This is a genomic window from Geomesophilobacter sediminis (assembly GCF_016458275.1).
GTDB classification, from domain to species: Bacteria; Desulfobacterota; Desulfuromonadia; order Geobacterales; family Geobacteraceae; genus Geomesophilobacter; species Geomesophilobacter sediminis.
The window spans coordinates 172505-277040 of record NZ_JAEMHM010000010.1; the positions used below are offsets into that span (position 1 = coordinate 172505).

Annotated in this window: 73 protein-coding genes, 1 tRNA gene and 2 pseudogenes (1 of these 76 only partly in view); 42 read left to right on the forward strand and 34 right to left on the reverse strand. The window is 62.5% G+C overall.

Annotated elements, in window-relative coordinates; translation table 11 throughout:
• Window positions 1-1669, reverse strand: the 5' portion of a protein-coding gene (locus JFN93_RS13595) for a DUF4082 domain-containing protein (protein ID WP_199384637.1). 2681 nt of this gene lie to the left of the window's left edge; 1669 of the gene's 4350 nt are visible here — the first part of the coding sequence; its start codon is at window positions 1667-1669; its stop codon lies off the left edge, out of view.
• 674 nt (window positions 1670-2343) lie between these two features.
• Between JFN93_RS13595 and JFN93_RS25955 the strand changes: the two genes are divergently transcribed.
• Window positions 2344-4806, forward strand: a complete 2463-nt coding sequence (locus JFN93_RS25955) for an FAD-dependent oxidoreductase (RefSeq protein ID WP_199384638.1) — start codon at window positions 2344-2346, stop codon at window positions 4804-4806.
• 66 nt (window positions 4807-4872) lie between these two features.
• Here JFN93_RS25955 and JFN93_RS13605 read toward each other — a convergent pair whose 3' ends face one another.
• Complete coding sequence (locus tag JFN93_RS13605) at window positions 4873-5187, reverse strand: CcdB family protein (protein ID WP_199384639.1); 315 nt, start codon at window positions 5185-5187, stop codon at window positions 4873-4875.
• Window positions 5187-5435: a type II toxin-antitoxin system CcdA family antitoxin gene (locus JFN93_RS13610; protein WP_199384640.1), complete on the reverse strand. Its 249-nt coding sequence runs from the start codon at window positions 5433-5435 to the stop codon at window positions 5187-5189. Before JFN93_RS13610 ends, JFN93_RS13605 begins: the two co-directional genes overlap by 1 nt.
• A gap of 249 nt (window positions 5436-5684) precedes the next feature.
• Here JFN93_RS13610 and JFN93_RS13615 point away from each other — a divergent pair, with 249 nt between their 5' ends.
• Window positions 5685-6308 carry a YajG family lipoprotein gene (locus tag JFN93_RS13615; RefSeq protein ID WP_199384641.1) on the forward strand — a complete coding sequence of 208 codons (624 nt, stop codon included), beginning with the start codon at window positions 5685-5687 and terminating at the stop codon, window positions 6306-6308.
• A gap of 396 nt (window positions 6309-6704) precedes the next feature.
• Here the strand turns inward: JFN93_RS13615 and JFN93_RS13620 are convergent, their stop codons facing one another.
• On the reverse strand, window positions 6705-9302 hold the full coding sequence (locus JFN93_RS13620) for a putative bifunctional diguanylate cyclase/phosphodiesterase (RefSeq protein WP_199384642.1): 2598 nt from the start codon (window positions 9300-9302) through the stop codon (window positions 6705-6707).
• 632 nt (window positions 9303-9934) lie between these two features.
• Here JFN93_RS13620 and JFN93_RS13625 point away from each other — a divergent pair.
• The 4 genes from JFN93_RS13625 to JFN93_RS13635 all read left to right on the forward strand — a co-directional run bounded on the left by JFN93_RS13625 (window position 9935) and on the right by JFN93_RS13635 (window position 13492).
• On the forward strand, window positions 9935-10348 hold the full coding sequence (locus JFN93_RS13625) for a bacteriohemerythrin (protein ID WP_199384643.1): 414 nt from the start codon (window positions 9935-9937) through the stop codon (window positions 10346-10348).
• Between the two features lie 228 nt (window positions 10349-10576).
• Complete coding sequence (locus JFN93_RS25810; protein WP_268898818.1) at window positions 10577-10846, forward strand: GSU3128 family (seleno)protein; 270 nt, start codon at window positions 10577-10579, stop codon at window positions 10844-10846.
• 239 nt (window positions 10847-11085) lie between these two features.
• Window positions 11086-12438 carry an MATE family efflux transporter gene (locus JFN93_RS13630; RefSeq protein WP_236021712.1) on the forward strand — a complete coding sequence of 451 codons (1353 nt, stop codon included), beginning with the start codon at window positions 11086-11088 and terminating at the stop codon, window positions 12436-12438.
• A 1-nt stretch (window position 12439) separates the two neighbouring features.
• The gene (locus tag JFN93_RS13635; RefSeq protein WP_199384644.1) at window positions 12440-13492 is read left to right on the forward strand and encodes a methyltransferase domain-containing protein; all 1053 of its coding nucleotides are present in this window, start codon (window positions 12440-12442) and stop codon (window positions 13490-13492) included.
• Window positions 13493-14010: 518 nt separating this feature from the next.
• Here JFN93_RS13635 and JFN93_RS13640 read toward each other — a convergent pair.
• Window positions 14011-14994 (reverse strand): beta-ketoacyl-ACP synthase III, encoded by a 984-nt coding sequence (locus JFN93_RS13640; RefSeq protein WP_199384645.1) that lies wholly within the window; start codon window positions 14992-14994, stop codon window positions 14011-14013.
• Between the two features lie 243 nt (window positions 14995-15237).
• Entirely contained in the window at window positions 15238-15561 is a 324-nt protein-coding gene (locus JFN93_RS13645) for a hypothetical protein (protein WP_199384646.1), read from the reverse strand.
• 924 nt (window positions 15562-16485) lie between these two features.
• Between JFN93_RS13645 and radA the strand changes: the two genes are divergently transcribed.
• The 4 genes from radA (at window position 16486) to JFN93_RS13665 (ending at window position 20911) form a co-directional block, all read left to right on the forward strand.
• On the forward strand, window positions 16486-17853 hold the full coding sequence (gene radA, locus JFN93_RS13650; RefSeq protein WP_199384647.1) for a DNA repair protein RadA: 1368 nt from the start codon (window positions 16486-16488) through the stop codon (window positions 17851-17853).
• Window positions 17854-17945: 92 nt separating this feature from the next.
• Window positions 17946-18302: an RNA polymerase-binding protein DksA gene (gene dksA, locus JFN93_RS13655; protein WP_199384648.1), complete on the forward strand. Its 357-nt coding sequence runs from the start codon at window positions 17946-17948 to the stop codon at window positions 18300-18302.
• A 41-nt stretch (window positions 18303-18343) separates the two neighbouring features.
• Window positions 18344-20650, forward strand: a complete 2307-nt coding sequence (locus JFN93_RS13660) for an ATP-binding protein (RefSeq protein ID WP_199384649.1) — start codon at window positions 18344-18346, stop codon at window positions 20648-20650.
• A 185-nt stretch (window positions 20651-20835) separates the two neighbouring features.
• Window positions 20836-20911: transfer RNA gene (locus JFN93_RS13665), tRNA-Ala, on the forward strand.
• A gap of 306 nt (window positions 20912-21217) precedes the next feature.
• Here JFN93_RS13665 and JFN93_RS13670 read toward each other — a convergent pair.
• Complete coding sequence (locus tag JFN93_RS13670; protein ID WP_199384650.1) at window positions 21218-23938, reverse strand: PAS domain-containing sensor histidine kinase; 2721 nt, start codon at window positions 23936-23938, stop codon at window positions 21218-21220.
• Between the two features lie 647 nt (window positions 23939-24585).
• On the opposite strand from JFN93_RS13670, the gene JFN93_RS13675 reads away from it, so the two are divergent.
• The 4 genes from JFN93_RS13675 to JFN93_RS13690 all read left to right on the forward strand — a co-directional run bounded on the left by JFN93_RS13675 (window position 24586) and on the right by JFN93_RS13690 (window position 28827).
• Window positions 24586-26058, forward strand: coding sequence for a B12-binding domain-containing radical SAM protein (locus JFN93_RS13675; RefSeq protein ID WP_199384651.1), 1473 nt, complete (start codon window positions 24586-24588; stop codon window positions 26056-26058).
• A 64-nt stretch (window positions 26059-26122) separates the two neighbouring features.
• Entirely contained in the window at window positions 26123-26836 is a 714-nt protein-coding gene (locus JFN93_RS13680) for a response regulator (protein ID WP_199384652.1), read from the forward strand.
• Entirely contained in the window at window positions 26833-27897 is a 1065-nt protein-coding gene (locus tag JFN93_RS13685) for a sensor histidine kinase (RefSeq protein WP_199384653.1), read from the forward strand. Before JFN93_RS13680 ends, JFN93_RS13685 begins: the two co-directional genes overlap by 4 nt.
• A 291-nt stretch (window positions 27898-28188) precedes the next feature.
• Window positions 28189-28827: a hypothetical protein gene (locus JFN93_RS13690; RefSeq protein WP_199384654.1), complete on the forward strand. Its 639-nt coding sequence runs from the start codon at window positions 28189-28191 to the stop codon at window positions 28825-28827.
• Window positions 28828-29353: 526 nt separating this feature from the next.
• On the opposite strand, the gene JFN93_RS25815 is transcribed toward JFN93_RS13690, so the two are convergent.
• The gene (locus JFN93_RS25815; RefSeq protein ID WP_268898819.1) at window positions 29354-29476 is read right to left on the reverse strand and encodes a hypothetical protein; all 123 of its coding nucleotides are present in this window, start codon (window positions 29474-29476) and stop codon (window positions 29354-29356) included.
• A 652-nt stretch (window positions 29477-30128) separates the two neighbouring features.
• On the opposite strand from JFN93_RS25815, the gene JFN93_RS13695 reads away from it, so the two are divergent.
• Window positions 30129-32630, forward strand: a complete 2502-nt coding sequence (locus JFN93_RS13695; protein ID WP_199384655.1) for a PAS domain-containing sensor histidine kinase — start codon at window positions 30129-30131, stop codon at window positions 32628-32630.
• Between the two features lie 276 nt (window positions 32631-32906).
• Here the strand turns inward: JFN93_RS13695 and JFN93_RS26100 are convergent.
• Both JFN93_RS26100 and JFN93_RS26105 read right to left on the reverse strand, forming a co-directional pair.
• Window positions 32907-33737, reverse strand: a pseudogene (locus JFN93_RS26100) (methyl-accepting chemotaxis protein); the annotation flags it as partial.
• A gap of 174 nt (window positions 33738-33911) precedes the next feature.
• A pseudogene (locus JFN93_RS26105) lies at window positions 33912-34433 on the reverse strand (MCP four helix bundle domain-containing protein); the annotation flags it as partial.
• A gap of 529 nt (window positions 34434-34962) precedes the next feature.
• Between JFN93_RS26105 and JFN93_RS13705 the strand changes: the two are divergent.
• The 3 genes from JFN93_RS13705 to JFN93_RS13715 all read left to right on the forward strand — a co-directional run bounded on the left by JFN93_RS13705 (window position 34963) and on the right by JFN93_RS13715 (window position 39049).
• Window positions 34963-36495 carry a sensor histidine kinase gene (locus tag JFN93_RS13705; protein ID WP_199384657.1) on the forward strand — a complete coding sequence of 511 codons (1533 nt, stop codon included), beginning with the start codon at window positions 34963-34965 and terminating at the stop codon, window positions 36493-36495.
• Between the two features lie 242 nt (window positions 36496-36737).
• Window positions 36738-38012: an MFS transporter gene (locus JFN93_RS13710; RefSeq protein WP_199384658.1), complete on the forward strand. Its 1275-nt coding sequence runs from the start codon at window positions 36738-36740 to the stop codon at window positions 38010-38012.
• Between the two features lie 218 nt (window positions 38013-38230).
• Window positions 38231-39049, forward strand: a complete 819-nt coding sequence (locus tag JFN93_RS13715; protein ID WP_199384659.1) for an FkbM family methyltransferase — start codon at window positions 38231-38233, stop codon at window positions 39047-39049.
• A 143-nt stretch (window positions 39050-39192) separates the two neighbouring features.
• Here JFN93_RS13715 and JFN93_RS13720 read toward each other — a convergent pair whose 3' ends face one another.
• Together JFN93_RS13720 and JFN93_RS26110 are read right to left on the reverse strand one after the other, a co-directional pair.
• The gene (locus JFN93_RS13720) at window positions 39193-39450 is read right to left on the reverse strand and encodes a PilZ domain-containing protein (protein WP_199384660.1); all 258 of its coding nucleotides are present in this window, start codon (window positions 39448-39450) and stop codon (window positions 39193-39195) included.
• 333 nt (window positions 39451-39783) lie between these two features.
• Window positions 39784-40062 (reverse strand): GSU3473 family protein, encoded by a 279-nt coding sequence (locus tag JFN93_RS26110; protein WP_407931883.1) that lies wholly within the window; start codon window positions 40060-40062, stop codon window positions 39784-39786.
• Between the two features lie 169 nt (window positions 40063-40231).
• On the opposite strand from JFN93_RS26110, the gene JFN93_RS13725 reads away from it, so the two are divergent.
• Entirely contained in the window at window positions 40232-40492 is a 261-nt protein-coding gene (locus tag JFN93_RS13725; RefSeq protein ID WP_199384661.1) for a PilZ domain-containing protein, read from the forward strand.
• A gap of 86 nt (window positions 40493-40578) precedes the next feature.
• Window positions 40579-44094: a GAF domain-containing protein gene (locus JFN93_RS13730; RefSeq protein WP_199384662.1), complete on the forward strand. Its 3516-nt coding sequence runs from the start codon at window positions 40579-40581 to the stop codon at window positions 44092-44094.
• Between the two features lie 361 nt (window positions 44095-44455).
• Here JFN93_RS13730 and JFN93_RS13735 read toward each other — a convergent pair whose 3' ends face one another.
• The 8 genes from JFN93_RS13735 to JFN93_RS13770 form a co-directional block, all read right to left on the reverse strand.
• Window positions 44456-45586 carry a sodium ion-translocating decarboxylase subunit beta gene (locus tag JFN93_RS13735; RefSeq protein ID WP_199384663.1) on the reverse strand — a complete coding sequence of 377 codons (1131 nt, stop codon included), beginning with the start codon at window positions 45584-45586 and terminating at the stop codon, window positions 44456-44458.
• A gap of 27 nt (window positions 45587-45613) precedes the next feature.
• On the reverse strand, window positions 45614-45775 hold the full coding sequence (locus tag JFN93_RS13740) for a hypothetical protein (RefSeq protein ID WP_199384664.1): 162 nt from the start codon (window positions 45773-45775) through the stop codon (window positions 45614-45616).
• Window positions 45776-45924: 149 nt separating this feature from the next.
• Entirely contained in the window at window positions 45925-46317 is a 393-nt protein-coding gene (locus tag JFN93_RS13745) for a biotin/lipoyl-containing protein (protein ID WP_199384665.1), read from the reverse strand.
• A 15-nt stretch (window positions 46318-46332) separates the two neighbouring features.
• Entirely contained in the window at window positions 46333-46611 is a 279-nt protein-coding gene (locus JFN93_RS13750; protein WP_199384666.1) for a hypothetical protein, read from the reverse strand.
• A gap of 11 nt (window positions 46612-46622) precedes the next feature.
• The gene (locus JFN93_RS13755; RefSeq protein WP_199384667.1) at window positions 46623-48176 is read right to left on the reverse strand and encodes an acyl-CoA carboxylase subunit beta; all 1554 of its coding nucleotides are present in this window, start codon (window positions 48174-48176) and stop codon (window positions 46623-46625) included.
• Between the two features lie 412 nt (window positions 48177-48588).
• Window positions 48589-48843 carry a GSU3473 family protein gene (locus JFN93_RS13760; protein ID WP_199384668.1) on the reverse strand — a complete coding sequence of 85 codons (255 nt, stop codon included), beginning with the start codon at window positions 48841-48843 and terminating at the stop codon, window positions 48589-48591.
• Window positions 48844-49010: 167 nt separating this feature from the next.
• A complete protein-coding gene (locus tag JFN93_RS13765; RefSeq protein ID WP_199384669.1) occupies window positions 49011-49526 on the reverse strand; it encodes a YfiR family protein in 516 nt (171 codons plus the stop codon).
• 136 nt (window positions 49527-49662) lie between these two features.
• Window positions 49663-51765 carry a TonB-dependent receptor plug domain-containing protein gene (locus JFN93_RS13770; protein ID WP_199384670.1) on the reverse strand — a complete coding sequence of 701 codons (2103 nt, stop codon included), beginning with the start codon at window positions 51763-51765 and terminating at the stop codon, window positions 49663-49665.
• Window positions 51766-52153: 388 nt separating this feature from the next.
• Here JFN93_RS13770 and JFN93_RS13775 point away from each other — a divergent pair, with 388 nt between their 5' ends.
• Together JFN93_RS13775 and JFN93_RS13780 are read left to right on the forward strand one after the other, a co-directional pair.
• Window positions 52154-52729, forward strand: coding sequence for a PAS domain-containing protein (locus JFN93_RS13775; protein ID WP_199384671.1), 576 nt, complete (start codon window positions 52154-52156; stop codon window positions 52727-52729).
• A complete protein-coding gene (locus tag JFN93_RS13780) occupies window positions 52704-53267 on the forward strand; it encodes a chemotaxis protein CheD (RefSeq protein ID WP_199384672.1) in 564 nt (187 codons plus the stop codon). The genes JFN93_RS13775 and JFN93_RS13780 overlap by 26 nt, the downstream gene beginning before the upstream one ends.
• A gap of 174 nt (window positions 53268-53441) precedes the next feature.
• On the opposite strand, the gene JFN93_RS13785 is transcribed toward JFN93_RS13780, so the two are convergent.
• Entirely contained in the window at window positions 53442-55061 is a 1620-nt protein-coding gene (locus JFN93_RS13785; RefSeq protein WP_199384673.1) for a methyl-accepting chemotaxis protein, read from the reverse strand.
• 621 nt (window positions 55062-55682) lie between these two features.
• On the opposite strand from JFN93_RS13785, the gene JFN93_RS13790 reads away from it, so the two are divergent.
• The 9 genes from JFN93_RS13790 (at window position 55683) to JFN93_RS13830 (ending at window position 68763) form a co-directional block, all read left to right on the forward strand.
• Entirely contained in the window at window positions 55683-57734 is a 2052-nt protein-coding gene (locus tag JFN93_RS13790; protein ID WP_199384674.1) for a HAMP domain-containing methyl-accepting chemotaxis protein, read from the forward strand.
• A 581-nt stretch (window positions 57735-58315) separates the two neighbouring features.
• The gene (locus JFN93_RS13795; protein ID WP_199384675.1) at window positions 58316-59674 is read left to right on the forward strand and encodes a hypothetical protein; all 1359 of its coding nucleotides are present in this window, start codon (window positions 58316-58318) and stop codon (window positions 59672-59674) included.
• 279 nt (window positions 59675-59953) lie between these two features.
• A complete protein-coding gene (locus JFN93_RS13800) occupies window positions 59954-60220 on the forward strand; it encodes a hypothetical protein (RefSeq protein WP_199384676.1) in 267 nt (88 codons plus the stop codon).
• Between the two features lie 53 nt (window positions 60221-60273).
• A complete protein-coding gene (locus tag JFN93_RS13805) occupies window positions 60274-60543 on the forward strand; it encodes a hypothetical protein (protein ID WP_199384677.1) in 270 nt (89 codons plus the stop codon).
• Between the two features lie 337 nt (window positions 60544-60880).
• The gene (locus JFN93_RS25960) at window positions 60881-61543 is read left to right on the forward strand and encodes a response regulator (RefSeq protein WP_199384678.1); all 663 of its coding nucleotides are present in this window, start codon (window positions 60881-60883) and stop codon (window positions 61541-61543) included.
• On the forward strand, window positions 61540-62892 hold the full coding sequence (locus JFN93_RS13815; RefSeq protein WP_199384679.1) for a sensor histidine kinase: 1353 nt from the start codon (window positions 61540-61542) through the stop codon (window positions 62890-62892). The genes JFN93_RS25960 and JFN93_RS13815 overlap by 4 nt, the downstream gene beginning before the upstream one ends.
• Window positions 62893-62977: 85 nt before the next feature.
• Window positions 62978-64273, forward strand: coding sequence for an efflux RND transporter periplasmic adaptor subunit (locus tag JFN93_RS13820; RefSeq protein WP_199384680.1), 1296 nt, complete (start codon window positions 62978-62980; stop codon window positions 64271-64273).
• 16 nt (window positions 64274-64289) lie between these two features.
• Complete coding sequence (locus JFN93_RS13825; RefSeq protein ID WP_199384681.1) at window positions 64290-67478, forward strand: efflux RND transporter permease subunit; 3189 nt, start codon at window positions 64290-64292, stop codon at window positions 67476-67478.
• Window positions 67471-68763: a TolC family protein gene (locus JFN93_RS13830; protein ID WP_199384682.1), complete on the forward strand. Its 1293-nt coding sequence runs from the start codon at window positions 67471-67473 to the stop codon at window positions 68761-68763. Before JFN93_RS13825 ends, JFN93_RS13830 begins: the two co-directional genes overlap by 8 nt.
• A 138-nt stretch (window positions 68764-68901) precedes the next feature.
• Here the strand turns inward: JFN93_RS13830 and JFN93_RS13835 are convergent, their stop codons facing one another.
• The 4 genes from JFN93_RS13835 to JFN93_RS25585 all read right to left on the reverse strand — a co-directional run bounded on the left by JFN93_RS13835 (window position 68902) and on the right by JFN93_RS25585 (window position 73252).
• Complete coding sequence (locus tag JFN93_RS13835; RefSeq protein WP_199384683.1) at window positions 68902-70212, reverse strand: PDC sensor domain-containing protein; 1311 nt, start codon at window positions 70210-70212, stop codon at window positions 68902-68904.
• Between the two features lie 512 nt (window positions 70213-70724).
• On the reverse strand, window positions 70725-72416 hold the full coding sequence (locus JFN93_RS13840) for an FAD-dependent oxidoreductase (protein WP_199384684.1): 1692 nt from the start codon (window positions 72414-72416) through the stop codon (window positions 70725-70727).
• 57 nt (window positions 72417-72473) lie between these two features.
• A complete protein-coding gene (locus tag JFN93_RS13845) occupies window positions 72474-72767 on the reverse strand; it encodes a hypothetical protein (protein ID WP_199384685.1) in 294 nt (97 codons plus the stop codon).
• Between the two features lie 14 nt (window positions 72768-72781).
• Window positions 72782-73252 (reverse strand): Rdx family protein, encoded by a 471-nt coding sequence (locus JFN93_RS25585; RefSeq protein WP_236021713.1) that lies wholly within the window; start codon window positions 73250-73252, stop codon window positions 72782-72784.
• 431 nt (window positions 73253-73683) lie between these two features.
• Between JFN93_RS25585 and JFN93_RS13855 the strand changes: the two genes are divergently transcribed.
• The gene (locus JFN93_RS13855; protein ID WP_199384686.1) at window positions 73684-75663 is read left to right on the forward strand and encodes a response regulator; all 1980 of its coding nucleotides are present in this window, start codon (window positions 73684-73686) and stop codon (window positions 75661-75663) included.
• Window positions 75660-77447, forward strand: coding sequence for a GAF domain-containing protein (locus JFN93_RS13860; RefSeq protein WP_199384687.1), 1788 nt, complete (start codon window positions 75660-75662; stop codon window positions 77445-77447). Before JFN93_RS13855 ends, JFN93_RS13860 begins: the two co-directional genes overlap by 4 nt.
• A 153-nt stretch (window positions 77448-77600) precedes the next feature.
• Here the strand turns inward: JFN93_RS13860 and JFN93_RS13865 are convergent, their stop codons facing one another.
• Window positions 77601-79244, reverse strand: coding sequence for a methyl-accepting chemotaxis protein (locus JFN93_RS13865; protein WP_199384688.1), 1644 nt, complete (start codon window positions 79242-79244; stop codon window positions 77601-77603).
• 314 nt (window positions 79245-79558) lie between these two features.
• Entirely contained in the window at window positions 79559-81211 is a 1653-nt protein-coding gene (locus tag JFN93_RS13870; RefSeq protein WP_199384689.1) for a methyl-accepting chemotaxis protein, read from the reverse strand.
• Window positions 81212-81703: 492 nt separating this feature from the next.
• On the opposite strand from JFN93_RS13870, the gene JFN93_RS13875 reads away from it, so the two are divergent.
• From JFN93_RS13875 to gltA, 7 genes are all read left to right on the forward strand, one after another.
• Window positions 81704-84949 (forward strand): cache domain-containing protein, encoded by a 3246-nt coding sequence (locus tag JFN93_RS13875; protein ID WP_199384690.1) that lies wholly within the window; start codon window positions 81704-81706, stop codon window positions 84947-84949.
• A 308-nt stretch (window positions 84950-85257) separates the two neighbouring features.
• Window positions 85258-86955, forward strand: a complete 1698-nt coding sequence (locus tag JFN93_RS13880) for an adenosylcobalamin-dependent ribonucleoside-diphosphate reductase (protein ID WP_199384691.1) — start codon at window positions 85258-85260, stop codon at window positions 86953-86955.
• 512 nt (window positions 86956-87467) lie between these two features.
• Window positions 87468-87665 carry a CsbD family protein gene (locus JFN93_RS13885; RefSeq protein ID WP_199384692.1) on the forward strand — a complete coding sequence of 66 codons (198 nt, stop codon included), beginning with the start codon at window positions 87468-87470 and terminating at the stop codon, window positions 87663-87665.
• A gap of 264 nt (window positions 87666-87929) precedes the next feature.
• Window positions 87930-88154 carry a sulfurtransferase TusA family protein gene (locus JFN93_RS13890; protein WP_199384693.1) on the forward strand — a complete coding sequence of 75 codons (225 nt, stop codon included), beginning with the start codon at window positions 87930-87932 and terminating at the stop codon, window positions 88152-88154.
• 24 nt (window positions 88155-88178) lie between these two features.
• Complete coding sequence (locus JFN93_RS13895; protein WP_199384694.1) at window positions 88179-90389, forward strand: hybrid sensor histidine kinase/response regulator; 2211 nt, start codon at window positions 88179-88181, stop codon at window positions 90387-90389.
• 158 nt (window positions 90390-90547) lie between these two features.
• Window positions 90548-91393 (forward strand): sulfide/dihydroorotate dehydrogenase-like FAD/NAD-binding protein, encoded by an 846-nt coding sequence (locus tag JFN93_RS13900; RefSeq protein WP_199384695.1) that lies wholly within the window; start codon window positions 90548-90550, stop codon window positions 91391-91393.
• Window positions 91390-92799 carry an NADPH-dependent glutamate synthase gene (gene gltA / locus JFN93_RS13905; RefSeq protein ID WP_456237433.1) on the forward strand — a complete coding sequence of 470 codons (1410 nt, stop codon included), beginning with the start codon at window positions 91390-91392 and terminating at the stop codon, window positions 92797-92799. The genes JFN93_RS13900 and gltA overlap by 4 nt, the downstream gene beginning before the upstream one ends.
• Before the next feature lie 105 nt (window positions 92800-92904).
• Here the strand turns inward: gltA and JFN93_RS13910 are convergent, their stop codons facing one another.
• Window positions 92905-94326, reverse strand: a complete 1422-nt coding sequence (locus JFN93_RS13910; protein ID WP_199384696.1) for a sigma-54-dependent transcriptional regulator — start codon at window positions 94324-94326, stop codon at window positions 92905-92907.
• Between the two features lie 318 nt (window positions 94327-94644).
• Here JFN93_RS13910 and JFN93_RS13915 point away from each other — a divergent pair, with 318 nt between their 5' ends.
• Window positions 94645-94965 (forward strand): hypothetical protein, encoded by a 321-nt coding sequence (locus JFN93_RS13915; protein ID WP_199384697.1) that lies wholly within the window; start codon window positions 94645-94647, stop codon window positions 94963-94965.
• Window positions 94966-94988: 23 nt separating this feature from the next.
• Here JFN93_RS13915 and JFN93_RS13920 read toward each other — a convergent pair whose 3' ends face one another.
• Window positions 94989-97235, reverse strand: a complete 2247-nt coding sequence (locus tag JFN93_RS13920; protein WP_199384698.1) for a PAS domain S-box protein — start codon at window positions 97233-97235, stop codon at window positions 94989-94991.
• Between the two features lie 386 nt (window positions 97236-97621).
• On the opposite strand from JFN93_RS13920, the gene JFN93_RS13925 reads away from it, so the two are divergent.
• Complete coding sequence (locus tag JFN93_RS13925) at window positions 97622-97945, forward strand: hypothetical protein (RefSeq protein ID WP_199384699.1); 324 nt, start codon at window positions 97622-97624, stop codon at window positions 97943-97945.
• A gap of 466 nt (window positions 97946-98411) precedes the next feature.
• Here JFN93_RS13925 and hemE read toward each other — a convergent pair whose 3' ends face one another.
• The 5 genes from hemE to JFN93_RS13950 all read right to left on the reverse strand — a co-directional run.
• Window positions 98412-99431, reverse strand: coding sequence for a uroporphyrinogen decarboxylase (gene hemE, locus JFN93_RS13930; protein ID WP_199384700.1), 1020 nt, complete (start codon window positions 99429-99431; stop codon window positions 98412-98414).
• Window positions 99432-99543: 112 nt separating this feature from the next.
• Entirely contained in the window at window positions 99544-100611 is a 1068-nt protein-coding gene (locus JFN93_RS13935) for a radical SAM/SPASM domain-containing protein (RefSeq protein ID WP_199384701.1), read from the reverse strand.
• A gap of 197 nt (window positions 100612-100808) precedes the next feature.
• Window positions 100809-101564 (reverse strand): ABC transporter permease, encoded by a 756-nt coding sequence (locus JFN93_RS13940; RefSeq protein ID WP_199384702.1) that lies wholly within the window; start codon window positions 101562-101564, stop codon window positions 100809-100811.
• Between the two features lie 342 nt (window positions 101565-101906).
• Window positions 101907-102836 (reverse strand): ABC transporter ATP-binding protein, encoded by a 930-nt coding sequence (locus JFN93_RS13945; protein ID WP_199384703.1) that lies wholly within the window; start codon window positions 102834-102836, stop codon window positions 101907-101909.
• A 101-nt stretch (window positions 102837-102937) separates the two neighbouring features.
• Window positions 102938-104536, reverse strand: a 1599-nt coding sequence (locus tag JFN93_RS13950) for a GAF domain-containing sensor histidine kinase (protein WP_199384704.1), incomplete at its 5' end; no start/stop codon positions are given.

The following is a 104536-nucleotide window of genomic DNA, read 5'->3' on the forward strand; positions in this document are numbered from 1 at the left end:
CATCGGGGAAGGTTCCCGTGGCTTGCAGTTGCAGCTTGGCGCCGGTGCTGAGGGCCTGGCCGGTCGGGGTAACGGCGATCGAGGCGACGGCCTGGGTAATCGCCACCGTTGTCCCGGCATCGTGGCGGATCCGCAGCACCTTCAGCGCCGGGTCGAAGGTCCAGCCCGCCGCGGTCAGGTCGGAGCGCTGCGGCAAAGAAACGCCGTCGGCGCTCACCGAAACGGGCATGGATATGGTGCGCAGCACCTCGGTCGAGGCGGGATCCGCGGTGGTGTAGGTGATCGACAGCGGCGCGTAAGTCACACTTTTCACGACGGAAGTTGAGCGCAACAGGTGGTTGACGCCGGCCGGCGCCCATTCGGGAACCGCCCCCATCGCGGTCAGGAAATGGCGGACGTAATCGCCGTACCCGTCGGTGAACCACTGGGTGTTCACCTCCGGCCCGTCGATGACGACGCCGCTGGGGCGCGCCATGTAGGTGGCCCAGTTCAGGGCGCGGTATCCCTTTTCCCGGGCCGCCGGATCGGCGGTCTTTTCATAGAGAAGCGCATTGACCGAGGCATAGCGGGAGGTGTGGCTTCCCATCGGGTGCCAGAACAGGGCCTGCTCGGAAATGGTCGTCGCCCCGTAGGCGGGGACGCCGAAGGTGGTCTCGACCCAGGAGATAATGCCCCTTACCTTGGTTTCCCAGGACGAATCGAACTCGGGATGCTCCAGGAGATAGCGGGCGGTCATCAGCGCGTTGTAGTTGTTCACATTGGTGGTGTCGGAGCGGAGCGCCATGTCCTCGAAATAGTTCGCCCAGACGTTGTTCTGCATCGGGTAGGTCATCAGCCAGGTCCAGGCGGTCTGCCGGGCCGTTGCGTAAGCCGCGGTGTTTCCCAACCCCAGGCCGATCAGTCCGTCGAAGAGGGCGATCGGGCCGATGACGTCGGCGCAGTACTCCTCGCGTACCGTCCCGCTTTGGGCATAGACGCGGAAAGGCCACGGGGACTGGGTGGCGTTTCCGGCCCGTACGTGCGCCGCCAGGGCATCGGCCGCCGCGACGGCAGCGTCGCGAAACCTCGTGTTGCCGTCGAAACGATACAGCTGCAGCCAGGCCGCCCCCATCTCCCCGAGCTTGTCCGGTTCGATGGCGCCGGTGCCGTCCCCGATCCCGCTCGTGTCACCGTAGGAGGCCCCACGATAGGTGAGCGAGCCCGAGTCGCCGCTGGCATAGGGGACGTTGGCCCAGGCCCAGCCGGCGGTGGTCATGCCATGGTCCAGAAGTGCCGTCGCCACGTTTTCGGCAAGCTGCACCGGCCCCAGATCCCCCGAGTACGCGTAGTACTTCAGGGCCGACTCGACCAGCATGGCGTACATCCCCGCCGGGTTGCTGGGCCAGTTGATCGCCTGCTGGGTATCCGGGTAGAGATCGCTGCGGCTGTAGTACATCGGCATGCCGGTGGCCGGATCGTTGGGAACGCTGTGCACCAGGTAGTTCCAGGCAAGCCGGGTGACCTCGTCGTAGCCCAGGGCCGGATCGGTGCTCCAGGGGACGATCGCCCCGCTGCCGTCCAGTACCACGTTGTGCCCGTTCAGGACATCGCCCCGGGCGGGGAGCGCGCTGAGCGCTCCTGTCAGCAGCGCGAAGATGATCCCCAGCAAAAATAACGTTCTGACCGTCATGTCACACCCCCTCATCGGGCACCGAAAGTGCCCGATGATTGTCCTGTTGCAGGTACACTGCTGCCGGAGCGGCCCATGCCACCCGGGCGGGGCAGTCGGCACCGTGAAAACGTGCAAAGGCAGCGCTTCGCAATCTGGGGCTTTGGGTCCCCGGTGCGGAGCGGGCCTTCCCGCCGGGCTAGGCGCCTGCGCAATGGGAAGGAAAGTCGGAATACAGAGAGCTTGCTTTCGGGATAGGCCAATCGTGATACGGCAGAACTGCAGCGGGTTCGCGGAGCCAGGTACGGAGGTGGGAATCAGAGGTGTTGCTGGCGGGAAACGTGATTAGTGCGAGGTCAGGTATTGAAAGAATTTGTCCTGACCAAATGGCCGATCTCTTACGGGAAATTGTACCTCGCTTCGCGGGTGCCACAGGTTTCCCGGCCGATCGAACCGGCGATGCCGCACGTGGCGCGATCACCGCGGTCCGGCGGCCGAGAATTGTGCAAGAAACGTGAAAAAACGGTTCTCCCCCGGGCGCCGTAACGCGAACGCCCCAGTCTGTCGTGATATTTCGTTCCGCTACCGGCCTGAGCGGACAGGGATTTCTTGACACCGGCACCCGCAACGGGGTAAAAGCTTGATGCTACGTCGTATAGCGGGATAGCAATATATCTATACTTGGAGTTAAGCACGTGAAGAAGTATGTAATCATCGGCGGGGTCGCCGCGGGCATGTCGGCGGCGGCACGGCTGAGACGGCTGGACGAACAGGCCGAGATCGTCGTCCTGGAACGGGGCGACTACGTTTCCTACGCCAACTGCGGCCTTCCTTATTATATTGGCGACGTCATCACCGAGCGGAGCGCCCTGCTCCTGCAGACCCCGGCGTCCTTTCACCAGCGCTTCAACGTGGACGTGCGGACCGGTTCCGAGGCGATCGCCGTCGATCCCACGAAACGCACGGTCAAGGTGCGGGAGCTCAAAAGCGGCCGGGAGTACGACCTTTCCTACGACAACCTGCTGCTCGCCCCGGGCGGCTCCCCGGTCAAGCCCGCCATTGCCGGAGCGGACCACCCTGCCATCCACACCCTCTGGACCATCCCCGACACCGACCGGCTGCGTCAGATGGTGGACGACGGCGCCGTCAAGCGCGCCCTGGTGGTCGGCGCCGGCTTCATCGGCCTGGAGATGGCTGAAAACCTCCACGCCCGTGGGATCGAGGTCACCGTCGTGGAGATGGCCGAGCAGGCGCTTTCCGTGATCGACTACGAGATGGCGGCCGTGGTGCACCGCGAACTGCTCATGAAGAAGGTCCCCTTCCACCTCAAGGATGCGGTCGCCTCCTTCGCGGCCAACCCCGAGGGGGGAGTCACCGCCACCCTGGCCAGCGGCAAGGCGGTTGCCGCGGACCTGGTGCTCCTTTCCATCGGGGTGCGCCCCAACACCGACTTTTTGAAGGGATCGGGGATCAAGCTCGGGGAGCGGGGGCACATCATCGTCGACGATACGCTCCGCACCGGCAGCGCAGGGATCTACGCCGCCGGCGACGCCATCGAGGTGGTCAATCCCCTGACCGGGAAACAGACCGCGATCCCGCTGGCCGGACCGGCCAACAAGCAGGGGCGCATCGCCGCGGACAACATGCACGGCAACCGCCCGAGAAGCTACGGCGGCACCATGGGGACCGCCATCGCCAAGGTCTTCGACCTCGACGTCGGGGTCACCGGCCTCACCGAAAAACTCTGCCGCGCCGAAGGGATCGCCTGCCAGTCGGTCATCGTCCATCCCAACGATCACGCCGGCTACTATCCCGGCGCCGCCCCGCTCACCTTCAAGCTGATCTTCTCCCCCAAGGACCGCCGGGTGCTCGGCGCCCAGTGCGTCGGCTACGGCGGGGTGGACAAGCGGATCGACGTCATCGCCGCTGCCATCAAGGGGAAGATGACCGTCGACGACCTGACCGAGATCGAGCACGCCTACGCCCCGCCGTACTCCTCCGCCAAGGATCCGGTCAACATGGCCGGCTTCGCGGCGCAGAACATCCTGGACGGCCTGCTGCAGGTGATCGGCTGGCGCGCGCTGCAGCAGATCGACCGCACCAAGGTCACCCTCCTCGACGTCCGGACCGTCGAGGAGTTCAAAGGGGGAAGCATCGCCGGGGCGATCAACATCCCGCTCGACGAGCTGCGCGCCCGGATCGGGGAGCTGCCGCCTCAAAAACCGGTGATCGTCTTCTGCAAGGTCGGGCTGCGCGGCTATCTTGCCTGCCGGATCCTCTCCGCGGCCGGCATCACCGACTGCTGCAATCTCTCCGGGGGATACGACACCTGGTGCCTGGCGACCACCTCGAGCGACGAGCTCGATACGGTTTGCCCGGTTGCCTCGATAAAGGATAGAAAAGCCATGGAAGCATCGTCAGTACCGGCCCGCCGGGTCGTCGAAGTCAACGCCTGCGGGCTGCAGTGCCCCGGGCCGATCATGCGCCTGAAAAAGGAGATCGACGCCATCTCCCCCGGCGAGGCGGTCGCGATCAGCGCCAGCGACGCCGGCTTTTACAAGGACGCCGAGTCCTGGGCCAACTCGACCGGGAACATCCTCGCCGAGATCACCGCGGAAAAGGGGATCATCCGGGCGGTCATCGTGAAGGGTAACGGCCTCCCCGCACCGCTCCCCGGACGCGGCAACGACAAGACCATCGTCGTCTTCTCGGGGGACCTGGACAAGGCGCTGGCGAGCTTCGTCATCGCCAACGGCGCCCTCGCCATGGGGCGCAAGGTAACCATGTTCTTCACCTTCTGGGGCCTGAACGTGTTGCGCCGGCACGAGCCGGTCGCGCTCGCCACGGGCAAGAACCTGATCGAGAAGGCGTTCGAGCTGATGATGCCGCGCGGCAGCCGGAAGCTGTCGCTCTCCCGGATGAGCATGGGAGGGATGGGGGACGCCCTGATCAAGGGGATCATGAAGAACAAGAACGTTCCGGCGCTGGAGGAGATGATAGAGCTGGCGCTGGCCGGTGGGGCACGGCTGGTGGCGTGCCAGATGTCGATGGACCTGATGGGGATCCGCCACGAGGAACTGATCGACGGGGTGGAACTGGGGGGGGTGGCCGCCTACCTGGAGGCCTCGGAAAAGGCGGACGCAAACCTGTTCATCTGAGGGGACGTGCTTTAAGGGATGGGACCTGGAAAAAGCGTGCTACCTGGTGGCACGCTTTTCTCTGGTCTAGAAGCCATTCAACAGGAAGTCGATAGCAGCAAAGAGCTCAGACCTCCGATCCTCCAAGTTGATTATCGGCATGCCCAGCTCTTGAACCGGAAACGACGTCAGCTCCGGAACCGATGCAAAGACGCTCTGGCCATCGATGAGGAAGGTTGGACAAAGGGTGGCCAGGATGGCGCTTTGGGCGCTCGTACGAACCAGGGGGATCACGATGCGCGTGCGTAATTGCAGGTGAAGGGAATGCTGTACGTCCAGGATGAAAGGGACATCACGCTTTGTGGCTTCATCGGGATTAAGGTAGACGTCGAGTTGGGCCATCAGAACCTCCGGTACTTGGCTCCAAAGACACCGTTCCCATCGATGCGCTCGTTGTATGCCGTAATTCCCGGCTGGTTTTCCTCCAGCCATTGTGCTTCCTTTTTTCTCCTGCAGTAATCGATTAACGCGCTCTCCAGCAAATTTGACAGGTTCAGGCCGTCCTGTCGGGCGATCCCGAGCAGGTCTTCACGAATGGACAGGTTGGTAGCCTTTTTCTTTACTTTTCCTTCTTCAGGAGCACGTTCCATATGACCTCCTCCGTTCCGACCGGCAACAATGCGCATCACCAATGCGCATCAACAATCTACACCGCCCCCTCTTCCCTGTCAATCGAGCCGCGGTGGACGTTCACAGTTCACGAAGGGCTGTTTCCCATGGCTGCACCACACACAAAATACCTTTGAGAAAACAGACAGATGTAGAATCAAGCGAGGGTAGGGGCTCGAGCTGCCACGGCAATTCTCACCAGCTTGGCCCGTGCCGCTAAGGAGAGTTCAATGCGTTCCAAGACGATAGCGATGGTTTTCCTGGGGCTCGCCGTTCTTACCGGCTGCTCGGCGGTGCCGCACCGGGTCGATCTCATGTACCAGCCCCAGACGCGGGCCGCCAAGGGGAGCAGCGGCAGGATCTATCTGGCCACCCCGAAGGTCTTTTGCAACGCGGACAATCCCCCCCCGGTGCGGTGGGTCATCGGACGGGTTCGGGAAAAGGAGGGGGGGCAGCTCGACGAAATCACCTCGGCGATCTCGCCGCGGGATCAGGTAAACGATGCCTTGATGCAGGAGCTGCAGCAGGCCGGGTACCAGCTCTCCACCGGGGAACTCCCCCCCGAATCGGTGACCGAACTCTACCTGCGGCTGCATGACGTTACCATCGACGTCGACGAGGAAACGACCTGGTATGCCGTCACCACCAAGGCGAAGGTGTCGATGCAGGTCGAGCTGTGGCAGGGGGGACAACTGGCGAAGCGGACCGAATATCATGCCGGGTACCAGGAGAGCTACCCGAGAGACCGCAGCGAGGAGTTGCCGGTCGTCTTGCAGAAGGCGTTGGAAGGGGCTGTCGGCCAGGCGGTCCCGGATATCGTGAGCTTGGCCAAGGTCGCGGCCGGGAAACCGTGAAGGAAGGGAATGGTCGAGGGGGCGGGGCTACGCGGCCTCCCCCTACCGGCTCGGCCGGCAGGACAGCGCTGATCCTGGAGAAAGATTGCGGCGGCATCCGCCTTGTCGTTGTGCGGCAAGAGGTGCCGCGGCGAACCGGCAATGGGCCAGGGAGGTGGCGGACCGCTCCCCGCACCAGGTACGATCGATCAGTTTTGCGTTGGAAAAGTCCTGCGGCACGCTGCTGAATTCGGATCCGAATTCCCCGTTTTTCATGTGCATTCCCCCCTGGCCACTCAGTACAACCGGCACCTCAATGTGGTAGCGCCATTCGCGCTGCAGCCATCACCATCGCGCCTGGAAAGGCGCTTCCACACATTTCACCTTCCCACATCCCCCGCAACCCAACCCATCCCGTCAGGGAAACGTTATGCGTGCCGTTGCTGATTGGCAGACCGCCTGCAGGTCCGGCGACGGAGTCCCGATGTAGTACCCCTGCGCGTAGTCGATCTCCATCTCCTCCAGCGCCGCCAGGATCTCGCGGCTTTCCACGTACTCCGCGATGGTCGAGATCCCGAACTCCCGCGCCAGGATGGCGAGCGTCTTGACGAAGGCGAGGTCCTTGGCATTGCTCAGCATGTTCTGGACGAAGACCCCTTCGATCTTCACGAAGTCGATCGGGAAGCGGCGGATGTACTGGAACGAGGAGTATCCCGAGCCGAAGTCGTCGATGGCGAACTTGAACCCCTGGAACTTCAGCTCCCGGACGAACTGTTCCAAAAGGGAGATGTTCTTCACCGTCTCGCGCTCGGTGAGCTCGAAGACGATCTTCTCGTGCGGTATGCCGTACCGGCGGGCCATGGTGATGATGGCCGGGATGAACTCCTGCAGGATGATGCATTTGGGCGAGAGGTTCACGAACAGATAGCCGCGGTAATCCACCCGGACCACCTCGGCAAACGCCTTTTCCAGCACGATCAGGTCGAGCTTCGATACCACGCCGAGGTTCTCCGCGATCTCGATGAACTCTCCTGCCGGAATCACCTCGCCATTCCGCTCGATCCGGCACAAGACCTCGCACGCCTCTTCCTTCTCGGGGCCGATCGGCGCAATGGGCTGGAAGTACGGGGTAAACAGCCCCTCCTCGATCGCGTCCATGACCAGCCGCGCGTTCTCCCCCGCCTTCTGGAAGACCTCCAGCACGTCCTCCTCCCGCGGCACCAAAACCCGGTTTTTCCCCTGGTCCTTCGCCTTGTAGGCCATGTTGTCGGCAAACAGGAACAGGTCCTTCTCGTTTTGGGCGTGGGTCGGATAGACCGCCATCCCGATGGAGACGGTCGCCTTCGGCTTCGCCCCGTCCGGCGCCTCGATGTAGAGCTCTTCCACCGCCTCCCGGACCCGGTTCGCCACCATGTAGGCCTGCTCCTGGTCCGCCTCGGGGAGGATGACCACGAATTCGTCCCCGCCGTAACGCGAGAAGCTGTCCCCTTTGCGCAAAACGTCGTGCACCTTGTTGGCGAACGCGGTCAGGTACTGGTCGCCGACCGTGTGCCCCCAGGTGTCGTTGATGTTCTTGAAGTTGTCCAGGTCGATCACCAGCAGGGCCAGACGGTAGTCGTGCCGGTCGGCGCGGTTGAGTTCGTAATGGAGGAATTCCCAGAAGGCGCGCTGGTTGTAGAGGTTGGTCAGCGGGTCGCGGGTCGCGTAGTACTCCAGGTCGTGGGTGTACTTGTAGATCGCCTTGATCGACCCCACGACGTTGAGCAGGGTGGTCAGGATCGAATCGATCACCAGCGACCGGATGTCGTCGCGCACCAGCTCCGACTGGACCCCGATCCCCACCACGCCGCCGATCTGCGGGGTCTCCAGGATGAGGGACTTGGTCTGCAGCTCGAACGCGGCACAGTCGAGGTCGGGGCAGGTCCCCTCCCGCTTGGCGACGGTATGCTCCACGTGCACCAGCTTGTCGCCGGCGTCCCCCGCCGCTTTCACCTTCTGCATGAGGAGCCCTTCGACCGCAAGCCGGGTCGACTCGGTCGGCTTGCAGCGCCAGAAGACCTCCACATCCAGGCGCTCCTCGGTGTGGAAGATGCAGAAGATGGTGCAGACGTCCAGGACCTTGTTGATCTCCAGCAGGAGCTTGCAGATGTGCTCCTTCCAGTCCCGGACCATTTCCGAGGTGATGATGAACTTCTCCAGGATCTGGATCTCGAACTCGAGGATGTCCTTGTCGACGGAGATGCTCTGGATCTTGTCGGCGAGTTTGCCGACCTCCTGGAAGATCTGCTCCAGCTCCACGAAACCCGGGGTGAAGTCGAGGTGCTGCAGCCGGCTCAGGTCGTCGACGCTGTTGACCTTGATCACCTGGCTGTGCAAGTGGTTGATGGCGTTGGTAACCCTGCGGTTCATGAAACGGGAGAGCATGAAGGTCATCCCGAAGGGGAGCGGGGAGAGAACGAGGAAGATGCCGAGCAGGTTGCGCTTCGCTTCCTGCATCATCGGCTCGATGTTGTGCCGGATCGAGACGGCGCCCAGCACGTCTCCGGTGTGGGCGCGGGGATGACAGCCGACGCAGACCTCCCCGGCACGCAGCGGGTAGTAGGTCTCCAGGCTGCAGTCGTCCTGGCGCTGCTGCATCCGGCCGCTTTGAAACACCGCACGAGCCAACTGGTCGTTGCAGCGTTCAAAGGCGCGCCCGTCCTGGCGACCGACGTCGTTGAGGTAAAGCTTCACCGAATAGACGGGAGCGTTACTGCCCTGGTACGGGGGATTGAAGAGCTTGTTGAACTCCCCGCGCCGCCAGCCGCGCTGCATCAGGGGAGGGATCGACTGGTAGATCTGGGCCGACAGGGTCTGCGCGGTCCGGGTGGCGTTGTTTTCCACCACCTGGAGAAAGACGAAGGAAGTCACGGCGAGCACCGTGGCGAAACTTACGAAGGAGATCAGGAGGGCGGAAAAGAAGATGAAGAACTGAAGGCGAACCGGCTTAGCCTTCAGGAAAATGGAGAGTCCCATACGTGTACCCCAGCTTGCTGAAACGACTCAAACGACAAATAGGACTTGTTTGATCCTGTTTGGTTGCCTCTTATGTCACGAAAACTAAAAAAGATCAAGTTAAAAAGTACGGATTTGACGCTACAACAGGCACTTATCTGCAGAGCTGGACTGGACCCGGAAACGGGGCGCTGCCGCAGCGACAACCGAGAGAACGGTTGACAAATCCCAGGAGCGTATGCGAGAGTCCCCCTCCGAAGGTGGATCGGGTTCCTCTCAAAACGGTGCTGGGTACCCTGTGGGAGCGCCGTTCCAGGCGCGATCCGCCGCAGGCGGTAACCCTGAGGGTGGTCCTGTCCCCCGCGTCACCACGCATGTTAACCGGCTGGCGACACACGGCGGCGTACTGTGGGAGCGCCTTTCCAGGCGCGATCCGCCGCAGGCGGTAACGAATAAGATGGGTGCCACCGGCTCCCCCGACCTCCACCTGACCACGGCGTGCCGGCCAAAACGGCGGATGGAGCGGACTTCCGCTGGGATTGTCGCGTTTCGTGCCTCAACGCGACCTACTATGATCGGCAGGAGCGACATTCTTGATTCTGGTCGCGATTTACACTTAGCCTCAACTGCTTGAACGGAAGGGAACACTGCAAATGGCAATGATCGAATGGTCCGATGCCTTGGCTCTTGGATTGCCGGAGATTGACCGTCATCACGAGCAACTGGTCCGGCTGACCAACACTACCTGTGAGGAAATCAAGAAGGGAACCAGCCGCGAGCGGATCGGCGAGGTCCTCGATGAACTGCTCCGTTACGCAAAGTACCACTTTGACTGCGAAGAGCGCTGGTTCGAGGAAATATCCTATAGCGATTCCGCGCTGCACGAGGCGGAGCACCTGAACTTCATCCGGCGGGTCGCCGAAATCCAGGCAACCTTCCGCAGTGGCGGCACGGGCGTTTCCTTTGACATTCTTGCCTTCTTGATGAACTGGATCTCCAACCACATCTTCATCACCGACACCGAGTACGCCATCGCCCTCTCCGACACCCGCGCCGCCACCTGCTGACCGGCACCTCCTTACGCCCCGATTTTGATTGATGGTTCTTCCCCGAATTCCGGGGAACTATCGTTAATTTCCACGTGGCGCTGCACGACCCACGCGTCCACCCCTTTGCGAACCTTCCGTTTACGTCAACTCGCTATTCCCAGCCGGCGGCTAATGTGGTAGTAATAACTCCCTGCCGTATACACGAAACTGGAAGAAGCACGACACCCGCTTTCAAGGAGGTTTCGCATGAAAATCAAGAAGAAGATCCTCGACTACGAGTACGAAGAGGCGATCCCGCTCAAGTATCGCGAGTTGATCCGTGTCGGCTGCGCGGTTGCGGTCGGCTGTCCCGACTGACTCAAGAAACACTTCGCGGTCGCGAAGGAAGCGGGAGCAACCGAAGCGGAACTCAGAGAAGCGGTGGCCTATGGCATCATCGCACCTTCCGGCAGGGCCAAGAATTTCGTTCTGGGGCAGCTCGACGCCCTGGGGCTGGATCAGGAACCTAAAGACTGACCACAACTCCACCGCCAACTCCCCCCTTTGACGAAAGAATGGCCCTCGTTCCCAAGGTTCACCTTGGGAACGCAAACAGGTTCAAAGCTCCAGCTTTGTAAAGATGGCCTTTGCGAAGCTGGAGCTTCCCCAAAGATTGACCTTTCCAAGCTGGAGCTTGCGCACAAGATGTGGCAAGGCCCCTTTGCCAAAGGGGGACTTTAACCCCTGCCTTAATACACCGGAACCAGGAAATACCTTTGAAAAGACGCATCTTCACCATCAGCGGGAACCGGCAGAAGCGGGTCTCCATCCGCCGCAACGTAGCGAACCTCTCCATGCCGGTTCTCCTCTCCTCTCTCTTCCAAAGGCTGGTATCCATCGTCGACATCTTCATGGTCGGCGGACTCGGCGCCGCCGCGATCGCGGCAACCGGTCTGGGTCAGCTCCTGATCTTCGTCGTCATGACGGTCTTCTGGGGGCTCGCGACCGGAACCACCGTGGTCATCGCACATCTCTGGGGAGCGGGAGCGCACCTTGCCGCCCGGCGGGCCGCGTTTGCCGCCTGCCTGGCCTGCGCTGCGATGGCGATCGTCGCCACCGTGGCCGGCATGCAGTTCGGCACCGAGATCGCCCGTCTCATCGGCGCCCAGACCGACGTTCTTACCTATGCCTCGCAATACATCAAGCTCGTCTTTCTCTATTTCATCTTCACCGCCGGGCTCAACATCCTCTCCGCGATCATGCAGGGGACCGGTAACACCCGGACCCCGATGGAAGGGGTGATCCTGGTCAACATCCTCCATGTCGTCATCGCCTATCCGCTCATCTACGGGCACTTCGGCTTCCCCCGGATGGGCGTTGCCGGCGCGGCCTACGCCATCAACATCTCCGAGATGGTGGGTTTCCTCTACCTGCTGGTGCAGGCGATCCGGATGAAGTACCTGAAGTTCGGCAAGCCCGACCTGCAGCTATTCCGCAAGATCTGGCGGGTAGGGTATCCGGTCGCCCTGGAGCGGGTGGCCCAGCAGTCGGGCCAGCTCTTCTATTCCAAGTTCATCATCGGCTACGGCACCTCCGCCTATGCCGCACACCAGATCGGGCTTTCCATCGAGTCCCTTTCCTTCATGCCCGGCGCGGGGATGGGGATTGCCGCGGCGACCCTGATGGGACAGGCCCTGGGGGCCCGTAAGATCAACCGGGCCCGGATCAGCCACACCGAGGCGCTGCGCCTGGCCATCCTGGTCATGGGGCTCATGGCACTTTTGTTCCTGTTCCTGCCGCACCAGTTGATCTCGCTTTTCACCCAGGACCCGGACGTCATCGAGAAGGGGAGCATGTTCCTGCGGCTGGTCGCCTTCGCCCAGGTGCCGCTGGCCCTTTCCTTCGTCTACGCCGGCAGCCTGCGCGGCACCGGCGATACCCACTTTGTCTTCCTGGTCACGCTGGCGGCGATGTGGGGAATCCGGGTCCTTCTCTCCTACATCGCCGCGGTCCCGCTGCATCTCTCCCTCTACATGGTATGGGGCGCCTTCGTCGTGGACTGGTTCTTCCGCGCCTTCGTTTTCGGCTGGCGCTACCGCCGCCTCGATCTCAACAACGTGAGCATCTAACGTGCGGCTCTCTTTCGCTCCCACCTTTGATGCCGCAGTCGTGCAGGAGCGACTGGACCAGTTGCTCGTCCCGGAATCGATTCTCGGCCCGTGGATCGGGCGCAGACTTGATCGCCTGGACCAGGATTTCCGCAGCTACGCGGCGAGTTATCCCCTGCCGCTGTGGGCCCCGGGGCTGGTTCTGACCCACGAGATGCGTTCCCTTACCGAAGCCACCTTCCCCTATGAATCGGTGCGCAGGGTCGTGATGCAGTTGCTACGCCTCAGCTGCCGGTTTCCCCTTGCGGTTCCCCCCTGCGTTCTGGATGGGGCCGCCACTTGGCTCGACCTGCTGGTCCGGGCCGAACCGCTCTTTCCCGCCGCGAACCCGGTGGAGGTGCTGCGGGAGGCAGCCCTGGATTTTGGGTCTCGGGCCCGGTTGATCTTCTCCCTTTACCTCCCCCGGCATTACGGCGGCGGTTTCGACCGATACCCGCGGCAGTATGGGTGGATCCGCGAGTGGCTCTCCTCCCGCAAACGGCGGGCGGGGCGGGTCCAGGTGCTCGACGCCGCCTGCGGCAGCGGGGAGGGAACCTACGGCCTGGGCGAGCTGTTGGTACGGCAAGGATACGATGGTGCCAGCGCCGTGCACGGCTCAACGCTGGAGCCGTTCGAACTCTTCGCCGCCGCCCACGCCTATTTCCCCCACGACCCATGCCGCCAGAACGGCTACCGGGAGCGGGTCGCCCCCCTTCTGGAGGCCGGGAAGCCGGAGCTTCAGTTCTACCTGGACGATCTGTCGATGGGAAAGGGAGGGGGCGGGTACGACCTTATCGTTTGCAACGGACTTTTGGGCGGCCCCATGCTGCACCGTCCCGAGCAGTTGCGGGAAGCGGTCTCCGTTTTGGCCGGGCGTCTCACCCCCTGCGGCATCCTCCTGGCCGCCGACCGCTTTCACGAAGGGTGGAAACAGGCGGTACCGCCCGAAGCATTGCAGGCCATCTTCAAAGACAACGCCCTGACGCCGTTTGCGGTTCCGGAGGGAGTGGCGGGGGCAATGAGGAATGAGCACTGAGCAGCAAACCCTTGCCCTCCCCCCTTTTCGAAGGGGGGACTTCACACCCCGCATTAGCCGCCGATGAACGCTGATGAACGCAGATACCGTCCGACACTCCTCCCTTTACGAAGGGTGGCCGGGGGGGATTTGCCTCTGGTAATGGGTGGAATGGACTCCTCTGCTGCCGGTAGTGGCTATTCCTCGACCAGCCTAACCCAATCATCGATCCCCGAGCACCCGATGAAGGCGGCGTCGCGTCCCTTGTAGGAGCGACATTCCTGTCGCGATCAAACCCATGAACAAGCACGGCAGCTGCCGACCCTGTGGGAGCGCCTTTCCAGGCGCGAATAATATCAACCGTTGCACCGCCACCGGCGGATCTCGCCAGGGATGGCGCTCCCACAGAAACCGAGAGGGTGGGCCGCCGAGCTCCGTTGGCGACCCAAACACAAAAAGGGGCGAAGAACCCATGGTTCTTCGCCCCTTTTGCATTACTGACAGTGATTCACTGGCAACTGATCGCCAGCCCCTTTTTTTTAAAACTGGATCAGCGCGCCGCCCCAGGAGAGGCCGCCGCCGAAGCCCATGAGGAGCACCAGCTGGCCGTCTTTGATCTTGCCGTTGCGACGGTTCTCGTCGAGAGCCAGGCCGACCGAAGCCGCGGCGGTGTTGCCGTAGCGGTCCAGGTTGAGCAGGAACTTCTCCTTGGGGATCCCGGTCTTCTTGGAGATGAAGTCGATGATCCGGACGTTCGCCTGGTGCGGGATGATGTGGTCGATCTGGTCCAGGGTCACCTTCCCCTTGGTGGAGAGGTCCTCGATGATGCTCGGGATCACGTTGGTCGCGAAGGAGAAAACGCTCTTGCCGGCCATCTTGAAGGTGTTCTCCTTCTTGGCGATGGTTTCGGCGGTCACCGGGCAGCGCGAACCGGAAGAGGGGACCTGGATCAGCTCCCACCCCTTGCCGTCGCTCTTCATCACGGTCTGCAGGATGCCGCGGCCGCTTTCGGTCGCCCCGAAGATCACCGCGCCCGCGCCATCGCCGAACAGGGGAGCCGTCCCCTTGTCGTCAAAGTCGAGCACCTTGGAATAGGTGTCGGCGCCGATCAGCAGAACCCGGCGGTATTTGCCGGAACGGATCAGGTTGTCGCAGAGTTCCAGACCGTAGATGAAGCTGGAGCAGACGGCGTTCATGTCGAAAGCAAAGGCGTTCTCCGCCCCGATGTTCTTCTGGACCATGCACGCGGTAGCCGGAAGGATCATGTCCGGGGTCGACGTGGCTACGATGAGGCAGTCGATCTCCGCCGGGCTCATCTTCGCACTTTCCAGCGCCAGCAGCGCCGCCTGGGTGGCGAGATCCGAGGTGGACTGTTCCGGCTCGGCGAAGCGACGCTCCTTGATGCCAGTACGGGAGTGGATCCAGGAGTCGGCGTCCTCCTCGACCAAGTAATTAAAGAAGGCATTCGGGACCACTTTCGCCGGTACGAAACCGCCGGTTCCCAAGATTTCAGCATGCAGCATGTTCAACTCCTTTCCACTGACCTGATGTCACCAAAAGCATTCCGGTGCCGCAGTTCGCGGCCCGACTGATCTTCCAAGAACAGGACTGGCTCTGCAGGAGCTCGGTCCCCCTCCGGCGTCTCCTGGGACCGCTTCCGAACGGTGGTTCGCGGACCTAGTATATCCGGCGGTTTAGGGGCAAAATCCTGTCACTTATCGCACGAGATAACGGCGTTTGTCAAAGCAATACTGCAAATCAATACTTCAATGCGTATTTACCGTTTCCTTGTCCAGGACGGCGTCGACGATCCCGTAAAGCCAGACCACGATGAACCCCGCCAAAAGCCAGCGCGCGGCAGGCGAATCCTGCTGGATCGCCTGCAGGATCTTCTCCGGATCCGGGGCGCTGCTGCGGCCGGCAAGCATCAGTTTCCCCATGGCCCGGAGCGCCACGAAAAGGGCGCCCAGGATGAAGATGTTGTCCAGCAGGATCATGATCCCGCCCTTCACCTTACGCCCGAGGACCAGTTGTCCCAGTCCCGGCAGGACGAAGGCCGACAACACGATTGCTTTAACTTTCCGGTTCATTGCTACTCCTCGAAGCGGCGGGTCAAACTCGCGCATCTTCCGGCAAAACGGCGCGAAAAGCAAGCGAAAAGACCCTCCAGGATGTAAGAAGGCCGGCTGTTGCAGGGAAAGTTCGACCACACCAAAAAGTAACCCGCTCCAGTTCCGCAAGACGTAACAGCAGGGGTCGGGGGTCGGGGGCAACACCTTAAACTCCCCCCTTTGCGAAGGGGGGCTGGGGGCGATTTGCCTCTAGTGATGCATTGAGTAATGCGCAAGGTGCGTACCCCTCTGCCCACCGACCGACCACCATCGGTTCCGCGTGGGCACGGGGTGGCCATCCAACTTACTGCTACAGCGGGGTCGACGAACCAGGTTCCGGGGGTCCGGACCATGCCTGAAACTCTCATAGCGGAATCAGGTGTCAGGAATCAGGTGTCAGGTGTCCGGGCAACACCTTAAACTCCCCCCTTTGCGAAGGGGGGCAGGGGGGGATTTGCCTCTAGTGATGCATTGAGTAATGCAGTAATGCGCAAGGTGGGCAGCCCTCTGCCCACCGACCGACCACCATCGGTTCCGCGTGGGCACGCGGTGGCCATCCAACTTACTGCTACAGCGGGGTCGGCGAACCAGGTTCCGGGGGTCCGGACCATGCCTAAAACTCTCATAGCGGAATCAGGTGTCAGGTGTCCGGGCAACACCTTAAACTCCCCCCTTTGCGAAGGGGGGCAGGGGGGGATTTGCCTCTGAGTGATGCATTGAGTAATGAAGTAATGCGGCAAGGTGCGCACCCCTTTACCACGCAGTTTCAAGGATCTTCGTTCATTGCCCATCCCTCTTTGCCTGCTCTCTCCCACTTCCCCGTAGTTATTGACAATATCGGTGTAATGGTACTACTATCCGGGATACGCTCCGTTTACTGTATACGGCTGCCGCAAGGGGAATATGGCGAAGGTAAAGACGAAAACGGGGCACGTCTGTACGGACTGCGGGGCGGTTTACCCGAAATGGCAGGGACACTGCACCGCCTGCGGCGCCTGGAGCACCATCAAGGAGGTCCGGCTCGGCCCGGCCGGCCGCAGCGACGCGGCTGCCGGCTTCTCCGGCGCCACCTCGGCGGTGATGCTCCTCTCCGAGGTCTCCTGCGCCGATGAACCGCGCTTCACCAGCGGCTCGATCGAGCTGGACCGGGTTCTGGGGGGCGGCTTCGTCCCCGGGTCGGTGATCCTCATCGGCGGCGATCCTGGCGCCGGCAAGAGCACCATCTTGCTCCAGACCATGTGCCACGCCGCCCGCGAACGGGAAGTTCTCTACGTCTCCGGCGAGGAGTCGCTGCAGCAGATCGCGGCGCGGGCCAAAAGGCTCGGGCTTGCCACCGACCGGGTCAAGATGCTCGCCGAGTGCTCGGTGGAGCGGGTCCTCGACGTGGCGGGGAGCGAGCGTCCCCAGGTGCTGGTGATCGATTCGATCCAGGTCATGCAGACCGAATCGGTCGACTCCGCCCCGGGCGGGGTCTCCCAGGTGCGCGAAAGCGCCGCGACTCTCACCCGGTACGCCAAAACCAACGGCGTGGTCCTGATCATGGTCGGCCACGTCACCAAGGATTCGTCCCTCGCCGGTCCGATGACCCTGTCCCACATGGTGGACACGCAGATCATGCTCTCCTCCACCGAGGACGCCCGGTACCGCCTGATGCGGACCACCAAAAACCGCTTCGGGGCGGTGAACGAACTCGGGGTCTTCGCCATGACCGAGCAGGGGCTGCGCGAGGTGCGCAACCCATCGGCGATCTTTCTCTCCCGCTCCGAAAGCATCGCCCCGGGAAGCCTGATCAGTGTCCTTTGGGAGGGGACCCGGCCGCTGCTGGTCGAGATACAGTCGCTGGTGGTGGAGGCGCAGTACGGCACGCCGCGCCGGCTCGGCATCGGGCTCGACAACAACCGGATCGCGATGATCCTCGCCGTCCTCACCAAGCACGGCGGTCTGGTGGTCTCGGACCAGGACGTCTTCGTGAACGTGGTCGGCGGGATCCGGGTGCTGGAGACGAGCGCCGACCTGGCGGTGACCCTGGCCATCGCCTCGAGTCTGCGCAACCGCGCCCTGTCGCACGAGCTGCTGGTGTTCGGGGAGGTGGGACTGTCCGGCGAAATCCGGCCGGTATCAAACGGTGAGGCCCGACTGAAGGAAGGGGCGAAGCATGGATTCACCCGCGCCATCGTCCCCAAAGGAAACGTACCGAAGCGGGGTGTGGAAGGGGTGGAGATCGTCGGAGTCAGCGATCTCAATGAGGCTTTGCAGGCGATTCTCGGCTGACTTCAGAAGACCGTAACGAAAATTTTTCTTTACTAATCCTGCAAAATCCTCTCTAATAAGGAATTGTTTTTTTAAGCAAGAGGAAGGGTCTCATGAACGCAGAAAAGCTCGAGTATTTCAGAGGTATCCTGCTGGAGGAAAAACGGTCGCTGCTTGAAGAGGCCGGAAAGACCGTCACCGAGATGAACTCCGACGTGACGAACTTCCCCGACCCGACCGACCGGGCCACCCAGGAGTCGGACCGCACCTTCGAACTGCGCATCCGCGATCGGGAGCGCAAGCTGATCAACAAGATCCAGGAGGCGCTGGCACGCATCGACGCCGGGACCTTCGGCATCTGCGAAGTCTGCGAGGAGGACATCAGCGAAGCGCGGCTCAAGGCTCGGCCGGTCACCACCCTCTGCATCGACTGCAAGATGGAACAGGAGAAGAAGGAAAGGATGCCCTGACCCTTTTCCTCTCTTGCAACTAACACTCCGCGGGAGTCTTCATGGCTGGCCGGAAAGGACAAAACCTTCTGGAGGGCGCGTTGCGCCTCGCAAACGCCCCCGGCCGCTCCCATCCCGCACGTCTTGGCGCTGTGCTCAAGCACATGGCGCACGCCCTCGGCTTTTCCTCAGCTACCCTTTTTCTCACCGATTCGGACCGCACCCACCTCAACCGTTTCTTCACCGCTGACAATCCCGGGGCCACCACCCCCTGCCTGATTCCCTTCGGCTCAGGCTGCGCCGGTCGCTGTGCCTCCACCCGGAGCGCCCTGCGCGGCACGTCCGCCGAGCTCCACCCGGAAGAACCGCGCCGGGAAGGGGAAAACGAATTCCTCGTACTGCCGCTTCTGGAAGGGGCGCGCCTGATCGGCACCCTCAGTGTCGCTTCGGTCTCCGGCACCATCGCTCCCGCCGTCAATCGGAAGGTGAAGGGGTATCTCCCGATCCTGGGACTGATCCTTGAGGGGATGCGCCTGCAGGACCAGGCAACCCGGAGCCGGCGCAGTGTTCCGGTCATCGCCGAACTCGGCAAGCTCCTCAACCCGCCGCTGCCGCCGACCCAGCTCTTGCCGCGCCTGATCCGCGCCTGCACCAGTTCCGGTCTCGCCGCGTGCGCCGTGGTCCGGCTGAACGAAGGGGGCGCGGGAGGGACCCGCATCTTCAAGGGATGCCGCAGCGAGCTGCGCCCCCACCTGCCCCGGCTGCTGCAAGCCGAAGAGCTCGTGGCCCAGGCCGCGCTGCAGAGCGGGCTTCCCCAGGACGACCAGACCGCGCCGGACGATGCGGTTTTCCACGTGCTGGCGCTTCCTCTGAGCTTCGACGGCAACATCATGGGGACCTTCACCTTCTTCGGCGGCCCCGAGCTTGCCGGGTCGGAAGAGCGGACCATTGCCGAATCCCTGGTGAAGGTGCTCTCCAGCGCCTTTGCCGAGGCGATCAGTTCGGGCCGCATCTCCAGCTTCTTCACCGAAAAGGACAAGAAGCTGAAGGAGCTCTCCCTCCTCTACCGGATGAGCAACACCATGCTCTCCACCATCAAGCTCAACAAGCTGATCCACCTCACCCTGACCGCGCTCACTTCCGGGCCGACCCATTTCTTCGACCGTGCCATGCTCTTTCTCACCAACGAGCGCTCCGGGGTCCTGCTCGGAATGCTCGGGGTGTGCAACGATTCCACCCTGTCATTGGGCTCCGCTGCCGGCCGGCGCGGCGACCTTCTGGCCAGCCACTGGGACATCACCGAGGAAGAGATGGCGGCGCAGCGCGACTGCGAGTTCAGCCGCCAGGTGCGCAGCATCCGGCTCGACCTGGGGGACACCGCCAACGTCGGCGCCCGCGCCGTACTGGAAAAGCGACTGATCTTCGTCCCCGAACCCCAAAGCGACCTGTTGGCCCAAATAGATCCACCGCTTTCCGCCTTCGCGGTTTCTCCGCTCATCGCCCACGGGCAAGTGGTCGGGGTGGTCGTGGTGGACAACGCCCTGTCCGGCACCCACATCGGCGCCGAAGACCTCCGCTTCCTGCAGCTTTTCACCAACCAGGCGGGGATGGCGATCGAGAACTCGATGCTCTACAACAAGATCGAGGACACCAACCGCCAGCTTTTCGAGACCCAGCAGCACCTTTTGCAGAAAGAGCGTCTGGCGGCGATCGGCGAGGTCGCGACCGGCATCGCCCACGAGCTCAAGGGGCCGCTGGTCTCCATCGGCGGTTTCGCCAGTCGGCTGAAGAAGAAGCTCCCCAAGGGTTCCGGCGAGTGGGAGAACGCCGACCTCATCGTGCGCGAGGTGATCCGGCTGGAAAACGTCCTTTCCGAGATCCTCCTCTTCGCCAAGAAGGCGACCATCTGCTACGCCCCCTGCAACGTCACCGAGATCGTGAAGGAGTCGCTGGCCGTGGTCACCCCATCGCTTGAGGAACACCGGATCCAGGTATCGAGCCATTTCAACAACAGCGAGCGCCCGGTCCTGATGGGAGACGGCCAGCAGTTGATGCAGGTGTTCATCAACCTCTTCTTGAACGCGGTCGACGTGATGCAGGAGGGAGGGAAGCTGACGGTAATCAGCGAGGCCGCCAAGCTTGAGGGAGCCAGTGCGGTCTGCGTAAAGGTAAAGGACACCGGCGGCGGGATTCCGCTCGAATCGTTGAACAACATCTTCACGCCGTTTTACACGACCAAGGAGCGCGGGACCGGGTTAGGGCTTCCCATTGCGAACCGGATCATCACCAACCACGGCGGCAAGATCCTGGTAAACAACCAGCCCGGCGACGGCGTAGAGTTCAAGATCATCCTCCCGCTGGGCAGCTAGGCTAGGCGAGGCTACTTGCGTTCCCCCCTTTGCGAAGGGTGTATAGACTGGGGAGGGGGATTTGCTCTTTGTGAGCCACAATCCTTCCCCCCGCTCCCTCAACCATTGCCGTTGACACGTTAAATTTTCCTTTCCAACCCGAAGCCATTGAGGTATAAGGGAATCCTTCAGAAAAGCGAATAAATGGGGATGTAGCTCAGCTGGGAGAGCGATGCGTTCGCAACGCATAGGTCGACGGTTCGATCCCGTTCATCTCCACCAGCCTTCGCCAAGGCTTCGGCTGGCACGCCAAGTGCCGGTCGAAGCCTTTGTTTTATCTGCCGCAGTTGCTTACGTTAGCAGCGGTCAACCAAGGCGGATTTCGCGCACAGGCTGTCCCTTCGCACGTTCTTCGTCTTCACGAAAAGAAAGAGGGGGACAGACGCAAGCGCCACCCCCCCTTTCTTTCCTCGCTCAGTTTGTCAAATGTGTAGGCCGGGCCCTCCGCCCGTACTCTAAAGTCCTCCCTAAAAAGTTAAGATCTTAACAACGTCCCTTGGAGCCTCCTGTGTGGATAGTATCCAGCTATCAGACCTCAATCCTGAATTCTGCACCATCCCCTGTGTTGCGCACGGTAAGCCTTCCGCCCATGTTTTTCTCTATGATGGTTTTCGCCATGTATAATCCGATGCCGGTTCCTTTATCGGGGTCCTTGGTGGTGAAATACGGATCGAAAATCTTGTGAATAATATTGTCGGGAATGCCTCCTGCATTGTCGGCAATGGTTACCACTGACCTGCCGTGATCGGTGAATATCGTGATTGCGATGACCCGCGCCCTGTCTCTTGGACCCACCTCAAAGGCATCCCGACAATTGAGCAGGATATTGAGCAGCACCTGTGAGTATTCATTTGCGTATCCGCTAATTTCGGCATCAGCTTTTTCAATCACATCCATCGTTATTTCAAGGCGTTTCAAACTCGGCTCGACAAGAGACAAGGTCTTGGCGACAGCTTGGTTGACATTGAACAGAATCTTTTCCTTGTCCGGCTTGAAGTAGTTTCGGAAGTCTTCGATGGTTTTAGACATATGCGATATCAGCCCCATGGCTTTCTCTACATTGGCCTTAAGGATTTCCTTGCTGAATTCTTCACGGCCATAGGTTATCAGCAATTCCTGCACGATCAGCCCCAGCGTGTTGAGCGGCTGGCGCCATTGGTGGGCGATATTGCCGATCATCTCCCCCATGGCGGCTTGACGACCTTGCAGCATCAAGATCCGGTCCTTTTCACGCAAATCCGACACCGCATCTGCAATACGCCGCTCCAGGTTCAGGTTGAGTTCTTCCAGCAGACGCTGTTTTTCAGTCAGAGCCTCTTCGGCGCGCTTGCGCATGGAGATGTCTTCCACGACGCAGGTAAAATAGTCCGGTGCTCCGGCACAGTCCCGAACCAACCCCACGGTGAGGTTAATCCAGACGACGCTATCATCTTTACGGATATAGCGCTTCTCCATCGAGAAGGTATCGAGGTTCCCAGCCAGCATTTCCCGCATATTGCCGAGAACGGAATCAAGTTCATCGGGATACGTTATATCCTGAAGGCGTAGGCCTAGTAGCTCATCCCGTGAGTAGCCGACGACATCACAAAGCCGTTGATTAACCAGCAACCAGCGCCCGTCAGGTGCCATTCGGGCCATGCCGACCGCAGCCTGTTCGAAGGTCGCGCGAAAAGCGCTTTCACTTTCGGCGAGAGCCTTCTCGGCCTGCTTGCGCTCAGTGATGTCCTGCCCGGTGCCGGCCATATGGAGTCCAGTCTGAAGGTCATGGACCAGTTCGCCCCGACCACTGATAAAACGGATCGTACCGTCTGGCCAGATTATGCGGAACACCAATTCACCCGGATTTTCATCTGCCGAGCAGGCTTGCATCCAGGTTTCCATTGCAGCTCGGTCGTCAGGATGAATCAGGTTGAGGAATGACCCGATCGTCGGGATAAAGGTTTCCGGCGAAACCCCGTAAATCCGGTACAGCTCGTCGGACCACCAAATTTCGTCTGCCATGGCATACGTCCAACTGCCAATTTTTGCGATCTCCTGCGCCCTTCTCAAATCCGCCTCTCTGCGCATCAGCGCCTGTTCGGCCTGCTTGCGGTAGGAGATGTCCTGGTTGATGATGACAGCGCCCGTGATCCGCTGGCCGGCATCGCGCAGGGGGACGGCGGAATGGAGAATCGTCTTACGCGCGCCGTCGAAGCATTCAATGTCGATCTCTTCATTGAGCGAAGTGTCGCCCCGAGTTACGGCACGGGCGGCACCCCACTTCTCCGGCTCGATGCGCACTCCGGTATTACTCCACCATCCCTTGTATTTGTCGTACTGCTCAACACCGACATATTGGGCACCGGACCAAATTCTTTGGCCGGCCTGATTGCCAAAAACGATGACTCCCTCGGCATCGACGATCCAGACTCCAACGGGGAGCGTCTCCAGGACCATGCGCAACCTCCCCTCCTGCTCCCGAAGTTCCCGTTCGGCCTGCTCGCGCTCGGCGATGCGCTGTTCAAGTGCCTCGTTGAGTTCCCGGAAGCGCTGTTCGCTTTTCCGGAGCTCCGCCTCAACCCTCTTTCGCTCCGTGATATCGCGGTTGCTGGCACGCTGCCCGAGAGGCACCCCATCTGTGCCAACCACCGGCCGGCAGACATGTGCAATCCAACGTTCCTGACCGTCACGGGTGATGATACGAAAATCAATCGGCTCAGGCAGGCCGTTTTCCCGAATATTGTGGGTGTGGCTTCGGTAGCGAGGTAAATCTTCAGGATGGATTATCTCTGACATTAGTTGAGGGGAGCGATAAAAGTCCTCCGGTGTGTAACCAGATAATTCCTCGCAGGAAGGGGAAATGTACTTGAAGGTATGATCGGGGGCCAGCCAGAATTCCCAGTCAGAGGTAAAGTCCGCAACTGTCCGATAACGTATTTCATTCTCAACCAGTTCCTGGTGAATTTTAGCCAATTCGTTCTGCTCATGGTTTATTCTGGAAAAAAGAGGGCCGATCATCGAGATGCCACAGAGTAAGAGCAGAGATATCAGCAAAGCTAAAATTTCAGCAGGCATGTCGCCCCGTGATAGACCCTCCCCAATATGGGTAATTGTAACAGCACGGCGCATTCCCATAACGAGAAAGCCGACTGCCAGAAATACCCAGGCGACAAGCCGACCACTGACGCGGATCAGACGTATAGCCATGAACGCGGCAATAAACTGAAAGATTGCAGATAGCGCAACGACTATTAGGACCAGAGATTTCATGATTCACACCTAGCCGCGGCGGGATTTTAATATACCCCTTCATTGCTATCCAGGCCGTGGTGCAGGATTGACTTGGAATGCGCTGTTGGGCGTTGCAGCGCATTCGTGAGCCTGCATAAAGTACCGACTGCACCTCCGCACGAGGATACACCCACGCCGCGACAGCCCCCCTCAACAGCGGCCGCCTTATACTTTACCGCGGGAGCCTCGACGTGTATATCGGTCCGGAAGATGGCCGGGAATACGCCGGGGAGGGCACGGGGCCATGAGAGGAGGCGGAGAAAGCAGCCCCGAGGGGACGTTGTTAAGAAATTAAGATGCGCATCTCGTACCGACGATCAACCTACGCAGTTCCTCGATAAGTGAACGGCCGACAGGATACAAATCTTGTCGGCGGTCTTTCTTTGAACGATGCTCGATCTGCATCCGAATCACCATTCCGACCGACCTCTGCATGAAGTTAACATCTTAACAACGTCCCCCTCCGCAGATGCGAACCTTGCCTCGGTAACCGGGTTTCACCCCTGTTTCCCTCCCCGCTGTCCTCTCTTTACCAAATCATTACGGTTCAATTATTTCTTCTTGATCTCGGCATGGTACCTCCTGGTTCGGGTTACCAACGATACCGAGCACCAAGGAGAATCACCATGAGCAAAGTCCTGTTTGTCACGGCACCATATTTTTGTTGGGGGGTACAGGTCATCGGCACCTGGCCGCCACTGCTGATGGCGTATCTCGCCGGCGTCACATTGGAAACGGGAAACCAGGCTGTCATCTACGACGCCATGAACAAAAAACACTCCTTTGACGACGTAAAGAAGGAAATTGCCCGGCACCAGCCCGACATCGTGGTAACCCTCGATTATCTTCCGGTCACCGGTGCCATAAGCACCGCTACCGTTCCCGCCGCCCTCCAGGTCCTGGCTTTGGCCAAGGAGGTGAACCCGTCCATCGTCACGCTGCTTGGCGGGCCCCACCCCACCTTCATGTATGAGGAGATCCTGCAGGACGAGAATAACCCGGTCGATTTCATCTTCTGTGGAGAGCCGGAGCTCATCCTCAAGGAGCTGCTCCAGGCACTGCCGCAAGGGAAGGGGAAGGCGGTGAAAGGGGTGGCCTACCGCGAGGGCGCTTCTGTTATCGCCAACCAAAGGCAACCGCATATTCTTGAGCTGGACAGGCTCCAGCCGGCGTGGCACCTCCTGGACTGGAACGACTACGTCTACCAGGTCGAACCGCAGGGGACCATGGCCTCCATCCTCACCTCCCGCGGCTGCGACATGGGTTGCGCCTTCTGCAGTCAGCGGCTTTTTTGGCGCGACGACTGGCGTTGCCGCAAACCGGAAAAGGTGGTCGAAGAGATGGAGCACCTCATCGAAAACTACGGCGTCAGCTACTTCACCCTGATCGATCCCTATCCCACCAAGCATCGGGACCGGTGGGAGGCATACCTCGATCTTCTCATCGAGAGGAATCTGGGGGTAAGGCTTCTCATCGAAACCCGCGTCGAAGACATCATCAGGGACGCCGACATCCTGGACAAGTACCGCGCCGCGGGGATCTTCCACATCTACCTCGGAGCCGAAAGCGGCGACGACCAGGTGCTCGATGCCTTGAACAAGGGGACCGATTTCGCCATGAACAAGCGGGCGGTGGACCTGCTTCGGGAGGCGGGGATCATGACCGAAGCCTCTTTCATGATCGGACTGCCGCAGGAGAGTTGGGATTCCATCGAAAAGACCATCGAGGCTGCTGTTGAGCTGAATCCCGACATCGCCGTTTTTCCCGTATTCACGCCGTTCCCCTTTACCCCGATCTACCAGGAAGTGCAGGAACGGATTCGGGTGTACGACTACGCCAAGTACAACCTCGTCACCCCGATCATCGAACCCGACCGGATGAGCATGCCCGAGATAACCGACGCGCTGGGACTCTGCTACATGCGGTTTTACGGCAAGAAGGTGCAAGAGGTCTTGCAGTGGGAAGAGGGGCCGATGAAATCCTACATGCTGAGTGCCTTTCGCCTGATGATGCGGGACTACGGGGAACAGTTCGACTTCGCCGGTTCGGAAGCTCCCCCGGGACATCCGAGCATCGCGGCAACCGGCTCTAGCTATTGACGGCTCTTCTCCTCCTGGGTTAGGGTGGGACAAGTCAGACTAGAAATACCAAGGGCGGGCTTTTATGGGCATTGGAGACAAGGGCACCGTGCTGATCGTCGAGGACGATTGCAATACCACGGCACTGGTTGCGGCATACCTGGAAAAGGAAGGATTCTCCACCGTAGTCGTCCACGACGGCGCTTTGGCCCTGGACGCAGCTGCCGATGCCGACCCGCTTCTGATCATCCTCGACATCATGCTTCCCGGCTTGGACGGCTGGGAAATCTGTCGCACCCTGCGCAAGAGCTCCGATGTCCCGATCCTGATGCTTACCGCACGGGAAGAGGAAGCGGACCGGGTCGCCGGCCTCGCCATCGGTGCCGACGATTACGTTGTCAAACCCTTCAGCCCGCGTGAACTCGTGGAACGGGTGAAGGCGATCCTGCGCCGCAGCAATCCGCGTCCCACCCGCACCCTGCTTTCTTGCCAAGGGCTCGAGCTCGACCCGGACAAGCGCAAAGTAACCCTGAACCGGGAATCGGTCTCCCTCACCGGTTCGGAATACAAGCTTCTCCTGGCCCTGATGAGCGCACCGGGCCGGGCCTTTTCCCGCGAACAATTGCTGAACCACTTTTACAGCAATGGAGAAGCGGTCATCGACCGGGTGATCGACGTGCACATCGGAAAGCTTCGGCAAAAGATCGAGCAGGACCCGGGACATCCCAGGTTCATCATCACCGTGCGCGGATACGGTTACCGTTTCTGCGACGAGGCGGAAGCAGGGGCCGGAACATGAGACAGCGGCTGCTCTGGCAACTTTTGATCAGCCATCTCCTCCTGGTTCTCTTGCTCATGTTCTTGGGGCTCTGGAGTACCATTCGAGACGCGAGCGAACAGTACACCAAGGCAGTCGCCATCGCGCCGGACCTCGCCGCCGACGCCCATGCCCTCTTCCTCGAACAGATCAGGACCTATGTGATTCGGACCGCCCTGCTCGGCGCTGTCGTCTCCGCGATCCTCAGCTATCTCCTGATCCGGTGGGCGCTGCGCCCTCTCTCGCAGATGGCGACGGTAACCAGGCAACTTGCCGAGGGGAACTTCTCCGAAAGGGTCGACGTCGTCTCGCGCTACGAGGCAGGAAGGCTGGCGACCGAATTCAACAGGATGGCGGACAACCTGGAAAAGGTGGAGCGGTTGCGCAAGAACATGGTGGCCGACATCGCCCACGAGTTGCGCACCCCGCTCACCAACTTGCGCGGCTACCTGGAGGGGCTCAGCGATTCCGTGATCCAGCCGACGGAGAAAACCTTCCGAATGCTCGAACAGGAGGTGCTGAGGCTGGTACACCTCGTCGAGGACCTTCAACAACTGGCCCGTGCCGATGCGGCGCGGGCTTTCCTCGCGCTGCGGGAAGTATCACTGCATCAGTTGCTCAGGCAGATCATGGATCTCTACCGGCCCAACTTCGAGCAGAAGGGGATGCGCGTCGACTGGCGGCTGGAACCCGGTACCGAACTGGTATCGGCAGACCAGGACAAACTGATGCAGGCGATCCGCAACCTCGTTGACAACGCGTGGAAATATTCTCCCGAAGAAGGAACCGTCACCATCATCACCGCGCCCTGCGACGACGGGGTAAAAACCACCTTCATAAACCGTGGGGGAGCCATTTCCCAGGAGGATATCCCTTTCGTATTCGAACGTTTCTTCCGCGGTGACCGATCCCGTTCCCGGGATGCCGGCGGTGCCGGGATCGGGCTGGCAATTGTGAAGGAATTGATCGAGGCTCATGGCGGTTCCGTCGGCGCCTCAAGCAACGGGGACGGCACGAGGGTCTGGTTCGTCCTCCCACGGTAACCCCGAGTACCCTATCCTGCGTTGCCAGGATCCCGCCAGGTCCTTCCGATGTTGGAAAGAGCCTTGCTTCTCCGCCTTCGTCCCCACGCTCGGCGTGAAGCAGGGGGGCAGGGATGAAAAAGGGGAGAGACTACTTTTCTACCTAAAGTAGCCTCTCCCCTTTTCCTTTACCGGTCCTCGGGTTTTTCCCTAAGGGCCCTACGAGTTTTTTTGACCGCGACGGTTGCAAAGGCGGAAAACGACGGCTACACTCCTTCTCGTTAAAAAACTCCAATTGATGGGGGTTCTCGTATGGACATCCGACTTCGTGTCTCTTTCCCGAAAACAAGCACCACCAAGAAAATTGCCCGCTTGAAGTACCTGCTGGCACAAATTCAGGGGAGCCCCTTCATCCAGGAGCCTTTTCCTCCTGGGTACGCCTCCACTGCGGAGCTCGCGGACGGGATCGCTGCTTTGGAAAAGGCCGACATCGAAGCAAAAACCATGGACCGCGTGAAGATCGCCTACCGGAACAAGCTCGACGATCAGATCACCAACAAATTCAAGAAGCTTGCCCGCCATTTCGAAGTCGTTGCCGATGGCAACCTCGAGGCGCTCCAAAGCACCGGCTTTCCGCTTGCCAAGGCGCCCGGCCGGAGAAACACGAAGATCGGTCTCATGGATCCCCCTCCCCTTTCGCTGAAGAAAGGGAGCTCCGCCGCCTCTCTTCTGCTGGCCTGGAAGAAGATCGCCGGAGCATGTCTTGAGGCACACTCCACCAGCGGGGATCCGACGGTGGAAGAGAACTGGGGGAGCCACGGACTTTTCTCGGGGCCGCGAGCGGAATTGACCGGCTTCACCCTCGGTCAATTCTACTTCCTGCGGGTCCGTATCGTGAATGAGGCCGGGGCCGGGGTGTGGTCCGCTCCCTACCAGTTCCTCGCGACGTGACCTGAAGCGGCCAGGCCTTTCCAGCAGCAAAAAGCCCCCTGCACCATCGTGCAGGGGGCTTTTGTATTTGGTGGGCACCCAGGCTCAACCCGGAAAGCGCTGTCATCCGCGGCAAAACGCCCCGGATGTTCGTCCTTTTCCCGATTCGCCAATCAGTGGTTACCGTCCGTGGTAATCACCCTTACCGACCGTGGTAATTATCGTTACCGAGGCCGGTAACGACATTGACCGCGTCGAGGCGGAGAAATGCGCCACGAAAACGAAGACGTGCGTCCGCCCGGAAAATCGTTGCGACGGCAGTGGTAATTACCATTACCGACCCCGCTCCGCTAAAAAGACGATAACCGCAAGGGGGACAGCCTTGCCCTGTCCCCTGCTCAGTGCCTTGGATATTCACCGATACCGGAGAAAAACCGGCTTGAACTGCCGGTCTCCATGGAGCTGCCCTGGAGGTCTCCTCTCTCAGATCGGGTCCGTTCGCGCAAACTACCGCCCCCACCTTTGCCTTGGGAGGGGGAGGTCCGGATCATTTGCCTTTGCAGTCCGGTTTGCGCAGGCCGAACTCCTTATCGCTGGGGCCTCGGTTAAGCAGAAACAACGCAGCAACAAATAACCCGCCCATAATGCCGATTTCCAATACAATGCTCATGGTATTCCCTCCGTTTGGGTGGCCATCCTCGCCAACCTGATGATGGTAAACGTCCATCCCTCTGCCCGTCTCGTTTCTAATGCACCCATCGTCTTACGACATCGCCCTTCTCAGCAAGAGCTCGCGTGCCGTCCGCGTCTCTGGATGTTTCCCTCAACACCCAGTCCCTCGTCCAGGAATCCCGGTCATCGTGTAGTTGCGGCGGAGTCGCACCGCGGTCGGTCAGCCAGCCAATCTGCTGTTCCAGGGTCATTCGGTACCACTTTTGCGCCGTCATTTGGTCGGTCATCTATGCCACCTCGAGTCGGTACTCCTCAAATTTCACGCAGCGGTGAGGCTCCATCGTCACGTTACGCTCAATCCGGGGGATTAGATACGTAAAACGAAGATCGGCTGGATATCCCTTGGCGAAGCGATGAAGGGGCTGAGGACCAAAAGGAACTGAGGGTGTCCTGGTGGCAAACAAGGGGGACGGGCAACTTCCTCGAAGCGACCGGTCCCCTTTTGGTTTGGTGGCCACCGCCCCCCCTCCGGCTCCGCGGGGTAACTTTTGAAATTACATGAAAATACTGCCACAATGACACAGGTAAGGCATTTCTCATTTACCGTTGGCGTCCCCACGGCGAATGTTGCCCAGAGGCAGGTAGGTCTGATGCCAGATTCAAAAAGAGGAAAAAGAGACCGGGTAAAGGCCCGCGTCCATGGCGGTGCCCCGCCCAAACCGGAAGGAATCAACGCGGAACTGGTTGAGAGCGAGGGGCGCTACCGGGCCCTTTACCGTGACAACCCGACCATGATCCTTACCGTGGACCGTGCGCTGAGGATCCGTTCGGCCAACCCCGCCTGCCTGCTTCACCTGGGGTACTCGGGTGAAGAATTGGCAGGTTATCCGGTGCTGATGCTCTTCTTCGAGGAAGACCGCGCCGCAGTGCGGGAACAGTTGGAGAGCAGCCTGCAGCATCCGGATGTGGTCTACCGTTGGGAGTTCCGCAAAATCCGCAAAGACGGGACCGTGCTGTGGGTCGAGGAGACCGTGCAGGGCATCAAGTCGCCGGAAGGCGAGCTGAGCCTGTTGGTCGTGTGCCAGAACATCACCGCCCGCAAGCGGGCCGAGGAGAAGCTGAGGGCCAGTGAGGAGCGGTTCCACGCCATCTTCAACCTGGCTGCGGTCGGCATCGCCCAGGTCGACCTGGAGGGGCGCTGGCTTCTCATAAATCAGAAACTCTGCGATATCCTGGGCTACCCAATGGACGAGCTGGGCCACATGAACATCATCCAGGTGACGCACCCGGATGACCTGGAACCCCACCTGGAGCTGATCCAGCGCGTCCTGGCCGGGGAACTCTCCGACTACACCTTCATAAAACGGGTGCTGCGCAAGGACGGGGCCGTCGTATGGGTGAGCCTGAGCGTAACCTTGGTGCGGGACCAGTACCAGCGTCCGGATTACTTCATTGCCGTCATGGTGGACATCAACGAGCGCAAAAACGCCGAGGAGCAACTGCTCGCCTCGGAGGACAAATTCGCCAGGGTGTTCAACCTGGCCCCGGTCGGGATGACCATCAGCACCCTGGCAGACGGGGTTTTTGTGGAAATAAACGAGGCCGCCGAACGGATGAGCGGCTACTCCCGGCGGGAAGTCATTGGAGTGAGACACGACCAGTTCGGCATCTGGAAGGATGCCGCTCAGCGCGCCGCGGTCATCGACGAGCTGATGAAAACGGGAGAGGTGCGCGATATCGAAATGACCATGAAAGACAAGGATGGGAAAGATTTCCTGGCCCTCTATTCCGCGGTGGTGATCGATATCCAGGGGAAGAAGCATCTGCTCAGCCTGGTAACCGACCTTTCCGAGCGCAAGCGGGCCGAAGATGCGTTACGGGAAAGCGAGCAGCGTTTCCGGCTCATGGCCGACCACGCCCCGGTGATGATCTGGGAATCGGATCCGGACATCAGGGTGATCTTCGTGAACAAGGCGTGGTTGGACTACGGCGGGCGAACCCTGGAGGATGAGTTGGGGGACGGTTGGCAACGGTCGGTGCACCCGGAAGATCTGGAGCGGTGTCTGGAGACCTTCCGGTTTGCCCGAAAGGCGTGCCAGCGTTTTTCGCTCGAATTCCGACTGCGGCGCCGGGACGGGGGCTATGGCTGGGTCGCGGTCTCCGGTGCACCACGGCTCGCCTCGGACGGGGAGCTCCTGGGCTACATCGGCTCCGGGTTCGACGTTACCGAACGCAACGCGGCCCGACAGGCACTCCAGTCCACCAATGAGTCGCTGACCGAAAAGGTTGCCGAAAGAACCGCCGGGTTGAGAAAGATCATCGAGAAGCTGCGGAGTGAGATCGACGAACGGCGGCGCATGGAGCAAAAACTCAACGAGGAAACCACCGAACGACTCACGGCCCAGGCGGAGCTGCGCCAAAAAGAGCTGATGATGTTGCACCAGGGGCGTCTGGCGGCAATGGGCGAGATGATCGGCAACATAGCCCACCAGTGGCGGCAACCGCTCAACATGCTGGGACTTTTGGCCCAGGAACTTAGGTTCTCCCACCAGAAAGGGGTCTTTACCGGTGGACAGCTGGAGACCAACGTCGGCAAGATGCTGGAAACGATCCAGTACATGTCCAAGACCATCGACGACTTCCGAAACTATTTCAAGCTGGACAAGGAAAAAACGGAGTTCTGCATCCTGGAAACGATCGAGAAGGCGACCTCCCTGCTCGGCGAGAGCCTGAAGACGCAACAGATACGGTTCGAGGTCACCTCGGACACAGCCGGTGACCCGACCTTGTATGGATACCCCAACGAATTTCTGCAGGTCATTTTGAATTTACTGGTCAACGCCAGGGACGCCCTGGTGGAACGGGCCGTTCCGGACCCGTGCATCAGGGTCAACGTCACGGCGGAAGGGGCGCAAACGGTCATCACCGTTACCGATAACGCCGGCGGCATTCCGGAGGAGATCGTGGACCGGATTTTCGAGCCGTACTTCACCACCAAGGGGCCCGACAAGGGGACGGGAGTCGGCCTCTTCATGTCGAAAACCATCATCGAGAAGAACATGGGGGGCTCCCTGACGGCATGCAACATAACCGGCGGCGCCGAGTTCCGCATCGTCATATTCAAAGATCAAGGTGAAACCGCCCCGCAGTAGCCTTCCCGTCCCCCCCGACCTCCAGCAGCATCCCCGCAGCCATCCCCTGAGAAGTTAACAACTTAGCAACGCCACCCTGGCGCCGTCCCTTCCAGAAAATGAATCCCACCTTTGCGGCAAAAGCTGACGCCCCTCCACCAAATAATTCGCGGCACCTTACCGCAAAGGGGTCAAACGCACCGGCGTTTGACCCCTTTCTGTTTCAGCTTTCGTCCTTGAACCAGGCGTCACCCTCAGCCTTTGTCTGGGGATCGCCGAGCCGCCACCATCTCTGAGCTAGTACCGCTCAAACTTTTCGTCCATTTGCAGTGCGACCCCTTCGGGGCTGACCGTCGGTGCACTCCGCTTCGCAACTATTGCCGTTCTCGTCTGGGTGGGCCGGATCCGTGCCGGCGGCAGTTTGCCGGAGAGGTTGACCTCACTCCCGGCATCCGCCTTGAAGATGGTCATCGCGTCTTGCATCTGGACTGCCTGAGCAGCCAGTTCCTCGGCCGTGGAGGACATCTCCTCGGCCGCGCTGGCATTTTGCTGAATGATCTGGTCCAACTGCTGGATCGCCTTGTTGATCTGCTCGGCGCCGGTGTCCTGCTCCCGGCTGGAGATGCTTATCTCCTGGACCAGTTCGGCCGTCTTCTGGATGTCGGGCACCATCCGGCTGAGGAGTTCACCCGCCTTTATGGCAACGTCGACGCTGTTGGAGGAAAGTTCCGAGATCTCGCCCGCCGCACGCTGGCTTCTCTCCGCGAGCTTTCTCACCTCGCTGGCCACCACCGCAAACCCCTTGCCGTGCTCGCCGGCGCGGGCCGCCTCGATCGCGGCATTGAGGGCCAAAAGGTTGGTCTGCCGGGCGATTTCCTCGATGATGTTGATCTTGGAGGCGATCTCCTTCATGGCGCCGACCGTCGCCTCCACCGCTTTCCCCCCTTCCTTGGCAGCCTCGGCCGATTTGATCGCGATTTTTTCGGTCTGGGCGGCGTTGTCGGCGTTCTGGCGGATGTTGGAAGACATCTGTTCCATGCTGGAAGAGGCCTCCTCCGCGGCTGCCGCCTGCTCAGTGGCGCCCTGGGACATGATCTGGGCGCTGGAGGAAAGCTCCTGGCTCCCGGCGGTGAGCTGGGAAGAGATTTCGGCCAAGGTGGTGACCGGTTTCATGATGCTCCGGATGAGCAGGAAGGCGGCCAGGGTCGAAATGGCGATCACCAGGAAGCCGATCACCGTGAGCGCGGTGCGCGCCTCCCCGAGGGCACCGATAATGTCGTTTTTGATCCGACCGGCTACCGCGTCCTGCTGGGACTTCAAAAGCCCCAAGGAGGTCTCGTTGACTCGAACCAGAGCCGGCATCGCCGCCTTGAGGGCCCGCACCGTGTTCTCCTGGTGTCCGGAGGACGCCGCTTCTATCACGTTGTTGTTGAGCGCAGAGCACTCCTTGATGGCATCCTTGAAGGCGGACAGCTGCTCCTTGTACTTCTTGCCGGCCGGCGTGTCGGCTACCGGCGTATCCTCCAGTTTTTTCATCGCGTCGCGATAAATCGTCCGCTCGACTTCGATGGCTTCCCGGGTGGCCTTGCGGACATCCGGATCCTGAATGGCGGCAAACAGGGCCACATTGCGCGTGATGTTTTGAATCGCGTTGGCGGCATTGGTTATCAGGGTGATCTTCGGCAGGTTGGCATCCGAAATGTGCATACCGCTTTTTTGGATCTTGCTGAACTCCGACGAGGTGTACACAATACTTGCCACAAACAGTGCGATTATGACCGCGAATGCGCCAGTCAACCGCTTGCCAATAGTCCAATTATTCACCTTGTTCCTCCTGTCTGTTTATGCGCGGCCCATGTTTCTGTTATTGTCATTTCGGAGGAAAGTGTTATGACTTTAGCCGCCGGCCATGATGTATACGGTATTTTACCGTCCGGCCGTAAAACCTATTTGCTAACGAAGTTTTGTCAGTTGTTAAGAATGGACGCAGAATGAAGTAAAGAACTCTGGATGGTGAACTAGTACCGGAGAGAACTGGGAATGACATTACGTTTTAGGGATTGGGTCTCAGGGAAAAACTAGGTGCGACAGGCGCCGACACTTTAAGCAAAAAATAATTATTTCGAGATACCGAAAGAGTCCCAATCCAGTCGCAGATCGCAAACCTGCCTGTCGCCGAGCTTCCCTTGCCCACGGTTCACCTATTTTTAGACTCGGCAGCGTCCGCGTAGGTCCGTTTGGTTGATCCCCCCCCTCGCGCCATGGTAATATTTAGCTTCCATTATTTCCCGGCCTTTCCAACTGCATCGGTCCAGGATTGCCCGACCCGGCAACCTGGTCTTAGGAGAAAACCATGGCAATACCCGGCCTACGCCCGGAACAAGCAGACCCAAGGGAAGACAACAAATTCCGGCCACACGTTGAACGACTGAGACATTTCGCGATTTACACGCTTGATATATCCGGACACGTCCAGAGTTGGAATACGGGAGCTGAGATCCTGGAAGGATATCGGGTCGAGGAGATCATCGGCAAACATTTCTCCTGTTTTTATACCGACGAAGACATACGCGCCGGCAAGCCCGAGGAACAGCTCAAGATTGCCACCACCCAGGGGCAGACGACGGACCAGGGGTGGCGGGTCCGCAAGGATGGGGGGAGGTTCTGGGCCGAAGTGATAATTGCCGCACTACACGATGCAGAAGGGAACCTGCAGGGATTCTCCAACGTGACACGCGACATCGCCGGACCCAAGGAAACAGAAGATGTTTCACGCGCCAGCGACGATTACTATCGCACCTTGTTTGCTAACAACCCAAGCATGCTGTTTACCCTCAATGCCGAGTTGGCTATGCTTCAAGTCAGCCCGATGGGTGCCCAATTTCTGGGCTATATCCCAGCCGAACTGGAGGGCAAGTCGGTGCTGGTTCTGGTCCACAAAGATGACTCCCCCTCAGTGGCCGAGCAGTTGCGGTGGTGTCTCAAGAACCCCAATCAGGTGCACCGGTTACAGTTCCAGATAGTCCGGAAAAATGGCTCCCGGGTGTGGGTGCTAGAAATAGCACAGGCGGTTTACGACGCACACGGTTCGCTCAATATTTTGGTAGTGTGCCAGGATATCTCTGATCTCAAGCAGGCAGAGGAGGAGATTCAGAGACTGAACGCCGTCCTTGCGGTGCGAGCTGCCGAGTTGGAGGTCAGCAACAAGGAACTGGAGTCGTTTAATTTCACCGTTGCCCACGATCTGCGCCAACCGTTGAACATTCTCAGCTTGATCTGCCAGAAAATTATATTGAAGTATGACCAGGATCGCGTAGGGGAATCCAAGGCTGACATCGAGAGTATCCAAAAGGTCACTTTGCGGATGGACAAACTCATTGGTGCGCTGCTCGATTTCTCACGTATTGGGTACGTCGAACCGCTCCGAGTCGAGGTTGACCTTAGCAAGATGGCCCATGAGGCGGTTGCGGAGCTTGTACAGACTGAGCCCGAGCGACCGATGGACTTCCGGATCGCCGATGGCCTCAAGGTCTATGCGGATGCGAGCCTGCTGCGCTTGGTCCTGGATAACCTCCTCGGCAATGCCTGGAAGTACACCAGAGAGCAAGAGAAGGCAGTCATTGAGTTCGGGGTAGCCGATATCGACGGGGTGCCTGCTTATTTCGTCCGGGACAATGGCAGTGGTTTTGTAAAGGAGGGCGCGGATCGACTCTTTGTCCCGTTCCAACGTCTCCCTGGCGCCGAGAAAGTCATCGGTTTCGGGATAGGTCTTGCCACGGTGGAACGGATCATCCGTCGCCACGGAGGGCGGGTGTGGGCCGAAAGCGAGCTGGGCAATGGGGCGACCGTTTACTTCACCATTTCAGCAACGGACGCTACCTTGTAACCTTTTTCTACCTAAAGTAGCTGGTCCCCTTTTCCTTCGCCAGGATCGTGTTCGCCTCGGGGGGAGACCGGCAAAGAGTCGGCTCCCGTGGACCTCCTTCCGTTCCCTTCTTATCCCGCCGTTCTCGCCCCCCTTCGTCATTTCGGCAACGTTTCCGGGATACGGCCTGGGGGGACGTATTTCGGTATCAACCGGTGAGCCCGATGACGGCTTGCTTGACACGCGGCGGCGGTCCGTGCCTAATGGCACATGTGAACCTTTCCGCACTGCAAACGCTCCTTCGGGCCCTGCGCGGCCGAAACTACCGGCTCTACTGCGCCGGCCAGGGCATCTCTTTGGTCGGCACCTGGATGCAACAGGTCGCCATGAGCTGGCTGGTCTACCGCATGACGGGTTCGGCCTACCTCCTCGGCGTGGTCGGTTTTGCCAGCCGGGCTCCCACCTTTCTGCTCGCCCCCTTTGCCGGGGTGCTCGCCGACCGTTGGAACCGACACCATCTGCTGATGCTCACCCAGGCGCTCGCCATGCTCCAGGCGGCGCTCCTTGCCGCCGCCGTCCTTTACGGGGTGATCCAGGTCTGGCACATCGTCGTGCTGTGCCTGCTGCTGGGCGCCATCACCGCCTTGGAAATTCCGGCCCGGCAGACCCTGGTCGTGGAACTGGTCGACCGGGAACACCTGGGCAACGCCATCGCCCTGAACTCGTCCATGGTTCACATTTCCCAACTCATCGGCCCGGCGGTGGCCGGAATGCTGGTCGCCTCGGTCGGCGAAGGGGTCTGCTTCATCTTAAACGGCGCGAGCTACCTGGCGGTTTTGTTGGCGCTCGCCGCCATGCGCCTCCCCCCGAGCCCCCATCTGAAGTCGCCGCGCCGGCGGGTACTGCAAGAGCTTCGTGACGGCGTCACCTATTCATTCGGTTTCCGTCCCATCCGCAACCTCCTGTTGCTGATCGCCTTGCTGAGCCTGGTGGGAACCCCCTACTCGGTGCTGTTGCCGGTCTTCGCCAAGGAGCTTTTGCACGGCGACGCTCATACCTTCGGATTCATGATGACCGCGGGTGCCGGCGGGGCGCTGGCCGGCACCGCCTACCTCGCCTCCCGAAAGAGCGTGCTCGGCCATCCCGGCCTGATCGTGGTTTCCGGGGTCTCTTTTGCCTTGGGGATCGGTGCCTTCGCCCTTTCCACCAACATCGTCCTCTCCCTGGCCTCCCTCACCCTGGCCGGATTCGGCATCATGACCCTGGCGGCCACCAGCAACACGGTGCTCCAGACGATCCTCGAGGAAGACAAACGGGGACGGGTGATGAGCCTCTATGCCACGGCGTGGATGGTGTTTCCGTTCGGAAGCTACCTGGTGGGGGTGCTGGCGGACCTCATCGGTCCCCGTTGGACCATCTTGCTCGGCGCCGCCTGCTGCCTGGTCGGCACGTTCCTGTTCGGCAGATACCTGCCCCGGATGAGAGCGCAGGTACACACCATCTACCTCAAGATGGGGATCATCAAGGACCCGGCCTGATCCGTTTCCCCACCTCCCCGGCCACGACGAGGGCGCCCGCCCTCCCCTTTTTCTTGCTTTCGCCGGTTCTCCCGTGCTTTACTTCACCCGCCCGGGGAGACGATCTCCCCCGAGCCGGCGCCCCAAGACGCCGGCCCCCGCGGTTGGCGCCGTCAGACGGAAGCGGGATTCGGGCCCGGATCTAGGGTCAGTTCAGAAATTGGCGGAAGGGGGAGGGGATGTCACGGTTAAGGAAGCTTATTAACATCCTGCTTTTGGATATCCACAGAAGCTTGAAACAGAAGATACTGCTCACCTGGTTGAGGGTTTTTCTCTTCAAGATGTATGACCGATCGAACCTTTCCGCGGAAATTGCCGGATTCCGGATGAAGTTCCTCGACTTTGCGACCTTTTCCTTCCTTTACAACGAAATATTCATCAACGACGAATACCGCTTCAAGGCCGAAACGGACCATCCTTTCATCATCGACTGCGGCAGCAATATCGGGATGTCGGTGCTCTATTTCAAAACGCTCTATCCCGGTTCCCGAATAGTTGCTTTCGAGCCGGGTAAGGAGACCTTCGCCTGCCTGGAACAAAACATCATCAAGAACAACCTGTCCGATTCCGTCCAGATTCACGAGCTCGCGGTGATGGATCAAGAGGGGAGTGTGGAATTTTTTCACGATCCGGAAAACCCGGGTTCCCTGCTTATGAGCACGAAAAAGGACCGGCTGCCGATGCAGAAAAGGACGGTGAATGGCACCGTCCTCTCGAAACATATCGATCAGGAAATCGATTTTCTGAAGATGGACATCGAGGGGGCCGAGACCGAGGTCATTGCCGAGCTCGCGAGATCGGGAAAACTGGCCCTGATAAAACAGATGGCGATCGAATACCACCATCACTTGGTCAAAGACGCCGATGCTCTTTCGAAGATGCTGCAATTGCTTGAAGACGCCGGATTCGGCTACCAGATCCGGGGCGACGTCGATCGCCCCTTCGAGCCGGAGCAGTTTCAAGACATCGTCATCTATGCATATCGAAAAAGGAGGTAACCCGGCACGCCACGTCTTGAAGACCAGAGCGTCGGCCGCATCCGGCTTGGTCCGGATCGAGGTCGGGGGTTCGGGGCTATCGGGTGAGCCTGGTATGTCTTCAGGGAACCTTTACTTGACGGGAAAACCGCTCCGGCAACCTCTTACTCGAACAGATTGTTGTCAAACCGCAGACCGACTCCGGTGGGGGTCGTTCGGACCACCTTGGCGGTTTCACGGATGGAGGTACTTTCAACGGTGAGGATGACCTCCTCGTTCAACTCCAAATTCCGCACCGACCTGACGAACGCACCCAGCGCGCTCAGGTTTTCCATTACCCCCTCATGGCTGTGCCCCCCCGCCTGCACCTTGGCGTTCAACCGGGTGGCTACCCGGTAATGCTCGCGCCTTTCCTGTCGCATATCGCCTCTCCTTGGGAGCATGCTGCACTTTGGATAACTTCATGGCAGACAGTTTTTACCGTGGGAGCGCCATGGGCGGGATGCGCCGGAGGCGGCGACCAGGTCCTGCCGGTTAAACAGCGCCGGCAAAGGCGCTCCCACCGGGCAGGGAGCCACCTGGCCCGTTCCGATAGACTCCATCGCGACCCGAGACGTCGCTCCTGCCGGGTTGGCACCGACGCTTTTCGGCGGGCGGCACCTCGTGGGTCGTTATCCCCGTTCCCGAAATTAAGGACAGACTCCGGCGCAGGCTTGGGGAAAGTCGCCGGCCGTCGCATTTTTCGGCTGGCCCTTCTACCACTCCACAGAGTCGTACCATCTGCGCCCTGGGCCGGAATAAGGCTGGTGTCCCCTACGGACCGAATCCCTGCCTAAAATGACCCATCCATTTCCCCGGCAAAAAGCAAATATTTCCCTGCGCTGGATCAGCAGGTCAACCTCAGGGGGAGCAGCCAGTTCTATTTTCCCATTGTATCGGGCAACCATGACTTGCATAGCGGCCTCCGGTGAGAAAAAAGTTCCATGCCCCACTACTGATACAATACTATTAAACCTTGCTATAACAACTGGCATTGACGTAAAACTTGGTAAAATATCATCTTCTGACTGCGCTTATGAGAGAGCAGCGCTATCTGTGTCACACCCGGATGGAATCGGTGCCGGCTTCGCGATGAAGCCGGCCTGCCGACCTGCCGGTCCTACGGTGGCACCGCGAGGTGCCGGGAAGATGAGGGAGAGCCTTATGTACGACGAGAAACGAGCGTGCCCCCGGGTGGTGTTTCATGCGGAGGCGAGACTGGCCGGCGCCGATCAATTTTTTGACGGGTCAATGGAAGATCTCAGCAGGAGGGGGATCTTCGTCGCAACCGCACAGGAGCTCGCGGTGAACGACGTGGTGCGGATCACGGTATTGAACACCCCGATCCTCGATCTGGAGGCGAAGGTAGTCCGGTGCACCGATCGGGGCATCGGACTGCAGTTCGATGGGGCACTCTACAACTGACCGCGTTCGGCTGAGCGGGCCGCCCTGGGGGGACGCGGTCTCGGGAAGCGGTGGATTGGCATGTTATGTTCCGGTAGGGAGAGGCAATGACTTGGCCTAAATCATTTCGTGCGGGACGCACCCTGGCCGTGCTCCCCATCCTTGTGTTGCCGCTGCTGATGGCGGTCCTGCAGTTCGGCTTCCCCGCGACCACCTTTTTCGATCCCCCCTGGCTGATCATGATCGCCAACACCCTGTTCGTCGGGTGCGTCAGCTTCATCCTGGCCGGCATCGTGTGGCGGAACTACCTTTTGACCGGCCGGATCCAGGTACTTCTCCTGGGGTGCGCCATGCTCCTTTTCGGCATGGGCGGGGTGATTGCCGCCTTCGTGCGCGGCCTTCCCGGGGGCGTCAACCTCAACGTCACCATATACAACTGCGGTGCGCTGATGGGGGGCGTGCTGCACTTTCTGGCCGGGCTCATTCTGTCCGCCGGCCACGACCCGGAAGCCGCGCCCAAGCGGAGGACCTGGTGGCTCTGCCTCGGCTACCTGGGCACCTTGCTCTTCATGGGAGCGGTCACGCTGGCCACCTTCCGGGGGGCAATCCCGCTTTTCTTCCGGCAGGGGGCGGGGCCGACCCTTTTGCGCCAGGAGGTACTGGGCAGCTCCATCCTGCTGTTCCTCTTTTCCTGCCTGGTCTTTCTGACGACCTACCTGCGCCGCCGGGAGCCCTTTCTCCTCTGGTATGCGGGCGCCCTGGCGCTGACCGCGATCAGCCTGACCGGCTTTTTCATCCAGCACTCGGTGGGGAGTCCGGTCGGCTGGGTGGGGCGCATCTCGCAATACCTCGGCGGGGTCTACTTCCTGGCCGCCCTGGTCGTGCTCGTACGGAGCGCGCAGAGCCGCGGGATGTCGCTGGACGATGCCCTCGTGGCATCGCTCACCGGCGCCGAGGAGAAGTTCCGCAGCGCCTTTGCCCACGCGGCGATCGGCTTCGCCATGACCACCCCGGACGGGCGTTTCGTCGATGCCAACCCCGCTTATTGCGCGGCGACCGGTTACCACCTGTCGGAGTTGAGGAAGCTGGATTTCGCCCAGCTGATCCATCCCGAGGACCGCGAAGCCAATCTGGTGCAGATCCGGAGCATGCTGGCCGGGGAGATTCCGGCCTTTACCGTGGAAAACCGGTACCTACGCAAAGAGGGCGAGCCGATCTGGGTGCGCAAGAGCGTGTCACTGGTGCGCGACGCCGGGGGGGCACCCCGGTGGATCGTGGCGCTGATCGAGAACGTGACCGAGCGCAAGCAGATCGAACAGCAGCAGGCGCAGGACCTGGGCGCGATGACCCTTTTGCACCACCTCGGTACGCTCCTCGTGTCCGGCGGAAACGGAGACCTGCAACCGGTTCTCGAAGAGATTCTCGTTGCGGCAATCCAGATTACCGGGGCGGATTTCGGCAACATCCAGCTTCTGGACCACGCCACGGGGGACTTGCACATTGCGGTGCAGCGCGGCTTCCCCCGATGGTGGCTGGAGTACTGGGATGCGGTCACCCAGGGCCAAGGGGCCTGCGGGACGGCGCTGGAGCGCCGGGAGCGGGTCATCATCGAGGATGTGGAAGCAAGTCCGGTCTTTGCCGGCACACCGGCGCTGGAAATCCAGCTCCGGGCCGGCGTGCGAGCGGTACAGTCCACCCCGATGCTCAAGCGTTCGGGAGATCCGGTCGGGATGATTTCCACCCACTACAAAACCCCGCGCCGCCCCGACGACCACGCCTTGCGCCTGCTCGACCTCCTCTGCCGGCAGGCCGCCGACCTCATCGCACGGCTGCAGACCGACGAGGCGCTGCGCGCCCAGGCGGAACAACTGAGGCAGTCCCGGGAGGAGGCACTGGTCCTCGCGCAGGAAGCGACCGCCGCCCGCACCGTGGCCGAGCGGACCGCCACCGTACTGCGCAGTATCAACCTCGTCCTGGAGCAGGGGCTGGCCAACCAAACCGAGGCGGAGATGTGCGGGGCGATCCTGGGGATACTGGAGGGGGCGACCGAAAGCCGGATCAGTTTCATCGCTGAGATGCAGCAAGATCGGCGGCTGTGTGCCCTGGCGATCAGCAATCCCGGCTGGGAGGCCTGTCAGATGTACGATGCGGCCGGTCCAAAGGAAGCGCCAACCTTCCCCCTGCACGGGATCTACGGAAAGGTGCTGCAGGACGGGAAAAGCCTGATCGTCAACGCCCCCGCGGCCCACCCGGACCGGGTCGGGCTGCCGGAAAACCATCCCCCCCTGGAATCCTTTCTGGGGGTACCGCTTTTTCGGGATGGGAATCTCATCGGGATGATAGCGGTCGGCAATCGCGAGGGGGGATACCGCCTCGATGATCAACAGGCGCTGGAGGCGATGGCACCGGTCGTCGTGGAGACCCTTTTCCGCAAGCGGACCGAGGCGAAGCTCTTTGCCGCCCACCACCGGCTGACCACCTTGATGAACGCGCTGCCGGTCGGCGTCAGTTTCTCCGACGACGAGACCTGCCGGAACATCACCGGGAACCCTACCGTGTTGCGGCAGTTCGAGGTGTCGCCCACCGACAATCTCTCAGCGTCGGCGCCGGAAGGGACGGCTCCGGGGCGCCAGGTGAAGTTTTTCCTGGACGGGCGGGAAATAAGCGATGCCGAACTTCCCCTGCAGCGGGCGGTGGCCGAGGGCCGGGATATTCCGCCCCTGGAGCTCAGGGTAGAACTCCCCAGCGGCAGGAGGTGGTTTGCCTCAGCCTCGGGTGCCCCGCTGCACGATCAAAACGGCCGGGTCATCGGCGGCGTCGCGGTGACCATGGACATCACCGAGCGCAAGATCGCGGAGACCACCCTCCAGGAACTGAACCGGGAACTGGAACTGCGGGTTCACGAACGGACCGCGGAACTGAGGGAAAAGGACCGGTTGATGCTGCTACAAGGGCGCCAGGCCGCCATGGGGGAGATGATCGGCAACATCGCCCACCAGTGGCGTCAGCCGCTCAACAACCTCGGGCTCACCATCCAGCGGCTCCCCCTGATGTACAACCTGGGCAAGCTGACCCAGGAAACCCTGGAAGAGACCATCGACAATTCGATGAAGCTGCTCCAGCACATGTCGCAGACCATCGACGATTTCCGCAACTTCTTCAAGCCGGACAAGGAGAAGGCGGAGTTCCAAGTAGGCGATGCCATCGCAGCGGCGGTGACTCTGACCGAGGACCGGTGCCGTTATCACAATATTGCCGTCAAGGTCAGCGCCGAGGCCGCACCGTCGATCCTGGGGTACAAAAACGAGTATTCCCAGGTCCTCCTCAACATCATGAACAACGCGATGGACGTCCTTACCGAGCGCGAGGTCCCCGATCCGGCCATCACCATCACGCTGCGCGCCGAAGGGGGCCGGTCGGTGGTGACCGTCAGGGACAACGCCGGTGGGGTCCCCAACGACATCATCGGCAAGATCTTCGATCCCTACTTTTCCACCAAGGGACCGCAGCACGGGACCGGGCTCGGACTTTTCATGGCCAAGACGATCATCGAGAAGAACATGGAAGGAAAACTGAGCGTGAGCAACGTGGCCGAGGGGGCCGAATTCCGGATCGAACTGTGAACCTTGAAGGCGCGTTCGTTTTCTGCCTTCTGAAGCCCCTCACCCCGACCCTCTCCCGGAGGGCGAGGGAGACACGGTCCTGACGCATTAACCTGGCCGGACCATGCGGCCCGGTTCCCCCTGCGCAAAGGGGCACGCCGGTTCTCGTGCGGTGCTTTCGTCGCAATACCGGGTAGATTTCTCGGAACTCCCGACCGGGTTGGATTCTCGAACGTCCGGAAAAACTAAAAAAGGGGCCCCTGCTGCCGACCGGCGCAGCTGGGTCCCCTTTTTCCTGCCCTCCCAGTCTTTTTTACCAAGTACTGCACCCCTCCCCTCGAAGGGGACGGGGATGACCTGCCCCCCACCACTTCCGTTTCCGTTACTTAACCCCCAAAAGCGCGAGCAGGATGCCTCCCGAGATGGCCGTGCCGAAGACACCGGCCAGGTTGGGCCCCATGGCGTGCATGATGAGGTAGACCTGGGGATTTTCGCGGATCGCCACCATGTGGGAAACCCGGGCGGCGATCGGGACCGAGGCGATCCCGGCCGATCCGACCAACGGGTTGACCTTGCCGCCGGTGATCACGTTCATCACCTTGGCGGCCACCACGCCGGAGGCGGTGCCGAAGATGAAGGCGACCAGCCCCAGGGCGACGATCTCCAGCGTCTTCACGGTGAGAAACTGCTCGGCGTTCATGGTGGAGCCGATGGCCACGGTCAGGATGATGGTGATGATGTTCATCACCTCGTTGGCCGCCGTCTGCGCCAGCCGGTCGACCAGCAGGCACTCCCGGAACAGGTTTCCCAGCATCAACATGGTGATGAGCGGCGCGATGGGGGGAAAGAACAGGTTCACGATGACCGCGATGAGCACCGGGAAGGCGATCTTCTCCAGCCGGCTGACCTGGCGCGGCTTCTCCATGATGATCTGGCGTTCCTGCTTGGTGGTGAGGAGCTTCATGACCGGGGGCTGGATCAAGGGCATCAACGCCATGTAGGAATAGGCCGCCACGGAAATCTGGGGGAGCAGGTGCGGCGCCAGCTTCATGGTGACGAAGATGGCCATCGGGCCGTCGGCGCCGCCGATGATGCCGATCGCACCGGCCTCGGCCAGGCTGAAGCCAAGGAGCTTGGCGCCGATCAGCGCCACGAAGATCCCCAGGTGTGCCGCGGCCCCCAGGATGACCAGCCATGGGCTCGCGATCATCGGGCCAAAATCGGTCATCGCCCCGACCCCGAGGAAGATCAGCGGCGGCACGATGAGAAGCGCCACCCCCTGGTAGGCGTAATGAAACAGCCCGCCGGGCTGGGTGAGTCCGGAACCGGGGACGTTGGCGACGACACAGGCGAACCCGATCCCGACCAGGAGAAAGGGCTCGTACTTCTTGGCCAGGGCAAGGTAGATCATGATCACCCCGACCCCGATCATGACCACGTTCCCCCAGGTCATCTGCGCCAGGCCGGTCTGGTCCTTCAATACGTTCAGCAAACCCAGGAATTGGGCAAACATACGGGCTCCTCGGTACCGACGGGCGGGTCAGTGGGATTTCTTGAGGGTTTCGTCGTCGACCTTGCCCAGCCGGTTCAGCAGGGGGAACAGGGCCAGCACCACCCCGATCCCTCCAATGATGACGAAGCTCAGGACGAAGTCGATCGCGCTGATGAGCAGGGCGCCGTTCAGGTTGTCTTGGATAGGCATGAGATGTCCTCTTTGCAACGGCGGTCGCCGCCTCCGGCGGTTCGCGCCAGGAATGGCGCTCCCACCGGGTGATGGTGCGTTCTGCTTTAGGGGCAACCGTTGCCGGGCCTCGTCCATACACCCTTCGCAAGGGGAGGTTTCCGAGGCCGCTAGGTTTCCTCGATCTGGACCAGGGGGTGGCCTTCCTCGACCGCGTCCCCTTCGCGGGCCAGTACGTCCCGGACGGTGCCGGCGTACGGCGATACCACCGGGGTCTCCATCTTCATCGCGTCGAGGACCACGACTACCTGGTTGACCGCCACCGCGTCGCCGCGCTTGACCAGGCACTTGAACACGTGCCCCGGCATCGGACTGGTCACCACCTTTCCCCCCGGCTCGACCGGTACGGCCCGGGCCGTAGCGGGGCGCGGGACCGCCGCGAGCACCGGCGCGGCCGCGGCCTGCGGCACCGCCCCCGGCTGGGCTTCCGGCGCCGACTGACTCAGTACCTCCACCCCCACGTCATAGCTTCGTCCTTCCAAGGTGATCCTCAGCATTTTCATAAAGTACGGTTCCTTTCATCTCAGGCGATGGGTTTGCAGATCGGCCCGCCCCTGGGCGACCCAGCTCAGGTTCTTTGGGGGGTGCGCCCGGAAGGTCTCGATCCGTACCTGCGCGTCCAGGGCCTCACTGGCGGCAACGGTCAAAAGCACCACCAGTTCCTCGTCGCTCAGGCCTGGGTGGATGGTCGTTTGCGCCGGGGCCTCGGTCTCTTCCGGCAGCTCCGGCTTGGGCTCGGCGCCGGGATGGCGCAGGGCCTCGACCGCGCGGGTAAGCGCGGAAATGAGCTTGGACATGCGTCGTCTCCTTACAGGGGGATCAGGCCGTGCTTCTTGGGCGGACGCGATACCCGCTTGGTCAGCGCGATCCGCAGGGAGAGAGCGACCCGGGCCCGGGTCTCGGAAGGCTCGATCACGTCGGTCACCATGCCGCGGGAGGCCGCCTGGTAGGGGGTGGCAAATTTTTCCCGGTACAGCTGCACCAGCTCGGCTTCCCGGCTTGCATGGTCCTCCGCCGCCTCGATCTCTTTTTTGTAGATGATGCGGGCCGCGCTTTCCGCCCCCATCACCGCGATCTCGGCGCAGGGCCAGGCGAAGATGAAATCGGCGCCCATGTCCTTGGAACACATGGCGAGGTACGCCCCGCCGTAGGCCTTGCGCAGGATGACGGTGATCTTGGGGACGGTGGAGGCGGCGTAGGCAAAGAGCATCTTGGCCCCGTGGCGGATGATGCCGCCCCGCTCCTGGGCCAGCCCCGGCATGAAGCCCGGCACGTCCACCAGGCTCACGAGCGGCACGTTGAAGGCGTTGCAGAAGCGGATGAAACGGGCCGCCTTGTCGGAGCTGTCGATATCCAGGCAGCCGGCCTTGTAGGCGGGCTGGTTGGCGACGATCCCCACCACCATGCCGTGGATGCGGCCGAAACCGACCACGATGTTGCGGGCGAAGCTCGCCTGCACTTCGAGCCATTGGCCCGGGTCCAAAAGGCGCGCGAGCACTCCGTAGATGTCGAAGCCCACCCTCGGGTCGTCGGGAACGAGCTCGTTCATCCCCTGGTCCGGGACGATGGGAATCTCCTCGGGGATCAGGTGGGGGGGGTCCTGCATGTTGTTGGGGGGAAGGAAGCTGAGCAGCTGTTGGGCGATGCTCAAGGCATGCCGGTCGTCGTCGGCGACGAAATGGATGTTGCCGCTGACCGAGGCGTGCGCCTCGGCGGAGCCGAACTCCTCGATGGGGGCGACCTGACCGGTGGCGGCCTTGATCACTTCCGGTCCGCAGATGAACATGCTGGAGTGGGTACGGGTCTGGATGAGGAAGTCCATCAGGGCGGGGCTGTAGGCAGCGCCCCCGGCACAGGGTCCGGCGATGATGGCGATCTGGGGGACGACGCCGGAGGCGGCGACGTTGCGGAAAAAGACCTGGCCGTACCCGGAGAGGCTGTGGATCCCCTCCTGGATCCGGGCGCCGCCGGAGTCGTTGATGCCGACGATGGGGATCCCGGTTTCGCAGGCGATGTTCATGATGTCGCAGATCTTGCCGGCATGCATGTGTCCCAGGGCTCCGCCGCCCACCGTGAAATCCTGACTGAAGACGGCGACCGGCCGGCCATCGACGTTGCCGGTGCCGGTTACCACCGCATCGCCGGGCAGGTACTTGGAGGCGAATCCCGGCATGTGGCAGGCGTGGTTCACGTGCATCCCGAGTTCGCTGAAGGAGCCGGGATCAAAGAGAAGCTCCACCCGTTCCCGGGCACCCAGCCTTCCCTGGGCATGTCTTTTTTCTATCTTTTCCTTGCCGCCGCCAGCCAAAGCCGCCGCACGACGCCGGTGCAGTTCCTCAATCAGCTCTTCCCTGATTGCCATGCGGGCTCCTTGCTATGACAAAAGATTTTTTTCCCTGGCACAACGGGACATGCTTTTCTGATTCGAGTAACTATATAACAATAATTCTGACTAACAAGTCATGAACTGAAAGCAATGAACATTTGCTTTGATTGCCTCTGAGAGCTGAGTGGGGATTTCCTTTGTCTGTGCGGGGAAAGTCTGATGCAATGAAAGGGGGGGCAATGCCAGTGTTGGCGGGAGGCCGGTGGGCACGGGTGCCCACCCTGCGATCTGCATCTGCCCCTTGCCAAAGGGGGATCCCAGGACGGACCTTCTTTTGGGCGATATTGCGCAGCAAAAAAGGGGCGCAGCATGCTGCGCCCCCGGCTCCGTTTTTTACCCGTGCCGCCTTGGTGGGCGGCTTTTCCAGCGGTGGGACGGCTCTCACCCTTCAGCTGCCGCCACCTTGCGTGTCGTCCGGGACACTGGCGCGGGCGAAGGATCGGCACCTTTTGACGATGTCCGACCACCGGCGCCCCACCCCGGAATAGGGGACCTGCGTGGTGCGGATGGCATCCTTGCCGATGACGACCCACCCCTCGGCACGACAAAAGGCGGTGATCTCCCCTTCCTGGATCAAGAGGTCGATTTCCCGGGCAGGTGCCAGCTCGATTTTCCCATCGGTTCGGACAATTCGGACGAACATGCTATCCCCTCATCTCATTGCCGGAAAGCCTCTGTCAGAAAGTTACCATTAATTCTGTCAATGACAACCGCTGTTACGGCAATACGCTTTTTCAGAGGGAGCAGTGCCAGTCCCTTCCGCTCCTTGTTTCAGTAACCGGGAACGCCGAGACAGTCTTCGGCGCCCGCTCATTCACGGATGGCGACGGCGAGCCGCAGCAGGTGGGAGCTCAGCTTGATGTCGGCCCGGCGCGCCGCCTTCATGTTGATCTCGAAGGCGAGCCGGCCGTCCTTGGGCACCAGGCCGATCATCCCTCCCGCATCGGTAAAGTCCTTGATGTCGCTCACCGTCAGCACGGCTTCCGATTTGAGGCTGTTCAGGATCCGGGAGAGTTGCCCCTTCTCCGAAGCACAGATGAAGAGGATGTGGGAATCGCCGAGCTCCTCGATCCGGGAGATGAACCGGACCTGGGCCCGCCTCTTGTGGACGGTCCGGTCGGTCAAGGCGTCAAAGGCGCTCAGGTAACTGCTTTTACCCAGCACCGAGATGACCAGGGGGGTGCCGGCATCGGGGAAGGAGGCATGGGGCCACTCGGCGTACTGGGCGAAGTTCAAGAGGTAGGCGGACTTGACCTGCCCCTCAGTCAGCTTGGCCGGTGCCGCCGGGACGGAAACGGCGAGGCTGAAAAGGCACGCGAGCACCATGAAGGCGATCCGGGCCAATCGCCGCGGAATTACCGCTTTTCTCCCCGGTACCGCCGGCCGGCGACACGTTGAGGCGGGCGCCTCCGTGCGCCGGTTTTTTCCCCGGATGGGGCTGATCCACTTCATGCTCGCCCCATCAGAACTTCCAGGTCACTTTTCCGTAGACGCTGCGCTGGACGTCGGTCGGGAGGGTATTGATGAACTCGGGATTGAACTCCTGGTGGCGCCGCTGCAGCAGGTTCTGCCCCACCACGGAGAGTTCCAGCTTCGGGGTCGGCTTCCAGGCCAGGCGGGCGTCCATGGTCAGGTACCCGGAGATGACCGAGCCGTCGATGTAGGGGAGCTCGTCGACCCCGCGCAGCCAAAGATCCAGCTCCACGTTCTTGCCGAGGTCAAGCCCGGAGCGGAGCGAGAACTGGTGCCGCGGGCTGTCCCCTTCCGCGTCCCTTTTGTTGACGAGGTCGGTGCTCGGGGCATCCAGGAACATCTTGATCTTGAGGTAGCTGTACGAGGCATGCAGCCGCCACCAGGCAAACGGGGCCCATTCCGCAGCCACTTCCGCCCCGTAGGCGAAGCCATGCATGAGGTTGTCGAGGAGGTAGCGCTGGACCAGGTCGTTGTTGGCCGGCTCGAAAACGGGGAGCGCGGTCTCCGCCCTTAGCACGCGGAGCCGGTCGTAGACGTTGTAAAAAACGGTGCTGTCCAAGGTGAGATGCTGGCGCGGCTGGGTCCGGTACCCGAGCTCATAGGCGACCAGCGTCTCGGCGCGAAAATCCTTGTTCCCGTCGATCTCGGCCCGTAACGGGAACGGCGTCGTTCCAAAGACGGCGGGATCGTAGGTGTGGTAGCGGTAGACGATGTCGCTGTCACCGCGGGCTGGAGTTCGCACCGCCCGGGAAACGGCGGCCCAGACCGAGTCGGTCGGGGTCGGGGTCCACAGGAGGCGCCCGTTGGGCTGGAGCTCGAATCCGCTGTAGCTGTTGTGCTCGAAGCGGGTGCCGAGGATGACCGAGAACTTCTCGGGGACGATCTTGATCTCGTCGTGGATAAAGCCGCTGAAGAGGTTGGTGTCGCGGCTGGGGGGATCGAAGGAGATGGTGGCGGTTGCGCCGAGACGATCGCCGGCATAGCGGTACTCACCGCCCCAGATCAAATCCTGGCGCCCCGGCAGGGCGACCCGGTCCTGGAATTCCACATCGACGATCTCCTGGCGGTGCCCCAGGATGATCATGTTCCGTTCCGAATGGTCGTAGTAGAGCTGCAGGGAGAAGCCGTCGGTTTCGCCCAGGCTCCGGTTCCAGCGGAGCAGGAGGTCTCCCCCGCTCATTTGCGACTCGACGTTCGCGATCGTAGAGAGCGACGGGTCGGCGAGGGTCGGCAGCCGGTACAGCGTGTAGCGCTCGTTGGTGGTCCCGTTGTAATAGTCGCCGGAAACGGTGAAGGAATCGCGGGCGTTGGGCTGGGAATCGAGCCGGAAGCCGCCGCGGCTCGTCTGCCAGGAGTCGTGCGCCCGCGTTCCGTCCGAATAGACGGAGTCCGCGGTGTCCTGGTGCTTGGCGAACAGTCTGAGATGGGTGGTATCGCTGAGCGCGAAACCGTAGCGCGCGGTCACGAAATCGCGGGCCTCGGTGCCGCCGCCGGTGCTGACCATCCCGCCGTTGGTGTGTTCGGCGGACCTGGTGATGATGTTGATGACGCCGTTCACCGCATTGGCGCCCCAAAGGGCCGCTCCGGGGCCGCGGATCACCTCGATCCGGTCGATGTCCTCCAGCACCGTGTCCTGCATCTCCCAGTAGACCCCGGCAAAAAGCGGCGAATAAAGGCTGCGACCATCCATGAGTACCAGAAGCTTGTTGGCGAAACGGCCGTTCAATCCGCGGATGGAGATCGCCCACTTGTTGGCATCGATCCGCGCCACCTGGACCCCCGGGGCCATGCGCAGGACCTCGGCGATGCTGGTCGCGCCGGAGCGCCGGATGTCCTCGTGGGTGATGACGAAGACTGCGGCAGCGGCATCGGCGAGCGGCTGGGATTTCTTGGATACCGAGGTGATCTCGATCTTCATCAGATCCTCGAGCCCCAGGGAGAGGTAATCGGTCTGGTCTTCGGCCGGCACGGTCTCGGCGCGCGCCGCTTCCGGCAGGGCGGAAAGCCCCAGGAGGAACAGGGTGCAGGCCGCGACGCCCCGGACCGCGGCGAGAAGACGGCACGACGTGGCTGACGCCAAACTATTTGCCATGGGAGACTCCGCACTCATAACGTCATATGTTGCTGCCTTTTTTGCTTATCGACGCAATACTGCACAACATGAGGGCGCTTTTAAAAAATTTTCTTCCTCTCATCCTCCGGTACGGTGATTTCCCGTCCTGCCTACTCTCACAGCGCGTAGATCGAAACAGCTCTATCTCCAGCCGGTCCGTTTTTCCAAGGCAAAGACGTCCTTTGACGGAAACTCTGGTACATTAAGGTAATCTGGTGTATTACTGAGCGTTCCCCCCGGTACTCCGGAGATGAGGGAGAACACCACCGAAGTGAGGCAAATTGAGGTTCGGGTCGCTGTATCTCATGGTTTCTGTCGAGGCGGCATTGCTTGTCACATCCGTGGTCCAGTCAGAAAAGGAACAGTTATGAGCAAGCAAAGCCCGGCGTCCATTTCTTTTGATGCCATCCCGGTCCCGACCTTCATCGTTGACGATGACGTCCGCATCGCTTCCATGAACCAGGCAGCCCGCACATTTCTTGGGGGGCACGAAGAGCCGTTCCGCGACCGCCGCGGCGGCGAGGTCCTCAACTGCATCCGCGCCAAGCAGACGCCGGAGGGGTGCGGCAGCGCCACCTCCTGCGAATCCTGCTTGATCCGCGCTTCGGTGCGCAAAACCGTCGGCGGCGCCTCGGTCACCCGATCGAGGACCGTGGTCCAGGTAACCGAAGGGGATTCGGTGGCCGAGATGGAGCTTTTGATCACCACCAGCCCCTATTCCGAGGGGCAAGTGGTCCTGATGATCGAGGACATCACCGAGGTGGCGGCGCTCCGGGCGCTGGTACCGATCTGCATGGACTGCAAAAAGATCCGCAAGGACGACAACTTCTGGGACAGCATCGAGGAATACCTGGCGCAAAAGATCGGGGTGGACCTCTCGCACGGACTCTGTCCCACCTGTTTCGAGAAACGAGTACATGAAGCCAACGACACCGAAACTTAGAGCCCGCAAAAAGGCCCACGCCTGTTCGGGCACGGAGGTGAGCAAGCACCTCAAGTCGGGACTGCCGCTGTTCTATCTGAAGGCGGGAGAGCTGATTTTTTCCCGGGATGCGGCGCTGGTCTCCACCGTTCTCGGGTCATGCCTGTCCCTGATCATCTACTCGAACGAACCCCGTCTTTGGTCCATCTGCCACGTCCTGCTCCCCACCGGAAAGCTCGAGGAAGGGTTCAAGTACGTCGATTCCACCTTCGATTACATGGTCCGAACCGTCGAGGAATACGGCATCAGACTCTCCTCCTGCGAGGTCAAGCTTTTCGGGGGCGCAAACTCCCTGATGACGTCCGGTTCCGGCAGCGCGAAGTCGGTGGGGGAGAAAAACATCGCCCTCGCGCTGGAGAAACTGAAATCCTACGGGGTAAAGCCCGCCGCAATCGACGTCGGGGGCCCCTCCGGCCGCAAATTGTTCTTCAACACCCGAAACGGCGAGGTCTTCGTGCGCAAGATCGGCACGGCCAACTACCGCCCTCCCACCCCCTGAAGCACCGGCTCCGGTCCGGCCGCCCCCCGTACCCGGCACCTTCTCCCCAGCGGCGCATCTTTTGTCCGCACCAGCTCGATCCCAGAAATAGTTAAGGGCGCAGCATGCTGCGCCCCTACGGATGCCGAGGTCTTCCCCCCGGGATGCGGCGGTTCTCCTTCCGCCCAGCCGCGCCTAGCTCACCTTGAACTGGCGGACAATGCTTTGCAACTGCTCGGACATCGAGGACAGGCTGCGCGCCGCCTGGAAGGTCTCGCCCGCCCCCTGCGCCGTCTTTTGCACCACGACGGTGATGCTCTGCATGTTGGAGCTGATCTCCCCGGTCGTTGCCGTCTGCTCTTCCGCGGCGGTGGCGATCTGGTTCGCCTGCATGGTCACCGCATTGATCTGTTCCAGGATCTCCGCCAGTGCCCGCCCCGAACGCGCCGCTTCCCCGGTGCCCCGCTCGACCTCCCGGTTCCCCTCTTCCATGACCGACACCGCGTTTTGGGTCTCGCTCTGGATGGAGCGGATCATCTCCGAAATCTCCTTGGTGGCCCGGGTGGTCCGTTCCGCCAGGGCCCGCACCTCGTCGGCCACCACGGCGAAGCCGCGCCCCTGCTCACCGGCCCGGGCAGCTTCGATGGCGGCGTTCAGCGCGAGGAGGTTGGTCTGGTCCGCGATGTCCTCGATGGTCCCCACGATGGCACCGATCTGGTCCGACCGGGAGCCGAGCGACTCGACCGCCTGGGCGGCGCTGCGGACCCTGTCCGCGACCGACTCCATGACCGCGATGGTGGATTGGACCACGCCGGAACCCTCCTGCGCCGAGGCGTTGGCCCTGGCGGCCCCGTCGGCGGCGAGGTGGCAGTTGTTGGCGATGTCCGAGGAAGTGGCCGCCATCTCCTCGCCGGCGGTAGCCACGGTGCTCGCCTGGGCCACCACCTCTTCGGAGCCCTCGGCCATCTGTTGCGCGGTGGCCATGAGCTGCACCGAGGCGGAGGCGACCCGTTCGGCATCGTTGTTGAGTTCGAGCATGATCCGCTGCAGCTTCTCGGCAAAGCCATTGAAGTGAGCGCTGAGCTGCCCGAGTTCATCGGCGCCCCGGTATTCCACCCGGCGGCAGAGGTTTCCCTCCGTCATGTCGATGATCGAGGCGACGATCTCATCGAGCGGTTTTTTCACCGAGCCGGTGATGACCAGGGCAGTCGCGATGCTCAGTGCCAAAGCGGCGCAGCCAAAAACCGCCATCACCAGCATGGCGGTTCGCCCCACCCCTCGGGCGCTTTCCACCCGCAGGTGCGCCCGTTTTTCGTAGTAGGTGAGGAGGTCGTCGGCGCTTTTGGTGTATGCCGCGATGCAGCTCTCCCCTGATCCGCTCATGATCTCCCGGTACCGGGCGGCGTCGCCGGCCGCTGCCGCCTCGATAAGTTGCCGGTTCAGCTCGGTGCCGGCATCCAGACTGCTCTTGAGTGCTTGCACCAGCTTCTTTCCGTCCGGGGTGATGGTCTTCTTTTCGATGAACTCCAGGTTCTTCCGATATCCCTCCCGGTACTCCTCGATCCGGCCCTGCAGCTTGGCGCGCCCGGCGGGGTCGCCTTCCAGCATCAACGCCTTGATCGAATCGTCGATCTTTTTCAGGTTCAGCAGGAGGTTCGCGGCGTTGCCGCTGAGAACCCCGATCCGGTCAACGTTTTCGAGTTGCCCGCCGGAGTTGTAGATGCTGAAGATGCCGGTACCGATCACCGCCACCAGCAGCAGCGAAATCAGTCCGAACCCGATCATGAGCCGGGTCCCGATGGTGAAATTTTTCATTGCTCCCTCCAACATTTCGATTGTTTGCCGTGGTTGACTGCCCCGTCGAGCCAGGAAACGCAGGCGCTGAATCCACCAGCAAAGGCCAATTGGCTCCGGCATGGGCAACTGGTAAGACCACATCTGGAATCATCGGCGTATACCCGGGTAAGTTGAGCGATTTTTGCCTCATACGCTGCTTTTCTCCGCGAACGCACAAAGAATCGCCACCGCGCTCAAAGATTCCGGGAGGTTAAATAGTAACCCGGTCTACGACAATCGCTACGGTATTTACTCGACATTCGGCGCGAATTTCTGACATTGTCACCCACCGTCATGTCACAGCATATTTAATTATAAACTATCAATCAACTTCAATAACATTCTTCAGTAATAATCTAATGTAGTTATCTAATTCAGCGACTCATAGTCGCCTGCCTGACAGTAAGTCACGACGCTAAATTATTTTTATTTTATGTTTACTGCCTAAAGTATCGCGTTCCCATGCCGAATAATCCCTACGTATTGTCTCACGACCCATGCGGTTTTCTGGGGCGGCCTCCCCCTTACTCCAATGCCCCAGCCGGCCGGACCTAAAAATCGTCTGCAGGTTGAACATCAGGAAGGTCAAGAGGAGGATGTATGCGTTGGTTCAAAGACATGAGGATTGGTGGCAAGATCTTTTTCGTGGTGCTGGTGGTGCTTGGCCTGACCGCCATTCTCGGGGTCTTCTCCATCTACCAGCTCGGGCGGGTGAACGCCTCCACGGTCGACATTGCCACTAACTGGCTCCCCAGTGTCAAGACGCTGGGGCGGATGGAAGCCAACATGGGAGAAATCCGGCGCTCGGAACTGCAGTTCGTGCTTTCCGATTCGAAGGAGAACCTTGAGAAATATGCCAAGCGGCTGGAAACCCAGTTCGAGAGCATGAAGAAGACCCAGGCGGAGTACGAGAAGCTGATTTCCTCGCCGGAGGAGAAAAAGCTCTACGAGGAGTTCCTGGCCACCTGGAACAGCTACCTGGAAGTGAACAAGAAGATCATGCCCTTGGGCTGGCAGAACAAGGACCGGGAGTGCAAGGAGCTGATCCGAGGCGACTCCTCCAAGTTTTTCAACACCGCGGTCGAGGTGATCCACAAAGACATCGCCCTCAACGACAAGGGTTCGGACGATGCGTGCAAAAAGGCGGCGGTCATCTTCAGCAGTTCCCGCACCCTGATCATCTCGGTCCTCGTCTGTGCCATGCTCGCCGGTGCGCTTTTGGCCTTCTTCGTGGGACGCATCATCAACCACGCGTTGAACAACGGAGTAAATGCCGCCCGGCGCCTGGCCCAGGGGGACCTGTCGGTGGTCATCGAGGAGGCCGGCAAGGACGAGGCCGGGCAGCTCCTGACGGCGATGCAGACCATGATCGAAAGCATCAAGGCGCTCGTGGCCGACACGGTCTATCTTTCCAACGCGGCCATTGATGGGAGGCTGGAGGTCCGGGCCGATAGCGCAAAGCACCAGGGTGCCTACCGGGAAGTGATCCAGGGGATCAACGGGACGCTGGACGCGGTGATCGGCCCCCTCAAGGTCGCCGCCCGGTACGTGGAGCAGATCTCGAAGGGGGACATGCCCCCGCTCATCCAGGAGGAATACCGCGGCGATTTCAACGAGATCAAGACCAACCTCAACCTTTTGATCCGGTCGACCAACGACATCACCGCGGCGGCCACGGAGGTCGCTTCGGGCAACCTGACCGTCCAGCTCAAGGAGCGCTCGCCAAACGACGAGATGATGCGTTCGCTGTCGCAGATGGTGGCCAAGCTCTCCAGCGTGGTGCGCGAAGTCAAGGTTGCCGCGGACAACGTCGCGGCCGGCAGCCAGCAGATGTCCTCGGGGGCCGAGGAGCTCTCGCAGGGGTCGACCGAGCAGGCCTCGGCAGCGGAGGAGGCCTCCTCGGCCATGGAGGAGATGTCCGCCAATATCCGCCAAAATGCCGACAACGCGCACCAGACCGAGAAAATCGCGGTCAAGGCCGCGGCCGATGCCCAGGATGGGGGTAAATCGGTAACCCAGACCGTTGCCGCCATGAAGGAGATCGCCGGGAAAATCTCGATCATCGAAGAGATCGCCCGGCAGACCAACCTCCTCGCCCTCAACGCCGCCATCGAAGCGGCCCGCGCCGGGGAACACGGCAAAGGGTTCGCCGTGGTGGCCAGCGAAGTGCGCAAGCTTGCCGAGCGTTCCCAGCGAGCCGCCGCGGAAATCTCCGAACTCTCCTCCTCGAGCGTCGAGGTGGCCGAGACGGCGGGGGCTATGCTCAACAGGATGCTCCCGGATATCCAAAGGACCGCGGAGCTCGTGCAGGAGATCTCAGCGGCGAGCCGGGAACAAGATGCCGGAGCGGAACAGATCAACAAGGCGATCCAGCAGCTGGACCAGGTGATCCAGCAGAATGCCTCGGCAGCGGAGGAGATGTCTTCCACTGCGGAAGAGCTGGCCTCGCAGGCAGAACTGCTGCAGGCGACGATCGGGTTCTTCAATACCGGCGAGGCCACCAGGACTGAGTACCGCAAAGAGCACAAGATGCGTCAATCCCGGCCCAAGCTGCCGGGCCAGGGGAGACCGAAATCTTCGGCAGAGCCCGCGTCTCCCGAAACCGGAACCGAGATCACCATGAATCAGGACGAGCTGTTCGAGCGGTTCTGAATGAAGCCGGGGATATGTCGACGGTCGGCATATCCCCGGATCCGCACCGCGAAGTGCACCGTGGCCGGTAACGCCCCACCCTTTGAGCTTCCCGCCGCACTAAACCCCGCCGGTCTCACGCAAGCCTCCAGCCCAGGGGGAAGATCCCGGCCCGACCACCCCTTTTTCCCTGTTCCCGCTCTTTCATCACTTCCCCGCAGCATTCAAAACACCATTCCAGAAACGTAAAGATTTTTTTGAGCCTTAAGGTTCGCCTAAGCTTCATCGTTTATCTTCCACGCCACCGGATTCTCAGCACCCGGAATCAGGCCCTATAACACGGTTATGTTTCTTTGGTTTCACGGACGTTCAACTCACTCGAGACAAGGTGCCGTGGCGCCGGCCGCTGTTTTAACCGTCCCCAGGTGGGGGCTTGCTACCTGCAGCTGGAAAGATTGCGCTGCCGGAATCACTCCGAGCCGGCAGACCAGAGGTCCGACGGCCAAAAGTCCGCAGCAAAAGGGGGGGCCAAGTACAACGTCGTTTAGTAGCGCCAGATCAGCTGTTCAATTCAACCGATCATCAGGGAGGGAACACACACAATGAAGAAAGCGTTAGGTTTTATCGCCGCATCACTTTGCGTGGCCGCGCCGGCCATGGCCGACAGTACGCAGCCCAACACCGACTTCAACCCGTCCGGGGACGTCTCCCCGGGGGTGTACGGAAAGATGTCCTACCCGGTCACCAGCAAATTCAAGCTCTCCATCGGCGGTTACGTCAAGCTCGACTACGCCTACAACACCGAGAACTTCGGTGCCACCGGCATCATCTCCCCGGGCTCCGGCGCCGCTCCTTCCGCGAAACTCGGCAACAACGTCACCGACCAGTCCGTGTTCGGCGTCAACCAGTCCCGTATCTGGTTCAAGGCCGACGGTCCCACCCTCCTCGGGGCGAAGACCACTGGCTACCTCGAAGGGGATTTCTACGGCGGGAGCGCGGCTGCCACCGAGAGCCCCATTTTCAGGATGCGTCATGCCTACGGTGCCGCGGACTGGACCAACACCCAGGTCCTCTTCGGTCAGTACTGGGATATGTTCGCCCCGATGATCGCCAACACCCAGGACTTCCGTTGCGGTTCCCCCTACGGCGCACCGAACTCCCCGCGCATCCCGCAGATCAGGATGACCCAGAGGTATAACCTCGACTCCGATCAGCAGGTGAAACTGGTGGTCGGCATCCAGGATCCGGCGCAGACCGGTGACAACAACACCGCTACCGGCGGCTACGGCCCCAACGCCAACTACGCGCTCCAGGCCTTCTACAGCAACAAGACCCTGGGTACCGCCCCGGGCTACTTCGGCCAGGCCATGAACCCGCTGACCGTCGGCCTCTTCGGCCTCTACGGCTCGGAGAAATCCCCGGGCGACAACGGCAAGGCCCTCGATACCTACGGCTACGGCGCCTACGCCTTCGTACCGGTCATCGGCTCCAAAAACGGGATCAACGGCCGCGCCATGACCATGTCCCTGGAGGCGCAGACCTACATCGCCGCCAACCAGGCCTTCAACGGCTCGACCGAGGCCAACGTGCTCGGCAAACCGGCCGGAACGATCGGTTCCAACGGCCCCCTGGGCACCGCCACCACCGAGACCCAGACCCCGGCGAAGAACTGGGCGGCCACCGCTCAGATCATCTTCTACCCGACCCAGAACCTCGGCCTGACCGGCGGCTGGGGCCGCCGTAGCGCCCTGAGCCAGGACGACTACAAGGCAAACGGCGCGGTTTACCAGCGCTACACCCAGGAGGCGTACGCCAACGCCGCCTACGACTTCAACGCCGCAATCCGGGTCGCCGCCGAGTACCAGAACTTCCACACCGTGTACGGCAACGCCGCAACCGCTACCAAGCGCGCCGAGGGGACCGACAACACCTACCGCCTCGCCGCTTACTACTTCTTCTAAGCTCGAAATACCACGACTGCGACCAACAGTAAGTTGGATCTTGTGATTTGGGGGGAGGGGTCCCCCCTTTTTTTTTGTGCGCGCGCCGGCGCCGGAGACGATCCGGCATCCTCCCGGCAGCGGCCCGCGAATTTTTTTCCGGCCTTAAGGTTCAATTAATTCTGGTGCGGTATCTCTGGCTCACGTTAAAGAGCGGCGATGGAACGAACCGGGTATCCGGCGCTCCACGATTCCATTCGGGTCGCAACGACCCACCACCAAGGAAAAGAGGGACCCACCATGAAAAAGACCATCCTGACACTGGTTGTTTCGGCAGCGCTTGTCGCCTCCGCAGTCACCGCGTTTGCCGCGGACCAAGGTAAGGACGCCTGCCTGCTCAACTCGGAAAACTGCTCCTCCCGGAGCCTGAGCATCACCGAGATCATCGCCCGCCTGAAGACGGAGATCGGCAAGGGGAGCTCGGTCTATACGGCCGACGAGCTCAGGGTCCTGAACGGCAAACTGTCCGAGTACCAGAACTTCCTGGAAAAGATGCAGGAAAGCTAGAAGATCGCGCAGCCGCGCCCCCGGCGCAGTCAACACATGAAAAGGAGCACCCCATGAAGAAGAAAGCCGTCGTCATCGCCGTATTTGCCCTTGCCCTCGCCGCCCCGCTGGCCGCCTTTGCCGCCGAAGACAGCGGCAAGGACCTCTGCCTGCTCAACTCGGACAACTGCCCCAACCGTCAGATGGACATCCTCCAGATCATCGCCAAGCTGAAGTCGGAGATCGGGAAAGGGACCCGGATCTACACTCCGGACGAGCTCAACATCCTGAACGGCAAGCTGGCAAGCTACGAGTACGACCTCGACCAGCTGCAGAAGAACTAGGGCAGCGGGAACCGGCACCGGCGCCCTGGCATCGGCCATCGGCGGTGCAACGGCAGAACCTTCCTCTTAAACAAAAACGTATTTCCCGAAGCCTCCCTGCCGGTCCGAGCCGACGGGGGGGCTTCTCAGTGAGGGCTCGCGGCACAACGCTCCGGCAAAGACCGGTGCGGCCGACCGCGCCCCTCGATCCCCTTGCCAACCAAAGGCAAAGGTGGAATCATGTCGGTCTTCTACCGTTTCCGGGCCGAAGCTGCAGCAGGCCCGGCCATCCCTTCCCCCGCCAACGGGGGTGCCGCCAGAGCGTCACAACGGGCCGCTACGGCAGCGGAGGAAATAAGTGCGGTTACTACTTGTCGAAGACGACCGGATGTTCGGGGAAGCGTTGCAGCAGAACCTGCGTCTGGACGGATTCACCGTGGACTGGGTACAGACGGCGGAAGACGCCGAAGTCGCCCTGTCCACCGCAGAATACGCCGTCATGCTCCTCGACCTGGGGCTTCCCGCCAAAAGCGGATTCGATCTTCTGAGCGAGATCCGGGCCCAGAACAACCCCCAGCCGATCATCGTCATCACGGCCCGGGACGCGCGCCGGGACCGGATCCGCGGGCTCGACTACGGGGCGGACGACTACCAGGTGAAGCCCTTTGACTCCGACGAGCTCGCGGCGCGCATCCGGGCGGTCGCCCGCCGCAGCGTGGGGAGGTTCTCCTCCCTGCTCGCCCACGGGCCGGTCACCATGCGGCACGACACCCACGAGGTGACCTGCCACGGCAAGCCGGTCACCCTCACCGCCAAAGAGTTCGCCATCCTGGCGGCACTCATGGAAAAACCGGGGGCGATCCTTTCCCAGGCATCCCTGGAAGACCGGCTCTACGGCTGGGGGGACGAGGTGGCCTCCAACGCGGTCGAGGTGCACATCCACAACCTGAGGAAGAAACTGGGGAAGGAATTCATCCGCACCGTGCGGGGGATCGGATACAAGATCGGAGACAACCTATGAAATCGATTCGAGGCCTGCTTTTCACGGCGCTTCTGACCGGGCTCATCGCCGCGGTCGCTCTTACCGGCATGAGCGTCTACCTCCGGGTCCTCCACGAGCTGGACGTGGTGTTCGACTACCAGCTGAAAGAGGTCGCCTACGCGGCCACCATGGCCCACCCGGACCAGCTCTTGCTCCCGCTTCCCTCCGACTCGGCCAGCTACGAGCGGGAGGCGCGCCTGGCGGTGCAGATCTGGAAGGGGGACCAGCTGGTCTACGCCTCGAATCCGAAACGCCCGATCCCCAAGCAGAGACAGGGGTTGACGACCCTGTACCTCGACGACCGGCAGCCGGTGATGGGGTGGCGGGTCTACACCCTTTATTCCAAAGACAAGATGATCCAGGTTTCCCAGCCGCTGGAGGCCCGCCGCGAGGTGGGGATCGGCATGGCGTGGCGGTCGGTCCGTCCCCTGATCGTGGCGGCCGGATTCCTGGTGGTCCTGGTGCTGGTCTCGGTCAGCTACGGCCTGCGGGGCCTCAAACGGGTCGCCTCCGACATCTCCTCCCGCTCCGCCACCTCGCTCGACCCGATCGAGGAGGCCGGACTCCCCCGCGAGGTCGTCCCCCTGGTGCACCGGATCAACGACCTCCTGAACCACCTGGGGCACGCCTTCGACGCCCAACACCGTTTCATCGCCGATGCCGCCCACGAGCTGCGCACCCCGCTCGCGGTAATCCAGCTGCAGGCGCAGTTTCTGGAGCGGAACACCGACGAGAAGGAGCGCGCCGAGGCCCACCGGCAGCTCAAAGGCGGGGTCCGCAGGGCCTCGCACATGGTCGGGCAGCTCCTCGCCCTGGCCCGTCTGGAGCCCGAGATGGGGGGGAGCGCCGATGAGCACCTCTCCCTGGACGACGAGGCGGGGGAAGTGGTCTTCGACCTGAAACCGCTTGCCGAGGCGAACGGGGTGAATCTCGCGCTCGACACCGACACCGCCTGGATGATCGGCGATCCGGAGGCGCTGCGGGCCCTCATCTACAACCTGGTCGACAACGCCATCCGCTACACCCCCGCCGGAGGCACGGTTGCCGTCACCGTGCGCCCCTCCGGAGTGAACGCCCTGCTCCAGGTAACCGATACCGGCCCCGGCATCCCCCCCGCAGAACGGGAGCGGGTCTTCGAACGCTTCTACCGCCTCCCCGGCACCTCCGCCGGCGGCAGCGGCCTGGGGCTGGCCATCGTCAAGTCCGCCCTGGACAAATTGAACGGAACCATCGCTCTCTCCGCCGGCGAACACGGAAACGGGCTCAAGGTGACGGTTTCCCTCCCCCGCGCCGGGGAGGAACCCACCGAAGCGCCGGAATCCGGCTGATCCCACGCACCGGCCGATGCCTCCCGCATCGGCCGGCACTCTCCAACCAGACAACCCACACAGAACCAAGTCGGAGTGACAAAGCATGTTTTTGGACCGGAAAAAACTCCTCGGGCCGAAGTGCGTCCTGACCACCGGTGCCGCGGCACTGATCGCCGGAGCGCTCCTGTTCGCCCTGAAGTCGGGGAAACCGGCCGCCCAGCGGCCAGGCGCCGACAACCAGGCGGTATCGGTAGCCGTCGCCAAGGTCGACGTGGAAGACCTCAACGACGAAGTGAACCTGACCGCGGACCTCAAGCCCAACCAGGAAGTGGAAGTGATGGCCAAGGTGGCGGGCTACGTGAAGGCGATCTACGTCGACATCGGCAGCCAGGTCCACAAGGGGCAGCTTCTGGCCGAGCTGGAAGTCCCCGAGCTCGCCGACGACCTGACCCGCGCCAAGGCGGCGCTCAAGCGGACCGAAGCCGAGGCCGAGCGCGCCAAAAGCGAGCTGAACCGGGCCCAGTCCGCCTACAACATCGCGCGGCTCTCCTATTCGCGCCTCTCCAATGTGGCGTCCCAGCGGCCGGGGCTCGTGGCACAGCAGGAACTGGACGACGTGAAGAGCAGGGAACTTGCCGCCGAGGCCCAGGTCGCCTCGGCGCAGTCGAGCCTCGCGGCGGCCCACGAGCAGATCCAGGAAAACCAGGCGGCGCTCGCCAAGATCCGGACCATCATCGACTATTCCCGGGTGACCGCCCCGTTCGACGGCGTGGTCACCAAGCGCTACGCCGATACCGGTTCCATGATCCAGGCCGGCACCGCCTCGCAGACCCAGGCGATGCCGGTGGTCCGGCTCTCCCAGCTCAACCTGCTCCGGATCACGGTGCCGGTCCCGGAACCGGACGTCCCGGTGGTCCGCGTCGGCGGGGACGTCCAGGTGAACGTCCCGACCGTGAAGCGGCTCTTCCCTGGCAAGGTGGCCCGATTTGCCGACAAGGTAAACGAAAGCACCCGCACCATGAACACCGAGATCGACGTCCCCAACGACGGCCACCTCCTGGTCCCCGGCATGTTCGCCGAGGTGAAGCTGAGCCTGGGGCGGCGCCGCGGGGTGCTTACCGTGCCGGTGGCGGCGGTGGATGTGGCCAAGGAGAAGGATGCGGCCGGCGGCGCCGGGAACGGGTCCGCCGCCGAGCGGGTCGGCACCGTGCTGGTGGTCTCCCCCGACAACCACCTCCGGCTGCAGCAGGTGCGGATCGGTCTGGAGACCGCCACCCGGGTGGAGATCCTCTCGGGGCTCAACCAGGGTGAGTTGGTGGTGGTCGGAGGGCGCTCGTCGCTGCAACCGGGCCAGGCGGTGCTCCCCAAGCTGACCGCTCTCGGCGCCGGCAAGGCCTGAGGGAGGATTACCGACCATGTCCCGCTTCGCGATCCGTAATCCCTATTTCATCGTCGTCGTCTGTCTCATCGTGCTCGTGGTGGGGGCGAACAGCCTCAACCGGATGCCGGTGGACATGTTCCCCTCCATGAACATCCCGGTGGTCGTGGTGGCCACCTTCTACTCCGGCATGGCGCCGGAGCAGATCGAAACCGACATCACCAGCAGCTTCGAGCGCTTCTTCACCCTGGCGAGCGGGGTGGAGCACATCGAGTCCCGCTCGCTGGCCGGCGTCAGCGTCATCAAGGTCTACTTCCAGCCCGGATCGAACCCGGACTCGGCGGTCACCTCGATCTCGAACCTCGCCATGGCGCAGCTGCGCCGCCTCCCGCCGGGGACCCTCCCCCCGGTCGTGCTGAAGTTCGACGCCTCCAGCCTCCCGGTCTGCCTGGTCACCCTCAAGGGGGAGGGGCTCAACGAGACCGCGCTGCGCGACCTGGCCCAGTTCCAGGTGCGTAACCAGATCGCCGGGGTCCCCGGTGCGAGCGTCCCGCCGCCGTTTGGCGGCAAGTACCGGCAGATCATGGTCTACACCGACCCGCACCAGCTCGAGGCCCACCAGCTAAGCCCGATGGACGTGGTCCGCTCCATCAACGAGTCCAACCTGATCCTCCCCTCGGGTGACGCCCAGATCGGCCCGCTCGATTACAACATCTACGCGAACAGCCAGCTCGACACCATGGACCAGATCCAGAACCTCCCGATCAAGATGGTCGGGCAGGCGCCGGTGCGGGTCGGCGACGTCGCCCGGGTGGAGGACGGCCACCAGATCCAGACCAACGTGGTCCGGGTGGACGGGCAGCGCTCGGTCTACCTCCCGGTCATGAAGCAGGGGGGGGACACCAACACCATCGCCGTGGTCGACGGGATCAAGTCGGCGCTCACCCGCCTCTTCGACGTCCCCAGAAACCTGGTCAGCAAGGTAGTCTTCGACCAGTCGGAGTTCGTGAAGACCGCCATCGAAACCCTGATCCACGAGGGGACCCTCGGCCTCATCCTCACCTCGGTGATGATCCTGGTCTTTCTGGGGAGCATGCGCGCCACCGTGGCGGTCTTCTTCTCCATTCCGCTGTCCGCCCTGGCCACCTTCATCGCCCTGCAGATGGGGGGAGGCTCCATCAACTCCATGGTGCTCGGCGGGCTCGCGCTGGTCTTTTCCCGGCTGATCGACAACTCGGTCGTCGTGCTGGAGAACATCTACCGGCACCTGGAGGAGGGTGAGAGCCCGGAAGAGGCCGCGGAAAACGGCGGCCGGGAGGTGGCCCTGCCGGTCCTCGCCGCGACGCTCACCACCGCGGTGGTCTTCTTCCCGGTCACCTTCCTCTACGGGGTGAGCAAGTTCCTCTTCTCGGCCCTGGCGCTCGCCGTCGTCCTCGCCCTGGTCGCCTCCTACGTGGTGGCGCTCACCGTGGTGCCGCTTTTCTGCGCCCGCTTCATCAAGGCCCCCTCCCACCACGGCACCCCCTCTACCGAGATCCCGGTCATGGTGGAGGTGAAGGAACAGCACGAAACCTGGGGCGAGCGGTTCAACATCTGGTTCAACGACCGGTTCGAGAGCTTCCTCAAGGGGTACGACCGGATGGTGGGGGTCGCCCTGCGCCGTCCCTGGGCCGTGCTGGGGGGCTTCGCCGCGCTGTTCGCCCTCTCCCTGGCGCTCTTCCCGCTGATGGGGCTCTCCTTTTTCCCCCGCACCGACGCCGGCCAGTTCGTGATCAACCTCAAGGCCCCCTCCGGCACCCGGCTCACCCTGACCGAGGAGGAGGTCGCCAAGGTGGAGGCGCTGATCCGCAAGGAGGTCGCCCCCGAAGAGCTGGGGATGATCGTCTCCAACATCGGGGCCGCCGCCGACTTCTCCGCGATCTACACCCCCAACTCCACGGTCCACACCGCCTTCGTGCAGGTGAGCCTGAAACCGGAACACAAGACCAGCAGTTTCGAGTACATGGACCGGATCAAGAAGAAGATCGGGACCGAGCTCCCCGAACTCACGAGCTACTTCCAGTCGGGGAGCCTCACCGACGCGGTGCTGAACATGGGGATGCCCGCGCCGATCGACGTGCAGGTGGCCGGCTCCAACCAGGCCGACGCCTTCAAGACCGCACAGCAGCTCGCCGCCAAGATCCGGCAGCTCCCCAACGTAGCCGACGTCTACGTCCCGCAGGACCTCGACTATCCCGCCCTCAGGATGGACGTGGACCGGACCCGGGCGAGCCAGCTCGGTCTGAACCAGCGGGAGGTGGTGGATAACGTCATCACCGCGCTCACCTCCAACTCCATGATCAGCCCGAGCTTCTGGATGGACCCCAAGACCGGCAACGACTACATGCTCACGGTGCAGTACCCGGAAAACGAGATCAAGTCGATCGCCGACCTCTCGGCCATTCCGCTCAAGGCCCCCGGGAGCGCCGAGTCGACCCGGCTCGACATGATCAGCTCCCTCACCCGGACCACCTCCCCCACCGAGGTGGACCACTACCAGCTGCGCCGCACCATCGACATCTACGTCCGGACCCAGCACGAGGACCTGGGCCGGGTCGCCGGCGCCATCGACGGGATCATCGCCCAGACCAGGATCCCCCACGGGCTGAACGTGGCTTTGCGCGGCAGCGTGCAGGGGATGCGGGCCTCGTTCCAGAGCTTTGCCGGGGGCCTCGCGCTGGCGCTGCTTTTGGTCTACCTCATCCTGGTGGCGCAGTTCCGCTCGTTCGTCGACCCGTTCATCATCCTGATCGCGGTCCCACCCGCCGTTACCGGGGTCATCGCCACCCTGCTTTTGAGCGGGACCACCCTGAACGTCATGTCGCTCATGGGGGTGGTCATGCTGGTGGGGATCGCCGTCTCCAACTCGATCCTGATCGTCGAGTTCATCCGGCACCTGCGCGAGCAGGGGACCGAACTCGGCGAGGCGGTGGTGGTCGCCTGCCGGGTCCGGCTCCGGCCGGTCCTGATGACCTCGCTGGCGACCATCATCGGGCTTTTGCCGATGGCCCTGAAACTGGGGGCGGGGAGCGAGGCCTACGCGCCGCTGGCCCGCGCCATCCTCGGGGGGCTGACCGCCTCGGTCGCGCTCACCGTCTTTTTGGTCCCGGTCGCCTACCTGGTCATTCACCGCCCGCGCACCGCAACCGTTGCGGCGCCGGAGCCGGAGGTTTCCCAACATGCTTAAACGCTTCATAGTGCTGGCGGCAGCGCTGCTCCCCCTTTTGCATACCACGCCCCTTAGGGCCGAGCCGAAACTCTCCCTGAACCTCGCCAAAACCAAGGAGATGGCGCTGCAGAACAACCCGGTCCTGAGCGCCGCGCTTTTGAACGTGGCCGCCGCACTGCAGGTCCCGACCGAGTACCGGGCCGCCTACCTCCCCACCGTCCAGGGGAACGTGACCGGCGTCCTGGCCGACTCCGGGAGCCGTCTCGCCGCCGGCGGGCTCAACAACCCGGTCCTCTACGACCGCGTGGCCGCCGGGCTCTCGGTGAACCAGCTGGTTACCGACTTCGGGCGGACCCGTGAGCTCATCGACATGGCGAAACTGCGCGCCGACGCCCAGAAGGCCTCGGCAGAACAGACCCGGGCCGACGTCCTTCTGGTGGCCGGGCAGGCCTATTTCGACGTGCTCCGGGCCCAGGCCGTACTCCGGGTGGCCCGAAAGACCGTGGCCGCCCGCCAGTACCTGGTGGACCAGGTCACCGCCCTGGCGGAGAACAAGCTGAAGACCGACCTGGACGTGAGCTTCGCCAACGTGAACCTGGGAGACGCCAACGTGCTCCTGGTGCAGGCGGAGAACGGGTTCAAGGCGGCCCAGGCCCAGCTCGCCGCGGTCCTCGGACTTCCCGGCGACACCGCCTTCACCCTCGCCGAGGAGCCGATGCCCCCCCCCTCGACCGACCAGACCGACGCGCTCATCCGCCGGGCCCTGGAGCACCGTCCCGAGTTGAAGCGCCTGCGGCTGGAGGTGGCGGCGGACGAAAAGTTCGTAGACGCGGAACATGCCCTCAAGTACCCGACGCTGGGGATCGCCGGCGCCGCCGGGGTGGTCCCCTTCGGGCAATCGCAGGTCCAGGACCGCTACGGCGCGATCGGATTCAACCTGAACGTCCCCATCTTCAACGGCGGGCTCTTCAAGGCCCGGGAGGAAAAGGCGCGCCTGGAGGCCCAGGCGTCGCAGCAGCACCTCGACGAGGAGGCGATCAAACTCGCCCGGGACGTCCGGCTCGCTTGGCTGGACGAAAAGACCGCCTACGATAGGGTCGCCCTGAGCGAAAAGATCCTGAAGCAGGCCCAGATCGCCTTCGATCTTGCCCTGAGCCGGTACAACCTGGGGTTGAGCTCCATCGTGGAACTCAGCCAGTCCCAACTGAACCTCACCACCGCCCAGATCGCCTTTGCCAGCGCCAAGTACGACTTCCAGATCAAGCGGCTGAACGTGGCATACCAGACCGGGGAGCTCGGCTGAGCCACCCGTGGGGCACCCCGGTCGCTCCCGGCCCAAGAGGCGGCGCCGGATCTTGCGGGGGCTGCCCCTCAAAAAACAAAAAGGGCCACCGCTCCGCGCGATGGCCCTTTTTCCTTTTCCCCCTGAACGCCCCGTCTCTCAATCCCCCCCGGTCTGCCGGGGGGGCGGGACGACCTGGATCTTCGTGCCGTAGCGGTCCAATTCCGGGCCGGAAAGGCTCTCGTGCCACCTCTGGTACTCCTGGTACTGCTTTTCGGCGCATTCGGGGCAGATGCCGTGGCTGATCAGGGCGTCGGAGTGCTCGGTCAGGTAGGTCTCCAGCCGTTCCCACGCCTGCTCCTCGCTGCGCATTTTCTTGCAGAACGAGCAGATGGAGATGATCCCCTCCAGCCGTTTCACCCGGGCCAGCGCCGCCGCCAGTTCCTCGTTTTGCCGCTGCATCGCATCGGCGGAGCGTTTGGTCTCATCGTGCAGCATCGTCTCGACGCGGCTTCGGTAGATGGAGCGTGCCGATACCGCGCTGATCAGGGTAAAGGCCCCCAAAAAGAGCCCCGCGACGGCGATTTCCTTGCGCAAGGGAGCCAGGTAGTCGGCAGGGGAGACCGTGGCGAAGACGTACAACGGATACTTGGCCGTCCTGCGGAAGGTTACCGTCCGCTCCTTGTTATCGCGCGCAAAAACCGTGTGGTAGGTCGCGGTGACCGGATGGGTACCGATCATCTCCTTGGTTTTCCGGGAGATCACGTTGGAGCCGATCTGGCTGGCCGGTTCCTTCCCCTTGGGGTGCAGGGCGATCAGGCGGTTATCCAGGTCGCGGATGCCGATCGCGCCGTGCCTGCCGACTTCCAGCCGGGACAGGATCGTGTCGAAATAGCCGATCTCGAAGACCCCGAAGACGATTCCGGCAAACGCCCCTTCGCGATCGTTGATGCGCTGGGCGAGGGTGATGTTCCAGCGCCCGGTCCGTCGCCCCTGGAGGAGCGCCGACATGACGTGATGTCGCTCCGGGTGGTCGCGGAGCTGGCGGAAGTAGTCCCGGTCGGCGATGTTCAGATGCTCGCCGGGGTGGACGTCCTTTCCGTAGCGGAGGTTTCCCGCCGCATCGGCGACGATGATGCCGAAGAGCTCCGGGAACTGGGCGGCCTGCTGCTGGATATAGGGATCGAGGCTCCCGCTCCCGGTGGTTCCCCGGGTAAGCTCCCTTTCCGTTTCCCGGGCAACCGCGTTCAGGCCGATGTTGATCTTGTCGAAGATGCCATCGAGGCTGGTCTCCATCAGCTTCGCCATGTTCTGGGTGGTGATCTCCGCGAGTCTCTCGTAATGCTGCCGGCTGTTGTGGAGTGAGTAGCCGGCGATCGTATAGACAAAGAGATTGATCAGTATGGTCCCGACGACGAGCTTTATGGCAACGTCATCTCCCTGCAGCGGTCCACCCCTTTGTTTGGCCACGGCGTTCTCCAGATAGCAGCAGGATTGACTACCGGCTCTAAGAGTATAGCCTTCGCTGCATCATAAACAACGGATACTGCGCAAGTATTTGGCGCCAGGCTCTGTCGGTTGGCCGGTTTTTCTGACTGTTTACTTTCCCCGAGACGCCGGCCTCCTCCAGCGCCTCTGTCATCCAGGCCATTTCCTATGACAGCTTTGGTGCCACGCAGACACCGGCTGATCGCGCCCGGAAGGGCGCTCCCACAGAGTGCGTGGTTTCTCACCATATAAAAAGGGCTTCCTCGTCGGGAAGCCCTCTTGTTGTTTTGCCCTGAAGCGCAGATGTTCCGGCAAATACCCCCGTTTTCGGTCCCTTACCGCCGAAAACAGCCGTTTTTCACTCCGACCCGGCACAAAAGCGCGATCACCGCCACCGCAAACCACACCAGGACCGTAACCGCCACCACGAATTTCATATCCACCTCCACCCAGCCCGCAACGCCTCGGTTTCCCCCGGCCCGACCTGCGGTAGCTTACTTTTTCTCCTCCAAGGGACCGCGCAACTCGTAAGGCCAGGCCAAAATCCCCCCGTCCAGGAACTTCGCCTTCTCGTAACCGGCAGAGGAGAGGATCCGCTGGGCCTCGTAGCCGCGCAGGCTGATCTTGCAGAAGGCGATGATCTCCTTGTCGCGCGGGAGCTCCCCGAGCCGGTCGCGCAGAGCCCCCAGCGGAACGAGCTTCGCCCCCACGATCCCCACCTCGTTATGCTCGGCGGGGGAGCGGACGTCGAGGAGGATGAAGTCTTCCTCCTCCTCGAATTTCCGTTTCACCTCCTGCGGGGTTATCCCCCGCGCCTCACCGGCGAGCTTGTTCTTGAGGATGTCGGCGGCCACGATGAGATTGTCCATGGCCGGGGCGTAGGGGGGCGCGTAGGCAAGATCCAGCTGGGCCATCTGTTCCGCGGTGGCACCGAAGCTGATCGCGACAGCGGCCGCATCCAGGCGCTTGTCGACCGCCCCTTCGCCGGCGGCCTGCACCCCCAGGATCCTCCCGCTCCCTTTTTCGGCGACCAGCTTGAGCAGGATCGGTTTGGCTCCGGGAAAGAAATGGGCCCGGTCCGGCGCCGGCGAGAGCACCGTCTCGACGTCAAATCCGGCCCGGCGCGCTTCGGCCTCGGTGAGGCCGGCCTTGCCGACGTTGAGGTTGAAGACCTTGACAATGGTGGTGCCGATGACACCGCCGAAGGTTGCCGCCCCGCCGGCGGCGTTGATCCCGGCCACCCGTCCCTGCTTGTTGGCGGTGCTCCCCAGCGGAAGGTATACCTTCTGACCGGTCACCAGGTGGGTCGTCTCGCAGCAGTCGCCGCAGGCAAAGACGTCGGGATCATTGGTGCAAAGCCTGGCGTCGACCGCCACCGCGCCGGTCGGTCCGATCCCGATGCCGGCCTCGCACGCGAGCGCCACGTTCGGCGTCACCCCCGGCGCCAATACCACCAGGTCGGCCGGAAGCTCGCGGGGCCCCATGACGACCCGTTCGACCCGCTGCGCGCCGGCAAACCCGGTCACCGCCGTACCGGTCCGCACCTCCACCCCCTGCTGACGGAGCTGCTTTTGCACCAGGTTCGCCACCTCTGGATCGAGCACCCCCGGCAAAAGCTGATCCCGCATCTCGACCAGGGTCACCCGCATCCCGCGTTGCCGCAGGGCTTCCGCCGTTTCCAGCCCGATCAGGCCGCCCCCCACGATGCAGGCCGCCCCTCCCGGCACCGCCCGCTCCTTGAGGAGCTCGGCATCCTCGATCTTCTTGACGGTCAGGATTCCGGGGAGGTCGACGTTCTCCAGCCGCGGCACCAGCGGCGTGCTCCCCGTGGCGAGGATCAGCTTGTCGTAGGGGAGCTCGGAGAGCTCGCCGCTGGCAAGGTTGCGCAGCCCGAGGCGCTTGGCGCCCCGGTCGATCCGGATCACTTCGGTCCCGGTAAGGACCGCGACCCCCTTGACCTTCTGGAAAAAACCATGGTCCCGGACGACACCGGCCATGGTGCTCATCAGCTCCTTCACCCCTCCCACCGCGTCGGAGACGAAGTAGGGGATGCCGCATGCCCCGTAGGAAATGAAACGGCCCCGGTCGATCATCGTGATCTCCGCCTGCGCGTTGAGGCGTTTTGCCTTCGAGGCCGCCTTGGCGCCCGCGGCATTGGCACCGATGACCACAATCCGCATCTTCATGTCGCCTCCTTTTCGGTGCGGGGCGTACGCCGGCTCCGGCAACACGCCCCGCGGCTGTCAGTTCTTGGGATCTCCGCCTTTTTCCGGGTCGGGCGCGCCATCGGCTTGGTCCGCACCCTCCTGCCGGTGCCGCTCGCGCAGGCAGCGCGCCGCCTTTTGCGCCTGCTTCGCGTCGCTTAGGTAGAGAAAGGGAGGGATGTCGTCGCGGCCGAACTTCTTGTAAATCCGGTACCTGCTGCAAGATTGAAAGTCGCCGTGGCAGAGCCGGTTCTTGATGAACTCGGCCGATTTGGGCAAATCCTTCATGTGATCGTCGAAAAACTGGCAACATTCGAGCAGTTCGCAGTCCATGAGCCCTCCGTGCCTTAGCCGACGATCTCGCGCAGAGTCGCCTGGATCTGGGCCGCGCTGACCGAGGTCCCAAAGCAGCCGGCACCGGCGTAGGGATCGTAGTCGGCGATCTCCGCGATGAGCCGCTCCACCAGGTCGGTTTGCGCGGCATGGCGCTGCGGATCGTCGGCAACGGCGAGGATGTCCGCCAAAAGCCAGGATGGGAATTCACCGGTAAGGCTCTGCTCCAGGGCGGCGTCCCTCAGTCTGCTAAAGACTCCATCGCGCCCCTCTCGTTTTACGTCCGGGCCGAAGAGCCGTTCCCGGATCACGGGGAGGATGTCGTCCGGGGTTGGGAGACGTCGCCTTTCGAGCCGCGAGAAGATCAGCTCGTGGTCGACAAAGACGGCGAATTCCCCGAGCGGGGCCTCCTTGTCGAATTCGACCACCACGTCCCAACCGGTCTGCTGGATCGAGCGGGCCAGACCGGCCGCAATCGACACCATGCTTCAGGTGGGGCAATAGACGATGCGTGCTTTCATGGAATTTCCTTTCTGAGCTTGAAAATGCGCCGGCGGGAACCTCATTAGGCCGCAAGGGCAGGGACCAGCATAACATTCAAAAATATGAATGTCAAAATATAGTAGCCGCGCCGGCGGCCGGGGCGGGGAACCGGCGCCAAATCCGGCCGTATACCTAGACGGGTCACATTATAAAAACCTGATATTTCTATTGTGCTCCCGGTATCGGTTGTGCTAATAGTGCCGGTTACGCCGCACCCAGTTTTCCCCACAAGACGGGCGGCTCAGGACCATTCCCGGCGCACCTGCCCCGGGCATGAAGTCGAAAGCAGTCCCAACCTCCCGGAGCGGCGGTACGAGCTCCGCGGCAGCAAACGCGCTTTCTGGTTTTACGATCGAGACTTCCGGAGGGTGACATGACGGCAACTGTCGCAAACGATTCATCCCTTTCCCTTTTGGTCGTCGAAGACGACGACGGAGAGCGCTCCCTCCTCGCCGACGCGCTCGCCCTCAGATTCCCGGAGCTCACCATTCTCCAGGCCGCCGACGGCAACGCCGGGTGGCAGCTTTGTCGCGAGCATGCCCCGGAGATCGTCCTTGCCGACATCTGCATGCCGGTTCTGGACGGCATCAGCATGTCCCGCCGGATCCTGGCCGAATTCCCCAACACCCATATCGCCATCATCTCCGGTAACAGCGACACCACCCACCTTTTGGAGGCGATCCGGCTGGGTATCCGCCAGTACCTGCTCAAGCCGCTCAACTACGACTCCGTTTTCCAGGGAATCGCGGAATGGCTGGAGCGGCTGCACCTGGAGCGCCAGGTAACCCGGCAAAACGAGCAGATCCGGAAGCTTTGGCGGGGGATCGAGCAGAGCCCCGCGGTCATCCTCACCACCGATGTGGCCGGCAACGTCGAATGCGTCAACCGGCGCTTTGCCGAGCTTACCGGCCGGTCGGAGACGGAGGTCCTGGGGAGGCATCTGGAAGCCCTTTTCGACTCCCTCCCCGAGGGGCTGGCACGGCTGGTGGAAATGACCGGGCCCCGACCGGCGCAACCGGCCGAGCACGCGGTCGCCGCCTTTTACGAGTGCGCGGTGCGCCGCCGGCAGGGGGAGTCGATCCCCTGCCTGGTGAGCGCCGCCCCGGCCTTCGATCCCGACGGCTCCTTCCGGGGGACGAGCGTTGTCTTCACCGACATCAGCAGCCGCAAGAAGCTTTTGGACGAGACGGTCCGGGCCCAGAAGCTCGAGTCGCTGAGCGTCCTGGCCGGCGGAATCGCCCACGATTTCAACAACGTCCTCACCGGCATCCTGGGGAACATATCCTGCGCCCAGGCCCTGGCGCCCCCCCACCATCCGATCCGCAGCCCCCTCTTCGACGCCGAAGAGGCTTCCCAGCGCGCCGCACAGCTGGCCCGCCAGCTGCTCGCCTTCGCCCGAGGCGGCAAACCGGTGAAGAAGCGGGTGCTGCTGCGCAACCTCCTGGAGGAGTCGGTGACTTCCGCCCTGAGCGGCTCGGGAATCGGCGCCGTCGTCAAGGCGGGCGACAACATCGGCCTGGAGGTGGACGACCGGCTGGTGCAGCAGGCCTTTGCCAACATCCTCACCAATGCCGCCCAGGCGATGCCGGCGGGAGGGACCGTCACCGTCGAGGCGACCGGGGTCCACCTCGGTGCGGACAACCTGATCGGAGTCTCCCCCGGCCACTACGTCCGGATCACCTTCAGCGACGCGGGGTGCGGCATCCCGCAGGAGGTGCTGGACAAGATCTTCGACCCGTATTTCAGCACCAAGCCGGGTTGTCCCGGGCTCGGTCTCTCCTCGGCCTACTCCATCGTGGTCAACCATGGCGGGCACATCGGCGCCCGCTCCTGGGTGGGGAAGGGGACCGCCGTCGTCTGCCATCTTCCGGCCGGCGCCTCGGGACCGGTGCCCCAGCCGGCCCCCGCACCCCGCCCGCTTCCCGCCGCGCCGACCGGCGCACCGGTTTTGATCATGGACGACGAGAAGATCGTGCGGAAGGTGGCCGGAAAAATGCTGGAATCGCTGGGGTACCAGGTCACCACCTGTACCTGCGGGGAGCAGGCGGTCGAGCTGTACCGGGAGGCGAAGCTCGCCGGGGCACCGTTTTTGACCGTGCTGATGGATCTCACCATACCGGGTGGCATGGGAGGCAAGGAAGCGGCGCGGGAAATCCTCGCCCTCGATCCGCAGGCGCGCCTGGTGGTTTCCAGTGGTTACTTCGACGACCCGGTGATGTCGGATTTCAAGGAGTACGGCTTTTGGGCGGTGATGCCCAAGCCCTACAAGCTCTCCGACGTCGAGGACCTCATGGAGCGCCTCGCCGAGCCGGACGGGGTCTCGGCCGGCTCGGGGCTGGAGGCGTGTGCATGAGCCCAGGTCCCGGCGCCCCCGCCGTGCCCGCGCCGGAGGAGGATGACCCCCGGTTAGCGGAGGCGTTGCGGGAAAACCAGGCGGCGCTGCAGGGGTTCTTCGACAGCTCGCCTTTCATGATGGGGATCGCCGAACTGGAGGGGGACCGTCCGGTGGTCGTCTCGGCGAACCGGGCGGTTGCCGAATTCATCGCCACCCGCCCCGAGCTTTTGACCGGGCTCACCTGCACCGAGCTGGGCAACCCCGCCGAACTGCAGCGGATCTGGGTGGAGGCCTACCGGCGCTGCCTGCGCGAGGGGGCACCGGTCCACGTCGAATACCAACTCTTGCGCCCCCAGGGTATGGCATGGTTCCGGGGCACCGCCTCCCACATCGGGACCGGCCCCCAGGGGACCCCGCGCTTCAGCTTCTTGATCGAGAACATCACCGAACGCAAACGGGACGAGGAAAAGATCCGGCGCCAGAACAGGGTCCTGGAGGGGTTCGGGCGGATCTTCAGCGCGGCCCTCAGTTGCGATACCGAGGAGGAGCTGGGGCAGGTCTGCCTGACGGTGGCGGAGGAGGTGACCGAAAGCGGGTTCGGGTTCATCGGCGGGCTCGGCCCCGAAGGCATGCTCCACACCATCGGGATCAGCACCCCGGGCTGGGACGCCGCGGCGCACCCCGCAGCGGAAAGCTCGGATCCGGGCGCAGCCGCCGTGCCGGGGCTCTGCGGCAGCGTCCTTCGCGACGGCACCCCCCGCTTCACCAACAGCCGCACCGCCCCGGAAGTCAGCGGGATTCCCCAGGATCACCCGCCGCTCGCCTCCTTTCTCGGGGTTCCCCTGCTCTGCGAAGGAAAGCAGATCGGGATCATCGCGGTCGGCGACCGGGAAGGGGGATACAACGAGGAGGTTGCGGCGTCGCTCACCCAGCTTTCCACCGCCGTGGTCCAGGCCTTCCAGCGCAAGCGGTCCGCCGATGAGCTGCGCCAGACCCGGGACGAGCTGGAGGCGCGGGTGGTGGAGCGGACCGCCGACCTCGCCCTCACCCTGGCCCAGCTGGAGGCGGAATTCACCGAGCGGATGGCGACCCTGGAGGAGCTGCACGAGAAGGACCAGCTGCTCCTGCAGCAGAGCCGGCTGGCGGCCATGGGGGAGATGATCAACAATATCGCCCACCAGTGGCGCCAGCCGCTCAATGCTCTCGGGATGCGGCTGCAGAACCTGCTCCTCTTCTACGACGCGGGGCGCTTCGACCGCGACTTCGTGCAGCGGACCCGCGACGAGGGGATGAAACTCGTGCACCACATGTCGCAAACCATCGAGGATTTCCGCAACTTCTTCCGACCCAACAAGGAGATGTGCCTGTTCCGGGTCCGGGAAGCGCTGGAGAAGACCATATCGCTCACCGGCGACGGATTTTTCAGCAGGAACGTGACGCTACGGTCCTCGATCCGGGGAGAGCCACAGGTGTACGGCTACTTCAACGAGTTCTGCCAGGTGCTCCTCAACATCCTGCAGAATTCCCGCGACGCTTTCCGGGAGCGGGGGATCGAAACCGGAGCGGTCAGCATCGTCGCCGCCGAGCAAAACGGCCGGAGCGTGATCACCATTGCCGACACGGCAGGTGGGATTCCCGAGGAGCACCTGCCCCGGGTCTTCGAACCGTACTTCAGCACCAAGGGGGTGCAGGGGACCGGGGTCGGCCTCTACATGTCGAAGAACATCATCGAGACCAGCATGGGGGGGAGGATCTCCGCGGCGAACACCGCAGACGGGGCGATCTTCACCATCGAGCTGTAGGGCCGGAGGGCAGGGGGGAGCGTTGCGGGGTGGTCCCGATGGGATGCCCGACCATCAGACCTTAAAAAAGGGCCTCACCCGTCGGGATGAGGCCCTTTGCTGTTGGTTCTGCCCCCCAGGGATACGGGGTGGATCTGCGGCGGACCAGGGTTCCTAGATCCGGAACTCGCCGACCAGGCCGTGCAGCTGCTCGGAAAGACGGGAGAGCTGGTCGGCGGCGGCAACGGTCTCCTGGGCGCCGGCTGCGGTCTGCTGCACCACCATGGAGATCTGGTTGATGTTGTTGGTGATTTCGGTGGTGGTCGCGGTCTGCTCCTCCGCGGCGGTGGCGATCTGGCTCACCTGCAGGGCGACGTTGTTGATCTGGCTTAGGATCTGGCGCAGCGCCTCTCCCGATTTTCCCGCCTCGACGGTGCCGTTTTCGACCTCGAGCACCCCTTCCTCCATGGCACGGACCGCGCCCCGGGTGTCGTTCTGGATCGCCTTGATCATCTCTCCTATCTCGCGGGTGGCCCGGGTGGTCCGCTCGGCCAGGGCCCGGACCTCGTCAGCGACGACCGCAAAGCCGCGCCCCTGCTCGCCGGCGCGGGCCGCCTCGATGGCCGCGTTCAAGGCCAGGAGGTTGGTCTGGTCCGCGATGTCTTCGATGGTCCCGATGATCTCGCCAATCTGGTCGGAGCGCGCGCCGAGGGCGCTGATGGTGGTTGCGGTCCCCTGGACCCGCTGGGCGATCCGCTCCATGATGGCGACGGTCTTCTCCACGACGAGCGCCCCTTCGCTGGCGGCGCTGTTGGCGTTGCCGGAGTCGTCGGCGGCGTGGTGGCAGTTGTTGGCGATGTCGCAGGAGGTGGCGGACATCTCCTCGCTGGCGGTGGCGACGGTCCCGGTCTGCGCGGCAACCTCCTCGGCACCGGTCGCGATCTGCGCGGCGGTCGCGTGGAGCTGGGCCGCGGCGGCGGCCACCTGCTCGCTGTTCTGGGTCACCGAGCGCATCGCGGCGCAGAGCCGTTCCGCCATCTGGTTCACCTCGCCGCTCAAGACCCCCAGCTCGTCACGGGAGCGGATGTCGGTCCGCACGGTCAAGTCGCCGGCGGCAACTTTCAGCATGGCATCCATCACCGCCTGGAGCGGGCGGTTGATCGAGCCGGCGATGAAGCCCCCGCCGACGATCGCCCCCAAGGTGACCAGGACCAGCATGACCCCCAGGAGGATCGCGAAGTTGCGCATCTGGCTTGAGTCCGCCGTGAACTGGGTGTCGGCGTCCTTGAGGTTGTACTGGACCAGGTCGTTGATCGCGGCAGCCGGCTTGGCGTACAGCGGCGCCACCTCGGTGACGGCGTACTGGACCACGTCGCTGCGGTCGGTGCGCCCCTGCTCGGCCGCCTGCACCGCCATATCGGAAAGCTTCTGCCCCTTTTCCAGGTAGGCCTGGAAGCCCGAGGCGAAGGAATCGGCCAGCTCCTTCTCCTTGGCGTTGAACTTCAGGGCGCGGTTCTTCTCGATCCCCGCCTGAATCGATTCGGTCTTCTTCTTGTAGTCGGCGATCCGTTCCGCGATCTTGTCCTTGTCGGTCAGCGAAAGGAGATAGACCAGGTCCAGCCGCATGGCAAGAAAGTCGGCCTTCATCTCCTCCAGCATGGATATGTGATGCATGTTTTCCTTCAAGTCGCCCAGCGACTCGTGGGAATGCCGCATGCCGTACAGCCCCATGCCGGCGACTACGGCCATCCCGATGCAGCCGCAAACGATCAGGACCATGATTTTGGAACGCACCTTCAGATCTGCCCACCAACCCATACTTCCTCCCTCGTGAACCGTAACAGCACCTGCCTCTGCCACGTTGCTTTGTGTGCGACCGCCGGGTCCCCACTTGCCGGTCCGAGCCGGCTGCGCCGCCGTTGCCGGCAACTTGCGCACCTGGTCGGGACCGGGCGAAGGGTATACCACCGCCGATCATCCGCAACATATCGGCGCAGCGAAGAAAAAACTTTAGCGTTACGTGGGGAGGAATTAGCAGGCGCCCGGTCCGCGGCACCGGCCATAGAAAAAGGCGGCGCATCGGCACCGCCTTTCTCCATTCACGAGATCCAGCAAATGGCCCGAAATGCCTGCTACCCGGCATCCCTGCCGGTCCGGAAGAAGGAAACCACCTCGCGCAACTCCTCCGCCATCTGTGCCACCTGAGCGGCGGCGCTGGAGGATTCCCTCACGTCACGAACGGTGTGCCCCATGACGTCGGTGATCTGCTGGATGTTGGTGCTGATCTCGCTGGTGGTCGCCGTCTGCTCTTCAGCGGCCACCGAGATCTGGCGGATCTGGCCGGTCACCTGGTCGATCTGGGCCAGGATCTCCTTGAGAGCCGCACCGGATTTCGCCGCCTCGGCAGTCCCCTTCTCCACCTCGGCCACCCCTTGCTTCATCGAGGTCACCGCCCCCCGGGTCTCCTGCTGGATCTTCTTGATCATGGTGCCGATCTGCTTGGTGGCGAGGGTGGTCCGCTCGGCGAGGGCACGCACCTCATCGGCCACGACGGCGAAGCCGCGCCCCTGTTCCCCGGCCCGGGCCGCCTCGATCGCCGCGTTCAGGGCGAGGAGATTGGTCTGGTCCGCGATGTCCTCGATGGTCACGATGATGTCGCCGATCGCGTCCGAGCTTTCCCCGAGGGTCGCCACGGTGGCGGCGGTGGCGTTGACCCGCTGGGCGATCCGGCTCATCTCCTGGACCGTCTCCTCGACCACCGCCACCCCTGAGGCGGCATGGCTGCTGGCAACGCCCGCCGAGTCGACGACGGCGCTGCAGCTTTGGGCGATCTCGGCGGAGGTGGCCGCCATCTCCTCGCTCGCGGTGGCGACCGAATGGGTCTGGCTGGCGACGCTTTCCGTGCCGGTCGCGAGGCTCTTCGAGGTCATGTGGAATTCGTTGGCGGCGGTAGAGAGCTGGTAGGATTCCCGCGCCAGCTTGCCGATGATCTCCTGGAGCCGGTCCACGATGCCGTTGAACGATTCCCCCATGCGGGAAAGCTCGTCACGCCCGCGGACCTCGACCCGCCGGGTCAGGTCTCCCGCCGCCAAGGCCTCGAGCACCGACTGCATGGTCCCGATCGGGCGGGTGAGGCTCGCCGAGAGCAAGGCGCAGGCGAGGCTCGAGAACAGCACCGCGCCGATGGAGAAGAGCACGATCAGGAGCTGGATCCGGTGGGCGATCGCGGCCACGGCGCCCCGCTCCTCCTGCATCGTCTTCTGCCAGCGCGCCACCGCCTCCTCGGTGGTCTTGTTCACCTCGTTCATGGCGTCCCGGGCCTTGCCGAGCGCGGCGTCGGCCTCCGCGGCCCCGGTGAGCTCGCCGCTGCCGATCCGGGCCTGGACCGCCTGGAACCCCGCCACGTACGAGGCGACCCCGGTCCGGATCTGAGCCAGCATCTGGCGGTCCTTTTCCGTGGTCACCGCCTGCTCCAGGGCGGCCAGCCGCTTTTGCAGGCGCTCCACGCAGCGCTGCCAGCGCGGGTAATCCTTCTTGGCCCGCTCGTCGGTGGAGCCGATCCGGATGAAGATGTTCTTCTCGTAGCGGCGCAGGTCGAGGGCGACGGCACGGACGTCGCCCAGATCGTCCGCGATGCGGGCGTCCTGCACCAGGGCCTTTTCGGTCCGGCCGGCCAGGGAGGTGACCCCCTGGAAGCCGACGATCCCCACCAGGGCCATGACCAGGATGATCAGGGCGAATACTGCGGACAGTCGCTTGCCGATTGTCAGGTTCCTTCCGAACATGGCAGTCGCTCCTCGATACTGTATTTGACCCCTTCGACGCTTATGGCATAGAGCATGATGCTTTTCTTACTGGCCCGGCTGGTAACAGTCACCGGTTGTGGCAAACTCTCCTTTACGTCCTCTAACATAGTAAACGGCTCTCCAGGTAATGCAAATGGCAGGCGATTTACCCCTGGAGCCGGTTTTCCCTGTGAGTACCGGACACGTCCCTCTGCCAGTCCTCCGCTTCGTCTATGTGTACCGGCAACTCCGGTTCAGCCTCCCCCCTCTCTCCGGTAGGTTCTTTTTCATGATATTGGGGCGTATGCGCACAATCTTCTCAAGTTAGCCGCAGACCATTCCGAATAGTTGTCACGTAACTGCCGCATATTTCTTACCGGCTGCAGCCTTCCGGTCCCGATCCCGCCCGGGCCCCGGAGGGTCCCGTTAATGGTGCTTCCCGGCCCGCCGTGCCCGAGAAGCTATTCGTCCCAGGTAACCAAGGAGAGGAACATGAACATCGCACGCTTTAGAGATTGGAGCATCGCCTGGAAAGTGATGGCCGTGTCGCTGATCGCCGTAGTCCTGATCACCGTAGTGAACTTCCTCTACCTGCTCCCCAACTTCCAACACAAGGTGTATGCAGAACGCGAAGCGGCCCTGAAGTCGATGGTCGACCTTCCCGTCGCCTTGATTGCCGAATACGAGCAACGGGCCCAGAAGGGTGAATTTTCCGTCCCGGAAGCGCAGAAACGCGCCCAGGCCCGGATCAGAGCGCTGCGCTACGGCGACAAGGGATACTTCTGGATCAACGATCTGAAGGGTAACCTGCTGATGCACCCGACCAACCCGGAGCTGGAGGGGAAGGATCCAGCGGCCATGAAGGACCCGGAAGGCAAGGCGATCTTCGTGGAATTCGGAAACATCGCCAAGACCCGGGGGGAGGGGAGCCTGCGTTATGTATGGCACAAGCCCGGGTCGACGCAGCCGGTCGCGAAGACATCCTACGTGAAGGCGGCTACCTGGGGATGGGTGATCGGTACGGGGATGTACCTGGACGACATGCAGCAGGCCATCAGCGCCCTCCGGCTGACCATGGCACTCGCGACCCTGGTGATCGTAGTCCTGGTCTTGGGCCTGGCCTACCTCATCGCCTCCCGGATCGGCCGCAATATCGGGCATCTGATCGAGGCGGCCGACGAGCTGGCCCAGGGGAGCGTCTCGGTCCAGATCGTCTCCACCAGCCGGGACGAGACCGGCAAGCTCGCCGACTCCTTCCGCGAAATGGTGGCGAACTTCACCCGCATCGCCCAGACCTCGGAGAAGATGGCCGCGGGGGACCTGGACATCGACACCACGCACTGCTCCGACAAGAACGTCCTCTTGAAAAACCTGAACCGCACCGCGGAGGCGGTTAAGGCGGTGATCAACGAGGTGGACCTCCTCACCAAGGCGGGGATCGAAGGGAAGCTCTCCCAGCGCGCCGACGCCTCCCGCCACCAGGGGCAGTTCCGCAGCTCCATCGAGGGGGTGAACCGCCTGATGGATCGGCTGGTCGGGCTGGTGGACAACATGCCGACCCCCGCGATGCTCATCGACCGCGACTTCACCGTCACCTACATGAACGAACTCGGTGCCAAGGTCGGCGGCCGGACCCCGGCCCAGGTAATCGGGATGAAATGCTACGACCACTTCAGGACCAGCGACTGCAAAACGGAAAACTGCGCCTGCGGCCGGGCGATGCAAAGCGGCTTCCCGAGCAACAGCGAGACCGACGCCCATCCCGCCCCGGGGGTCGATCTCGACATCTCCTACGGTGCCATTCCGCTGCGTAACGACGACGGCGTGGTGATCGGCGCCTTCGAGGTGGTCTCGGACCAGACGGCACTGAAACGGGCGGCGCGGGTGGCGCAAAAGGTCGCCGACTACCAGGAGAACGAGACCCGCAAGCTGGTGGACGGGCTGGGCAAGCTGGCCAAGGGGGAGGTCGACTTCTCCATCGCCACCGACCCGGCCGATGCCGACACCCAGGCGACCAGCGATACCTTCGGGTCGATCGCCTCGGCGCTCAACACCTGCATCAAGGTGGTGGGGACGCTCAATGCGGACGCCGCCGCGCTCTCGGTTGCCGCCATGGAAGGGCGGCTCACCGTGCGGGCCGACGCCGAACAGCACCAGGGGGCCTACCGGGAGATCGTGCAGGGGGTCAACAATACCATCGACCGTCTGGTCAGCCTGCTGGACAAGATGCCGAGCCCGGCGATGATCATCGACCGCGACTTCACCGTCACCTACATGAACGACCTCGGGGCCAAGGTGGGGGGCAAGACGCCGGCCCAGGTGGTCGGGAGCAAATGCTACGACCACTTCAAGACCGCCGACTGCAAGACCGATAACTGCGCCTGCTACCGCGCCATGACCACCGCCCAGGAAGCGACCCACGAAACCGATGCCCATCCGCAGGCCGGCCTGGATCTCGACATCGCCTACACCGGCGTACCGATCAAGGACGACAGCGGCAAGGTGCTCGGTGCCTTCGAAGTGGTCACCGACCTCACCGCCATCAAGCAGGCGGCCCGCAAGGCGCAGAAAATCGCCGATTACCAGGATGCCGAAACGAAGAAGCTGGTCGGCGGGCTGGACAAGCTCGCCAAAGGGGAGGTGGACTTCACCTTGGCGACCGCCCCGGGCGATGACGACACCCGGGAGGTGAAGGAGACCTTCGACACCATTGCCGCCGCGGTCAACAGCTCGGTCGACGCGAGCCGCAAGATCGCCCAGGCGGCCCAGCAGGTGGCGCAGGGGGATCTCACCGTCTCCATCAAGGAGCGCTCCGCAGGCGACGAGCTGATGATCGCCCTGCATGCCATGGTGGAGAAACTGCGCGAGGTGGTAGCCGAGGTGAAGACGGCCGCCGACAACGTCGCCGGTGGGAGCCAGGAACTCTCCGCCAGCTCGGAGACCATGTCCCAGGGGGCGAGCGAGCAGGCGGCGGCGGCAGAAGAAGCATCCTCCTCGATGGAAGAGATGTCCTCCAACATCCGGCAAAACGCCGACAACGCCATCGAAACCGAGAAGATCGCCTCCAAGTCGGCGGTCGAAGCGGCCGAGGGGGGCAAAGCGGTCGCCCATACCGTCACCGCGATGAAGGACATCGCCAGCAAGATCTCGATCATCGAGGAGATCTCCCGCCAGACCAACCTGCTCGCGCTGAACGCGGCCATCGAGGCGGCCCGCGCCGGCGAGCACGGCAAGGGGTTCGCGGTGGTGGCAAGCGAAGTGCGCAAGCTCGCCGAGCGGAGCCAGAAGGCGGCCGCGGAAATCTCCAGCCTCTCCTCGACCAGCGTTGAGGTCGCCGAGCAGGCGGGCGAGATGCTGAACAAGCTGGTGCCCAACATCCAGAAGACCGCGGAGCTGGTCCAGGAGATCAGCGCGGCCTGCCGCGAGCAGGACACCGGGGCGGAACAGATCAACAAGGCGATCCAGCAACTGGACACGGTCATCCAGCAAAACGCCTCGGCGGCGGAAGAGATGTCGTCGACCGCGGAAGAGCTCTCCAGCCAGGCGAGCCAGCTGCAGGATACGGTCGGTTTCTTCAACATCGGGGCCAGCTTCGCCCCCCCGAAACGTGTCCCGGCCCAGCCGGCCCCGCGCAAGAAAGCGGCAAAGCAGCCGGCGGCACCGCGCCGGGTGATCGGCCACGACATCGACATGCGGACCGAGGCCTATTCGGTGGAGGACGAGTTCGAGAAGTACTGAGCGCCGAAGTGCAGTTGGCAGTAAGGAAAGGCGGCCGTTTTCGGCCGCCTTTTTTGTGTGGTTTTCCTGGTAGGAGCAACATTTCTGTCGGGCTCGGATCTCTTTGAACCAGCGAGGCAGCCGACTTACGCGGTGGGAGCGCCTTTCCGGGCGCGATTCGTTAGAGCGGTTACCCCCTTCGGCGGTTCGCGCCTGGAAAGGCGCTCCCACAGTACCAGGAAAAAGGTCGCTTTACCCGCCAGGGGGCAGGGTCCTCCGGGCATCGGCGGCACCTTGAACCGAGCCGGAGCAAAGCGCATACTGGACCCATGGAACTATCCCAAAACGCGTTGAAAGTGCTCGAAGCGCGCTACCTGCTGCGCGACGAAGAGGGCCGGGTCATCGAGACGCCGGAGCAGATGTTCGCCCGCCTGGCCCGGGTGGTCGCCGCCACGGAAGCCGCCTACGGCGGGGAGGTCCCGCTCTGGGAACGGCGCTTTCACGAACTGCTCGGCTCGCTGAAGTTTCTCCCCAACTCCCCGGCGATCATGAACGCCGGCAAGGCAGAAGGGCAGCTCGCTGCCTGTTTCGTCCTCCCGGTGGAGGACTCGATGCAGAGCATCTTCGACACCCTGAAAAACGCGGCGCTGATCCTGCAAAGCGGCGGCGGGACCGGCTTTTCTTTTTCGCAGCTCCGCCCCAAGGCGGACCCGGTCCGCTCCACCGGAGGAATCGCCAGCGGCCCGGTCTCCTTCATGAAGATCTACAACACGGCCACCGACGTGATCAAGCAGGGGGGGGCCCGGCGCGGCGCCAACATGGGGATCCTCCGGGTGGACCACCCCGACATCCTCGAGTTCATCCGGGTCAAGCGCGACGCGGTGGAACTGGCCAACTTCAACATCTCCGTGGCGGTGACCGACGCCTTCATGGAAGCGCTCCGGACCGGGGGGGATTACCCCCTGGTCAACCCACGCTCTCACAAGACCGTCGGCAGCATAGCTGCGGCCGAGGTCTTTGCCGAGATCGTGGCCAGCGCCTGGTCGACCGGCGACCCGGGGCTCATCTTCATCGACCGGATCAACCGCGCCAACCCGACCCCGCTGCTCGGCAGCTTCGAAAGCACCAACCCCTGCGGCGAACAGCCGCTGCTCCCCTACGAGGCGTGCGTGCTCGGCTCGCTCAACCTCTCCCGCTATGCGCTCCCTCCCGGGCTCGACTGGGCCGCGCTGGGGCGGGATGTCGCCACTGCGGTCCGCTTCCTCGACGACACCATCGACGCCAACCACTACCCACTCCCCGCCATCGAGGCGATGCACAAGGGGAACCGCAAGATCGGCCTCGGCGTGATGGGGTGGGCGGACCTCCTGATCCTGCTCGGCCTCCCCTATAACGATCCCCGCTCCTTTGCCCTGGCGCGCCAGACGATGCGGTTCGTCAGGGACCGGGCCCGGGCGGCATCGGTCGGGCTCGCCGAGAAACGGGGAGTCTTCCCCAATTTCATCGGGTCGATCTACGACGCCGAGGGGATGCCGCGGGTACGCAACGCCACGACCACCACCATCGCCCCGACCGGGACCCTGGCCACCATCGCCGACTGCAGCAGCGGCATCGAGCCGCTCTTCTCGCTGGCCTACCAGCGGCGCGTGCTCGAGATGGAATTCACCGAGATCAACCGGCACTTCCTCGACAGCGCCCGAAAGGGCGGGTTCTACAGCGAGCGGCTGATGGCGCAGGTCCTGCGGCGGGGGACGCTCGCCGGCATTCCGGGGGTCCCCCCGGATGCGGTGCGCCTGTTCCAGACGGCACTGGAGATCCCGGTCGAGGGGCACCTGGAGATGCAGGCGGCGTTCCAGGAATACACCGACAATGCGGTCTCCAAGACGGTCAACCTGCCGGAAAGCGCGACCGAGGCGGACGTGGCGCGGACCTACCTGCTCGCGTATGAAAAAGGGGTGAAGGGGGTGACCGTGTTCCGGTACGGCGCCAAGAAGGGGACCTTGCTCCGTTTCGAGGATATCGACTGAACCTTAATAATAGTCGGATGACTTAAACTTTAATTTGTTATGGTATGCCTTTGAATTAATACTATCTCCCTTATTTTTTAACCCTTTTATTTATTGACACAATTTCTGCGCCGGGCGTAATATGAAATCAGAACTCATGACAAACAAAGGTCTTTGAAATCAACTTCAGTCATTGCGTTAGATAGGTAAGTGAAGTGGAGGTGTGGTTCAGACCAAAGCCGCTTGTCACACGAGTTACGACTCCCTGACAACAGCTCTCACGATGCCGCTAACGCAAGCTGGAGTTGGTAATTAGCGTTCAAACCGGTTGCACTTCTCATTTTCCGCAATGGGTGGAAAATAGGGGGCACGGGCCACAAGTTCAATCGCAGTAGGAGACTGAACCTCTCTCGCCCGTCAGATGTCTCGCAACCCGCACGTTGAACGCTAATTATTTATCGGGAAAGGTCCGGTGAGTCCTCACCGGGCCTTTTTCATCTCCACTCATTGAGCATCCTGAGGAGGTGAAACAGATGAGAGAGTCCACGAAAGAGCGTGTCGAGGGGAAATACCACGAAGCGAAAGGCAAAGTAAAAGAATATACCGGTGAAGCGATCGGCAAGCCCGACGTAGCGCTGAAAGGGCGGATCGAAAAAACTGCCGGCAAAGCGGAAAGCGCCCTCGGCAAAGCAGAGAAAAACTTCGACGACCGGAACCGGAAGGGACGCTAATCAGGCGTTCCGTAGCCTGGGTAACCAATAACCGGAAAGAAAAAAGGCCCGGCAGCAACCTGCCGGGCTTTTTTTATACCGTCCTCCCGTCGCTGCCGCGAGCCGCGCGCCAACCTGCGCCCCGCAACCACGGCTCAGCTCCTCCCCTCGCCGGGAGCACCCTGGGGGAAACCCCACCCCCGGTTCTTTTTCCCGCACTTTGGTCAAGTTCTCCCCACAAAACTCCGATAAGTCTCACGAAGATCATTTTCCGTGGAGTCGCCGATGAAGGTTCGCGTGCTCGAGGCTACCGGGATCAAATGCCCCCAGCCGATCATGAAACTCACCGTTATATCGCCCCAGCTGAAACCGGGGGAAATCCTGGAAATCGTCGGTGACTGCCCCACTTTTGAAAGCGACGTCCGCGCCTGGTGTTCCCGACTGAAAAAGACCCTGCTGTTCGTCCAGCAGGAGGCCGGCTACCGCAAACGCATCAGGATCCGGTTCTAAACGACCATCCAAAGGGTGACGCCAATGACCCACGGGAAACCGATCCACTGCTGGGAATACTTTTTCTGCACCAACGCCGAATGCCCCGCCTATCTTGATACCCGCCAAGCCTGCTGGCTCCTGGAAAATTGCCAGTGCTACCACCACGCCGGCATCGAACCGGAAGACCGTGGTCTGGTCTGCCTCAATTGCCCCGTCTTCGAACTCAGCGACGACATCGAATCAGTGCGGGCCTTCATCCGCAAGCGGTACTCCACCATGGTCGCGCGGGAACATATGGCCGAGCAGCGGATCCGCGGGCTCTCCGAGTCGTTCGAGCGGATCACCGAGGCGATCGAGAAACTGTGCCTGGGGGATCCCTCGGTGGTGCTGGAAATCTCCAGCGACAACCTCCTCGTGCGCCGGCTGGAAGCCGGGATCAACAAGCTCGCCGAGACCATCGCGGCCAACGTCGCCGACAGTCACGAGATCGCCATGGGGATCTGCGAACACTACGACGCCCTGGCCCGTATCGCCGCCGGGGATTTGAGCGTTACCGCCAGCGAGGATTCCAGCAGCGAGATCATCGCCCAGCTAGGGGTGCTGATCAACCGCTGCACGTCGTCGCTCGTCTCCACGATCCGGCAGCTCAAAGAGGCCGACGAGCAGCTGAGCTTCACCTTCCAGCAGATGCGCGACATCATCGACTTTCTTCCCGACGCGATGTTCGTGATCGACCAGCGGGGCGAGATCATCGCCTGGAACAACGCCATGGAGACGGTCACCGGCAAGCCCAAGTCCGAAATGCTGCACCAGTCCAACATCGCCTCCTCGCTCTCCATCTACGGCAAGGTCCGCCCGCTGCTCCTCAACTTCCTGGACCGCGACCTCGACGAGATCCGTCCGTACTACTCCTACGTGGAGCGCATCGGAGACAAGCTTTTTGCCGAGGCGCACGTGGAGGCGCGTGAGGGGAGGCCCGAGTTTTTCCTCTGGGTCACCGCCGCCCCGCTCATCGACCAGTCCGGCAACCGGGTCGGCGCGGTCGAGTCGATTCGGGACGTCACCGATTTCCGCAAAGCCGAGGCCGCCCGTGCCGACCTGGAGCACCAGCTCCGCCAGTCCCAGAAGATCGAGGCGATCGGCCTGCTGGCCGGCGGGGTCGCCCATGACTTCAACAACCTGCTCACCGCCGTCATCGGCTACACCACCCTGATCCAGGGACAGCTCGACCCCCACTCGCCGCTGCAGGGATATCTGAAGCAGGTCGCCTTCTGCACCGACCGGGCGACCAAGCTCGTCCAGGACCTGCTTACCTTCGGCCGCAAGCGGCTCATCCAGCCGCAGGTGCTCGACGTAAACGACGTGATCGCAAACCTCGAAGGGCTGCTGCTGAAGCTTCTGACCGAGGACATTGCGCTGGTCCTGCACCCGGAGGACGCGCCGCTTCTGGTCCTGATCGACAAGGGGATGATGGAGCAGGTGCTGGTGAACCTGGTGGCCAACGCCCGCGATTCCATGCCCGCCGGCGGGACCGTCACGATCCGCACCTCCCGCGAAGAGACTCCGCTGCCGCCGGCCCCCGGGCTGAAGGGGCACACCGATTACGCCGTCGTCTCGGTGATCGACACCGGGCTCGGGATGGAAGAGGAGCTCTTGGACAAGATCTTCGAGCCCTTCTTCACCACCAAGGAACTGGGCAAGGGGTCCGGTCTCGGCCTCTCCATCGTCTACGGCATCGTCTCTCAGCACGGGGGGACCATCACGGTGCAGAGCAAACTGGGGCAGGGGTCCGCCTTCCGGCTTTTCCTCCCCCTTTTGGACCAGGAGCAGGCCGTTTTGACCGGGCCGGAGCAGGCTGCCCAGCCGCCGGAACTGGTGCGCGGATCGGAAACGGTGCTTCTGGTCGAAGACGACGTGGCGGCACGCAGTGTCAACGAGGAGGTGCTCCGCATCGCCGGCTACCAGGTCCTCACCGCCGAGAACGGCCAGGAGGCGGTGCTGATCTACGGCCGGGAAGGGAGTCGGATCGACCTCGTCGTGATGGACGTCATCATGCCGGTAATGAACGGCCGCGACGCCTACGAAGCGATCCGCCGTATCGATCCCGGGGTCCGCTGTCTTTTCGTGAGCGGCTACACTGCCGACATCATCCACCAGAAGGGAAGGATCGACACCACCTTCGACTTCCTCGCCAAACCCGCCCCGCCCCATGAGTTTCTCAGGAGGGTCCGGACCATCCTGGACCGCCGGTAAACTTATCGGCCTGCCGCTCCCTGCCGCACCGCCCCGGGGAGGCCGCCCCCCCCTCGGCCGCCGGATTTCGTATACCCGCTTGATCATTGCGCCGTGAAACTGGTATCCTGTGAAGGTTGAAAACAGCCTAAAATTAATACCATACAACGGGTGCCCTAATGTTTAACGTCATCAGCAACGAACTTCTTGCCGAGAACCTGCACAAGATGGTGATCTCGGCTCCGCGCGTCGCCCGGGCCCGAAAGCCCGGCCAGTTCGTCATCGTCCGGCTCGCCCCGGGGGAGGAGCGGATTCCCCTTACCATCGGCGACGCCGACGCGCAGGCCGGGACGATCACCCTCTTCATCCAGGCGATCGGCGCCTCGACGCAAAAAATCGTGGCCACCCCCGCCGGGGGGGCGCTGCGTGACGTCGCCGGGCCCCTGGGCAAGGAAACCCACATCGCCAACTGGGGACGGGTCGCCTGTGTCGGCGGCGGAGTCGGCACCGCGGTGCTCTTTCCGCTGGTCAAAGCCCTGGCGGGAGCCGGCAACCGGATCACCACCATCATCGGCGGCCGTTCCAGCCGCTACATCATCCTGGCCGACGAGCTCGCCCCCCTTTCCGAACGCCTTTTGGTCACCACCGAGGACGGCACGCTCGGCAGCACCGGGTTCGTCACCGGCCCCTTGCAGGAGATGCTGGCCGATCCGGAGCGGGCGCCCCAGGCGGTCTTCGCGGTCGGCCCGGTGCCGATGATGAAGGCGGTCGCGGAGCTGACCCGCCCCCACGGCATCGAGACCGTGGTGAGCCTGAACCCGATCATGATCGACGGGACCGGGATGTGCGGCGGCTGCCGGGTCCAGATCGGCGGGGCGACCAAGTTCGCCTGCGTGGACGGGCCTGAGTTCGACGCCCACCTGGTGGACTTCGACGGCCTGAGCGACCGGCTCTCCAGCTACCGGAAAGAGGAAGCCGCCCGGCACGCCGCGACCGGCTGCCGGCTCAAGGAGGAACGCAGGTGAACAAATTGACGCCCAAAGAGCGTATGGCGATAGAGCGGGTGGTCATGCCGGAGCTTCCGGCGGACGAGCGGAGCCGCAACTTCGAGGAAGTGAACCTGGGGCTGAGCGAAAACCAGGCCTTCGAGGAGGCGCGCCGCTGCCTCCAGTGTAAAAACCGCGCCTGCGTTGCCGGCTGCCCGGTCGGGGTCTCCATTCCCGAATTCATCGACGCCCTGGCGAGCGACGATCTCCCCCGGGCCGCCAACATCCTGCGCGGCGACAACGCCCTCCCCGCGGTCTGCGGCCGGGTCTGCCCGCAGGAGACCCAATGCGAGGCCCGCTGCGTGCGGGGGGTGAAGGGGGAATCGGTGGCGATCGGCTTTCTGGAGCGCTACGTCGCCGACTGGGCGATGCACCACCCGGACCGGCTGCTGCGCGCCGAGCTCCCCCCCGCGACCGGCAAGAAGGTGGCGGTGGTGGGGTGCGGGCCCGCGGGACTCACCGCGGCGGGCGAGCTGGTCCGGATGGGGCACGGGGTGACCATCTTCGAGGCGCTGCACGACACCGGCGGGGTCTTGCGCTACGGGATCCCCGAATTCCGGCTCCCCAAGGAGATCATCGACCAGGAAGTGGCCCAGCTCACCGAACTGGGCGTGGTCATCGAATGCAACGTCATCATCGGCAAGACCCTCACCGTCGCGGAACTGCGCGAGGAGTACGACGCGGTCTTCGTCGCCAACGGCGCGGGGCTCCCGATCATGCTCAACATCCCCGGCGAGAACCTGAAGGGGGTGTACGCCGCCAACGAATTTCTGACCCGGGTGAACCTGATGGAAGCGGGGCGGCGCCCCGAGTCGGCCACGCCGATCATCAGGAGCCGGGAGGTCGCCGTCATCGGCGGCGGCAACACCGCCATGGACTGCGTGCGGACCGCGCGCCGGCTCGGCGCCGAGCGGGCCATGATCGTGTACCGCAGAAGCGAGGCGGAGATGCCGGCCCGGGTCGAGGAGATCAAGCACGCCAAGGAGGAAGGGGTCGAGTTCGTCATGCTGACCGCGCCGCTTGCCGTCACCGCCACCGAGGACGGCTGGGTAGCGGGGCTGCGCTGCCAGATGATGGAGCTCGGTCCCCCCGACGCCTCGGGGCGGCGCAAGCCGATCCCGATTCCCGGCAGCGAGTTCGACCTCCCCGCCGGGGTGGTCGTCAACGCGGTCGGAACCAACGCGAATCCGCTTTTGACCGCCACCGCGCCGGACCTGACGCTCAACAAGTGGGGGAACATCGTCGCCGACGAGAACGGGATGACCAGTATCCCCGGGGTCTTCGCCGGCGGCGACATCGTGCGCGGCGGGGCGACCGTGATCCTCGCCATGGGGGACGGCAAGCGGGCCGCCGCGGCGATCCAGGAGTATCTCAAGGGGAAATAGCAGGTTGCCGCCGGGTCCGATCACGCCAGCGAGAAATGCCGAACGCAAAAAAAGGGAGAGCCCGCTGTTACGGGCCCTCCCTTTTTTGCTGCTTTTCGGCGACGGCTAGGCCGCGGTGGCGGCCATCCGCTCTCCCTTCAGGCGCTTGTTCAAGGTCTGCCGTCCCATCCCCAAAAGCTTGCCGGCGATCCCCTGGTTTCCCTTGGCCAGCTTCAGTGCCTCCCGGATCATGTACTCTTCCACCTCGTCGATGGTCGGGAAGTGCCCGAACATCGCCACCAGCGGGTTGTCCTCCGCGTTGGCCGCGGGCCCCTGGGCCGGCGCGGAAAGGCGCTCGTCCCCGATGACCGCCCGGAAGCTCTCCATGGAAAGGATGCCGGAGGTATGCCGTACCACCGCGTCGAAGACCAGGGCCTCCAGCTCGCGGATGTTGCCGGGGAAGGAATACACCGACAAAAGCACCGCCAGCTCCGGCGGCGGGGTCGGCTTCTTCTTGTTGAGCGATGCCGCGGCGCTACCCAGAAAATGGTCCAAGAGGAGCGGGATGTCGTCGATCCGCTCGCGCAGCGCCGGGATGTGTATCCGGTGGGCGCAGAGCCGGTAGTAAAGGTCGTTGCGGAATTTCCCCTGGGCGATCAGCTGCTGCAGATCGCGGTTGGTCGCCAGCACGATCCGTGCGTTGCTTTTCTTGATGAAGTCGGAGCCGACCGGGTAGTATTCCCCCTCCTGGAGCAGGCGCAAAAGCTTGATCTGGGAGAATTCGTTCAGGTCCCCGATCTCGTCCAGGAACAGCGTCCCCCCGGCGGCCCGGGTGATGAGACCTTCCCGCGCCTGGTCCGCGCCGGTGAAGGCCCCCTTCTTGTGGCCGAAGAGGGTGTCGGAAAACATGTTGTCATCGAGCCCGGCGACGTTCAGGGCCACGAACTCGCCGGAACAGCCGCTCAGGTCGTGGATCGCCCGCGCGATCAGCTCCTTGCCCGCCCCGGTCTCACCGGTAACCATGATCGGCTGGCGGGTCCCCGCCACCACCTCGATGTACTGGAAGATCCCGCGCATGGTCTTGTTCTGGGTCACGATGGAGGCAAAGGCGTCCGGGTTCTTCAGCTTGTCGGTGAGGAGGCACTCCTTCAGGGCGGTGAGCTCGCTGGACATGCTGCGCATCTCCAGCGCCTTGCGCACACAGGAGACCAGGCGCCCCGACTCGACCGGCTTGACCAGGTAATCAAAGGCCCCCATTTTGACGCATTCCACGACGGTCTCGATGTCGTCGTCGGCGGTCACCAGGATCACCGGGATGTGCGGGAAGTCCCGGACGATCTTCGGCAAGAGCTCCAGGCCGGAAGGGGACGGCATGTGGAGATCCAGGACCACGACGGAGACCTGCTCGCTGGCGAGCAGGGGGAGTAGCCGGCTGCTGTCGGAAAAGGTGGTGATGTCTTCGAGGCCGGCGCTGACCAGGTAGAGTTTGGACGTGGCAAGGATATGCTCCTCGTCGTCGACCAGCACCACGTGCTTTTTGCTAATCATGCTCAGGCTCCTCCGCTTCCCCGCCCAACTACGGCCGGGTGCATTGAAATGTCGTGAATTCTATAGGGGTGCAAAATATATTACAAGGTTAATCTTTCCAATTGGCTTTATATTCCGCACCTTTGCAAAAAACCAGCAGTGCTTCCGCCCCTCACCGGTTCTCATCCTGCGACACCCCTGCCGCGACCGCCCTGGGCGCAAAACCCGCTATCGGCGCGGCTTCACCGCCGCATGGCTGTTGGCACGGATGTCGCTACCGGCGGGATGCGGGCCATACCGGGCCTGCCGCAGCACATCAAACCCACCCGGAGGGTGCGCATGGAACAACCGGCTATCTTCTCGGCCACGCTCGGTCTATCCTATCCCTGGCATGTCACCGCGGTGGCCATCGACCCGGACGGAAACCGGCTGGACATCACCGTCGACTGCTACCACGGCAACTGTTTCATCTGTCCGTCCTGCGGCTCGGTCCGCCCCCCGAGCCTCCTGCTGCCGGAAACCTGGTTACACCGCGACTTTTTCCACTACACCACGTTCCTCCATGCCCGGGTCCCGCACGCCAACTGCTGTGGCGAAAATCTCTCCCTGGAGCGCCCCTGGGCGCGGCACGGTTCGCGGTTCCGGCCGGTCCACGAGTAAGCCCCGGTAAGGCCTCCTCCGACTCACCCCGCCAACCTTTTAACCGGCAACGCCGGCTCGTCTTCCGGCGGCTCCGGTTCCGGCCCCCCCGCTCCGGCCCCCGAAACCGCGGCGAGCCGGACCACGAAGGTGGCCCCTTCCCCCGGCCGCGAAGAGAACTCGAGCTCCCCGCGGTGCTCCTTCACGATGGAGCGGCAGATGGATAGCCCCAGGCCGGTCCCCCCGGCGTCGAGCCGGGTCGTGAAAAACGGCTCCATCATCCGGGCCGCCACTTCACTGGTGATCCCGCACCCCTCGTCCTTTACCGTGATGGTTACCTCCCGGCGCTCCGCGTCATAGCCGGTACTGAGCCAGATCGCGCTCTCCCTCCCGGGCAGCGCCTGGCAGGCGTTCATCAACAGGTTGACCACGACCTGGCCCAACTGCTGGGCGTTGCCCCGGCAGCGGGGGAGGCTTTCCGCCAGCTCCAGGTGGAAGTTCTCGGTATGCCGTACCAGGACATGCCGGAGCAGCATGACCGCCGAGTTGGCGACCTTGTTGAGGTCCACCTCGGTCGCCTCGGTCGACTGCTCACGGGCGAACCCCTTGAGGGTGTTGATGGTGTCGTTGATGCGCCGCGCCCCGTCCAGCACCCCGGCGAAGAGCACCTTGCTGCACTGTTCGAACTCGGAGCAGGGGATGCCGCCGATCAGGAAGTCGCCGTTTTCCTCCCGGTAGGCGCGCAGGATCTTCAAAACGTCGTCCCAGCCGCGGGCCAGGAACTGGGTGTTGGCGACGATGATGCCGTTGGGGTTGTTGATGTTGTGCGCCACCCCGGAAACCAGGAGCCCCAGCGAGGTCATCTTGTTCGCCTGGATCAGCCCCGCCTGGATGTTGCGCGCCTCCTGCTCCAGACGGACCTGCTCGGTGATATCCCGCAGGGTGCACCAGACCACTTCCGTCCCCTGCAGTTCGAGGACCCTGCGGTGCACCGTTACCACCAGCTCGCGGCCGTCCCGGCGCCGGTTGGTCACCGTCTCGAGCTGAGAAATCCGCTGGGCGTCGATGCCGCAGATCACCCCGTGCATCAGCTCCAGGTTCTTCCCTTCCGCGACCAGCTCCAGCCCTCCCCGGGCCAGCTCCTCCCGGGTATAGCCGTACATCTCCTCCGCAGTGGCGTTGACGTCGATGATGCGGCAGGAGTCCCGGTCGAGAAAGATGATGGCGTCCTCGGAATGCTCGAAAATCAGCCGGAAGCGGGCCTCGCTCATTCTGAGCTCCTGCTCCATCACCCGCCGCTCGCTCATGTCCCGCAGCACGAGGAGGTATTCCACCCCTTCGTCGGTAACCACCCGGCTGATGGTGACATCCAGGTTGATCGCGGTCTGATCCCTGCGCCTGCCGCAGATTTCGTGCAGCTGGGGGCCCGCCCCCTTCCCCCCCGCGACCGCGTTCCCCTCCATGGCTTCGATGACGCTTCCCGCCTCGGGAAAAAGGAAGGAGAGATGGGTGTCGACCAGTTCGTCCCGCTGGTAGCCGAAGATCCGCTCGGCGGCCGGGTTGCAGTGCCGGATGGCGCCGTCGGTCCCGATGCTGATGATCCCCTCGTTCACCTGTTCCAGGACCACCGTGGCCCGCACGCAGTCGGCGCGCCCCTTCCGCAGCAAGGGGCGGATCACGAACAGCCAGAGCAGCGGCGAGATCACGGTGGTGGTCAGGAACGCGTCGATGAGCCGTGCCGACAAGGAGGGAAGATCGGCGAAGCGGTGGGCCATGGTGAGTTCCTGCAACAGGTCGGCCAGGAAGATCATCACCAGGAGCAGAACGAACAGGGTGAGCGGTACCTGCAGCAGATCGGGCAGAAAGCGGCCCCGTTCCAGCTTTCTTCTCCGGGTGAAGAGCCACCAAAGCGAAGGGGCGCTCAACAGCGTGGTGAGGCAGGCATCGGCAACGTCGGCGATTTCCGTGGTGGCCTTGGGCATGACTGCCGCGGTCACCAGCATGGAAATCCCCTCGGCCAGATACACCCCGGAGAGCCCCTGGAGCAGCAGCACCAGGGTACGGTGGAACAGCTGGCGATCCTGACGCACCGGGTAGAGCAACAGGAAGGAAAGCGGAATGGCGATGGTCAGGGTGAGCGCCCCGGCATCGATCACCATTCCCGGAATCGGGTGCAGACGGAAGGCGTTGTCGAAGGCCCGGCTCACGGCCAGCTCCGTAAAAAACACCATCACCAGCATCAGAATCAGGGTTTGTACCGAGTTTTTCAGATGCGTCGGGCGTTGCGGCATGTCAAATGACTCCGAGGTACTGTCAGAGCGGTCCGGATCGTGACAGACGATATTTTGCGTACGGTACAATTTCGCAGATATTCCTCTTTATGCAAGGAAGAAATTGATTATAAGTATCCAAAAACATAGGTTTTGGCGGCGAAGCTTACGGTGATGTCAGTTAGCAGGGTTCCTTGTCGGTGGATTTGGTAGCGGAAGGGGTTTTTCAGCCAATCCCCCGGCATCTTCTTCCCGGGCGCGTTGGTTGCCGCCGGAGGAGGGACGAGATTCCCCTGCCGCGCAGCGGAGGGTGCTTCTTCGATTGAACCGGGGCGCGCCTTGCCCTTAGAATGAAGGAAAGGGAGCTGCAGCATTCTTTTGGAACGGTGCGGCCAAGGAGATCGGAGATGACGGGACCGAAGCGGAAACTGCAGGAGCGCCTGCACCTGGCGGGACTGGTGGTGCTGGTGGCCGGAGTGGCGGGAGGGCTGCTCATCTACTTCACCGCGACGGAGGTTCCGGATGCGGTCGACCTGGAGGAGTCCAAGGTGTACCTCCGCAACCTGGAGCTCTACGGCGGCAAGGCGAACATCCTCGCCACCGACCTGAGCAACTGGTTTTACGGGTTGTGGCAGGGAAAGAGCCTGGGGGTCACCGTTGCCGTTATCGGGACCTTCATCGGGCTGTTGCTCCTTTTCGTGGCCAAGCAGGTAGCGGATGACGAGCGGTGAGTAGGTTGGGACTTCGAGTCTGCGGTGGGAGCGCCATTTCTGGCATGAATAACGGACGGTTCGCGCCTGGAGAGGCGCTCCCACCGGGTTTGGTACCGGCCATACCGGGATTCCCCCATTTCTCTCTGAGCCACCGTCCCTGCTGTCATAATTAATAGCGATTTACTATCAAGGGCGGGGGGTGCTAGACTGAAAGTAGACGAAGGAAGTCGTCTGACAGAGGAGGTACGCCATGGAATTCTTCATTGCGGTCGGTATCTTCGCTGCGGTCGCATCCGTTGCCCTGCTTAGCTACCAGGTGTCTCAGTATTATCGAACGCACCGTCGTCAGGATGAGCCGCGTTAGTACTACCACTGCCTTTCTTCACAAAGAGCAGGTCGCGAATCCAAGCGACCCGCTGCCCAAAAACAGCAAGGGCGGCCCAATGGCCGCCCTTGCTGTTTTCCTATGCTCAGTTTCGAATCGCTACTTCTGCGACAGGCGGTGCACGCACTCGACCATGAAGATCGCGTTCTCGGGGGGGACGGTCGGGAGGATGCCATGCCCCAGGTTGAAGATGAGACCGGGACGGCCGGCGTTCTCGTCGAGGACCCGCTTAACCTCGCGCTCGATGATCTCCTTCGGAGCGAAGAGGACGGTCGGGTCGAGGTTCCCCTGGACGGCCATGTCGCCGAGGATGTCACGCGCCTTGCCGAGGTTGATGTGCCAGTCGAGACCCATGACGTCGCCGCCCGCCTGCTTGACGATCTCGAGCATGGTGCCGGCGCCCTTGACGAAGTGGATGACCGGGACGTTGGTACGGTCGAGACCGTTGATGAGGCGCTGGGTGTAGGGGAGGACGTAGCGCTCGTAATCGGCAGGGGAGAGCATCCCGCCCCAAGTGTCGAAGATCTGGATCGCCTGGGCACCCGCCTTGATCTGCGCGTTTAGGTACTCCATGTCCATGGTGGTGATCTTTTCCATGAGCGCCGCGTAGACCTCGGGCTCGCCGTACATCATCTTCTTGAGCGCAGCGAAGTCCTTGGAACCCTTGCCTTCCACCATGTAGCAGGCCAGGGTGAAGGGGGCGCCGCCGAAACCGATCAGGGGGACCTTGGTGGCGAGTTCCTTGCGGAGGAGCTTCAGGGTGTCGAGGACGTAGGGGACGTCGGTCTCCATCTTCGGGATCTTGAGCGCCTCGACGTCGGCCATGGTGCGGATCGGCTTTTCGAAGACCGGGCCGGGGGTGAAGTCGAGCTTCATGCCCATCGGCTCGATCGGGGTAAGGATGTCGGAGAAGAGGATCGCTGCGTCGACCTTGAGGATGTCGACCGGCTGGATGGTCACTTCGGCCGCGAGTTCCGGGGTCTTGCAGAGCTCGAGAAAGGTGCACTTGGAACGGACCCGCATGTAATCGGGGAGATAGCGCCCCGCCTGGCGCATAAGCCAGACCGGCACCGTATCAACCGGCTTTCCCCAACATGCTTCCAGAAAACGTGTATTCATCTGATTCCCTCCTAATCCTAAACGTAGTGTCCCATCGACATAACAGCAATGAGGGGGACTGGCAGCTCAAGGAGCCAGTCCCCTGATAACAATCACCTGCTGACTTCTTCGGCTATTTCTTCTGCAGCTTGAGCGGGATGTAGTTGCAGAACGGTTCCTCTTCCATGTAGTCGCCGTAGACCGCATCGGCACGCGCGCGGCAGCCGCCGCAGACGTTGAGGTACTCGCACTGGCCGCACTTGCCCTTGTAGCTCTTGAAATCCCGGAGCTTTTGGAAGATCTCCGAGTTCTCCCACAGCTCGCGGAACGGGGTCTCTTTCACGTTGCCGGCGGTCTTGTGGAAGTAGGAGCAGGGTTTCAGGTTGCCGAAGCAGTCGATCAGGCAGATGGTCTGCGCGGCGATGCACCCCTTCCCCCCGCCGGTCGAGAAGGTGAGCGAGCGGCGCTCGAACTTCTCCCCTTCCGCCTTCGCCTTCTGCGGCACGATGCGGTAGTAGTGCGGGGCGCAGGTCGGACGCATCAGGATCTCGTCTTCCTGCTTCTCCTGGTGGTAGTGCCAGTCCAGGATCTCCTCGTAGTCCTCTTTGGAGATCAGCTCGTTCATGATCTCTTCGCCGCGGCCGGTCGGGACGATCATGAACATGTACCAGGCGGTCGCGCCCAGCGACTTGGCGAGCTTGAAGGTGTTGGCGATGTCGGTTTGGTTGCGCTTGGTGAAGGAGGAGTTGATCAGGAACTTCTGGCCGTGCTTGCGGAACAGCTTGGCGGCGTTCAGGACCCCTTCGAAGGCGCCCGGGCAACTACGGAAGTCGTCGTGCACCGCGGCGGTGGAGCCGTCCAGGGAAAGCGACACCATCTTGATGTCGGCCTTCTTCATCTTCTCGCAGACCTCGTCGGTCACCAGGGCACCGTTCGAGGCCATGCACATGCGCAGGCCGAGCGAAGTCCCGTATTCGGCGAGTTCAAAAATGTCCGGGCGCATCAGCGGTTCGCCGCCGGAGAGGACGACGACCGGTTTGGAGAAGTCGGCGATTTCCTTGAGGAGGTTCTTCCCTTCCTCGGTGGTGAAATCCCCCTCGGAAGAGGTGAGGTCGGAGGAGCAGCGGCAGTGGACGCATTTCAGATTGCAGCGCTGGGTGGTTTCCCAGGCAATCCATTTCGGAATAAACTCTTCAGCCATGGTGACTCCCTACGTAAGACTTCGAAACTCACTCCCGGGGAAACGACTGGATCTTGCGGCGCCGTCCGTGTCACAAGCGCCCCGCTGGTTCATGCCCAAGGGGGCGCTAAATGGGCCGCGGTCCGGGAAACGTCGGAAAAATGTACTATGAAAGGCGTGAGAAACTCAAGAAGAATCGGTTACTGCGACTTTTTCGGCTATTCGGACATCTTTCGATCGAAGGTGAAAACGGCAATGAGGAAGGTGACCGTGGCGCTGACCATGAGGTTCACCAGGTAAAGGGGAGGAATCTTCCCGGTGAGCAGGGCATCGCGCGCCCCCTCGAACACCGCCGTGGTCGGCAAGAGCTGGATGAAAGGAAGGATGGCCGCGGGATAGGAGGAGAGGGGAAAGAAGATCCCGGCCATGAAGATGAGGGGCACGATGACCACCGACTGCACCCGGCCGATGTTCTCCGGCTTGTCGATGACCGTACCGCAGATGGTGCCCAGGCAGGAGAAGATCATGGAAGACAGGGCGATGCAGAGGAGATAGGCCGGCAGGTGGGAATAGTCGATCCGGAAGGGGGTGAGGAGAAGGATGACCAGGAAGACGACGGCTCCCTTGATGGCGCCCTGGGAGAAACCGGAGAGGATCTTGCCGATCACGATGTCGTAGACGGTGATCGGGGTGACCCGGTATTCCTCGATGGTCCGCTGCACGCGGCGGTGGAACCACATGCTCCAGGAGCTTTCGTCGAAGGCGGCGTTGACCGCGGTCATGGAGATGAGCCCCGGCGCGATGAAGAGAGGGTAGGGGATGCCGCCGACGTTGTTGATGTACCCCTTGAGGCCGAAGCCGAAGGCGAGGTAGAGGGTCAGGGGATAGGCGATCACGGCGAGCAGCTCGGAGAAGATGCTCCTTTTCAAGACCAGAAAGTCCCTACCCCAGATGGAAAACGCGCCGCGAAACATAAGGACCTCGATTCAAAGCCCACCGCAGAGGTCGCGGAGGGGCGCAGAGGGTTTTTTCTTCCCGCCTTCATTCTTGCTCTGCTTCAGCTCTTCCGTAAAGGGCGGTGTCGCGAGCCTTGGCCGCCGGAAGTTGGAACTACTGTGGGAGCGCCTTTGCAGGCGCGAACAAGGTCGGATCTTCGCGCCAGGAATGGCGCTCCCACCGGGTTGGCAGCCTTGGTCCAATAATTCAGCCTCCAACCTTCGTGTCTGCCATCCCGGATACTCGAAGAAAAACAGACGGTTTTCCTCTGCGCCCCTCCGCGTCCTCTGCGGTGCGCTTTGCTTTGGTGCGCTTTAGTTTCACGCGTTTCGCACCTTCTTCCCGGTCAGCGCGATGAAGACGTCCTCCAGCGAGGGCTCCTTGAGCGAGATCCGCTTCAGGTCCGCCCCGGCGATCACGTCCATCAGCGGCTTCAACGATTTCTCCCCGTTCAGGGTCAGCCGCAAACAGTTCTCGCTCCGCTCGATGGAGGTGATGAACGGCTGCTCCTCCAGGATCTTTTGGTACGCCGCACCGTCGCCGCAAAGCTCCACCTCGTAGACGTGGGCATGGGAGAGCGCTTCCTTCAAGGCCGCCGCACTCCCGTCGGCCAGGGAGACCCCGTTGTCCATGATGACGATCCGGTCGCACAGGGTGTCCGCCTCGTCCATGTAATGGGTGGTGAGAAAGACGGTCATGCTGTGGCGCAGCTGGCGGATGTAATCCCAGAGCGCGCGGCGCGACTGCGGATCGAGCCCGGTGGTCGGCTCGTCGAGAAAGAGAACCAGGGGGTTGTGGACCAGGGAACGGGCCACCACCAGGCGGCGCTGCATCCCTCCGGAGAAGGTGTCGGGAAAATCGTGCTGCCGGGAGGTCAGCCCGGTCATCTCCAAAAGCTCGTCGATGCGGGGGTTGTACCGGGCGGCGGACATGCCGTGGAGTTTGCCGTGCAGGACCAGGTTTTCCCGCGCGGTGAGGTAGCGGTCCAGGTTGTTTTCCTGGGGGACGACGCCGATTACCTCACGAACCTTCTTGGCGGCGGTGAGGATGCTGTGCCCTTCCACGACGGCATCGCCGGAGGTCGGGCGCATCAGGGTGGTGAGGATCTTGATCAGGGTGGTCTTGCCGGCCCCGTTGGGACCTAAAAGGCCGAAGACGGTGCCGCGCTCGACCTCCAGGGAAAAACGGTCTACCGCGGTGAAGGTGCCGTAAACCTTGGTAATTTCGCGGAGCGTAATGGCGCTGGACATGGTGGCTCCAAGGAGGTGGGCTGGCGCAGGGACCTAAGGGACACCAGGGACACCAGGGACACCAAAAAAACCTAAGGTCATTAAACGACCAAGCGGGGCGGTTAGTCCAGCGGAAACAGCAGCGAGAAGACGCTGCCCCCCTCGTCGGTCACCCAGACCGCTCCTTCGTGGACGTCCATGATACCGCGGACGATGGAGAGCCCCAGGCCGCTCCCCTTGGACATGAAGGCGGTGTCGCCGGAACTGTGGTGCCCGATGTCCCCCACCCCGTAGAACTTGTCGAAGATCCGCACCCGCTCCTCGGGGGGGATGCCGATCCCGGTGTCCTTCACCTGCAGCAGGTAGTACCGTTTGGCGGTCGCGATGCCGTGGGGGAACTCGTGGTAAAAGGGGCGCACCGTCTCGGTGAAGGGCTTCAGTTCGGCCCGCTTGAGCACCCGCCCGCCCAGGTGCACCTCGCCGCCGTCCGGGGTGAACTTGATCGCGTTCTCCATCAGGTTTTTCACCGCCAGCATGGCAAAGCTCTCGTCGACCGGCACCTGGGTATCGTCCTGGTCGATGGCGACGGTGATGTGACGCTCGGAAAGGGGGAGATGGAACATGTCGTGGACGTCGCGGCAAAGCCGCATCAGGTTGACCGGCCTTTTCTGGGGGAGGGTCCCCTGGGCCTCGATGCGCGAGATGGAAAGGAGATCCTCCACCAGGCGGCGCAGCTGCACGATCCCCTCGTAGACCGACTCGAAGATGTTGCGCTGCTCCGGGGTCATCTGGATGTCGCTGTACTTGAGCAGGAATTCCGCGCCCCCCATGATGGAGGTGATCGGGGTCTTCAGCTCGTGCGAGGCGATGCCGATGAAGTTGTTCTTCACCGTGTTGAGCCGCCCCAGCTCCTGGTTCGCCCGCTCCACCCGGTGCAGGTTCGCCTTGAGCTCTTCCTTGCTCCGGTAGAGCTCCTGGGCCTTTTCCTTCATCCGGTCGTAGAGCTGGTAGTTCTCCACCAAGACGGCAAGCTGGGAGCCGATCGAGGAGAGGAGGAAAATGTCGCGGTCGCTGTAGCGCCATTCCGGTGAGGCGATCGCCACCATCATGGTCCCCATCACCTCCTGCCCGATCCGCAAAGGAATCGCGCACCAGCAGTGAAGCCCCATCTCCCGCGCGGCGTCCTGCGCCTTGCCCGGGAACCGGACGTCCGGTCCGTCGGCCCCGAACGGCTTGCCGGCGGTGGCAAGCTCGCACCACTGGCTCTTTTTGGGAATGTTGGCCAGCGCCTGGTCGAAGGCCCGGGTGGTGCCGAGGCTCGCCTTGAGCTTGAGCCCGCCGCCCCGGTTCCAGAGATGGATGCAGGAAAAATCGACCTGCAGCATGTTATGGAGCTGGAAGAGAAGATCCCCCATCACCTTTTCCATCCCCTGGGTGACCTGGAGCCGGAAGGCGACCGCGTAGAGGGTCAAAAGCTCGCGCTCGCTGGCCCGCTTCTCGTCCTCCATCTGCTTGCGCTTGGTGACGTCCTTGATGATGAAGACGGTGGCGGCTCGCTCGTTGCCGTCCAGGCGCATCGGGTAGCTGGCAACGTTGAACCACCCCTTGAGGCGGGGGAAGGTGAAGTCTTCTTCTGGCTCGCAGCACTGCTGTCCCATAGACTCTAAAGTAGCGCCAGCTGTGGATTTGGCGTATTTTTGGGTGGTCGAAATAGGTGCTCG

Coding starts and splice junctions, on each gene's coding strand:
- JFN93_RS13855 (WP_199384686.1), top strand. CDS start 73,684: ATGACGGCAACTGTCGCAAACGATTCATCCCTTTCCCTTTTGGTCGTC.
- JFN93_RS13785 (WP_199384673.1), bottom strand. CDS start 55,061: ATGAAAAATTTCACCATCGGGACCCGGCTCATGATCGGGTTCGGACTG.
- JFN93_RS13805 (WP_199384677.1), top strand. CDS start 60,274: ATGAAGAAGAAAGCCGTCGTCATCGCCGTATTTGCCCTTGCCCTCGCC.
- JFN93_RS13615 (WP_199384641.1), top strand. CDS start 5,685: ATGCGTTCCAAGACGATAGCGATGGTTTTCCTGGGGCTCGCCGTTCTT.
- JFN93_RS13840 (WP_199384684.1), bottom strand. CDS start 72,416: ATGAAGATGCGGATTGTGGTCATCGGTGCCAATGCCGCGGGCGCCAAG.
- JFN93_RS13690 (WP_199384654.1), top strand. CDS start 28,189: ATGGACATCCGACTTCGTGTCTCTTTCCCGAAAACAAGCACCACCAAG.
- JFN93_RS13640 (WP_199384645.1), bottom strand. CDS start 14,994: ATGCTGCATGCTGAAATCTTGGGAACCGGCGGTTTCGTACCGGCGAAA.
- JFN93_RS13765 (WP_199384669.1), bottom strand. CDS start 49,526: ATGGTGCTCGCGTGCCTTTTCAGCCTCGCCGTTTCCGTCCCGGCGGCA.
- JFN93_RS13890 (WP_199384693.1), top strand. CDS start 87,930: ATGAAGGTTCGCGTGCTCGAGGCTACCGGGATCAAATGCCCCCAGCCG.
- JFN93_RS13825 (WP_199384681.1), top strand. CDS start 64,290: ATGTCCCGCTTCGCGATCCGTAATCCCTATTTCATCGTCGTCGTCTGT.
- hemE (WP_199384700.1), bottom strand. CDS start 99,431: ATGAATACACGTTTTCTGGAAGCATGTTGGGGAAAGCCGGTTGATACG.
- JFN93_RS13695 (WP_199384655.1), top strand. CDS start 30,129: ATGCCAGATTCAAAAAGAGGAAAAAGAGACCGGGTAAAGGCCCGCGTC.
- JFN93_RS26110 (WP_407931883.1), bottom strand. CDS start 40,062: ATGCCAGTTGTTATAGCAAGGTTTAATAGTATTGTATCAGTAGTGGGG.
- JFN93_RS13605 (WP_199384639.1), bottom strand. CDS start 5,187: ATGGCCCAACTCGACGTCTACCTTAATCCCGATGAAGCCACAAAGCGT.
- JFN93_RS13815 (WP_199384679.1), top strand. CDS start 61,540: ATGAAATCGATTCGAGGCCTGCTTTTCACGGCGCTTCTGACCGGGCTC.
- JFN93_RS13750 (WP_199384666.1), bottom strand. CDS start 46,611: ATGTCCAAGCTCATTTCCGCGCTTACCCGCGCGGTCGAGGCCCTGCGC.
- JFN93_RS13945 (WP_199384703.1), bottom strand. CDS start 102,836: ATGTCCAGCGCCATTACGCTCCGCGAAATTACCAAGGTTTACGGCACC.
- JFN93_RS13625 (WP_199384643.1), top strand. CDS start 9,935: ATGGCAATGATCGAATGGTCCGATGCCTTGGCTCTTGGATTGCCGGAG.
- JFN93_RS13755 (WP_199384667.1), bottom strand. CDS start 48,176: ATGGCAATCAGGGAAGAGCTGATTGAGGAACTGCACCGGCGTCGTGCG.
- JFN93_RS13925 (WP_199384699.1), top strand. CDS start 97,622: ATGACGGGACCGAAGCGGAAACTGCAGGAGCGCCTGCACCTGGCGGGA.
- JFN93_RS13830 (WP_199384682.1), top strand. CDS start 67,471: ATGCTTAAACGCTTCATAGTGCTGGCGGCAGCGCTGCTCCCCCTTTTG.
- JFN93_RS13780 (WP_199384672.1), top strand. CDS start 52,704: ATGAAGCCAACGACACCGAAACTTAGAGCCCGCAAAAAGGCCCACGCC.
- JFN93_RS13880 (WP_199384691.1), top strand. CDS start 85,258: ATGGAACTATCCCAAAACGCGTTGAAAGTGCTCGAAGCGCGCTACCTG.
- JFN93_RS13915 (WP_199384697.1), top strand. CDS start 94,645: ATGGAACAACCGGCTATCTTCTCGGCCACGCTCGGTCTATCCTATCCC.
- JFN93_RS13870 (WP_199384689.1), bottom strand. CDS start 81,211: ATGTTCGGAAGGAACCTGACAATCGGCAAGCGACTGTCCGCAGTATTC.
- JFN93_RS13620 (WP_199384642.1), bottom strand. CDS start 9,302: ATGGGACTCTCCATTTTCCTGAAGGCTAAGCCGGTTCGCCTTCAGTTC.
- JFN93_RS13740 (WP_199384664.1), bottom strand. CDS start 45,775: ATGCCTATCCAAGACAACCTGAACGGCGCCCTGCTCATCAGCGCGATC.
- JFN93_RS25585 (WP_236021713.1), bottom strand. CDS start 73,252: ATGGTGTCGATTGCGGCCGGTCTGGCCCGCTCGATCCAGCAGACCGGT.
- JFN93_RS13725 (WP_199384661.1), top strand. CDS start 40,232: ATGTACGACGAGAAACGAGCGTGCCCCCGGGTGGTGTTTCATGCGGAG.
- radA (WP_199384647.1), top strand. CDS start 16,486: ATGGCGAAGGTAAAGACGAAAACGGGGCACGTCTGTACGGACTGCGGG.
- JFN93_RS13610 (WP_199384640.1), bottom strand. CDS start 5,435: ATGGAACGTGCTCCTGAAGAAGGAAAAGTAAAGAAAAAGGCTACCAAC.
- JFN93_RS13675 (WP_199384651.1), top strand. CDS start 24,586: ATGAGCAAAGTCCTGTTTGTCACGGCACCATATTTTTGTTGGGGGGTA.
- JFN93_RS13875 (WP_199384690.1), top strand. CDS start 81,704: ATGAACATCGCACGCTTTAGAGATTGGAGCATCGCCTGGAAAGTGATG.
- JFN93_RS13770 (WP_199384670.1), bottom strand. CDS start 51,765: ATGGCAAATAGTTTGGCGTCAGCCACGTCGTGCCGTCTTCTCGCCGCG.
- JFN93_RS13935 (WP_199384701.1), bottom strand. CDS start 100,611: ATGGCTGAAGAGTTTATTCCGAAATGGATTGCCTGGGAAACCACCCAG.
- JFN93_RS13720 (WP_199384660.1), bottom strand. CDS start 39,450: ATGCGACAGGAAAGGCGCGAGCATTACCGGGTAGCCACCCGGTTGAAC.
- JFN93_RS13820 (WP_199384680.1), top strand. CDS start 62,978: ATGTTTTTGGACCGGAAAAAACTCCTCGGGCCGAAGTGCGTCCTGACC.
- JFN93_RS13715 (WP_199384659.1), top strand. CDS start 38,231: ATGTCACGGTTAAGGAAGCTTATTAACATCCTGCTTTTGGATATCCAC.
- JFN93_RS13760 (WP_199384668.1), bottom strand. CDS start 48,843: ATGTTCGTCCGAATTGTCCGAACCGATGGGAAAATCGAGCTGGCACCT.
- JFN93_RS13865 (WP_199384688.1), bottom strand. CDS start 79,244: ATGGGTTGGTGGGCAGATCTGAAGGTGCGTTCCAAAATCATGGTCCTG.
- JFN93_RS13800 (WP_199384676.1), top strand. CDS start 59,954: ATGAAAAAGACCATCCTGACACTGGTTGTTTCGGCAGCGCTTGTCGCC.
- dksA (WP_199384648.1), top strand. CDS start 17,946: ATGAACGCAGAAAAGCTCGAGTATTTCAGAGGTATCCTGCTGGAGGAA.
- JFN93_RS13705 (WP_199384657.1), top strand. CDS start 34,963: ATGGCAATACCCGGCCTACGCCCGGAACAAGCAGACCCAAGGGAAGAC.
- JFN93_RS13910 (WP_199384696.1), bottom strand. CDS start 94,326: ATGATTAGCAAAAAGCACGTGGTGCTGGTCGACGACGAGGAGCATATC.
- JFN93_RS13730 (WP_199384662.1), top strand. CDS start 40,579: ATGACTTGGCCTAAATCATTTCGTGCGGGACGCACCCTGGCCGTGCTC.
- JFN93_RS13660 (WP_199384649.1), top strand. CDS start 18,344: ATGGCTGGCCGGAAAGGACAAAACCTTCTGGAGGGCGCGTTGCGCCTC.
- JFN93_RS13775 (WP_199384671.1), top strand. CDS start 52,154: ATGAGCAAGCAAAGCCCGGCGTCCATTTCTTTTGATGCCATCCCGGTC.
- JFN93_RS13685 (WP_199384653.1), top strand. CDS start 26,833: ATGAGACAGCGGCTGCTCTGGCAACTTTTGATCAGCCATCTCCTCCTG.
- JFN93_RS25815 (WP_268898819.1), bottom strand. CDS start 29,476: ATGAGCATTGTATTGGAAATCGGCATTATGGGCGGGTTATTTGTTGCT.
- JFN93_RS13680 (WP_199384652.1), top strand. CDS start 26,123: ATGGGCATTGGAGACAAGGGCACCGTGCTGATCGTCGAGGACGATTGC.
- JFN93_RS13895 (WP_199384694.1), top strand. CDS start 88,179: ATGACCCACGGGAAACCGATCCACTGCTGGGAATACTTTTTCTGCACC.
- JFN93_RS13900 (WP_199384695.1), top strand. CDS start 90,548: ATGTTTAACGTCATCAGCAACGAACTTCTTGCCGAGAACCTGCACAAG.
- JFN93_RS13860 (WP_199384687.1), top strand. CDS start 75,660: ATGAGCCCAGGTCCCGGCGCCCCCGCCGTGCCCGCGCCGGAGGAGGAT.
- JFN93_RS13745 (WP_199384665.1), bottom strand. CDS start 46,317: ATGAAAATGCTGAGGATCACCTTGGAAGGACGAAGCTATGACGTGGGG.
- JFN93_RS13790 (WP_199384674.1), top strand. CDS start 55,683: ATGCGTTGGTTCAAAGACATGAGGATTGGTGGCAAGATCTTTTTCGTG.
- JFN93_RS13710 (WP_199384658.1), top strand. CDS start 36,738: ATGGCACATGTGAACCTTTCCGCACTGCAAACGCTCCTTCGGGCCCTG.
- JFN93_RS13670 (WP_199384650.1), bottom strand. CDS start 23,938: ATGAAATCTCTGGTCCTAATAGTCGTTGCGCTATCTGCAATCTTTCAG.
- JFN93_RS13845 (WP_199384685.1), bottom strand. CDS start 72,767: ATGGACTGCGAACTGCTCGAATGTTGCCAGTTTTTCGACGATCACATG.
- JFN93_RS13645 (WP_199384646.1), bottom strand. CDS start 15,561: ATGAACCGGAAAGTTAAAGCAATCGTGTTGTCGGCCTTCGTCCTGCCG.
- JFN93_RS13735 (WP_199384663.1), bottom strand. CDS start 45,586: ATGTTTGCCCAATTCCTGGGTTTGCTGAACGTATTGAAGGACCAGACC.
- JFN93_RS13795 (WP_199384675.1), top strand. CDS start 58,316: ATGAAGAAAGCGTTAGGTTTTATCGCCGCATCACTTTGCGTGGCCGCG.
- JFN93_RS13940 (WP_199384702.1), bottom strand. CDS start 101,564: ATGTTTCGCGGCGCGTTTTCCATCTGGGGTAGGGACTTTCTGGTCTTG.
- JFN93_RS13920 (WP_199384698.1), bottom strand. CDS start 97,235: ATGCCGCAACGCCCGACGCATCTGAAAAACTCGGTACAAACCCTGATT.
- JFN93_RS13885 (WP_199384692.1), top strand. CDS start 87,468: ATGAGAGAGTCCACGAAAGAGCGTGTCGAGGGGAAATACCACGAAGCG.